We start from the raw sequence: 112075 nt of genomic DNA on the forward strand, positions 1-112075 counted from the left end.
GTAAACGACTTTGAAACCCCTCGACAACCCGTTCGGCACGAGGTTGTCACCCATGTCTTAGGTACGACCTGTTACCTATGTCTCCGGTCTGGACAGCTGCGGGGTGGCGGAGAGGGAGGGATTCGAACCCTCGATACAGCTTGAGACCGTATGACGCTTTAGCAAAGCGTTGCCTTCAGCCACTCGGCCACCTCTCCGGTGCGAGCCTTATGCATCTAATTACTTGGGCTGGTCAATTTGGAAGCGTGTGTTTTTGCTCGAATATTCCCAGCGAATTGCGAAACCAAGCGGCGGGTGGGCTTGAGCGGGGGACAATTGCCTTTGTCACCGACCGATTCTCTCAAGTGATCGACCTGCAAGCAGTTGATTTGGTTGAATCTTTCCGCGATTCGCCCCAAGCTATGGAGCGGTGATCGCTCTCCGATTGGCCGACGGGGTCCCGTGTCAGACTGCGGGACAGGCGCTCTTATTAGTTTAGTCGGGATAACTCGCTCGCCGGCCCAGGAGCCGCTCCGCCGCGCCAGGCGTCGCCGTAATCAGCGAAGGCTGCCGGGCTGAAACGCTCGCTCGTCCCTCGACGGCCGCGCGACGCCGCTACGGTCTCATCTTGCAATGTCGGGACCGATGGTATGATTGACCGACATCCTGAGGGAGGAATGGACTTGGCGGGTGAACTGCAGACCAAATTTCGACGTGCTGTCGAAGCCTTTCACGCCCATGATTTGGTCAAAGCGGAAAGAATACTGCAGCAGATCGCCAAATCCGCCAGGAACATCTTCGAAGTCGAACATCTCCTGGGCGTGGTGATGCTCGTACAAGGTCGGTTTGCCGAGGCCGAGATGCATCTCAGGGTGGCCGTGGCCCTGAACGGAAGCAGCGACGAGGCCCTCAGCAATTATGGATATGCGCTCAAAGCGCTGAATCGGCCTCAGGAAGCTCTGGCCTATTTCACGCGCGCATTGGCGGTGAATCCGCGCAATCCCCTTTCGTATCACAACAGAGGTACGATCCTTGCCGAGTTCGCGCGAAGCTATGGCGAAGCGATCGAGCAATTCGACAAGGCGACATTCTACAATCCGAACTTTGCCGATGCCTACGCAAGCAAGGGCGGCTGCCTTGAAAAGCTCAGGCGTTACGAGGATGCGCTCGTGGCCTACGACAAGGCGTTGTCGATCAGGCCTGACCTGGAGACTGCATGGCTTGGTCGAGGCAATGCACTCCGGAATCTCAGGCGGTACGACGACGCATTTACCACGTACGACAAGGCGCTGTCGGCCAAGCCGGATTTCCCGAGCGCATGGGTTGGCCGAGGCGAAGTTTTCACCGATCTCAAGCGCCACGACGAGGCGCTTGCCGCGTACGACAAGGCGATCTCGATCAAGCCTGAGCTCGAGAGCGCGTGGGTTGCCCGAGGACATGTTCTCTGGAGCCTGAAGCGCTACGACGAGGCGTCGGCAGCCTATGACAAGGCGCTCTCGATCAAGTCCGGCCTGGAGAACGCGTGGCTTGGTCGTGGCAATGTGTCCTTCGATCTCAAACGCCTTAACGAGGCGTTGGCTGCCTATGACAGGGCGTTATCGATCCGCCCTGATCTGGCGGAAGCCTGGCTTGGTCGTGGCAATGTTCTCACTGAGCTCAAGCGCCGTGACGATGCGCTCGCGGCGTATGGGCGGGTGCTGTCGATCAAGCCTGATCTCGCCGAGGCGTGGCTCGGTCGTGGCAATGTCGCGTGGGGGCTGAAGCGCTACGAAGAGGCTCTTGCCGCGTATGACAAGGCGCTCGCGATCAAGGCCGACATCGAGGGGGCCTGGATTGGCCGTGGCAACGTCTTTACCGAGCTCGGGCGCCATGACGAAGCCTTCATCGCCTTCGACAAGGCGGTGTCGATCAGGCCTGACCTCGAGGGCATCGAGGGTTTGCGTCTTCTTGCGAAGATGAACCTGTGCAATTGGGACAATCTGGACGAAGAGATCGGCCAGTTGACGGCAACAGTACGGCTCGGGAAGGCCAATAGTTCTCCCTTTGCTTTGCTGTCTCTGACAGATTCTCCCGATGATCAGCTCAGCTGCGCCAGGACGTGGGTGAGGGCAAAGCTCCCGCATCTCTCCGAAACGAGGTCAGGGGGTGAAATCCGTCGCCACGACAAGATCCGGGTCGGATATGTTTCACCTGATTTTCGCAAGCATCCGGTCGGGTATCTCACTGCCGAGATTTTCGAGAGTCACGATCCCGACCGCTTCGAGACATATGCGTTTTCGATCGGTCCTGACGACAACAGCGATCTGCGCAGGCGGCTCGAAAAGTCGTTTCATCGCTTTGTCGATTGCGAGCACAAGCTCGACGGCGAAGTCCTGAAAGCAATCGACGATGCGCAGATCGATATTCTTGTCGATCTTGCTGGCCATACGCACAATGCCAGGCTGTCGTTGTTTGCGTCCAGCCCGGCTCCGATCGTCGTCAACTATCTTGGCTTTGCAGGAACGCTGGGGAGCAGGGAGCTCTTCCACTACATCATTGCCGATCACATCGTGCTGCCAGATCAAAACAGCCAATTCTTCGACGAGAAGGTCGTTCGTCTGCCCGGCAGCTTCATGCCGCGTGATAATCACGTCGCGACGATCGACGATGCTGCACCCAATCGGGCCGATCACGATTTGCGGCAGGAATGGACTGTGTTTTGCTGCTTCAACAATGCCTACAAGATCAATCCGGCTGTCTTTGGCTCCTGGATGAATATCTTGAAGAGCGTGGATCAGTCGGTGTTGTGGCTGTCCGACGTGGGCGAGATCGCAAAATCGAATCTGCGGAAGGAAGCCAAGGGCCGGGGCGTCGATCCGGATCGCCTGGTGTTTGCAAGGCGCGTTGCGTCTTCATCGGAACATCTGGCGCGCCATCGCCTCGCCGACCTCTTCCTCGACACGCTGCCCTACAACGCACATACGACGGCCAGCGATGCGTTGTGGGCTGGTCTGCCGGTGGTGACCCATAGCGGGAATAGTTTCGCCGGCCGCGTGGCCGCGAGCTTGCTGAGCGCTGTCGGTCTGCCTGAGCTGATCACGCGAACGCGTGCGGATTATGAAGCACTCGCGATCGAGCTGGCGCTCGATAAGCAGAAGCTGGCGGATATTCGCGGACGGCTGCAAGGGAACCACCTGACCGCATCACTGTTTGATGCGGCGCTCTACGCCAGGCGGCTCGAGACGGCTTACGAGGCTATGTATCTACGACATCAGGCCGGCTTGCCGCCGGATCATATCGACGTTCAAGCGCGCGGATGAGGACGGCCGTCGCGGCCGCTTGCTGATCAGGCCAGCGAGTTCCCGAAGGTTTGGTCCCTGCCGGGTCCTTGGTTGATTCCACGATTCGGACGCCTCTGCCCCACAACGGAGCGTCTCTGCGCGTGGGGGGCCCGTGCGGGAACTTTGGACGGCAAATGAAACCCGTCGAAAAAAACGCTGTAGATTCAATGAGGTACAAAGTCGTTCTGATCACATCTGCGTGTTATTTGTGCAACACCCGCCGGAAAACACGCTCCATCGGCCCGTTCTGAAGCGTTCTGTTGTTGTGTGTGCAAGGGCGTTCGGTAATTGTGACTGAGCGACGGAGGGGGGCATCCCGAGGTCGTCCCGTCTTAGGTGGTTCGCTTAAGTCCCTCGCGTTCAGCGGGTGTGTCCGAAGGCGCGAAGCGACTAAGCGGTGAATTTAAGGGACAAGGGAACCAACCTTAGGGTGTCTTCACCCAGCGGATCCGGAACCTTCCCTATGGCAAACTTGGAGGTTTAACATGAAGTTGGTTAAGAGCCTTTTGCTCGGTTCCGCAGCGGGTCTGATCGCTGTTGGCGGAGCGCAGGCAGCCGATCTCCCCGTGAAGGCCAAAGCGGTCGAATACGTGAAGATCTGCTCCCTGTACGGTGCGGGTTTCTACTACATCCCCGGCACTGACACCTGCATCAAGCTGGGTGGTTATTTGCGCGCTGAAGTCGCGCTGAACACGAACAGCGACATCAACTGGCAGTCCAGCGGTAACAACGGCGGGCGCAACCGCCTGACGAACTACTACACGGCGCGCGCTCGTGAAGACCTGAACATCGACACCCGCACCGCGACTGAATACGGCGTTGTCCGTACCTTCTTCGACGGCGTGTTCTCGTGGACGACCGGTAACTACAACGGCACCGGCAGCGCGACTGGCACGACCGCCTACAGCAGCACGCTGGCCCTCAACACCTCGGGTGCAGCGCCGGCCCTCGTTGGCTCGTCGATCAACCCGACCGACGGCGGCACCTCGGGCGGTTCGCTCGGCGTGTACTACGCCTTCATCCAGTTCGCTGGCTTCACGATGGGTAAGGCCGTGTCGCAGTTCGACGCGCCCTGGACCAACTATCCCGGCAACAACTTCGACGGTCTCGCCGGCGGTAGCGGCACGGTCACCGGTATCAACCAGTTCAGCTACACTGCTGACTTCGGCCAGGGCGTCACGGCGGCGTTCTCGGCGGAAGATCCGACGGCTTACATGCAAGCCGGCAACCTCAACCTGAGCGGTGCAGCGGGCCTCAGCGGCGTGACTGGCGCCGCTTATGGTTCGAATGCCATCGGTGGCTCGCGTTCGCCGAACCTCGTGGGTATGGTCCGTGTCGACCAGGCTTGGGGTCTCTTCCAGGCGTCGGTGGCTGCGCATGACAACCACGTTGCCTACTACGGCGCAACCGAGGCGACGGGCCATCCCGACGACAAGTGGGGTTGGGCGGTTCAGCTTGCTCTGTCGATCAAGAACATCCCGACCGGTGCGGGTGACGTGATCAACATCCAGGGCGTCTACACCGATGGTGCGACCCGCTACAACTTCCAGAACCTCGCGGGTAGCTCGTTCGCGCTTTACGGTAGCTCAAACGTTGCCTACGCCAGCGTGGGCGCGGCGAATGCTCCGGACACCGTGTTCGTCACGGGCGGTCAGCAGGAAACCATCAAGACTTGGGGCTTCCGCGGTGCGTACACCCATAACTGGGATGCGTATTGGAACACGGCGATCTACGGTTCGTACGCTCAGGCTCAGTTCGGCAGCGGTGCGAAGGGCTTCCTCTGCGGACCCGCGGGCATCATCTCGGGTGTTGCCGGCGTGACGTCCTGCAATCCGGACTTCGCGCTTGGCACGGTGGGTCTCATCACCCGCTGGACCCCGGTCAAGAACCTGACGTTCTCGGCGGACGTCTCCTGGACCCGCCTTGACCAGAAGTATGCTGGCGTCGTGACCACCACGGCTATCAACGGTCCCGCGGCCAAGCCGGCCGCGACCTATGAGCTGAGGGACCAAGACTCGGTCGTTATGCTCCTCCGCGCTCAGCGCAACTGGTAAGTTCGGTCTAACGACCTGACAGAGGGCCCCGGCGGGAAACCGCCGGGGCTTTTTTTTGCTGGCCTTGTCCCTCGCGGTCGAAGAGCAAGCGATGGTCGGTCAAGCGCGATGAGATTGGGATCAATCGTCATCGCGCCTCTGAGGCGCAGAGGCGGTCTCGGTGCCGGGCTCTTGGTACGAAAAAGGCCGCCAACAGAGGCGGCCTCCTGGAGTCCAAACAGAAACCGTCGTTATTTCACGTCGAGGGTTCGGCAGTAGTTGGAGCTCTCAATGCTGGTCCAGCCCCTCTCCATCCTGTTGGCTTGGCACTCGTAGAAAGTTTTGAAGTTGAGAACGTTTCTGCAATTGTGACCCACACCACTGGACAGGGAGCATTGGACCCTAGCGCCATTGCTCGTTTCGGCTGCGACTTTGATGGGCTCTGCATTCACCGGCGTAATCGACATGGCGACAAGAGCAAAAGCGGACATGGCCAACGTCTTCATGGCTTTCCTCGTTTTTGTTGATCTGGGACAGCAGATGCCTGTTCCCGGACAGATGCTACCACAACTGGCGTAGAGCGTCTCACTCAATCCACGCCATCGTGGTAATCGAGGCGGAGGGTTTCGCTTCTGAAGAAGCCACCGCTATTCCACGCTGCCGGCACCGCGGCGCTTCCGTGACCGGTCGCACGCTACGCTTCAGCCGAGGCCGTTGCAGAAGAGGCGGACTGGGATCCCTACTGGAACACGGCGATCTACGGTGCCTACGCTCAGGCGCAGTTCGGCACCTTGGCTAAGACCACGCTCTGCGGCGCCGGTGGTGCTGGTGGTGGTGTGTCGGTCTTGGGTTTGCGGGCGTGACCTCGTGCAACCCGGACCTCGCCGTCGGCCAGGTGGGTGTCATCACCCGCTGGACCCCGGTCAAGAACCTGACGTTCTCGGCTGAGGACCCATCTCGACCAGAAGTATGCCGGTATCGTCACCCCGGCCGCTGTGACGGCGATCCCGGCCAAGCCGGCTGCGACCTACGAACTCAAGGATCAGAACTCGGTCGTTCTGCTCCTCCGCGCTCAGCGCAACTGGTAAGTTCGGTCTAACGACCTAACGGAAAGCCCCGGCGGGAAACCGCCGGGGCTTTTGTTTGAGATGATCCTTGGCTGGGTGGTGCGCGGGAGCTAGCCGTCTGTCACAGGGCCGCACGCGGACTCTGCCATATCCAATTTGCGCTGTGGCTTCCCTCAATCCATTCATCTATTTTCGGCCATCGGGTCATGGCTGAACTTGCTACTTGCCTAAGCCGCACAATGGCGTACAGTTCTACTCTCAGGCGACCAGTTTTGGAGCCACAATGTGACGGTGAGAGCCGCGCTTGCTGCTGCGAAAAGCGAGCGCTCAGTCCCAGCACATCGACGCAGAGTTATTTCTGCAGCCCTCCTGACGTCCACTCTGTTGCTTTTTGCGCAGTCTGCCGTCGCCGACGAAAACGGCATCAGTTTCTGGATCCCCGGCCTCTTCGGAAGCCTCGCGGCCACGCCGCAGCAGCCGGGCTGGTCCTTGGCGACCATCTACTACCACACCTCCGTATCCGCCGGCGCCGACGTCGCGCGGGCGCGTGAATTTACGCTCGGCAGGGTCCCGGCCAACTTTGCCGTGAACGCAAATCTGAATCTGAATGTGAACGCCACCGGCGATCTCGGCCTTGTGCTTCCGAGCTATGTATTTGCAACGCCGGTGCTCGGCGGCCAGGCGTCAGTTTCGCTCCTCGCAGCCTATGGAGTCGTCGGCACCAGCTTGGCGGGGACCTTGTCCGGCGTGATCACGACGCCGTTCGGCAATGTTCCCTTCGCGCGGTCCGACACGATCAGCGACACGACGTGGGGCTTTGGGGATCTGGCGCCGCAATTCGCATTGCGCTGGAACGCCGGCGTCCACAACTACATGACCTATATCACCGGTGACATCCCTGTCGGCGCTTACCAATCCGATCGTTTGTCGAACCTGGGCATCGGACACGGAGCGATCGACGCCGGCGGCGGCTACACCTATTTCAATCCGCAGACCGGTCACGAATTTTCCGGGGTGCTCGGCTTCACCTACAACTTCAAGAATACGGCGACGCAGTATCAGAATGGTGTCGACATGCACTTCGACTGGGGTGCATCGCAGTTCTTGTCGAAGCAGGTCATGGTCGGCCTCGTGGGCTATGTCTACAAGGGACTGGGCTGCGATAGCGGTGCAGGTGACCGCGTCGGTTGCTTCCAGTCCCAGGTAGCTGGTGTCGGTCCCCAGATCGGTTTTCTGTTTCCGGTCGGCGACATGCAGGGCTATCTCAATCTGAAGGCTTACGGAGAGTTCGCCGCGGAAAATCGGCCATCCGGCTGGAACACTTGGGTCACCTTCTCAATCTCGCCGCCCGCGCCTGGAACGCCTGCGACGACAAAGCCCATCGTTAGAAAATACTAAGACCAGCTAACCGCCGGATTACCGGCTCTCGAACATCGATCGCCTCCAAAAGCTTTAGCAAGGGCGTGCGAGAGACGCCTCTCGATATTCCGCCGTGCGCGACTGGGATCATGATCCTGCACCTTCGCCTACAGCGACTATCGCTTGATCTAGATCAACCCCGAAGTGCGCCGCTCCGTTTCTGTAAGCCTTACTTGCCCTCAAAAGACCTACTACCGGAAAATAGCTGACGGAGACGAGATCGTCGTCTGACCACAGAAAATCGTTCGAGCATCCTTCAACACTACGAGATGCTGCCCGCGGCGAATGATCGCATGTTGCGACCCCTTTTGCAGAGCAATTGGAGATGGGTATGACGCCAATCATTGAATCTCTGGATCGGCGCGCTCTTCTTTCTTCCCTGGCGGTGCTTCCGCTGCTTTCAGCCTCGCTTTACTCCAGGTCGGCGCTGGCACAATCCCAGCGCGATCCGTTGCCTTCCTGGAATGACGGTTCGGCGAAGACATCTATCGTCGACTTCGTTAGGCGCGTCACGGACCAGGGCGGCCCATATTTCGTGCCGCCCCAACAGCGGATCGCAACCTTCGACAATGACGGCACGCTGTGGATCGAACAACCCATGTATGTGCAGCTTGCCTTTGTGCTCGATCGCGTGAAGGGCATGGCTCCGATGCACCCGGAATGGAAGGGCAAACAGCCCTTCACGGCGGTGCTGGACGGCGAGATGAACGCGCTCGCAGCTTCCGGCGAAAAGGGCGTTGCCGAACTGGTCGCGGTCACCCACGCCGGTATGACGACGGCAGAGTTTGAGACGATCGTCGCGGACTGGCTTGCGACGGCGCGCGACAGACGCTTCAAACGACCCTACACCGAGTTGGTGTACCAACCGATGTTGGAATTGCTCGCCTACCTTAGGGCGAACGGTTTCAAGACTGTCATCGTTTCAGGCGGCGGTGTTGAGTTCATGCGGCCGTGGACGGATGCCATCTACGGCGTCCCTCCAGAGCAGGTGGTCGGATCCTCGATCAAGACCCGGTTTGAGATGCGCGACAGCACCCCGGTCCTGTTCCGGTTGCCCGAGGTCAATTTCATCGATGACAAGGGCGGTAAGCCAATCGGAATCAATGAACATATCGGCCGCCGCCCCATCGCGGCGTTTGGCAACTCGGATGGAGACCTTGAAATGCTCCAATGGGCGACGCTCGCCCCCGGCGCGCGGTTCGGTTTGCTCGTCCACCATACTGACGCCGAGCGCGAATATGCCTACGACCGCCAATCCCACTTCGGGAAATTGGACAAGGCCCTGGACGCCGCAGCGGTGAATCGATGGACGGTGGTCGACATGAAGAATGACTGGAAGCGGATATTCGCCTTCGAGTGAGAACGCGAACCATCGGATGTCCGTGACACCGCCATAAGGTTAGTTGAGGGGCAAGATGAAATGAATTTCACCGGTGGGGAATGTTTTTCCGGGCCAGCGGTTGAGGGGCAAGCAAACCAGGAGATGGTTTATATCCCCGGCGGAACTTTTCGGATGGGTTCCGAGACTCACTATCCTGAGGAGGCGCCGGTCCACCGGGTCACTGTGGACGGATTTTGGATAGACCGAACGCCTGTCACCAATCGCCAATTTCGCGATTTTATCAACGCGACTGGCTACGTCACCCTCGCTGAACTGACACCCCATGCGAAGGACTATCCTGGCGCATTGCCGCGCATGCTCAAAGCCGGCTCTCTCGTCTTCACACCCCCGCAGCAAGCGGTGGACGTGCACCATTGGAGCGAATGGTGGACGTTCAAGTTCGGAGCCAATTGGCGTCGTCCTTACGGGCCGCACAGTAACTTGCGCGGGCTCGAGAACCATCCCGTCGTGCACGTCGCCTACCGAGATGTCGAAGCCTATGCCAAATGGGCCGGCAAGGAATTACCGACCGAGGCTGAATGGGAGTTCGCTGCACGCGGCGGACGAGACGGTGCCGAATTCGCATGGGGTAACGAGCTGTTACCCGGCGGCCAACATATGGCGAACATTTGGCAGGGTAATTTCCCCCACGAGAATCTGGCGACCGATGGCTTCGAGCGCACCTCGCCGGTCACAGCGTTCCCGGCCAACGGTTACGGGCTGCATGACATGATCGGCAATGTCTGGGAATGGACGGCCGATTGGTATTCGCCGGTGCACGAAGCCGATTCGCCGAAGGCGTGTTGCATTCCGCAAAATCCGCGGGGTGGGCCCGAAAATGCGAGCTACGACGCCCGAAATCCGAAGATAAGAATTCCGCGCAAGGTGCTTAAGGGCGGCTCGCATCTTTGCGCGCCTAACTATTGCCGCCGCTATCGTCCGGCAGCGCGTCATGCCGAGCCGATCGACACCTCAGCAAGCCATGTCGGCTTCAGGTGCATCACCAGGAAGAGGATCGCGTCATGAGTAACGATAGGATTCCGGAAAAGCCTGAGATGAGCGCGGGACCAAACGGCGGCGGAATGAAACGCCGCGATCTCTTGTTAAGTGGTAGTTCTCTCGCCGCCGCTTCGGCGCTTTCGGCCATCGGATTGACGAGCCCTGCACAAGCGCAGCAACCAGCCGCGGCGCCGGCGCCCGCTGCGCCCGGGCAACGGCCGAACATCGTCGTCATCATGGGTGACGACATCGGCATCTGGAATATCGGCGCCTACCACCGCGGGATGATGGCCGGGCGGACGCCAAACCTCGACAAGATCGCCGCCGAAGGCATGCTGTTCACCGATTACTATGCCGAGGCGAGTTGCACGGCGGGCCGCGCCAACTTCATCACCGGCGAGCTGCCGATCCGCACCGGCATGACCACAGTCGGCCAGGCCGGCGCTCCCACCGGCTTGCCGGCGGAGGCCGTGACCATTGCTGCGGCGCTGAAAGGTATGGGCTACGCCACCGGCCAATTCGGCAAGAACCACCTTGGCGACAAAAACGAGTTTCTACCGACGGTGCATGGCTTCGACGAGTTCTTTGGCTACCTGTATCACCTCGACGCGATGGAAGATCCGGCCCACCCCGCTTATCCGCAGGAGCTGTTGAACACAGTCGGTCCGCGCAACATGGTCCACTCGTGGGCGACCAATGTGGACGACGCCACCGTGGATCCGCGCTGGGGCAAGGTCGGCAAGCAGAGGATCGAGGACGCCGGAACGCTCTATCCCAAGCGGATGGAAACCGTGGATGATGAAATCCGCGACCTCGCGCTCAATTTCATCGACAGGGCCAAGGCCGACAACAAGCCATTCTTCCTGTGGCTCAATCCGACCCGCATGCACATCGTTACGCACCTGTCGCCGAAGTACCAGGCGATGCGCAACTCCAAGAATGGTTGGTCCATCCATGAAGCCGGCATGGCGCAGCTCGACGACGACGTTGGCGTCGTGATGCAGAAGCTGAAGGATATGGGCGTCGATGACAACACCATTGTGGTATTCACGACCGACAACGGCACCGAGGTCTTCACCTGGCCCGATGGCGGACAGACGCCATTCGCGCAGAGCAAAGGCACGATCATGGAGGGCGGCTTCCGCGCGCCGGCGATGATCCGCTGGCCGGGCAAGGTGCCGGCCGGCAAGGTCGAGAACGGCATCATGTCCGGACTGGACTGGTTCCCGACCTTCCTGGCCGCTGCAGGCAATCCCAACATCGTCGACGAGCTCAAAAAGGGTAAACACATCGGTGACCGCACCTACAAGTGCCATCTGGATGGTTACAATCAGCTGGACATGATCACTGGCAAGGGGCCGTCAAATCGGCATGAAATCTTTTATTTCGGCGAAAGCGAGCTGGGGGCCGTGCGCATCGACGACTACAAGTATCGTTTCATCGACCAGCCCGGAGGCTGGCTGGGTGATAAAAGCAAGGTTGACGTGCCCTATTTGACCAACCTTCGCCTCGATCCTTTCGAGCGCACGGGCTGGCCCGATAGCGGGACCAAATACGGGGCCCAGCAATACTTCGACTGGTTCAAATACGAATTCTGGCGCTTTGTCTTTGTCCAGCAGCAGGTTGAGAAGCTGGCGATGACGGCGATCGAATTTCCGCCCATGCAGAAGGGCGCGAGCTTCAATCTCGATGCCGTGAAGGCGAAGATCGCAGCCGCGCAAGCTGCAATCGCCAAGTAGCGTAGCTTCCAGCCTCAAGACGTCGTCCCGAACTCCCGGGGCGGCGTCTTTCGCGCGTGCCCGCCGCCACGTTTCGATCGCGACCGGCGCGCATCGAGCGGCATACGGCGAATTACTCCGCGTGGACCGCGTGGGAGTTCAGGCGTGATTCGACCAGCGCAGAAGAGCCGACCGATAGGGCGGGTAGGGGTCGTCATCCAGTTCGTCGGGAATCGCGCAGGAGCCGAATTCCTGTCTGATCCGCTCGATCTCGGCGATGCGCTCGTGCAGCCGCTGCAAATGCTCCTGCGATTTCGCCCGCCAGAACCGGAAAGTGTCGGCCGTAAGCGGCAGGAACGCTGTTCCGAACAGCGTCGGTTCGGGAACGATGGTCCGTCCCAGCAGCAGGAACTTATCGGCACCGGACACAACGAGGGTCGCGTAACCGCGGTTTCCGATTCTCTTGATGCCGTTCAGCGACCATTCGGCGAGCTTGCTGAAATAAGGCTCCTCGCGCCAGCGATCGGGGCAATGGTCATCGACGGTGACGTTGACCGCATCCTGGCTGAAATGCACGATGATGCCCGATTTCGCTGGAAACCAGTCGTCGTCGAGGTGACCTTGCAACCAGGCGCAGACAAAGGACCGGCACATCTGCGGACGGCGGTCGTAGATGGTGCATCCCGCGCCCGTCTGCCAATGCCTGCACAGCTGGTTCACGGGCTTGTCGACGGCGGCCACCTCGAGGATATCGCAGCAGGCATTGCACGATCCGCACTGCCGGGCTGCCTTCGGCAGACTGGTCGATCTAAACCCCTGGCCGTCTCGAACCAGGAGCTGCTGCTTCTCTAGGGCATTCAACGCACGTTCGATTTTGAGACGAGATAGTCCGGTGGCGTCGATCACGCCCTTCATCGTCGTCGCGCCTGCCTGTACCGCACGGACGACGCTCAACATTATCTGATCCATTTTCGTCTCTTATTATTGCGCGCCCTATCTGCGCTGCATGCGTGGATGCTTTGTCATCGGAGTCGTTAGGGGCACGCAGTTACTCCACGCTGCCGGCGCCGCGGCGCAAATCGGCCTCGATCTGCAACCGCGTGCCGCCGCCGAAGCGGGCGCGGTAGACCTGAAGGTTCTCCATGATCCGCTGCACGTAGTTGCGCGTCTCGGAGAACGGGATCAGCTCGACCCAATCGACCGCATCGACCTTGGGGTCGCGCGGATCGCCGTAGCGATCGATCCACTTCTTCACACTGCCGCGGCCGGCATTGTAGGCGGCAAAAGTCATGATGTAGGAGCCGCGATAGTCCTCGAGCAGCCCACCGAGCTCGGCCGAGCCGAGCGTGGCGTTGTAGGCCGAATCGTTCTTCAGACGTCCCAGATCGTAGGTCCCGCCGTGCCGCTTGCAGACATAGCGCGCGGCGTCCGGCGTCACCTGCATCAGCCCATAGGCCTGCGCCGGCGAGACGACCGAGGGGTTGAAGGCGCTCTCCTGCCGCGCGATGGCGTAGATGATGCTGCGCTCGACCTCGGGGCCGATCGGCGTGAACTGCGGAATACCGTTGACGGGATAGGCGTAGAAATCGAACGGCAGCCCGCGATTGAGCGCGGCCTTGCCAAGCAGCAGCATGCCGCGGGCGTCGCTGTGGCGCTGGGTGAGCTCGCCAAGGCCGGCTAGCGCTTCAGGATCGCCGTTCTCACCCATGTCGGCGAGCATCGGTATCGCCATCTCGCGCTCGTCGAGCTCGTAGAGCAGCTGCGCGGCGCGCACGATCTCCAGCCGTTCGGCACCGCGGCTGCGCGGCTGAGCGTTGAGCTCGATCTGCGGCAGGCCGAGCTTGGCACGTGCGAGCTGGCCGTAATAGCTGGTGGATTGCTCGGCGGCCCGCGCGTAGGCGTTGCGCGCCTCCTGCTGGCGGCCTGCAGCTTCGGCGGCGCGGCCCTGCCAATAGCCGGCGCGCGCCAGCGTGGTCGGATTGACGCTGCCGATCCCGATGCGGGCAAAATGCTGAGTCGCGGCCGCGGGATCGTTGAGGAAGCGCAGCGCGATCCAGCCGGCGGTGAACTCCTGCTCGGTCTTGTAGATGTCGCGCGAGGGCAGGGCGGCATCGCGCGCGATCAGATAGGCGCTGCGGAATTCCTCGGTGTCGATCATCTTGCGCGCCAGGAGGCGCCGCTCGATCCACCATTCGTCGAGATTGTAGAGACGGCCCGGATCCTTCGGTGCCGACAGCATGAGCTGGGCGGCTTCCGCAAATTTCTCCTCGCGGCGCAGCAGCTGGATCTTGCTGAAGATGAAGCCGGGATCGCCGTGCAGCTCGCGCGGCACGGCTTCGAGCAACGCACGTGCGTTCGGGGCTTTCTTGAGGGAGGCGATTCGGGCCTTGGCGAGTGCGACATAGCCGGCCCCGAGGCGCTTCGCGGCACGCAATGCAGCCTCGTTCTCGCTGCCATAGAGCAGCGTGTCCATCCGCGCCTTTTGATCGCCGGGCGTCAGCAGCGCGCCGAACTGGTCGAGTGCGTTGTTCTCGGTCTCTTCCGACATCGGGTCGCTGCGCCAGGCGTCGCGCACCAGACGTTCGGCGTTGGCGCGGTCGCCGCGCGCCAGCATCGCCTTGGCGAGCGTGAAGCGGCCCTTGGCGGACACGGGGGATTCGTTCTCGAACCACGACCACGCAACCTGGTCGTCGCGCCTGTCGTCCCACATCGCGGCCTCCAGGCGCCGGCGCAGGAAGGTCTGCGACGGCCAGCTCGGATTGGCGGAGAGGAAGGCGCGGTAGCGCTCGACAGTCGCGCCATTGTCCTCGCTGCGAAGGATGATCCATTCCGCGAGCTTTCGCGCCACGGGATCTGAGATCGTGCCCGCGGCATTGGTGGCGTCGCCCGCCTTGCGCTTGCGCACGAGCTCGATCACGGCCTCCAGCGTGTCCTTGTCGGCTTGCGACGTCGAGGAGGTCGCGGCAACCGCAGCCGGTGTGACCGGCTTGCGCGGGGCGGCATGCTGGCGGGTCGCCGGAGCCAGGACAGGAGCCGCGACGGGCTTGGCGGGGGCCGGAGCGGTGGGTCTGACGGTGGCCGTCGCAGCCGGCGCGGGTGCGGTTTTCGGGACAGAGGCGCCAGCGGTCGGCGTTGACTTTGGCGCGGCAGCCGCAGGCTTCAGCTTGTCCTTCGCAGGTTCCTTGCCTGCGTTCTTGCCAGCATCCCTGCCAGGCTTCTTCGCGGCATCCTTGGCGGGGGGACTGGTCGCGCCCTTGCTTGCGCCCTTACTTGCCCCCTTGGCGGCGTCCTTCGAAGGTTCCTTACCGGTTCCCTTGGACGCTCCCTTCGAAGTGTCCTTGGCGGCTGGCTTGGCGGCGGGCTTCGCGGTTTCCTTAGCGGTTTCCTTGGCGGTCTCCGCGGTTGTCTCATTGGATTTGGCCCAGGCGGCGCAGCCCGCGGACAGCCCTGCCATCAGGCACACGATCAGACCGGTGGATCGCCATGCGGCGCGCGGAAAGGAGATCACGGCGTTTCGTCGCCCCGAATCAGTCAATTGGCTCAAGACCTAGCTGTACAAGATCTGGCTGTATTTGATTGAATATGCGGACAAAATACCAACAGCCGCTTACCTTCGCCGGGTTTGCACCACCACCGCGGCAAAATCGCGGCCTAAACGGTGCGTCACGCCGAGGCGGGTCTTTTACCGGCGGGATAGACCCGATATGAATGCGGCTCGCTCGAGATCGCCGCGTACGGAGGAAGTCCATGGCAGCCAAGACGAAATTCCGGGGATCGTTCACCGCCTTGGTCACGCCGTTCAAGAACGGCTCGCTGGACGAGGCGGCGTTCCGCTCCCTGGTCAACTGGCAGATTTCAGAGGGCACCAACGGCCTGGTCCCGGTCGGCACCACCGGCGAGAGCCCGACGCTGAGCCATGACGAGCACAAGAAGGTCGTTGAATGGTGCATCGAGGAAGCAAAAGGCCGCGTGCCCGTGGTCGCCGGCGCCGGGTCCAACTCGACAAAAGAGGCGATCGAGCTCGCCCAGCACGCCGAGAAGGCGGGGGCGAACGCGGTTCTGGTCGTGACGCCCTACTATAACAAGCCGACCCAGGAAGGAATGTACCAGCACTTCAAGGCGATCAACGACGCGATCGGGATTCCGATCATTATCTACAACATCCCGCCGCGCTCGGTGATCGACATGTCGGTCGACACCATGGCGCGGCTGTGGGAGCTGAAGAACATCGCCGGCGTCAAGGACGCCACCGCCAGCATGGTCCGCGTCTCGCAGCAGCGCGCGGCGATGGGCGAGGACTTCAACCAGCTCTCGGGCGAGGATGCGACCATCCTCGGTTACATGGCCCATGGCGGCCATGGCTGCATCTCGGTGACCTCGAACGTCGCGCCGCGGCTGTGCTCGGAGTTCCAGGCCGCCTGGGCGAAAGGCGACCATGCCACCGCACTGAAGCTGCACGACAAGCTGATGCCGCTGCACAACAACCTCTTCATCGAGAGCAATCCGGCGCCGATCAAGTACGCGCTGTCGCTGCTCGGCAAGCTGGACGAGACGCTGCGGCTGCCGATGGTGCCGGTCACCGAGCCGACCCGCGTTGCGGTGCGCAGCGCGATGGTTCATGCCGGCCTCATCAACTGACGCGCTAGCCGATCGGGGAGCTTTCATGGCGATCGACGAAAGAGGCACGCGGATGCTCAGGGAGTTCCGCGAGTTCGCCATGAAGGGCAACGTCGTCGATCTCGCGGTCGGCGTCATCATCGGCGCGGCCTTCGGCGCCATCGTCACATCGCTGGTCGGCGACGTGATCATGCCGATCATCGGTGCGGCCACCGGCGGCCTCGACTTCTCGAACTACTTCACGCCGCTTTCGAGCAAGGTCACCGCCGCAAATCTCGCGGACGCGAAAAAGCAGGGCGCCGTCTTGGCTTGGGGCAACTTCCTCACGCTGACGATCAACTTCATCATCATTGCCTTCGTGCTGTTCCTGGTGATCCGTGCCATGAACAAGTTGAAGCGCAAGGACGAGGCGCAGCCTGCCGCTCCACCAAAGCCGTCGGCCGAGGTCGAGCTGCTGACCGAGATCCGCGATCTCCTCAAGAAGTCTTGACGCGCTCGCTTCATCCAAACTGTTAGCGTCCTCGCGCATCTCGATCAGGTTTGTCTTCCATGGCCGACAAGAACGAACGTCCGATCAAGGTCATGGCGGAAAACCGCAAGGCCCGCTTCAACTATGCGATCGAGGATACGATCGAGGTCGGCATTGCGTTGACCGGCACCGAGGTCAAGTCGATCCGCAACGGCAAGAGCACGATCGCGGAATCCTACGCCGATTCCAAGGACGGCGAGATCTGGCTGATCAACGCCACCATTCCGGAATATCTCCAGGGCAACCGCTTCAATCACGAGCCCAAGCGGCCGCGAAAACTGCTGCTGCATCGCAAGCAGATCAACAAGTTGATGGGCGCGGTCGACCGCGAAGGCATGACGCTGATCCCGCTCAAGCTTTACTTCAACGAGCGGGGTCGCGCCAAATTACAGCTCGCGGTTGCAAAGGGTAAGAAGCTGCACGACAAGCGCGAGTCCGAGAAGAAGCGCGACTGGAGCCGGGAGAAGGGCCGCCTGATGCGGGCGAGGGGATAGCGGGATGACTCAGAGAAACCTGCTCGAGGTCGATTGGACCCGGATTCCCGCACCCGCGGATGACGGGAGCGCCGCGCACCTGAAAGGCATGACGCTGCCGCCGGTCAGCCTGCTCGCCACCGACGACACGTCAGTCGCGCTGTCGGCACTGCGTGGCCGGACCGTGGTGTTCGCCTATCCGCGCACCGGCGAGCCCGGCAAGATCGCGCTGGTCGACGATTGGGACATGATCCCGGGCGCGCGCGGCTGCACGCCGCAGACCTGCGCGTTTCGCGATCTGTTCGCCGAGCTGAAGGCCGCCGGCGCCGCGCAGGTGTTCGGCCTCTCGACCCAGAGCAACGCGTACCAGACCGAGATGGCCTCGCGGCTGCATCTGCCGTTCCCGGTGCTCTCGGACGACAAGCTGGCGCTTACGCGCGCCCTGAATTTGCCGACCATGGAGGTCGCGGGCCTGACGCTGATCAAGCGCCTTGCGCTGATCGTCGACGACGCCAAGATCACGCATGTGTTCTATCCGGTGTTTCCGCCCGACCGGAACGCCGGCGATGTCCTGGACTGGCTGAAGGCCAATCCAGCCAAGGGCTTGTCGAAGGATTAGTCGAGGTCGGCCTTCACCTTCGCGAACACGGAGCGGAACATGTCCGGCGTCAGCACGCGGGTGTTCGTATTGTAGCGGGAGCAGTGATAGCTGTCGTAGAGCCTGAATGCGCTAGCCTGATGCACGGCGCCGTGGCCGAAGGGGGCTTGCGATCCCTTCAGGTTCAGCGGCTTGAGCACGGTGTCATGCGCAATACGCCCGAGGGCGACGATCGCGCGCAGGTTCGGCATCGTTGCGAGATTAGCCGCGAGGAACTGCCGGCAGGTGTTGATCTCGACCGGCAGCGGCTTGTTCTGCGGCGGCACGCAATGCACCGCATTGGCGATCCGACAGTCGACCAGCTTCAGGCCGTCGTCGGGACGCGCCTGATATTGGCCCTTGGCGAAGCCGTATTCGAGCAGCGTGGCGTAGAGCAGGTCGCCGGCATAATCGCCGGTGAAGGGACGGCCGGTGCGGTTGGCGCCCTGCATCCCCGGCGCAAGGCCGACGATCAGCAGGCGCGCCTTGATGTCGCCGAAAGGCGCAACCGGTGCATTGTGCCACAATGGCTCGCGCGCGCGGTTCGCCTCGCGAAAGGCGACCAGGCGCGGACAGAGCGGACAGTCACGGTCGGGGACGAGGCTGAGAGGCTGGCGGCTTGACCGGGCCGCCTCACTCCTCGAAGTCGTCATCGCCCCTCGCCGGCGCCATCGTGGTTGCGCGCTGGAGGAACTGCGGAGCGTGGTGGCGCGCCTCGCGGTCGCCGCGGTCACGCGGGGCGGGGCGTTCGGACGGGTCGCGGCCGAGCTTGGACTGCAGCTCGACGAGGTCGGTGAAGACGTCGGCCTGGCGGCGCAGCTCGTCGGCGATCATCGGCGGCTGGCTGGCGATCGTGGAAATCACGGTGACCCGCACGCCGCGGCGCTGAACGGCCTCGACCAGGGAGCGGAAGTCGCCGTCGCCCGAGAACAGCACCATCTGGTCGATGTGCTCGGCGAGCTCCATGGCGTTCACGGCGAGCTCGATGTCCATGTTGCCCTTGACCTTGCGGCGGCCGGAGGCGTCGATGAACTCCTTGGTCGCCTTGGTGACGACCGTGTAGCCGTTGTAGTCGAGCCAGTCGATCAGCGGCCGGATCGAGGAGTACTCCTGATCCTCGATGATCGCGGTGTAGTAGAACGCCCTAAGCAGCGTCCCGCGGCTCTGAAACTCCTTCAGCAGGCGCTTGTAATCGATGTCGAAGCCCAGAGTTTTCGCCGTCGCGTAGAGATTGGCTCCATCGATGAAGAGCGCGATCTTGTCGGTAGAGGAAGGTGACATTCAGTTTGCTCGCGTAGAGTTCGTGATTGATCGTTTTTTGTTGGCGCGGCGACAGCAAGCCGCGCACTTCTAAAGTCCCGCCGAAACCCGTCGAAACCGCAAATCCGGAGAAGTCGGTGCAATCAAGGTATAGTTATGGCCAACTCGCACACTCCCGGCGCCGCCGTCGCCGGCAGCCCGGGAAACCACCCATCCCAGCCCCAATGTGGGGGTAGCAGAGCCGTTTGGCGAGGCCAAATCACAAATTGGCCTTGCGAAACCCTCCCGGCACCTATAACTACCGGCATTCATCCACATATTTCGTCCCACCCACAACGGAGCGACAGTCGATGGCTCGCGTCACCGTAGAAGATTGTATCGACAAGGTCGACAACCGGTTTGACCTGGTCCTGCTGGCCGCCCACCGTGCCCGCATGATTTCGTCTGGTTCACAACTAACGGTTGACCGCGATAACGACAAGAACCCTGTTGTGTCTTTGCGCGAAATTGCTGAGACCACCATTTCGCCGGAGGACCTCCGCGAGGAGCTGGTGCACTCGCTGCAGAAGTTCGTCGAGGTCGACGAGCCCGAGCCGGACACTGTGCCGCTGATCGGTTCCGCCGGTGCAAGCGTGGATGCAGACGATACCGAAGTCGCGGTTGAGCGCATGACGGAAGAAGAGCTCCTGAAGGGTCTCGAAGGCCTCGCACCGCCCGAGGAGCAGCCCGAGGAGGACGAGTAAATCGTCCCGTCGCGCTCATCGACTTCTTTGTGATCTGATCAAAGGCCCGAACCGTTGTTCGGGCCTTTGCTTTTGTTTGCGTTTTCGTGGTTACCATAGCGTCGTCGGTTAGCGCCTGTCCCTGTCACTGAATTGATCGGACACGCGCGCGATCGGAGCTAAGATGTATACAACGGGCTCTGTCGTGGTCCGTTTGAAGGCAGGACGGCATGGTATATCGACGCCGCACACCAACGCAGATGCAGGCCGCAACCGAATCGGTTGCTGTGGCCCCGACTGCGCCGGTGGCGCGCCCGGCGAAGCCTCGCGCACGCATGATGCGTCAATATGACCTCGTCGAGCGCGTCAGGTCCTACAATCCCAACACCGACGAAGATCTGCTGAACCGCGCCTATGTTTACGCCATGAAGGCGCATGGCTCGCAGACCCGCGCCTCGGGCGACCCGTACTTCTCCCATCCGCTCGAAGTGGCGGCGATTCTCACCGACCTGAAGCTCGACGACGCCACCATCGTGGCTGCGCTGCTCCACGACACGATCGAGGACACCGAAGCGACGCGGGCCGAGATCGACCAGATCTTCGGGCCCGAGATCGGCGCGCTGGTCGAGGGCCTGACCAAGCTGAAGCGGCTGGAACTGGTATCGCGGGAGGCCAAGCAGGCCGAGAATCTGCGCAAATTGTTGCTGGCCATTGCCGACGATGTCCGCGTGCTCCTGGTGAAGCTCGCCGATCGCCTGCACAACATGCGCACGCTGGACTTCGTGCCGACGGAATCGCGACGGCGCATTGCCGAGGAGACGCTCGACATCTATGCGCCGCTGGCCGGACGCATGGGCATGCAGGAGATGCGCGAGGAGCTGGAGGACCTGTCGTTCCGGACCCTCGACCCGGAAGCCTATTCGGTGGTGATGCAGCGGCTCGATGCGCTGGCCGAGCGCAACCGCAATCTGATCGGCGAAATCGAGGACCAGCTCTCCAACAATCTGCGCCACCGGGGCCTGGGGGCGCGGGTCTATGGCCGCCGGAAGAAGCCATTCTCGATCTGGACCAAGATGGAGCGCAAGTCGGTCGGCTTCGAGCAATTGTCCGACATCTTCGGTTTCCGCGTCGTCGTCAACGACATCGAGGCCTGCTACCGCGCGCTCGGCATCGTCCACACCAACTGGCCGGTCGTGCCCGGCCGGTTCAAGGACTACATCTCGACGCCGAAGCAGAACGACTACCGCTCGATCCACACCACCGTGATCGGCCCCGGCAACCAGCGCGTCGAGTTGCAGATCCGCACCGAGGCGATGGACCAAATCGCCGAGCGCGGTATCGCCGCGCACGTGTTCTACAAGGAAGGCGTGGGCTCGCCGACCGAATTCCTCAAGCGCGAGTCCAATGCGTTCGCCTGGTTGCGCCACACCATCGGCATTCTCTCGGAGAGCGCCAACCCCGAGGAATTCCTCGAGCACACCAAGCTCGAGCTGTTCCACGACCAGGTGTTCTGCTTCACCCCGAAGGGCAAGCTGATCGCGCTGCCGCGCCATGCCAACGTGATCGACTTCGCTTATGCCGTACACACCGACGTCGGCAACAGCGCAGTAGGCTGCAAGATCAACGGCCAGTTTGCGCCGCTGTCCTCGGAGCTCCAGAACGGCGACGAGGTCGAGGTGCTGACCTCGGAAGCGCAAGCGGCGCCGCCGTCGGCCTGGGAAACGCTCGCGGTCACCGGCAAGGCACGCGCTGCGATCCGCCGCGCCACCAGGACTGCGGTGCGCGATCAATATGTCGGTCTCGGCCGGCGCATCGTCGAGCGCCTGTTCGAGCGCGCCAAGATCGAATACGCCGACGACAAGCTCAAGGGCGCGCTGCCGCGACTGGCACGAACCTCGATCGAGGACGTCATGGCGGCTGTGGGACGCGGCGAGATCAAGGCCTCCCACGTCGCGCGTGCGATGTATCCCGACTACAAGGAGGAGCGCATCGCGCGCTACGGCGTCAAGAAGGGGCTTGCCGGCAAGCTCAAGGAGAAGTCGTCCGAACCGCCGCGCAGCCCGGTCGCGATCCCGATCCGCGGCATCAATTCCGACCTGCCGGTGAAGTTCGCGCCGAACGGCGGCGCAGTGCCCGGTGACCGCATCGTCGGCATCGTCACGCCGGGCGAGGGCATCACCATCTACCCGATCCAGGCGCCGGCCCTGAAGGATTTCGAGGAAGAGCCGGAGCGTTGGCTCGACGTGCGCTGGGACATCGAGGACTCCGCGCCGCAGCGCTTTCCGGCCCGTATCAAGGTCGAGAATGTCAACGAGCCCGGCGCGCTGGCGCAGATCGCGACCGTGATCGCCGAGCACGACGGCAACATCGACAACATCAGCATGCAGCGCCGCTCACCGGATTTCACGGAGACGACGATCGATCTCGAAGTCTACGATCTCAAGCATTTGAGCGCGATCCTGGCCCAGCTGCGCGCGAAGGCGGTCGTCGCCCGCGCCGAACGTGTTAATGGATAGACGCCTTCCGTCCTGGTCTATTCCTATGATTCCGTGAGTCCCGAAATGCCTGCACCTCCGCTCCGCCTCGGCGTCAATGTCGATCATGTCGCGACCCTGCGTAACGCGCGCGGCGGCCGCAATCCCGATCCGGTGCGCGCGGCGCTGCTGGCGATCGAGGCCGGTGCCGACGGCATCACCGCCCATTTGCGCGAGGATCGCCGGCACATCCGCGACGAGGACATGGCGCGGCTGAAAGCCGAGATCTCCAAGCCGCTCAATTTCGAGATGGCGGCGACCGACGACATGATGCGCATTTCGCTCGCCACTAGGCCGCACGCGGTGTGCCTCGTGCCGGAGCGGCGCCAGGAGGTGACGACCGAAGGCGGGCTCGACGTCGTCGGCCAGCACAATGCGCTGGCGCCCTATATCGCGCGGCTGAACGATGCCGGCATCCGGGTGTCGCTGTTCATCGCGGCCGATCCCGCCCAGATCGAGATGGCGGCGCAACTGCGCGCGCCCGTGATCGAGATCCACACCGGCGCCTGGTGCGACGCCGTCGTCGACGGCCACACTGATAGGGCCGAGGCCGAATGGCGGCGGATCGTGGCGGGAGCGAAGCTGGCGAGGGGAGCGGGGCTGGAGGTTCACGCCGGACACGGGCTGGACTACGCGACGGCGGAGACGATCGCCGGCTTGCCTGAGATCATGGAGCTCAACATCGGCTACTACATGATCGGCGAAGCCCTGTTCGTCGGTCTCGCCGAGACGGTGCGCAGCATGCGCGCGGCGATGGACCGCGGCCGGAGCCGGGCATGATCATCGGCATCGGCTCCGATCTGATCGACATCACCCGTGTCGGCAAGGTGATCGACCGCCATGGCGAGCGCTTCCTCGACCGCATCTTCACCGCGGCCGAGCGGGCCAAGGCGGAACGGCGCGCCAAGAACGAGAAGATGGTGGTGGCAACCTACGCCAAACGCTTCGCCGCCAAGGAGGCCTGTTCCAAGGCGCTCGGCACCGGCATCAGGCGCGGCGTCTGGTGGCGCGACATGGGGGTGGTCAACCTGCCGGGAGGGCGGCCAACCATGCAATTGACGGGCGGGGCGCTGGCCCGGCTCCAGGCCCTGACGCCGGAGGGGTTCACGGCGCAGATCGACCTGTCGATCACCGATGACTGGCCGTTGGCACAGGCCTTCGTCATTATTTCCGCCGTGCCGCTGGCCAAACCCTGATTGGGCACCGATCATTTTATAATTCGCATTCAAAATCAAATGCTTATGCAGTTTTGATGCGATCCTTGATTGCGTGGCCTCCGACAACCGTCTAAAAGTCCGCGGACGCAAATCAGGCTGGGCGAATTCGGCTTTACGCCGGAATTGGCCCTCATTATCAGAATCAGGACAATCTCCTTGGGCCGCGAGCGATGGGCTGTTCGCGGGAGGAGGGCGCGCTGTGACCGCCCGCCGGAATTGAGAGAGCAATGAGCGTGACTTCAGGAACGAAAACTGAGAGCGGCGTCGGCGAAACGATCCGGGTCGTGATCCACGCTCTCCTGATCGCGCTGGTGATCCGCACCTTCCTGTTTCAGCCGTTCAACATCCCATCCGGCTCGATGAAGGCGACGCTGCTGGTCGGCGACTATCTGTTCGTCTCGAAATATTCCTACGGCTACAGCCACTATTCGATCCCGTTCTCACCGCCGCTGTTCTCGGGGCGGATCTGGGGCTCGGACCCGAACCGCGGCGACATCGTCGTATTCCGCCTGCCGAAGGACGATTCCACCGACTACATCAAGCGCGTGATCGGCCTGCCCGGCGACCGCATCCAGATGCGGGACGGGCTGCTCTACATCAACGACACGCCGGTCGAACGGCAGCGCATGAGCGAATTTGTCGGCGAGGATCCCTGCGGCGCCGAAGGCAGCGGCGTCTCCCGGGTGAAGCGCTGGAAGGAAACGCTGCCGAACGGCGTGTCCTACGAGACGCTGGACTGCGCCGACAACGGCTACGTCGACAACACCAACGTCTACACCGTGCCGACCGGCCACTTCTTCATGATGGGCGACAACCGCGACAACTCCACCGACAGCCGCTTTCTCGGCCAGGTCGGCTACGTGCCGCAGGAGAATTTGATCGGGCGCGCCCAGATGATCTTCTTCTCGATCGCCGAAGGCGAGCATGCATGGATGTTCTGGCGCTGGCCGTGGGCGGTGCGCTGGAATCGCTTCTTCAAAATCGTCCGATGAAAGACGAAGCCAAGGACATCGCGACCCTGCCGACCGAGGCGCAAGCGGGCCCCGACGGCGAAGCTGCGACCAAGAGCCTTGAGGGCAAGACGCCTGAAAACAAGACGCCCGCAAAGAAGAAGCGGGTGCGGAGCAGCAAGGCCAGGGGCTCGGATGCGAACGCGGGGCTCGAGGCACGCATCGGCTACAGCTTTGCCGATCCGAACCTTTTGATGCAAGGCATCACGCATGTCTCCGCGTTGAAGTCCGGGCGCAAGCGCGGCGACAGCTATCAGCGCCTGGAATTCCTCGGCGACCACGTGCTCGGGCTCGTCGTCTCCGACATGCTCTATCACGCCTTCCCGAACGCTGACGAAGGCGAGATGTCCAAGCGACTTGCCGAACTGGTGCGCAAGGAGAGCTGCGCCGATGTCGCCAAGTCGCTCGGTCTGCTGGACGACATCAAGCTCGGCTCGGTCGGCTCCAGCGCCGACGCGCGCCTGCGCAAGAGCGTGCTCGGCGACATCTGCGAGGCCGTGATCGGCGCCGTCTTCCTCGACGGCGGCTACGCGGCGGCGGCCGATTTCGTCAAGCGCAACTGGACCGAGCGCATGCACAAGCCGCGGCGTCCGTTGCGCGATCCCAAGACCGTTCTCCAGGAATGGGCGCAGGGCAAGGGATTGCCGACGCCTGTTTATCGCGAGGTCGAGCGCACCGGCCCGCATCATGATCCGCAATTCCGCGTCGCGGTCGACCTGCCGGGACTCGCTCCGGCGGAAGGCATCGGCGGCAGCAAGCGCGCGGCAGAGAAAGTGGCAGCTTCAGTGATGATCGAACGTGAAGGCGTTGGCGGCGGCAATGACGGTTGAAGCAAGCGGCGAGGCACCCACCGCGACGCGCTGCGGCTTCGTCGCGCTGATCGGCGCGCCGAACGTCGGCAAATCCACGCTGGTCAATGCGCTGGTCGGGGCCAAGGTCACGATCGTCTCGCGCAAGGTGCAGACCACGCGCGCGCTGATCCGCGGCATCGTGATCGAGAACAATTCGCAGATCATCCTGGTCGATACGCCCGGCATCTTCCTGCCCAAGCGCCGGCTCGACCGCGCCATGGTCTCGACCGCCTGGAGCGGCGCGCATGACGCCGACCTCGTGTGCGTGCTGCTGGATGCCAAGGCCGGCATCGACGAGGAAGCCGAGGCGATCCTCACCAAGGTCGCCAGCGTCAAACACGAGAAGATTTTGGTCATCAACAAGGTCGACCTGGTCCAGCGCGAGAAGCTGCTGGCGCTGGCGCAGGCCGCCAACGAGCGCATGGCCTTCGCACAGACGTTTATGATCGCGGCGATCTCCGGCGACGGTGTCGACGACCTCAGGCATACACTGGCCGAGATCGTGCCGCCGGGGCCGTTCCTCTATCCCGAAGACCAGATGTCGGACGCGCCGATGCGGCAGCTTGCGGCCGAGATCACCCGCGAGAAGATCTTTCGCAAGCTGCACCAGGAATTGCCCTACCAGTCCACCGTCGAGACCGACAAGTGGGAGGAGCGCAAGGACAAGTCGGTGCGCATCGAGCAGACGATCTTCGTCGAGCGCGAAAGCCAGCGCAAGATCGTGCTCGGCGCGGGCGGCGCCACCATCAAGTCGATCGGCGCGGACTCGCGCAAGGAGATCGGCGAGATCCTGGGCGTGCCGGTGCACCTGTTCCTGTTCGTCAAGGTGCGCGAGAACTGGAGCGACGATCCCGATCGCTACCGCGAGATGGGCCTGGAATTTCCCAAAGAATAACCAAGAAAAGATCGGTCGGCGATGAGCGTACCCAGCAACGTACGGCGCTTCGAAGCGTTGCTCTATGCATCGTTGATGTTGGATGCCTTGTCGGTGGCGGTGCAGGACCGCACGCCGACTGCCGAGATGACCGAACAGATGATCATGACGTCGTCGCTCCTTGCCGGCGGCATGATCCTGCTGCTGGTTTATTTCGTCCGGCTGGCCGCGCGCGGGCGCAAGAACTGGCCGCGCTGGGTGCTGGCGGCAGCACTCGTACTGTCGGTGATCTCGCTCGGCCAGATCATCGGCGAGAAGGGCATGGAACTCGACAGCGCCATCGAGATCGTCTCCTGCGTGCTGACGGCGATGGGATTGTATTTCTCGTTCCGCGGCGACGCGCAGGGCTGGTTCAACGCGTGAGGCCGCGTCGGGTGGATTGGCGGCGCTTCACTTTCCGGCCTCCCGCCAATCCGCCCTACGATTGAAGACCGGAATCCGCTAGACTTCACCGATGGAATGGACCGACGAAGGCATCGTGCTGGGGGTGCGGCGGCATGGCGAGAGCAGCGCCATCGTCGAGCTGCTGACCCGTGCGCACGGCCGCCATCTCGGTCTCGTCCGCGGCGGCGCCGGCTCGCGGATGCGGCCGCTGCTGCAGCCCGGCAACAGCCTCAGCGTGGTGTGGCGGGCGCGGCTCGACGAGCATCTCGGCACCTATGCCATCGAGGGCCTCAAGCTGCGGGCGGCGACGCTGCTGGGATCATCCCACGGAGTCTACGGCATCACCCACCTCGCTTCGATCGCACGGTTGCTGCCGGAGCGCGATCCGCACGAAAACCTCCTGGCGCTGCTCGAACATTCGCTGGACGATTTCGACGACATCGGCAGCGCCGCCGTACACGTGATCCATTTCGAACTGGCAATGCTCACCGAGCTCGGCTTCGGGCTGGCGCTGGAAAACTGCGCCGTAACCGGAGAGACCACCGACCTGATCTACGTCTCGCCCAAATCCGGCGGCGCGGTGTCGCGCGGGGCGGGCGAACCGTGGCGCGACCGGCTATTGCGGCTGCCGCCGTTCCTGCGCCAGGGCGAGGTGCAGGGCGACCTCACCGACGAGGATCTTCAGGACGGCTTTCGACTGACCGGCCTTTTCCTGTTGCGCCACGTGCTGGAGCCGCGCGGGCAAGGCCATTCCGACGCGCGGGCAGGCTTCATCAGCGCGTTGACGCGGCAGCAGGCAAAGGCCGCGATTCCCGCGCCATGAGCCAAACGCGGCTCTGCATTGTCGCAATATGTCGGCCCACCGTGGAACGAAATCGGGTTTCCCTGACTTGCCCCCGGGGTTCCAACCGGGGATATCCTGATGCTGATCAAGGGACTTGTGATATCGGCAGCGCTGATCGCGCTGGCGCCGGACGCTCTCGCGGGTGAGCAGCCGGGCGTCTTTCGCCGTGCCTCCTGTACCGTCGTCAGATTCTATGTGGCCAAATATTCTGCTGTGGCAGCAGAGGCATGGGCCCGGTCCAAGGGCGCGACGGAGGCCGAGATCGAGACGGCCCGGCGGTGCCTGACCAATACCCCGGCCACCACGCAGGCCAAAAACGCCCAACCCACCCAGACCTTCACCGCAGGCTGGGCCGGCCAGTAGGCCGCCCACAGGGAACCAATCGATCCTTGCCCGATTCGCTTCCACGGTTTAACCGGGCGGCATGGGAAAACGATTGATTCCGCCGGAGGAACCGGCCGAAATTCACGAGGTGCCGCTGCGTGAGGCGCTGGAAGAGCGCTATCTTGCGTACGCGCTCTCCACCATCATGCACCGCGCACTGCCCGATGCCCGCGACGGCCTGAAGCCGGTGCATAGGCGCATCCTCTATGGCATGCGCCTGCTCCGGCTCGATCCGGGCACGGCTTTCAAGAAGTCCGCCAAAATCGTCGGCGACGTGATGGGCTCGTTCCATCCGCACGGCGACCAGGCGATCTACGACGCCATGGTGCGTCTCGCTCAGGATTTCTCCTCGCGCTACCCGCTGGTCGACGGCCAGGGCAATTTCGGCAATATCGACGGCGATAATCCCGCCGCCTATCGCTACACCGAAGCGCGCATGACCGACGTCGCGCGGCTTCTGCTCGACGGCATCGATGAGGACGGGGTCGAATTCCGTCCCAATTACGATGGCCAGTCGAAAGAGCCGATCGTGCTGCCCGGCGGCTTCCCGAACCTGCTCGCCAACGGTGCGCAGGGTATCGCGGTCGGCATGGCGACCTCGATCCCGCCGCACAACGCCGCCGAGCTCTGCGAGGCCGCGCTGCATCTGATCGAGAAACCGGACGCGAAATCCAAAGCGCTGCTGAAATGGGTCAAGGGTCCGGATTTCCCGACCGGCGGCATCTGCGTCGATTCCAAGCAGGCGATCGCTGAAGCCTACACCACCGGCCGCGGCTCGTTCCGCGTCCGCTCCCGATGGGAGCAGGAAGAGGGCGCGCGTGGCACCTGGGTCGTTGTCGTCACCGAGATACCCTTTCTGGTGCAGAAGTCGCGGTTGATCGAGAAGATCGCCGAGCTGCTCGACCAGAAGAAGCTGCCGCTGGTCGGCGACATCAGGGACGAGTCGGCCGAAGACGTCCGCATCGTGATCGAGCCGAAGTCGAAGAACGTCGATCCCGCGCTGATGATGGAATCGCTGTTCCGGCTGACCGAGCTCGAAAACAAGATTCCGCTGAACCTGAACGTGCTGATCAAGGGCCGCGTCCCCAAGGTGGTGGGGCTCGCTGAGTGCCTGCGCGAATGGCTCGACCATCTGCGCGACGTGCTGATCCGCCGGACCAACCATCGCAAGGCCGAGATCGAGCGCCGGCTGGAGATTCTCGGCGGCTTGCTGATTGCCTATCTGAACATCGACGAGGTGATCAGGATCATCCGCAACGAGGACGAGCCGAAGCCGGCGCTGATCAAGGCGTTCAAGCTCACCGAGGTGCAGGCCGAAGCCATCCTCAACATGCGGCTGCGCAGCCTGCGCAAGCTCGAGGAGATGGAGATCCGCACCGAGGACAAGGATCTGCGCAAGGAGCTGAAGGGGATCGAGGGACTGCTGGCGTCCGAGCCCGAGCAGTGGAAGAAGGTCAGTGAGCAGGTCGCCAAGGTCCGCGACATGTTCGGGCCGAAGACGCCGCTCGGCAAGCGCCGCACCACTTTTGCCGATGCGCCCGAGCACGATCTCGCCGCCATCGAGGAGGCCTTGGTCGAGCGCGAGCCGGTGACCGTCGTCGTCTCGGACAAGGGCTGGATCCGCACCTTGAAGGGCCATGTCGAGGATCTCTCGGGGCTTGCCTTCAAGCAGGACGACAAGCTCGGCTTTGCCTTCTTCGCCGAGACCACGTCCAAGCTGCTGCTGTTCGCCACCAACGGCAAATTCTACTCGCTCGATGTCGCAAAGCTGCCGGGCGGTCGCGGTCATGGCGAGCCGATCCGCCAGTTCATCGACCTGGAGCCGGAGGCCGCTCCCGTCGTGCTGTTCGTCAACAAGGGCGGACGCAAATTCCTGGTCGCGAGCCACGAGGGCCAGGGCTTCGTCGTCAACGAGGACGACTGCGTCGGCACCACCAAGAAGGGCAAGCAGGTCCTCAACGTCGATATGCCGAACGAGGCGCGCACGGTCACCGAAGTGCTCGGCGACACCGTCGCGGTCATCGGCGAGAACCGCAAGATGCTGGTCTTCCCGCTCGACCAGGTGCCGGAGATGGCCCGCGGCCGCGGCGTTCGCTTGCAGAAATACAAGGACGGCGGCCTCTCGGACGTCGTCGTGTTCGACGCCAAGGCGGGGCTGACCTGGAAGGACTCCGCGGGCCGCGAATTCTCCGCGACCATGAAGGAGCTCGCCGAGTGGCAAGGCACCCGCGCCGATGCCGGCCGCCTGCCGCCGAAGGGATTCCCGAAGTCGAACAAGTTCGGCAGGGTGATCGGGTAGGGCGCAGGCCGTCGCCGAACGACAGTGTCATGCCCCGCGTAGGCGGGGCATCCAGTACGCAGCGACCTCTCGGCTCAACCATAGCTTTCTCTGGAATACTGGATCGCCCGGTCAAGCCGGGCGATGACAGCCAGGGTGTAGCGCGCAAACGCGCGGCAGATAGCCGTGGACGCATGAGTGCTTCCATCGAATGGGCACGAACATTGCCTTTTCCTGGCGACAGCAACAGCTCGCCAGAGGCAATAGGCACCAATGTCCAAACTGAAGGCTTTCATTCCGGCGCTGCTCGGGCTCGTGATCGTCGCGGCGCCGGCGCATGCGGCGGGCAATCTCGTTGCGGTGCTCGAGGCGGAGATCGTCACGCTCGATCCGCATTTCTCGACGGCCTATATTACGCGCACGTTCGGCTACATGGTGTTCGACACGCTGTTTGCGAAGGATTCCAAAGGCGAGATCAAGCCGCAGATGGTGCAGGACTGGAAGGTCTCGGCCGATGGCCTGACCTACAGTTTCACGCTGCGCGACGGCCTGAAATGGCATGACGGTCAGCCGGTCACCGCCGCCGATTGCGTCGCCTCGCTGCGCCGTTGGGGCACCCGCAGTGCGCTCGGCCGCCGCATTTTTGCAATCACGGCCTCGCTCGAGCCGACGGATGCGAAAACATTCGTGCTGACGCTGAAGGAGCCGTCCGGTCTCGTCATCGACGCGCTCGGCAATCCCGTCAGTCCGGTCGCCTTCATGATGCCCGAGCGCATTGCCAAAACGCCCGGCGACCAACGCATCACCGAGATCGTCGGCTCCGGCCCGTTCGTCTACAGCATGGCCGATCACCGCACTGGCGATCGCATGGTCCTGAAGAAGTTCGCCGACTACGTGCCGCGTCCCGAGCCTGCCGACTTCCTCGCCGGCGGCAAGCGCGTCAACATCGACACACTCGAGATCCGCGTCATTCCAGATGGTGCGACCGCAGCCTCCGCGCTGCAGGCCGGCGAAGTCGATTTCATGCAATACGCGCCGTTCGATCTGCTGCCGACCATGGAGAAGAACTCACGGGTCAAGCTCGTCAATTTCACCGGCGGCAACATGTTCGCGGGCGCCTATCGCCTCAACGCCGCATCAAAGCCGTTCGACGATCCCGCCATCAGGCGTGTGCTGTGGAAGCTGGTCGATCAGCGCGAGGTGCTGGACGCGCTCGGCCTGGACGCCAAATACGCGGCTCCTTGCGCGACATACTTCACCTGCGGCACCACCTATGACAGCAAGGCCGGCACCGAGGCCGCGGTCAGCCCGTCGATCGAGGCGGCGAGGGCGGCACTGAAGGCGACGAAATATGCCGGCGAGCCTGTTATCGTGATGGAGGCGAACGATCTCGAAGCCCCGCGCGTCTCGGCGCAGGTGCTGGCCGAGCGGCTGAAGCAGGCCGGTTTCACCGTCGATCTCCAGGTGATGGACTGGGCGAGCGTGCTGGCACGCCGCGCCAAGAAGGAGGGCTGGAGCGTCTATGGCGTCCACGCCGGCGGTTTCGATCTCGGCTCGCCCTTGACCAACGTCATGGTCGCCTTCAACTGCGCCGACTTCACCGGCTGGCAGTGTGACGCGCGCATCACGCCGCTGATGGAGGCCTTTGCCAAGGCGCCCGCCGAGGAGGATCGCAAGAAGATCGCAGGCGAGATCCAGGCCGTCATGTACGATCAGGCACCCGCAATACCGTGGGGCCAATTCGCCCAGCCTGCCGCCTCTCGCGCCAGTTTGCGCGGTCTGATACCGTCAGCCATCCCGGTGTTCTGGAACGTTGAGAAGTAGCCCGATGTACGATATCATTGTTGTCGGCGGCGGCTCCGCCGGCGCCGCCGTTGCGGCGCGGCTCTCGGAAGATCCCGCACGGCGCGTCCTGTTGCTCGAAGCGGGGCTGGACTGGCGCGCCGACGAGGCGCCCTGGGAAGTGATGACGCCAAATCCCATCCCGATCATCCACAAGCGCGAGTACCAGGAGAAATGGCAGTGGCCTGATCTTCTGACGCGCCGTGTGGCCGGCCAGGAGCCGCGCTTCTACTGGCGCGGCAAGGGGCTCGGCGGCTCGTCGATGATGAACGGCCAGATCGCCATCCGCGGCGTCGCCGATGCGTTCGACGAATGGGCCGCCAATGGCTGCACCGGCTGGTCGGCGAAGGACGTTATGCCGTTGTTCTCGGTGATCGAGGATGACCTGGAATTCGGCGACACTGCCGGCCATGGCCGCGGCGGACCGCTGCCGGTCTATCGGGCGCCGCCGGACAAATGGGGGCCGATCGATCGCGGCTTGCGTGATGCGGCGCTGGCGAGCGGCTATCCCTGGTGCGCCGACGTCAACGGCCCGGACGGCGAGGGCGTGGCCTGCTATCCCATAAATAGCCGCGACAGCCGCCGCATCACGACTAATGAGGGTTATCTGGAGCCCGCGCGCGGCCGCGCCAATCTCGAGATTCGCGGGCATGCACTGGTCGACCGGGTCCTGATCAGCGACGGAAGGGCGACCGGCCTCCGCGTTCACATCGAGGGGCAGGGCACCAGCGAGATCAGCGCGCGCCAGATCGTGCTGTGCGCCGGCGCCATCCACAGTCCGGCGATCCTGCTGCGCTCGGGCATTGGACCCGCGCATGAGCTGAAGGCGATGGGGATCGCGGTCGAGCGCGACCTGCCGGTCGGCCGGCACTTCTTCGACCACCCGCTGTTTCGCGCCACGATCCAGCTCCACGAAAACCTGCGGCCGACCGATCCGGACACCCGCCATACCAATTGCTGCGTGACTTATACGTCGGGCCTCGCCGACGGCGGCAAGCGCGACATGATCATGATCGCTTTCAATCATCGCGGCATCGGCGTGCCGGGGGCCATCGGCGCCGGGCTGTTCAACGCGTATTCGCGTGGCACGCTCAAGCTGGCCTCGACCGACCCCGCGATCGATCCTGTCGTCGAGGAGAACATGCTGGCCGAACCCCGCGACATGCTGCGCATGATGGATGCGGTGAAGCGGCTAGCCGTGATCACCGCCCAGCCGGCGCTATCAGGCATCACCGATTGGATCCGGCTCGCCGACACCGATCTGACGCTGCAGCAAGCCGCGGCCTTGCCGGATCACGAGCTCGACGCGCTGCTGCGCCGTGAGACCGGCGACATCCAGCACGCCGCCGGCAGCTGCCGCATGACTGGTGTCAACGACGCCGACGGCGTGGTCAACCCTGACGGCACGGTGAAGGGTATCGCGGGCCTGCGCGTCGCCGACGCCTCGATCATGCCGTCGGATTGCCGGGCCAACACCCACTTCACGACGGTGGTGATCGGGGAAGCGATTGCGCGGATGATGATGCGGTAGAGCGAAAACGACAGTGTCATGCTCCGCGAAGGCGGGCATCCAGTACTCCGAGGCGCCGCTGGGTTCGCACAATGCCGCCGTTGAATACTGGATCGCCCGCCTTCGCGGACGATGACACGGAGAGTGGGCTAGACTAGTCGTCGCGCCGATACACGTTTCAAACAACGGACGAGCGTTCGCGATCTCGCGGCGCGTTCCGCCCGAGTCTTGCGTCGGCGCATTGCCCCTCGTGGAGACAAGGGCGCAGGGAAGACCGGGCGCCGGCTGGCACCCGCAGATCCGTGGGCGATAGAAATGCACACGGGGTGGATCACAGGTTCGCCGGATCGCCCGGCCTTCCCTGCGCGATGGTTTTAACGTGTCCTTCGTGCTCTCCCCGGGGAGCGATGCACTATTGCCCCCGTCGCCATGCAGATGACTGATGCGCGCGCCCGGTCGGGCCGCCACATCACCGCAGGACTTGACGCACAGACCCCGGGCGTCAGGACCACACGACTTGTTCGTCCGCGCACGTCCTCGCTGGAACTTCGAGTGCTGGCGTGTGCTCACACCCGAGGCCATGCGAAAACGCTTTCGGCGTCGTGTCGTAGGCACGAAAGCCATTGCTCACAGCCGAAGCCGCCCTGCAATGCCGATCGTACTCGACGCCGTCGCGTCCATCGCTACCCAACCCGCGGTTCGTGACGATCGCGATCCGCCCCTCGTCTCGGGCCATGGTGTGTCGCTTGTACGTCAAATCCGAATTTCGGTAAAGCGGAATATTTTGCGAGGTGGGCTTGACAGGAAGTGTGGCGGAAGTGGTCGGCTGTTTTGCCCGACGGGCATGCGGAGGCGAGGGTGACGGCTTTCGCCCGAGGCGCGTGCCGAGAGACGCTAGCTTTTGAGGGCAGAGCGGAAGTCGTTCGGCTCGGTCAACGAAAGTGTTGAAGTTTGTAGCTAGATCCATCTGCCCACCTCGATGGATCAGCCGGCGGGCTTGCAAAGCCGCTGGGAACTTTGCCAAGGCCTCGTCGTTCCCGTGAGCGGGGCGAACGCAGGCAGAAGCTATGAAATGGATGCTGGTGGTTTTGGTAAGCGGCGTCTCGCCCGTCAACACCGATCTTGTGTTCGACAAGTTCAGTGATTGTCTCGCCGCAGAAGAGCAAATGCGACAGCACTACGCTGATGCCTTCGAGGCGTGGGATCGCATGGCTGCGGCAAGGATCGACCGGCGCAGGGACTACAAGAAAGCTCGCGATGTCGAAGCCAAACGACTGCTGAGCAACGTTGGGACGTGTGTCCCGCATGGTGGCGGCGATCAGCAGCCGGTCAATGCTCAGCAGCAGCAACCCCCCGCTACGTCATCGCAGCAGCCGGAAACGAAACCGTCGCCACCGCAGCCGGGGCCACGGAGTTAGCGGCAGCGATGCCGGCTTGTGGTCGATAGCAGCCGCCATGCAACTCTGACGGCTTAGTGACGCCTTCCATTGGCAAACCGGACGCGACGAACCAATGACTCCGCGTCCTAAATCACCCCCGCCAGCCGCAGCGCCACGCCAGCAGCGCAACTGCCGGCCAGCACCGTCAACATCCCCAGCTTGAATCGGAAGATCGCGGTCGCGGCCGCGATCGACAGCACGAGCGCAGGGATATCGACGCTGGTCAGGACCGGCATGTCGAAGGCAAACGGGAAGGTGTGCACCGGCACGGTGTCGCGGAACAGCGTGTGCAGCGCGAACCAGATCGAGAGGTTGAGGATCACGCCGACGACGGCAGCGGTGATGGCACTGAGCGCACCGCCGAGGCCCTTGTTGCCGCGCAGCCGTTCGACGTAAGGGGCGCCTACGAAAATCCAGAGGAAGCAGGGCGTGAAGGTGACCCAGGTCGCGAGCAATCCGCCGAGCGTGGCCGCGAGCATCGGCGACAGGCCGCTGGCGTCGCGGTAGGCGGCCATGAAGCCCACGAACTGAAGCACCATGATCAGCGGGCCCGGCGTGGTCTCGGCCATGCCGAGACCGTCGAGCATCTCGTGCGGCTTGAGCCAGTGATAATGCTCGACCGCCTGCTGGGCGACATAGGCCAGCACTGCGTAGGCGCCGCCGAAGGTGACCAGCGCCATCTTCGAGAAGAACAGCGCGATGTGACTGAAGACATTGTCTTGTCCAACAGCGAGCAACAGCGCGATCACCGGCACCAGCCAGAGCGCAAGCCAGAGCGCGCCGACGCGAATCGTGCGCGCGGTGTTGGGGCGTACATGTTCGGGCACAGCGTCGCCGAGCATGCTGTCGATCACGGCGCTGCTGCCGGCAGAGCCGTGACCGGCCGGCGCGAATTCCGGACGGCCCTGTTTGGCGCCGATATATCCGATGATGCCGGCGGCGATGATGATGACCGGGAAGGGGATCGCGAAGAAGAAAATCGCGACGAAGGCGATCGCGGCGAGCGCGATCATGATGCGGTTCTTCAATGCGCGCTTGCCGACCCGCACCACGGCCTCGACGACGATGGCGAGCACGGCGGCTTTCAAGCCGAAGAACAGCGCCTCCACGAAGCTGACATTGCCGTAGGCGGCGTAGACGTAGCTCAGGCCCATGATGGCGATGATGCCGGGCAGAATGAACAGACCGCCAGCCATCAGCCCGCCGGCGGTGCGATGCATCAGCCAGCCGACATAGGTCGCGAGCTGCTGCGCCTCCGGGCCCGGCAGCAGCATGCAGTAATTGAGCGCGTGGAGGAAACGGGCTTCCGAGATCCAGTTCTTCTCCTCGACCAGGATGCGGTGCATGACCGCGATCTGGCCCGCGGGCCCGCCAAAACTCAGGCAGGCGACACGGAGCCAGACGCGAAACGCTTCACTGAAGCTGACGCCGTGACCGGCATCAGCTCCTGCTTCGATCGTACGCGTATCCATCAAGCCTTCGTCTTGTTGGTCGGCCAGTTGTGGGTCTCAGACGTAGCGTCACGGCACCAGCGATAGAAGGCGTCGTAGAGCAGCATGCCGGCTTCGAGCTGTTCGAGGTCGTCATCATACATCCGCGACAGCCCGAGCGAAGCTGCGAGCAGGCCGGGCGCCTCCGGCGCAAGGTCGGGCCGCCCGGTGTCGGCGCCGCGCACCAGCGTTGCCAGCCGGAGCAGCGCCGGCGCGGCAATCCCGAACTCCTCGATCATCACGTCGAAGGTGCAGAGCTCGCCACGGTGGCTCCAAAACACGTTCTCGATGTCAAAGGGGGCTGCGTTGAAGCGTTGCCCGACGGCCGCCACTTCCGAAGGCGCCACGAACAGGAACACGGCCGTAGGGTCGACGAAGCGGCGGATCAGCCAGGGGCAGGCAATGCGGTCGACCTTGGGCCGCGCCCGCGTGATCCAGACGGTTCGCCCCTTGGCGTCGCGCGGCGGCAGCTTGCGGGTGTCGACCAGCGGCAGTTTTGCCGCCTTCCAGCCTTCGAAGCCGCCCTCCAGCGTCTCGGCTTGCACGCCGAGCTGCCTGAGCCAGGCCGCCGTGCCCTGCGCGAGCTTTTCGCCGCGCAGGCACGAGACGATCACGGAACGGCCGGCGAAGTTGGCGCCCCAGTCGGGAACATTTTCGTGGCTGAGCTTGATCGAACCCGGGATCAGCCGCCGGTCGGCGGCAAAATCCTCGTCGGTGCGCACATCGATCAGGACAGGCGCATTCGCCGTGCCGATCAGCCGTGCCATTTTTTCAGATGATATCGTCGTGTAGGAAGACATGATGCGCCCTCGTAAGAAGAAACGGGACGCGATACTTGGGCATGTCGCCTCGTGGGGAGATCGCTCAAATCCCCATGGCCTTCATTACACCGAAACGGCACCGACCTGTCAATCGGCTCATTCCGGCGATTTTGCCCAGAAGACTCGCAGGTCTATATTAGGGGTCAACGGCCCGGACCTTTCGGAGACTTTGCGATGCATTCCCATTCCATCGAACAATGGACCCATGACCACGCCTTTCTGGGCGACAAGCACGACGAGAACGAGCGGCGCACCTGGCTCGTGGTCGTGCTGACGCTGGTCATGATGGTCGGCGAGATCGTCGCCGGCTCGCTGTTCGGCTCGATGGCGCTGCTCGCCGACGGCTGGCACATGGGCACGCATGCAGCGGCGCTGGGGATTGCCGCATTCGCGTATCGCTTTGCGCGGCGGCACCTGGGGAGCTCGCATTTCAGCTTTGGCACCGGCAAATTCGGCGATCTCGCCGCCTTCGCCAGCGCGGTCATCCTCGGCCTGATCGCGGTCGAGATCGCCTATGAGAGCGTGCTGCGGCTGTTCACGCCGGTGTCGATCGTCTATGGCGAGGCCATCGCGGTCGCTGCCCTCGGCCTGTGCGTCAACCTCGCCAGTGCCTGGCTGCTCCGCGACAGCCACGATCACCACCATCATGGCCATGCGCATGATGATCACGATGATCATGACCACGATCATCATCATCACCACCACGACAACAATCTCCGCGCCGCCTATGTCCACGTCATGGCGGACGCAGCGACCTCGGTGCTGGCGATCGCCGCGCTCGTGGTCGCCATGTATTCGGGTTGGGCCTGGGCCGATCCGGCGGTCGGCCTGATCGGCAGTGCCGTGATCGCAAGCTGGGCGTTCGGCCTGATCAAGACATCGGGCGCGGTGCTGCTCGATGTGCGCGCCGACGAGAAGCTCGAGCGTGTGATCCGGGCGCGCATGGAGATCGGGGACGACCGCGTCACGGATCTGCATCTGTGGCAGGTCGGTCCCGGCCATTGCGCCGTGCTGGTGTCGGTGGTCTCGGACAAGCCGAAGCAGCCGGCGGTCTACAAGAAGCGGCTCGCCGGGCTGAAGGGCCTCAGCCATGTCACCGTCGAGGTCGAGACCTGCCCGCATTGAAGCGGTCTGCGGGAATTCTGCCGAACCGGCCGGGGTTGATCCTCGGTCACAGCCGACAATGGCTGCAAGGGAGGAACCAATGACGTCAAGGATCACGCTCGCTCTCGCCGTCGCCGCGTTCGCTCTGTCCGGCCATGCGGCGCTGGCGCAATCGGAAAAGACCGGTGTCGAAAAGCTCTACGTGCTCAATTGCGGGGAGGGCACCGCCGGCGACATCTCGCGGTGGACGCCCGGCCTCAACGAAGGCAAGACGATGGACTTCGTCGACAGCTGCTATCTCGTCAAGCACGCCAAGGGCTGGTTCCTGTGGGACACCGGCATCGCCGACGCAGTCGCCGCGATGCCGAATGGTCTTGCGCCCGCGGATCCCAAGGCGGTGACCTGGCGGCGGCCGAAGACGCTTGCCGCCCAGCTCGAACAGCTCGGCCTCAAGCCCGGTGACGTCAAGATGATGGCCGTCTCGCACACCCATCCCGACCACACCGGCAATGTCGAGCTATTCCCTCAAGCCACGCTCTACGTGCAGAAGGCCGAGTATGACTGGCCCGGTGCCAACAACGAGCCGCGATTCAAGCCGTCGCATCCGGTCGAGCTGCTTGCGGGCGACAAGGACGTATTCGGCGACGGCAGCGTGACCATCCTGTCGACGCCCGGCCATACGCCGGGACACCAGTCGCTGCTGGTGAAGCTGCCGAAGACCGGCGCCGTGGTGCTGTCGGGCGATGCGGTGCACTTCAAAGACAACTGGGAGAACCGCCGTGTGCCCAGCATGAACGCCAACAAGGACCAGAGCGCGGCCTCAATGCAGAAGATTGCCGACACGCTCGGCAAGGAGAAGGCGCAGCTCTGGATCAACCACGACAAGATCCAGCGCGACAGCCAGAAGATGTCGCCGGAGTTTTACGACTAGCTTCCCGAGACGCCCCTGTTGCCACTACGGTGGCAGCAGGGGCGTGCTAGCGCCCTCGACAAGCTCCGCAACGGGAGACGATTGTGGGTGAGTGGGCCGGGGTTGCGATCGCGCTGGCGTCGAGCAGCCTTGGCGGCACGGCCGCGGCGATCACCCGCTATCTGGTCGGCGGCGCCGATCCGATCCTGCTCGCGATCCTGCGTTGGGGGATCGGCTTTCTCTGCCTCCTGCCGTGCGCGCTTCTGCTCGGCGTGCGCTGGCCGCAGCGGTCCGACTGGCCGGCCGTGGCGCTGCTCGGCATCTGCTTTTTCGGCGTGTTCTTCATCCTCTACAACATCGCGGTGTCCTACACGACCGCCGCGCGCGCCAGTCTCGCGCTGGCGACGCTGCCGCTCCACACCATGGTGGTCGGCGCCATCCTCGGCGTCGAGCGGCTGACGGCGCGCAAGATCATCGGTGTCGGCATCGCGGTGCTCGGCGTGGCGGCGGCGCTGGCCGCGGGCCTGGCGCAAAGCCCGCCCGAGGCCTGGCGTGGCGAGCTGATCATGACCGGTGCCGTGTTCTGCATGGCGTTCTACAACGTGCTGTCGCGGCCGCTGATGCAGCGCTCCAGTCCGCTCGGCTTTCTCACGGTCGGGATGGGCGCGGGCGCCGCCGTGCTGGTGCTGGCGGGTCTGGTGAAGGGGAGTTTCGCAGCGCTCGGGCAGTTCACGACGGGGCAGTGGATTGCCGGCATCTATCTCGGCATCGGCGGCGGCGCGCTCGCCTTCATCCTCTGGGTCATGGCGCTGGCGCGCGCGACACCGACCCGGGTCGCCAATACGATGACGGTCAACCCGATCGCCGCCACCTTGCTCGCCGCGCTGCTGATCGGCGAGCCGATCACGCCAAATCTCCTGATCGGGCTGGTCGCCGTGTTCGCCGGCATCTGGATCGCGACCAGTGAAACCAAGCCGGCCTAGCTGCGCGGTGCGGTCACGGCGGGCGGACTCGCGTCCGGCGCCTTCTTCGGCTTCAGCGAGCCGGCGTAGAAGGAGATCAGCCAGACCAGGATGATGGCGAGGAGATAGACACCCCAGGCCTGTGGCGGCGTGGTCGCCCAGCGCAAGAGGCCTTTGAATGTGCGGGGCGGGCGGGTGTCTTCGGTCATGCTCCGCTTGTGCGCGAAAGCTCCCGCCCGGTCAATCCGGCCGCGGTTGCGCGCGGATCATGAACAGCGCGGCCAGCGCCGAGAGGCTGAGCGCGGACGAGACGATCAGCACCTTGGCGCCCATGACGTCGATGAGGAGGCCGAAGGCCAGCGGCGCGACGGCCTGCGCCATCCGTGCCGGCGCGCCAATGATGCCGAGCCGATAGCCGAAATCCTTGGGGCCGAAGATCGACAGCGGCAGCGTGCCGCGCGCGATGGTCAGGATGCCGTTGCCGGAGCCGTGGAACAGCGCAAACGCACTGGCCGCGGCGCCGCCGAAGATCGCCACGACCACGGCGCCGATCGGGTGGGTGAGGCAGGCGAGCCGCGTCGACCACAGCGGATGAAAGCGGCTGAGGAAGCCTGCCTCCAGAACGCGCGCGGCCACTTGCGCGGGGCCGATCAGCGCACCGGCCGCGATCGCCTCGACCGGCGTCGCGCCGGTGGTCTCCAGGATGCGCGGGAAATGCGCGGCCATCGCGCCGGTGACAGTCCAGACTGCGGCGAAGACGAACGCGAGCAGGATCATGGTGCGGTCGAGCGGCAGATGCGGCTTCTCTGCCGCCGCGTTAGCTTGCTTGGCGCCCTTGATCGTCGGCAGCACAAAGAAATTCAGGGGCAGGCCGATCAGGATGTTGGCGGCGGCCCAGGCGAAGCAGGTCTCGCGCCAGCCGATATGGGCAAGGCCCCAGGCGGTGAGTGGCCAGCCGACGGTCGATGCGAAGCCCGCCATCAGCGTGATGCCGGTGATCGGCCTGCGCGCCTCGGTGCCGTAGATGCGGCCGAGCGCGGCGAAGGCGGCGTCGTAGAGCCCCATCGCCATGCCGATGCCGAGCACGAGCCAGGCCATCGCCATCACCGCCACCGATTGCGAGAGGCCGAGCAGAACGAGACCGGCAGCGATCGTCAGGTTCGACACCGAGAGGACCTGCCGGCCGCCGACCAGATCGATCTGTCGCCCGATGCGTGGCCCGAGCAGCGCAGAGATCACCAGCGAGGCCGAGAACGCGCCAAAGACCCAGTTGGAGGAGATGCCGAGATCGCGCGCCATGGGATCGGCAAGCAGCGCCGGCAGATAGTAGCTCGAGGCCCAGGCCAGGGTCTGCGTGGTACCGAGCGCCAGGATGATCGGAAGCTGGCGCTGGCTCATATCCCCGTATTTCTGATCGGCCGTGTCATCATTCGCATTTGCGCCCGAGGCGGGGGGACGTCAACAGCGTCCGCGACATATGCGACCTGCCGCCGGTGGGAGCCTTGCCCGTGAGCGGAGCTTTGGCGGCGCAAGCTCCGCGCGCCGCCTTTCGCTCGTCACGAATGCACGGCATAATGGCGCATGCAATTGACCTCGCGCCTTGCGCTGATGAACTGGTTGGCCGGCCAGGGGCTCACCGGCCTGCCCGAACCCGAACTGCTGCGGGGCTTCTGCGAGCGCTGCCGCGCCGAGGGGCTGGAACTCTCGCGTGGGCTTGTCGTCATCGATACGCTGCACCCGATCTACGAGGGACGCGCCTTCCGCTGGAGCGATACGCCGACCAACGAGAGCGACGTGGTCGAATACGGCTCGACGGCCGAGGGCGACGCGGCCAACAATTGGCGCCGCTCGGTGTTCTATCATTTGCTCGAGCATGGTCACGACGAGATGGTGATCGACCTTGCCGACGCGCCCTCGCTCGATTTCTCGCAGATCGGCGAGCTCGCTGAAACGGGTCACCGCCATTTCCTGGCCTTTGTGCATCGCTTCGGGGAGACCGGAGCGCTCGGGCAGATGGATTGCCTCTACTCCTCCTGGACAACGCGACGCGACAGCGGCTTCGCCGAAGGCGAGCTCGCCGCGCTGCGCGATCTCGTGCCGGTGCTGGGGCTCGCGATCAAGTCGGCGCAGCAGGTCGACATCGCGCGCACGCTCGGCCGCGTCTATCTCGGACGCGATGCCTCAGAGCAGGTCTTGAGCGGACGTATCTCGCGCGGCGTCACCGAGCGCATCAACGCCGTGCTGTGGTATTCGGATCTGCGCGGCTCGACCGGAATCAGCGAGAGCATCGGCCCCGACGAGATCATCCCGTTCCTGAACGACTATGCGCAGGCCGTGATCGACGCGATCCACGACGCCGGCGGCGACGTGCTGAAGCTGATCGGCGACGGCGTGCTCGCGATGTTCACCGGTGAAGACATGGCGCATGCTCGGCGCGCGGCGCTGCGCGCCGAGCATCTATTCCGCAAGAACGTTGCAGCGCTCAATCTGCGGCGGGGCGCCGAGGGCCGTCCCACCACGTCCGCCTATATCGGCCTGCATGTCGGCGAGGTCTTCTACGGCAATATCGGCAGCGAGGACCGGCTTGACTTCACCGTGGTCGGTCCGACCGTGAACGAGGTCAGTCGCATCGCCTCGATGAGCCGTTCGGTCGATCGCGAGCTGCTGGCCTCGGCGGAGTTCTACAAGGGCCTCGATGCCGCCGGCCGCCGCTATCTCGTCTCCACCGGCCGCTACGCGTTGCGCGGCATCGGCCGCGCGCAGGATCTCTACACGCTCGATCCCGAGGTGGATGCGAGCGAGCCGGTGACAGGGAGCTACGAGCGGTATCTGGCGAATTAAATTCCGCGGTGCCCCCCAATGTCGTCCTGGCGAAAGCCAGGACCCATAACCACCGCCTGCAGTTTTGCGAAGACTCATAGTTGGCGATTTTTGCCAAACTTCTCCCTGGGGTAATGGATCCTGGCTTTCGCCAGGACGACGGCGGAGGAACTGCCTAACACCGCGCCACCGCCTCATCGCCCACCATGTCGGGCTGCCGGTCCAGGGCCACCGCGGGCGAGAGCCAGATCACCAGCGCCTGCACGCCGAACACGGCGGCGGCGAGATAGAGGCACGCTTCCGCGCTCCAGAGGCCGCCGACGATCGCACCCAGCGCCGAGCCGACCGGGCGGGCGCCGTAGCTCATGATGTTGATGGCGGAAACGCGGCCGAGCAGGCGAGGCGGCGTCACCGACTGGCGCAGCGTTGTGGTCGAGATCACCCACAGGATCGGCCCGACGCCGAGCAGGAAGAAGCTCAAGGCGGCAAGCCAGGGGGAGGGGACCAGCACCGTCAGCGCCATCACCATTGCGGCGACGAAGCCGGTGACGGGGCCAAGGCCGACCACCGTGCCGAACGTGACGCGCTTCATCACGCGCGTGGCGAACAGCGCGCCGATCACCATGCCGACACCGTACATCGTCAGCACGGTGCCGACGCCGACCGCGTTTAGGCCGAGGTGACGTACGGCGTAGGGCACGAACACCGCGATCTGCAGGAACCATCCGGTGTTGAAGATGAACTGGGTGATGAAGACCGGCCGCAGCAGCGGATGATGAAACACGAAGGCCGCGCCCTCGCGGATGTCCTGGAGCGGATGCCGCCGTGGCGCCGGCGTGCGGGCGGGCTCGTAGATGCCGGAGAGCAGCACGACGGCGATAGCCGAGAGCGCGGCCGCGAAGCCGAAGGCCGGGCTCGCGCCCCACCACCCCACCAGCGCGCCACCAAGCGCAGGCCCGCTGGCGAAGGCGATGGTGCGTGCGAGCTCGATCCGCGCATTGGCCGCCGGCAACAGGTCCGAACTCACCAGCGAGGGCACCAGCGCCGGCGCGGCCACGCTGTAGACGACGGTACCGCACACGGCGGCAAAGCCGAGTAGCGCAAGCAGCGGCAGGTTGAGCGCGCCGAGTGCGAGCAGCAGCACGATCGCGGCAAGGGCCGCTGCCCGCAGCGCCTCGGCGCCCGCCATCAGCGAACGGCGGGAGATGCGGTCGGCCAGCAGGCCGGCTGGGATGGCGAAGAGGACGAAGGGCAGGGTCAGCGCGGTCTGGAGCAGGCCGGTCTGGCCTTCGGCGACGCCGAGCGTCAGCACCGCGACGATGGGGGCCGCGGCCAGCGCGATCTGTTCGGCCGACTGTGCCGCCAGGTTCGACCAGGCGAGGCGGTTGAATGTCTCGGGGAGGCGAAGCGGATTTGACATGGCTCATTTCCTGCAAAGTCGGGTTGGCGCCACTATCCGCCTCCGACCACGGCCAAACCCACCCGCTTCCCGACAGGGGCGGCACATAGCGAAGGGACCGATGCGGCTAGATGCAGTTGCAAATGAGTTGCAATAAGGCTCGACTTCGGTATTCTCGCCCCATGGATGCTCGCTCTCCCGATCTGACCCGAGACGCCGCCGGCTGGCGCAATGATGCGCCTGCGACCAAGAGCCTGGCGGAGGTGAATGCCTCGGTCGCCCTCCCCATCGCGGGGGTGTGGTGGCGGCGCCTGCTCGCCTTTGTCGGCCCGGGCTATCTGGTCTCGGTCGGCTACATGGACCCCGGCAACTGGGCGACCGACCTCGCTGGCGGCTCGAAGTTCGGTTACACGCTGCTCTCGGTCATCCTGCTGTCGAACCTGATGGCGATCCTGCTCCAGTCGCTGGCAGCGCGGCTCGGCATCGTCACCGACCGAGATCTCGCGCAGGCCTGCCGTGCGACCTATTCGCCGGCCGTGAATTTCCTGCTCTGGATCGCCTGCGAGGCGGCGATCATCGCCTGCGATCTCGCCGAGGTGATCGGCACGGCAATTGCGCTAAAACTCCTGTTCGGCATTCCCCTGATCGGCGGCGCGCTGATCGCTGCGCTGGATGCCTTTTTGCTGCTCATCCTGATGAACCGTGGCTTCCGTTTCCTCGAGGCCTTCGTCATCGCACTGCTCGTCGTGATCGCTGTCTGCTTCACGGTCCAGCTTGCCGCGGCAGCACCGCCGGTGGCCGAGATGCTGAGGGGGTTCGTGCCGAAGACCGAGATCTTCACCAATCCCGAGATGCTCTACATCGCAATCGGCATCATCGGCGCCACCGTGATGCCGCATAATCTCTATCTGCACTCCTCGATCGTGCAGACGCGCGCCTATGAGCGCAACGACACCGGCCGGCGCGAGGCGATCAAATGGGCGACGACGGACTCGACCGTCGCCCTGATGCTGGCGCTGTTCATCAATGCCGCGATCCTGGTCGTGGCTGCCGCAACCTTCCACAAGAGCGGCCATTCCGACGTCGCCGAGATCGGCCAGGCCTTCGAGCTGCTGTCTCCGCTGCTTGGCCTCGGCATCGCCTCGACGCTGTTCGCGGTGGCGCTGCTCGCCTCGGGCCTCAATTCAACGGTGACGGCGACGCTCGCCGGACAGATCGTGATGGAAGGCTTTCTCGACCTGCGCCTGCCGAGCTGGGCGCGCCGGTTGCTGACGCGCGGCATCGCGATCGTTCCCGTGATCGTCGTCACCGCGATCTACGGCGAACGCGGCACGGCTGATCTGCTGGTGTTCAGCCAGGTCGTGCTGTCGATGCAATTGCCCTTCGCCGTCATCCCGCTGGTCCGCTTCGTCTCCGACCGCCGCAAGATGGGCAAGTTCGTCATCCCGGGGTGGGTCGCGGCGATCGCGTGGATCGTCGCGGGCATCATCGTGATTTTGAACTTGAAGCTGCTCGCGGATACGCTGTTCGGGTGAACACATCGCGGCTGTCGTCGTCCGGCTGGACCGGACGACCCAGTATTCCAGAGACGGTTGTGATTGACCCGAGAAGCCGCGGCGTACTGGATGCCCCGATTTCGCGGCACGACGGAGAGCTAATCCTGCGGCTCGGATGCCGCGTCGCCCTGCGCGTCGATGCGCAGCCAGCCTGACGGTGCAAGGCGCTGCTGGGGCAGGAAGCGGGCCTTGTAGTCCATCTTCTTCGAGCCCTCGATCCAGTACCCGAGATAGACGTAAGGCAGTCCTTGCCGGCGAGCGCGGGCGATGTGGTCGAGGATCATGAAGGTGCCCATCGAGCGGCTGACTTCGCCGGGCTCGAAGAACGAATAGACCATCGACAGGCCGTCGCTGAGCACGTCGGTCAGCGCCACCGCGATCAGCTCCTCGCCCCGGCCGGTGATGCCGCTGTCGGGGCCGCGCTTGCGGTACTCGATGATGCGGGTCTCGACATGGCTGTCCTCGACCATCATGGCGTAGTCGAGCACGGTCATGTCGGCCATGCCGCCGTGGCGGTGACGGGAATCGAGATAGGCGCGGAACACCGAATATTGCTCGGAGGTCGGCACCGCGCTGCGCTGCTCACCGATGATGTCGGCGTTGCGCGCGATCACCTTGCGGAAGTTGCGGGAGGGGCGGAACTCGTTGGCGATCACCCGGACCGAGACGCAGGCGCGACACTGGTCGCAGGCCGGACGGTAGGCGATGGATTGGCTGCGACGGAAGCCGCCATGGGTCAGGAGGTCGTTGAGGTCACCGGCGCGCTCACCTACGAGGTGCGTAAACACCTTGCGCTCGTGTCGGCCCGGCAGATAGGGGCAGGGGGACGGCGCCGTGAGGTAAAATTGTGGGGTGTCGCGCGAGTGCTGGGTCAAGGGACGTCGTGGGCCTCCAAAATGTGCATCAGCATCGCGCTACAAAAGCCCCCGGTCAATCGGTCTACTCGGCAGGTCAGATCGGTCAGCATAGCGGGTCCAGGTTGATAGGTTCTTGATCCGGGTTGGTTGATCAGTAGGTCCTTTGATCAGTAGGTTCTGGCGCCCTGAGGCACCGGCGCACGAACGGAATTGTTGATCACGACCGTTCCCAGCACGAAATCCTGCAGCAAGCGCCTGCGGCCGTTGAACAGCCCGACCAGCACCACGAAGGGCGACAGGAACGAAACGGTCACCCAGAACAGCACGGCGTGGGTGGCGCCGAGCACGAAATAGCCGGGCGCGCCGTACCAGGTGCGGAGCTCCAGATCCATCACGCGCATGCCGATGGTCGCGGACGACGGACCGCCGATGCAGGCGCCGTAATAGACGATGGCCCAGATCACGGAGGCCGGCCAGGCTAGCCAGAACAGCGCCCAGCCGATGCCGAGCGTAACCACGCCGAACACCGCGATGAAGAGGTAGCCGAGGATCACCGGCACCGAGATCACGACCATGTCGATCAGGAAGGCGAACACCCGCCGCGTCGCAACGCCGCGGAACAGTTCCGGGTGCAGATAGGGATCGTAAGCGTGCGGCTGCGCCCCACCGTCATTGCGCCAGGCATTGCCCGAGTCCGAATACGACATGACCGTTCTCCCGAGGGAAACTCCCGTGGCAGGACTCCCGTGGAAGGACATGGGAACAGGCCGTCCGCGCGCCAAGGGTGCCGACATTAACAAGCCGAAATATTCCGGCGATTCGGGGGCGGCGGTAGCCGGGAGAGAGGGAGCTGGCGCCACACCCCTCAGTGTCGTCCTGGCGAAAGCCAGGACCCATTACCCCAGGGAGAAGTTTGGCGAAGGCTGGAGGTTGGTACGTTCGCCGGTGTCGATACCGCGTGCTCTTGATAGATCACGCGGTATGGGTCTTGGCTTTCGCCAGGACGACGATAAGAGACAGGGGCGCCCGGCCTTCGCCGGGACGACATTGGGGCTTACCCCTGTGCCCGCAGCTTCTCCGCCGCCTTCGGTGCGAAATAACTCAGCACGCCGTCGGCGCCGGCGCGCTTGAAGGCGAGCAGGCTCTCCATCATGGCGCGGTCGCCGTCGAGCCAGCCGTTGTTGGCGGCGGCCGCGATCATCGCGTATTCGCCGGACACTTGGTAGGCGAAGGTCGGCATCGCGAACGTGTCCTTCACGCGGCGGACGACGTCGAGATAGGGCATGCCGGGCTTGACCATCACCATGTCGGCGCCCTCGGCGATGTCGAGCTCGACCTCGCGCAACGCCTCGTCGGTGTTGGCGCTGTCCATCTGGTAGGTGCGCTTGTCGCCGGTGAGCGTCTTGGCCGAGCCGATGGCATCGCGGAACGGGCCGTAGAAGGCGGAGGCGTACTTTGCGGCATAGGCCATGATCTGCACGTCAAGCAGACCGGTGCGATCCAGGCCCTCGCGGATCGCGGCGACGCGGCCGTCCATCATGTCGGAGGGCGCGATGATGTCGCAGCCGGCTTCGGCCTGCACCAGGGCCTGACGCACCAGCACGGCGACCGTCTCGTCGTTCAGGATCTTGCCGTCGGAGATCAGGCCGTCATGGCCGTGGCTGGTGAAGGGATCGAGCGCGACGTCGCAGAGAATGCCGATCTCCGGAAACTCCTTCTTGATCGCGCGGACCGCCTGGCAGACCAGATTGTTCGGGTTGGTGGCTTCCGAGCCCTCCTCGTCGCGCAGAGACGGCTCGGTATAGGGAAACAGCGCGAGGCAGGGGATGGTGAGCTTCATCGCGCGCTCGGCGTCGCGCACGGCCTGGTCGACGCTGAGACGCTCGACGCCCGGCATCGAGGCGATCTGCTCGCGCTTGTTGTTGCCGTCGATCAGGAACAGCGGCCAGATCAGATCGTCGGTCGTGAGCACGTTCTCGCGCACCATGCGCCGGGCCCATTCGGCCTTGCGGTTGCGGCGCGGGCGGACGGTCAGATCGAGGGCAGGGGAGGCCCCAGTGCCATCCCGGCGCGAGACCTCGCGCAATTCGATCGGACGTCCGTATTTGATCGCCATCACTCTTCCTCCGGCTGGAATTATTCTTATACCAGCTCGCATGGTTCCCGTCACCGCGGCTTGACGTGCCGCAAAAGATGGCAGCCGATTGATTTTGCGGGGCAAAGCAGCCAGAAGGGGGCATGTCCGAGATCTCCACCCGCGATGCGGCCCGCGACAGTGCCAGGGACGCCGTTCGAGACAATGCCAGAGACAGCGCAATGTCGGTGGCGGCGATCTCGTCGGAGCGGGCTGAATCCGACGATAATGTCTGGACGCGCCGGCTCGTGCTGTTCCTGCGGGTGATGGCGCTGCTCTCGATCCTCAAGGGCCTCTATCATTGGGCGCAGGTGACGGGCTTCGTCGGCGGCGAGGACGAGGCCTTCGAGAACCAGTCGATGGCGTGGCAGGCCTCGACCATCTACTTCGCTGTGATCGAACTCGTTGCAGCGGTTGGCCTCTGGCTCGCCACACCCTGGGGCGCGGTGGTGTGGCTCACGACCGTGGTGTCGATGGCGGTGATCGAGCTGATGTTCCCGGGCATCTACGGCGGCAGCCTGGTCGTGGTCGGGGTCGAAGCCTTCATGCTGGCTGCCTATCTCGCACTGGCCTGGATGGCCGCACGCGAACGGCCGCCATAGCAAACTCTCGTGCCCCGGCTCTGCGCGCCGCTTCGCTGTGCTGGTCCGGGACACGAGAATGTCGCGCTTGGTTGACGGTTGGTTGCGTAAAATTCGACGTAAGTTTTCGCTAACCAGCATGTTCCGCCACAGCTCTTACGCGGCCGTTTCGAAACGGGGCGGGGCTGTTCTGGAATGCGACAATCGGGGCGGACGGAGGGTGAACAGGACCTTGCGAGAGTCAACAGACTATTGCGAAAAGTGCTTGTGGCACAGGCTTAATCCGCAATTCACTGTCTTAAATTCATGATCTCTTTATTCTCTTATTTAAGCCGATCTTCAAACGAGCCCCTTAAGTTGCACCTATCAGACGGGACACAAGTTTCGTCGAATGAGTGTCGATAAAAACGACAACAGGGGAAGTGTCATGATGAAAGCCGTCGCAACTGCGGCAGATACCGCAGAGCGCGTCTCCGGCCAGCAGGGTTCGGTGCAGACGCTCTATCTGGAAGCTTTGACTCTGGTGGAGCGGCTGCATCGCCGGCTGCTCGACGTCATCAAGGACGAGTTCGATCGCCGCGGTCGTGCGGACATCAACTCGGTTCAGGCGCTGCTGCTCTACAACATCGGCGACAAGGAGCTGACCGCGGGCGAACTGCGCACGCGCGGTTATTACCTCGGCTCCAACGTCTCCTACAATCTGAAGAAGCTCGTCGAGCTCGGCTTCCTTGACCATCAGCGCTCGCGCGTTGATCGCCGCTCGGTGCGCATCCGCCTGACGCCGCAGGGCCAGGAAGTCCGCCGCATCGTCGACTCGCTCTACCAGAAGCACGTCAAGACGGTCGAGCAGGTCGGCGGCATCTCGGGCGAGGAGTTCTCGACCCTGAACAAGTCGCTGCACCGCCTCGAGCGGTTCTGGACCGACCAGATCCTGTATCGTCTCTGAGCTCTTTCGACGGGATTTGGCCAAGCCGGCCCACAACAAGACCGGCAAGCCTCCCGAACGTGCCTGAGCTTCCCCAAGCGCGCCGGCCCGGCCGTGTCCGGACCGGTGCGTTTTTATTTCGCGGTTGCGAAAAAATTCCCCGACACCAGGGAACGAGTTCCCGGTTCGATGCTTATCTCCTCCGGATCGGAGGCTGACGATGCTGGTCGAGCGTGGCGTTGGGGTGATGAACGTGGAACTCGTGAGCGAGGCCTACGCGATCGCCGCGAACTATCTTCGCCGCTCCGGCGCGATCCGGGACACCCTCGTCACCGACCAACGCCTGCTCGAGATCGTCATCAAGCTGCTCCAGCTCGGCGAATTCAACAAGATCAGGTTGGCCAACAAGGCCATCGTGAGGTTCGAGGCGCAGTCCGAGGCCAAAGCGGTTGCCTGATCTCAACTCCCAAACGCGGCAAGAACCAGAGGGTGCCATGGAAGCTGCCATCGACCGGATCATGCATACCTATGACCTGCTCGCCAACCGCACGTCTGCGGCGAGCGCGGAGGCGCGGGAAAAGGTGACGAACTACCTCAACACGTTGATGGAAGCCGGCGAGAAGGACACCCACAGGTTGACGGTTTGCGGCCTGACCTATCTGCGGCAGCTCGACGGCAGCGTGGACCCCGTGAAGGCGGGGTATACCGGGCTTTAGAGGCCGGCCGGACGGTCAAGCCGGTCGCACCGCGCGGCGTTTCGAGCCCAAAGCGGGCCTTCCCGGACCTTTCGGGAGCATTGGACGACCGGATGCCGGCCGGTCGTCCAAATTTCCAATCCCACCATATCTTGCATAAATCACAGGCCCGACCCGCAAACCCTTGGCCTGTTGCGGGCAATGTGGTAGATCGCGCACGCCGCTTCCGATCGCCACACCAGACCCGCCCGTAGCCCGCCAAAAGGCTGCGGCGGTGGAGATATTCGCAAGATGACCTTCGCCAAAACCGCCTCCGCGCCCGATTCGTTTTTCACCGCCTCGCTCGAGCAGGCTGACCCGGAAATCGCAGCCGCCATCAAGGGCGAGCTCGGCCGCCAGCGTCACGAGGTCGAGCTGATCGCCTCCGAGAACATCGTCAGCCGTGCCGTGCTGGAAGCGCAGGGTTCGGTGATGACCAACAAATATGCGGAAGGCTATCCGGGCGCGCGTTACTACGGCGGTTGTGAGTGGGTCGACGTCGCCGAGAACCTTGCGATCGATCGCGCCAAGAAGCTGTTCGGCGCCAACTTTGCCAACGTGCAGCCGAACTCCGGCAGCCAGATGAACCAGGCGGTGTTTCTGGCGCTGCTCCAGCCCGGCGACACCTTCATGGGCCTCGATCTTGCGGCCGGCGGCCATCTCACCCACGGCTCCCCCGTCAACATGAGTGGCAAGTGGTTCAAGGCCGCGCACTACACCGTGCGCCGCGAGGACCAGATCATCGACATGGACGCGGTCGCCAAGCAGGCGGAGGAGGTCAAGCCGAAGCTGATCGTGGCCGGCGGCTCGGCTTATTCGCGCGCCTGGGACTTCAAGCGCTTCCGCGAGATCGCGGACAGCGTCGGCGCGTACCTGCTGGTCGACATGGCGCACTTCGCTGGTCTCGTCGCCGGCGGCGTGCATGCCTCGCCGGTGCCTCACGCGCACATCACCACCACCACGACCCACAAATCGCTGCGCGGTCCGCGCGGCGGCCTGATGCTGTGGAATGACGAGGCGCTGACCAAGAAATTCAACTCGGCGATCTTCCCGGGCCTGCAGGGCGGCCCCCTGATGCATGTGATCGCGGCGAAGGCAGTCGCCTTTGCCGAGGCGCTGCGGCCGGACTTCAAGGTCTATGCCAAGAACGTCGTCGAGAACGCCAAGGCGCTGGCCGAAGCGATGAAGAGCCACGGGTTCGACATTGTCTCAGGCGGCACCGATAACCATCTGATGCTCGTCGACCTCAGGCCGAAGGGCCTGAAGGGCAACGCCTCGGAGAAGGCGCTGGTTCGCGCCGCCATCACCTGCAACAAGAACGGCATTCCTTTCGACCCCGAGTCGCCGTTTGTCACCTCCGGTATTCGTCTGGGGACGCCAGCGGCGACCACCCGCGGTTTCGGCGTCGCTGAATTCCAGCAGGTCGCCAGCATGATCGCTGAAGTCCTCAACGCGATCGCGCAATCTTCCGACGGCAAGGCGCCGCTGGTGGAAGCCGCGATCAAGGAACGGGTCAAGGCGCTCACCGACCGTTTCCCGATCTATCAGTAAGGCTCAAGAAAACCGGTCAAGGTCAACGGATGCGCTGCCCGAACTGCAACAGTCTCGATACGCAGGTGAAGGACTCGCGTCCGACCGAGGACTCTTCCGTGATCCGCAGGCGGCGCGTGTGCGTCGCCTGCAATTTCCGCTTCACCACCTTCGAGCGTGTGCAGCTGCGCGAGCTCACGGTGATCAAGCGCAACGGCCGCCGCGTTCCGTTCGACCGCGACAAGCTGATGCGCTCGGTGTCGATCAGCTTGCGCAAGCGGCAGGTCGAGCCGGAAAGGGTGGAGAAGATGGTCTCCACCATCGTGCGCGAGCTCGAGACCGGGGGCGAAGCCGAAATCTCCTCCGAAGTGATCGGCGAGACCGTGATGGAGCATCTGCGCACGCTCGACGACGTCGCCTATGTCCGCTTCGCCTCGGTCTACCGCAATTTCCGCGAAGCCAAGGATTTCGCCGACGTGCTCGGTGAGCTCTCCGGTGAGGAGGAAGCGCGGCTCGCCGCGATCCGCAAATGATCTTCCGCATCCTGGAGGATCAATTCGCGCAGAAGGCGCGCGAGTCCAGGGATGCCGACCGGCGCTTCATGGAGCTTGCGCTGGCGCTCGGCAGGCGCGGGCAGGGACGTACCTGGCCCAATCCCGCCGTCGGCGCCGTCATCGTCAAGGACGGCGTGATTGTCGGCCGCGGCTGGACCCAACCAGGGGGACGACCGCATGGCGAGCCTGAAGCGCTGCGGCGCGCGGGCGAGGGCGCGCGCGGCGCCACGCTCTACGTCACGCTGGAGCCGTGCTCGCATTTCGGCAAGTCGCCACCGTGCGCCGACGCAGTGATCGCCGCCGGCATCAAGCGGGTGGTGGCCGCGATCGAGGATCCCAATCCGGAGGTCGCCGGTCAGGGCCATGCTCGGTTACGCGCGGCCGGCATCACGGTGGATGTGGGTCTGTGCGCGCGCGAAGCCGCCCTCGATCATGCCGGGCATTTCCGTCGCGTCAGGGATCACCGCCCGCATGTGATCCTGAAGCTCGCGGTCTCGCCCGACGGCAAGATCGGCGCGGCCGGCGGCAAGCCGGTCGCGATCACCGGCGAGGCGGCGCGCAACCGGGTGCATCTCCTACGCGCCTCGAGCGACGCCATCCTGGTCGGCATCGGCACGGTGCTGGCGGACGATCCGCTACTCGACTGCCGCCTGCCGGGCATGGCAGCGCGCTCACCGGTGCGCGTGGTGCTCGATCAGAGCCTGCGCATTCCCGGCGCAAGCAAGCTCGTGGGCTCCGCGCGCGAGATTCCGCTGTGGGTGGTGGGTTCTGAACTGGCGGAGGCCGCGGCCGCCACGCGGCTCGGTGCTGCCGGCGCCCAGGTGATCCGCGTGCCGCCCGGCAACGCCTCGGGACTCGATCTTGCGGCGGTGCTGCATGCATTGGCCGGGATGGGCATCACGCGGCTGATGGTCGAGGGCGGCAGCCGCGTCGCGGCGTCCTTTATCGCCGCCGACCTCGTTGACGAGATCTGGCTGTTCCGCGGTGCGGAGGCGGTGGGCGTCGACGGGGTGGATGCGCTCGCTGCATTGCCCCTGTCGAAAATCACGCAGTCGCAAGCCTACAAGGTTCATGCTAGCGAGACCTTCGACAAGGATACTCTCACCATCTACGAGCGCGCGTAATGTTCACCGGCATTGTCACCGATATCGGCGAGATCGTCGGCTTTACGCCGACGGCGCAGGGCCAGTTGCACCGGCTGCGCATCGCCTGTCGCTACGACCAGACCACCATTGCGGACGGCGCCTCGATCGCCTGCAACGGCGTCTGCCTGACGGTGGTTGCGTCCGGCGTCGAAGGCGGCAAAGACTCTGCTCAAAGAACCTGGTTCGACGTCGATGCCGCGGCCGAGACGCTGGCGCTGACGACCGCCAAGCACTGGAGGGTCGGCACCAGGCTTAATCTCGAGCGTGCGCTCAAGATCGGCGACGAGCTTGGCGGGCATATTGTCGCCGGCCACGCCGATGGCATCGCGACCCTCGTGAGCCGCGAGGACCTGCCCGACATGGCGCGGTTCGAGCTCTCCACGACGCGGGAGCTGGCGCGGTTCATCGCGACCAAGGGCTCGATCACGCTCGACGGCGTCTCGCTGACGGTAAATACGGTGAAGGACGTGAGCTTTTCGGTGCTGATCATCCCGCACACCCTGACGGTCACGACGATCGGCGGCTGGAAGGCGGGGAATGCGGTCAATATCGAGGTCGATCTGATGGCCCGCTATGCGGCGCGGCTGACGGAAATGACTGCGTAGCCGTCATTCCGGGATGGTCCGCAGGACCAGACCCGGAATCTCGAGATTCCGGGTTCGATGCTTCGCATCGCGCCGGAATGACAGTTTAAAACTTGGCTTGCCGGCTTGCGGCGACTACAAAACGGCCGACCCAAAATAGACGGATTGAGCAATGGCAGACGCGCGGCGCGCACCCCTGAAGGACCAGACCGACATCTCCGGCGCGCGCGCGCTGATTGTCGAGGCGCGGTTCTACGACGATCTCCAGGACGCGATGCTGGAAGGCGCGGTGGCCGAGCTGAAGGCGGCCGGTCTGACCCACGACGTCATCACGGTTCCCGGCGCACTGGAGATTCCTGCGGCGATCGCCATCGCGATCGATTCCGCGGCCGCCAATGGCAAGCCGTATGACGCCGCGATCGCGCTCGGCTGCGTGATCCGTGGCGACACCATCCATTTCGAGATCGTCTCGCAGGAATCCTCGCGCGCGCTGATGGACCTGGCGGTGGCGCGCAAGCTGCCGCTCGGCAACGGCATCCTCACCGTCAACACCGAGGCGCAGGCCTGGGCGCGGGCGCGCGCCAGCGAGCTGAACAAGGGCGGCGACGCCGCGCGGGCCGCGATTGCGATGCTGCGCATAAAGCGCCGGCTGGCGCGGGCTTGATCATGGCCGATAACAACAAGAAGCCGCCGGTTGGCACGGAGAAGAAGGCGAATCGGCGCGGTGCGGCGCGGCTCGCAGCCGTCCAGGCGCTGTACCAGATGGATATCGGCGGTGCCGGCATCAACGACATTTTTGCGGAGTTCGAGAGCCACTGGCTCGGCAACGAGGTCGAGGGCGACACATATCTCCCTGCGGAAGCGGCGTTCTTCCGCGACGTCGTCTCCGGCGTCGTGCGCGACCAGAAGAAGCTCGATCCGCTGATCGACGAGGCGCTGTCGAAGGGCTGGCCGTTGAAGCGCATCGAAGCGATCCTGCGCGCGGTGCTGCGGGCAGGGGCCTACGAATTGGAACACCGCAAGGACGTGCCGGGCCGCGTCGTCGTCTCCGAATATGTCGACGTCGCCAATGCCTTCGTCGACCGCGAGGAGACCGGCATGGTCAACGCGGTGCTCGACCAGATCGGCCGCCAGTTTCGCGGTGACGAGTTCGGGCGGGGGTAGATTGAGGCGCAGGGCGGTGATTTGATGCGATGTGGCTGCCCCATATTCCGCTGTCATCACCCGCGAAGGCGGGTGCTCCAGTACGCCGCGGCGGTGGTGCTTGAGCAGAGGCGGCTCGGCGTACTGGATCGCCCGGTCAAGCCGGGCGATGACAGCGATGTATGTGGCGGACGCTAATGACCAGCCCGCACAATCCCTCCGCCGAAGACTCCCTCATCGCGCGCTATTTCAAGCCGCTGGCGACTGATCCCGGCGCGTTGGGGCTGGTGGACGATGCCGCCATCCTGCAGGCGCTCGGCAGCGATATCGTCGTCACCACCGACGCGGTGGTGGAGGGCGTGCATTATCTTGCCACCGATCCGCCCGATACCATCGCGCGCAAGGCGCTGCGGGTGAACCTGTCCGATCTCGCTGCCAAGGGGGCCGCGCCGGCCGGCTTCGTGCTGACACTGGCGCTGCGCAGCAAGGAAGACGCCTGGCTCAGGCCGTTCGTGGACGCGCTCGGCGAGGATGCGAAAGCCTTCGCCTGTCCGCTGCTCGGCGGCGACACGGTGTCGACGCCGGGGCCGCAGATGATCTCGATCACCGCCTTTGGCCGCGTGCCGCAGGGGCGGATGGTCGGCCGCACCGGCGCCCAACCGGGCGACCGTATTCTGGTGACGGGAACGATCGGCGACGCCGCGCTTGGCCTCGATGTGCTCAAGGGCGGCGCGGTGGCGAATGCGCTGGCCTCCGATTCGCACGCGCGCGAGACTCTGATCTCGCGCTATCGCGTGCCGCAGCCCCGCAATGCTCTCGCGCAAGGCGTGCGTGAGCATGCGACGGCTGCGATGGATGTCTCCGACGGGCTGGCCGGAGATCTGACCAAGCTCTGTGCGGCGTCAGGCGTCTCGGCCACGATCGACGTGACCAGCGTGCCGCTCTCGGCAGCAGCCGCCGCCCTGATCGCGGGCAAGGTCGTTGGCGTCGAGACGCTGCTGGCCGGGGGTGACGATTACGAGGTGCTGTGCACCGTTCCGCCGGCGCAAGGTGACGCACTGATTGCCTTGGGGCGGGCGGCAGGCCTTGCCGTCACGGCGATCGGCACGATCGTCGCGGGCCATGAGCGGCCGCGCTTCCTGGACGGGCAGGGCCAGGAGCTGGTCTTGAAGCGACTGTCCTACAGCCACTTCTAGGAAATGCTCCAAACCGGCGTCCGGGCTGCCAAGACCGGCTAAATACCTGCCGAGATCGGCTTTTCGGACTTATCTGGCGTTGCACCCTCAATTTGATTTTGGCAAGGTCGTGACCGACTAAGGCCGCGCCTTCGGGCAAGGGGCGGCCTTTTTCAAATCAAGGCGCCGCACCGCACGACGGAAAACAAAAGGCGCTGGGGGTACGTTCATCAAGGATCTGAGGCAAAAAATCACATGACAGCATTATGGTTGATTGTGCTCTGCGGAGTGCTTTCCGTCGTCTACGCGATCTGGGCGACGTCTTCGGTGTTGAGCGCGGATGCGGGGTCTCCGCGCATGCAGGAAATCGCGGCAGCGGTGCGCGAAGGCGCACAGGCCTACCTGCGGCGTCAATACACCACGATCGGAATGGTCGGCATCGTCATCTTCGTGCTGCTTGCCTATTTCCTGGGGCTCTATGTCGCGATCGGTTTTGCCATCGGCGCGATCCTGTCGGGGGCGGCCGGGTTCATCGGCATGAACGTCTCGGTCCGCGCCAATGTGCGCACCGCCCAGGCGGCGACGACGTCGCTCGCGGGTGGTCTCGAGCTTGCCTTCAAGGCGGGCGCCATCACCGGCATGCTGGTGGCGGGTCTCGCGCTGCTCGGCGTGACCCTCTATTTCGGCTTCCTGGTCCATTCGCTGAAGCTTGCGCCTGACAGCCGCGTCGTCATCGACGCCATGGTGGCGCTCGGCTTCGGCGCCTCGCTGATCTCGATCTTCGCCCGTCTCGGCGGCGGCATCTTCACCAAGGGTGCGGACGTCGGCGGCGACCTCGTCGGAAAGGTCGAGGCCGGCATTCCCGAGGACGATCCGCGCAACCCGGCCACCATCGCCGACAACGTCGGCGACAATGTCGGCGACTGCGCCGGCATGGCCGCCGACCTGTTCGAAACCTATGCGGTGACCGCGGTCGCCACCATGGTCCTGGCGGCGATCTTCTTCGCCAAGACGCCGATCCTCGCCGACATGATGACGCTGCCGCTCGCCATCGGCGGCATCTGCATCATCACCTCGATCATCGGCACCTTCTTCGTGAAGCTCGGGCCGAGCCAGTCGATCATGGGCGCGCTTTACAAGGGCCTGATCGCAACCGGCGTCCTGTCGCTGGTCGGCATTGCCGGCGTGATCTATTACCTGATCGGCTTCGGCAAGCTCGCCGGCGTCGACTATACCGGCATGGCGCTGTTCGAGTGCGGCGTGGTCGGCCTCGCCGTCACCGCGCTGATCATCTGGATCACCGAATACTACACCGGCACCGACTATCGTCCGGTGAAGTCGATCGCCCAGGCCTCCGTGACCGGCCACGGCACCAACGTGATCCAGGGCCTCGCCATCTCGATGGAATCGACCGCGCTACCCGCGCTCGTGATCATCGCCGGCATCCTGGTCACCCACAGCCTCGCCGGCCTGTTCGGCATCGCGATCGCGACCGCCACGATGCTGGCGCTCGCCGGCATGGTCGTCGCGCTCGACGCGTTCGGTCCGGTCACCGACAACGCCGGCGGCATTGCCGAGATGGCAGGCCTGCCGAAGGAGGTTCGCAAATCGACCGACGCGCTCGACGCGGTCGGCAACACCACCAAGGCGGTGACCAAGGGCTACGCGATCGGCTCCGCCGGTCTCGGCGCCCTGGTGCTGTTCGCGGCCTACAACGAGGATCTCAAGTTCTTCATTGCGGACTCCGCGCACCACGCCTACTTCGCCGGCGTCAAACCGGACTTCTCGCTCAACAACCCCTACGTCGTGGTGGGCCTGTTGTTCGGCGGGCTCTTGCCGTATCTGTTCGGCGCGATGGGCATGACCGCCGTGGGCCGCGCGGCGAGCGCGATCGTCGAGGAGGTCCGCCGACAATTCCGCGAGAAGCCGGGCATTATGCAAGGCACCGACAAGCCGGATTACGGCAAGGCGGTCGACCTTTTGACCAAGGCGGCGATCAAGGAAATGATCATCCCCTCGCTGCTTCCGGTGCTGTCACCGATCTTCGTCTACTTCGTGATCTATGCGATCGCGGGGGGCGGGGCGGCCGGCAAGTCGGCGGCGTTCTCGGCCGTGGGCGCGATGCTGCTCGGCGTGATCGTGACGGGCCTGTTCGTCGCGATCTCCATGACCTCGGGCGGCGGCGCCTGGGACAACGCCAAGAAGTACATCGAGGACGGTCATTTCGGCGGCAAGGGCAGTGACGCCCACAAGGCGGCCGTGACCGGCGACACCGTCGGCGATCCCTACAAGGACACGGCCGGCCCGGCGGTGAACCCGATGATCAAGATCACGAACATCGTTGCCTTGCTGCTGCTGGCGATCCTGGCGCACTGAGGTACACATTGCTGAACAAAGACCCCGCGGCGCAGGCCTGCGGGGTCTTTCTTTGCGTGCGTGCCGGGGCCGCCGCATCATCTGAAGGGCCAACGAGACGTGGAACTGCAACAATCCGGTCATCAGAGCCATCCATCGATGCCGAGAGCGTAAGCCGCCCGAAAATGTGCATCCTACGCGTGCGCCACATTTAAGGTTGCTTAACCGGCCGAGCTCTAGAAATACGCGAGATTGTCGGCGGCATTTTAGCGAGTTCCGCAGCACGCGTGGAGATGCTCCGCGCGAGGCGCGCTCTCGGTATGTTCAGGGGTTCGCTGCTTGCCGCCCGCACGAGGGAGGTTTCCATTGCCTGCACGGCCTGTGAACGAGATTGAACGGGCATTGATGGCGCATCCGGGCGTGGCGGATGCTTTCTTCAGCGCCGAGCCTGGCCACGGCGGCCAGTCCGAGGTCGCTTTCATCGCAATTGACCCCGATCATCTGAGCGCCGGCAAGGCGAAGCGTCTTCAGGCCGAGACAGATCGCAGAGTTGCGCAATGGCGTCGCGCTTTCGATCAAGCGTATCGCCATGATGCCGATGGTGTTGTGCCGTCATTCGTCGGTTGGACCAGCAACTTCACCAACAGGCCCATTCCCGAACCCGACATGGTCGATTGGCTGGATCATACGGTCCTGCAAATTCGTGCTCTTGGTGCAAGGCGGGTATTGGAGATCGGATGCGGCGTCGGCTTGCTCGTCGAAAAGCTCGCGCCCGGCTGTGACGTATATTGCGGCACCGACCTCTCGCCGGTAGCGGTTCAGCGGCTGCGTGCGTTCGCACAGTCGAAGCCCGAGCTTCGGCATGTCGAATTTCTCGAGCGGGAAGCCACCGATTTGAGCGGCTTGTCGCTGAATTCGTTCGATGCAGTGGTGCTCAACTCGGTCGTGCAATACTTTCCCGGCATCGAATACCTGCACGCAGTCTTGGAGCAAGCCGCGGGCCTGGTGGCTCCTGGGGGGCACATCTTCGTCGGCGACGTTCGTAACCTCGAGCTCCTGCCGGTGTTCCATCGCGAAGTTCAATCCGCGAAAGTTTCGAGTGCCACCGATGCCGCACTCGCGCGAAAGATCTTCCTGTCGATCGCCCAGGAGCGCGAGTTGGTGATCCATCCCCACTATTTTCAGGGCATTTCCCGATCCATCCCGCGGATATCGGGTACGGAAATCCTGCTCAAGCGCGGATCAAGCTACGAGCTGACCCGCTATCGCTATGACGTGGTGCTGCGTGTCGATCGCGAAGCTGCTTCAGCTGGCAGCGAGAACAGCAGCCTCGTGCCCGATATGAACCAGGGAGCAAGTGAGGGCAGGCCGCTGGCGACCGATCCGATGGCCGCCGCGTTCCTTCAGCATCTCGGCATGGAGTTCGGGGGCGTGTTGCAGGCCCAGTTTCCGGAGGCGAAATTGCCCGCGGCCGTGATCGCGCTCAACCAGCGAGATTTTGCCGAGATCGTGCAGGCCTCGTCGAACGCGCCGGGCGATTCCGGCGACAATGAAATGATCGAGGCGTCGGTATGACCGCCCATAATCTGGCGCTGCATTTCGAAGAGGTCGTTGCGTCCTCGCCGGACGCCGTCGCCCTGTACTGCGAAGGCGATAGCTTTGCCTTTTCGGAGCTCAACCAGTTGGCAAACCGGTCGGCGCGCTGGTTGACATCGCGGGGCGTCAACAAGGGCGCCGTGGTGTGCCTTGAATTGCCGAAAATCGCCGAGGCCTATGCGCTCGCGATCGCCTGCATCAAGATCGGAGCACCCTATGCGTTCCTCGATCCCGCGGCCCCGGAGGAACGTGCCCGGCTGATGCTGGAGCGATGCCGGCCCGCGCTGATCGTCAGCGTGCGCGAGGGTGCTGGACCGCGGACATTGATCGGCGATGCAAGTGCCCGGGCTGCCTTGCATCATGCCCTGTCGCAGCTTGAAGACGACAATCTGTCGCTGACGTCCTTGATCACCGGGGCCGATCCGGCCTATGTCATGTTCACCTCGGGATCGACGGGCGAACCGAAGGGCGCGGTCATCCCCCATCAAGGGGTGCTTCACCTGGTCGCCTGGGCGAAGAACGATCTTGGAATTGGACCCGGTGACCGGCTGACGAATGTCAACCCGATCTATTTCGACAATTCGGTCTTCGACATCTATGCCGGCTTGCTGAACGGAGCGGCGGTTGTCGCGCTGGACGCGCTGAAGGGGCGGCCCCCCGCAGAGCTGGTGTCGGAGATCACCAAGCATCAGTGCACGTTCTTCTTCGCCGTGCCGACCCTCTTCATGTTCCTGGACTCCATGCACCTTCTGAGCCCGGATTGGCTGCCGAGCATCAGCCGGTTCATGTTCGGCGGTGAGGGGTTTCCGCTGGCCCGCCTTCGTCGGTTCCACGACGCGTTTGCCGGCAAGGCGAAGCTGATCAATTGCTACGGGCCGACCGAGACGAGCTGTATTTGCAGTGGTTTCGAGATCGTCGAATCCGTTTTCGAGACCACGGACGGGCTGGCTCCTCTGGGACGGCTCAATCCCAATTTCAGCTACCGGATTCTGGACGAAGAGATGAAGCCGGTGCCCGGGGGCACCGCCGGCGAGTTGTGGCTGGGAGGCCCTGGGGTAGGGCTCGGCTACATCAACAACCCGCAAGAGACGGCCCGCCGTTTCTGTCAGGACCCTCTAATCGACGGCTATCGGTCGATCCTCTATCGGAGCGGCGACCTCGTGGAGGCCGACGTTGAAACCGGCGTCCTGCGCTTCCGCGGTCGCGCGGATAATCAGGTCAAGCTTCGGGGGTATCGGGTCGAGCTGGAGGAGATCGACCACGCGCTGATGGCGTGCAGGGGAATAACCCGTGCGCTTGCCGTGGTGCAGCGCGACGCCAGTGGTGCCAGTCGGCTGCTGGCCGCGTATTCGGGTGCAAGAATGGCGGAAAGCGATCTGCGCCAGCACTGCGCGGCGCACCTTCCCGCCTACATGGTGCCGGGCCGATTCATCTGGATGGAAGACATTCCCATCAACGCCAATGGCAAGGCGGACCGGCGCTCCGTGGTGTCACTGCTTGGCGAAGCTGTTGCAAGGGCCTCTTAGATGCAACAGCTCGTCGTGATCGCGCGCGTTGTCCGATGAGTGTTGAAAGCCAGTCCTACGGCTACGCGCCGTCGGGTCCTCATGGGAAGCCGTCGTGGCGGTTGATCCCGAAGATCGATCGGAACCCGAGGCTCGTGGCGGGGGTCCAGGACATCGGTGGCCGCGTGCTGCTCTGCTGCGCGGTCGGACTGCTCGTGGTTTTGTTTCGGCAGATAGGTATCGATTTTTCAGCGGCGGGATTCGCGCTGGTGTGCGCCTATGCCGGCCGGTACCGGCGCGTCCTGATCCTGCTCGCAACCTTGCTGCTGCTCTATCGCAGCGGCTTCCTGATCGACCGAGGTTTTCTCGAACGGCTGGCGATCGACGAAGGCGTTGGCGACCGGATCCATCAGCCGCTGCTGGAAGCGGTCATGGTAGCCGTCGTGTTTGCGCTGTTCGCGGGGTTGCTGATCATGCAGGGCGCAGGGACGGTGGTCTTCCGCCGCCCGACGCTCAGCCTGTTGCTGGCGTTCCTGGCACTCGTCGCGCTGACACAGGCCACGATGATGGCCGGCCTGCCGCGCGTTCTGCTGTGGTCATTTCTGATGACGTTCCAGCCCTATTTGTGGTTTCTTGCCTATGGTCTGGCCGATGCGGGCAGGAAGCGATCTCCGGTGTGGCGGCATCTGAGCGTTTTCCACCCCTTCTGGGGATCGTCGCTGACGCCGTTCGGGAAGGGGCTGTCGTATCTCGACCGCTTCGAGGCCAAGACACCCGAAGAGCTTGCGGTGACGCAGCTCAAGGGCTTCAAGCTTGCGGTCTGGATCCTTGTGCTCGCCATCATCAGGATCTGTCTCGTCGAGCTCGTCCACGGGCGTTTGCAGCTTCCAATGTTCGACGACAACCTGCCGCAATATCTCGCGGGCCATCCCTGGTCGCGTTTCGTCGGATGGGCGAGCCTCGTCAGCTTCTTCGTCGAGGACCTGCTGAGCATGACCGTGTTCGGCGGCGTCATCATCGCCACGGCGCGGCTTGCCGGCTTTCGCCTGCTGCGCAACACCTACCGGCCTCTGGAGTCAACGACGCTCGCGGAATTCTGGAACCGCTACTACTTCTACTACAAGGAACTGCTCGTCGATCATTTCTTCTACCCCACCTTTGTTCGCTGCCTCCGCGGCCATCGCCGGCTTCGCATGTTCTTCGCCACCTTTGCCGCGGCCTGTGTCGGCAACCTGCTGTTTCACTTCATTCGCGATATTCATTTCGTCGGCGAAATGGGCCTTTGGCGGGCCGTGGTCGGTCAGCAATCCCACGCGTTCTACACGTTTGTCCTGGCCGTCAGCGTCGGGCTCTCGCAGATGCGCCGCGCCCCACAACAGGCGCCGCGAGGATGGCTGCGTGGCCGCTTGCTGCCTTGCCTGTGGGTGTCGAGCTTCTTTTGTCTCATTCACATCTTCGATGCGCCGCTCGACCGCGAGCATTCGCTCGGGCAACGCGCAGAATTCCTGTTCTATCTCCTGGGAGTCTCGACATGACCACGAAAGCCGGCCCTGAAGTCAGATCGCAGATGCGACGCTACATCGTGCAGCGGCTGCTGATGAAGGGCGACAGCGCGCCGCTAGGTGACGACGATCTGCTGTTCACCAGCGGCCGCCTCGATTCGCTCGACGCGGTCGAGCTGATCATGAGCATTGAGACCGACCACGGGATCAACTTCTCCGACATCGGCTTCGATTTGACGCGCCTGGACTCGATTTCGGCGATTGCTGCTTTGGTGGGACAGCCGTCGGCCGAGCTTGCATAGCAACCGATGTGTCGCCACGCGCTCAACCCGAAAACACGGGCCGGCGATGCATGTTGGGCCGTGTCCGCGGATGCGAAGGCTACTGCACGTCCATCTGCAGCCCTTCCTTCTGGATGATGCCGGCGAACTTCTTCGTCTCGGCGTCCACGAAGGCGGCAAACTGGTCGGGCGTGCCGTAGTCGGCGCGGGCGCCCATGGCGACGATGTTCTTCTTGATGTCGTCGCGCTCGAGCATCGCCTTCACTTGAAGGTTGAGCGCTTCGACAACGGCAGGCTGCACACCTTTCGGCAGGAACACCGAGAACCACGACGAGACGTCGAAAGCCGCAAGCTCCGGCGCGCTCTCGCGCATGGTCGGCAGGTTCGGCGCGAGGTCGCTGCGCTCGGTCGTGGTGACGCAGAGGCCGGTGAGGGTGCCGTTCTGCACCTGCGGCAGGCTCGGATAGAGGTTGTCGAACAGGATCTGGATGTCGCCGGCGAGCGCCGCCTGGAGCGCGGGACCGGCGCCGCGGAACGGGATGTGCGTCATCTTCAGGCCGGTGAGCTGCAGGAACCAGGCGCCGGTGAGATGAGGGCTCTGGCCGACACCGGAGGAGGCGTAGCTGAGCTTGTCCGGATTGGCCTTGAGATAGGCGACCAGCTCGGCGATCGACTTGATGCCGGTCTTGGGATGCGCCGAGACGATGTTCGGGATCCGGATCATATTGGAGACCGGCTGGAGCTGGTCCGGCTTGTAGGTGAGGTTCTTGAAGATGCTGTAGGCGATCGCGTTCGGGCCGGGATTGCCGATCAGGATGGTGTGGCCGTCCGGCTTGGCGCGGACCACCTCGGCCGTGCCGATCGTCCCGCCGCCGCCGGAGCGGTTTTCCACCACGGCCGATTGGCCCCAGGCGGTCTGCAGATGCGCGGCCAGAAGCCGACCCATCACGTCGGTCGAGCCGCCGGCGGCCGCCGGCACGACGAGGCGGACGTTTTCGGTGGGCTTCCAGTCCGCCAGGCTCGATCGCGGCAGGATCGCTGCGGCCGAGAGGGCGGCAGCACCGGTGAGCACACGACGGCGGGACAGCAATTGATTGGGCACGAATCCACTCCCTGGGTCTTGTTTTGCGGGGAGCGTATGGAACCGGACGCGCAACGGCAAGCCGCACGAGGCCGCAGGCTGAAGGCTCAGTTAAAGCTGAGCAGTTTGAAGATCGGCGTAAGGTAGCTCATCTCCTGGCCCGACGTCGGCGTTGTGCGGCTGACGAAGTCGAAGATCTTGCCGTCCTGCAGGCCGTAATTCGCAAGCCGGCGCACGCGCCGGTTCTTGTCGAAATAGACCGCGATGACGCGCTGATCGACCACCTTCTGGTTCATGAAGGCGACCATGCGCTCGGAGCGCTGCGAGATGTAATAGAACACCTCGCCGTCGAGGGTTGCGACGGTGGAGGGGGTGCCCATCACGATCAGCACCTGATCCTGGCTCGCGCCGATCGGGATCTGCTCCAGCGCGTTGGGCGGCAGGATGTAACCCTTCTGGAACTGCTCGCCGGTGCAGCCCGCAAGCGCAGCGCCCACCAGGGCCGCGGCCGCGAACAGGCGCAAGCCGCGCCAACGTGCTTGAAGGCCGCGCCGCTTGTCTGCACGCAGGCTGGTCTGGTTCGTTATCGTCATAGCGGAACTGATTCCGTCCCCTTGCGTCGCGCGAGGCGCTGAAGTACCGGGCGGAGGCTCTGAATGCAACACGCGCGCGCCCGCTTGCGGAAACCACAATGCTTTGGCCGTTCAATCACTTCAGGAAACCCCGCCTAGCCTCGCCGGGCACCATTGAAGCCATCTATGGCATGATCGTGACGCAGGCGCGAGAACCCATATTTTACCGAGACTTGGGCGTGCCGGATAGCGTTAACGGGCGTTTCGATCTGTTGCTGCTGCACCTCTGGCTGCTGCTGCGCCGTCTGCGCACGGTTCAGGGCGCCACCGAGCTGTCGCAGGCGCTGTTCGACCGCTTCTGCGAGGACATGGACGACAATCTGCGCGAGATGGGGATAGGCGACCAGACCGTGCCGAAGCGGATGCGGGCCTTCGGCGAGGCATTTTACGGCCGGGTCCAGGCCTACGATCAGGCCATGGAAAGCGGCGGCGAGGCGCTGGCATCGGCGATCTGCAAGAATATCTTGAATGGGGCCGGCATGGACCAGGCGCAGCGGCTCGCGGCCTATGCCAGGGCTGCCGAGGCCGAGCTCGGCCGGACCGGCGAGGCCGCACTGCTGGGTGCGTCCTTCAAGTTTCCTCCAGCGCTTCCTGAGGATGTCACGCCATGACCCGACCGATACCAGCATCCGGGCCCGATCCCTGGCGGGTGCCCGTCATCGTTGCCCAGATCCCGGATACCGGCCTGCATCGCAAGCTCGAGGCCTCGGCCGCCGAGCGGCAGGCCATGGCCGAGACGGCAGGCTTGCGCGAGGTTGTCTCGGTCCAGGCCGACTTCGATGTCGTGCCGAAAAGCGGCAACCGGATCCAGGTTACGGGCCACGTTCGTGCTCGGATCGGCCAGACCTGTGTGGTCACGCTTGACCCGATGGAGAGCGAGATCGACGAGGAGGTGGACCTGATGTTTGCCCCCGAGGCCGAGGTCCGCCGCCTGGCCGACCTGATGGAGGAGGGGCAGGACGATCAGGAGCAGGTCGCCGACCCCCCGGAGGCGATCGTCAATGGCATCATCGACCTCGGCCGGCTCGCCACCGACGCCCTGTTTCTGGCGGTCGATCCCTATCCGCGGAAACCGGGGGTGGTGTTTGAGCCCGAGGTCATCGCCCCCGATCCGGAGGACCATCCCTTTGCGGTCCTGAAGGCACTCCAGGACAAGAAGAAAGACCAATAGGTGCCGTCTCCCCCAGAGGACCGCTTTGCTACGGGGCGCGAGGTGTTTGCGATGGTGGTTTGAAAGGTCGAATTATCTGTTTGATTTTGATGCGTTTCTTGTGAATTAGTCCGTCCGCGGCCCGATGCTCCCGAATCCAAAAGGCTGGGGGCAAGAGGTTGTTTCGGGATAACAAAACGCTATTGTCGCGCCCCGGTCGGGGTGCAGCGTGGCGCTTGACCGACCGCCATGTTCGTGGCGGACCCATTTGCGGCCCCGCTCGTTCAAGACCGCACCAGACCAGGTTTCCAGGACTTTTATGCCAAGCAAGGTTCGCATCGCGCTTGACGCCATGGGGGGCGACGCCGGCGCCGCCGTGGTCATTCCAGGCGCCGCCATCTCGCTTGATAGGCATCGCGAGATCGAATTCCTGCTGATCGGGGACCGCGCCAAGATCGAGCCCGAGCTCGAGCGCCACCCCGCGCTGAAGGCGGCGTCGAAGATCATCCACACCGATGTCGCGGTCAGCGGGTCGGACAAGCCGAGCCAGGCGCTGCGGCGCGGCCGCCGGACTTCCTCCATGTGGCTTGCCATCGATGCGGTGAAAAAGGGCGAGGCGGATGTTGCGGTCTCGGCCGGGAATACCGGCGCGCTGATGGCGATGTCGCGCTTCCACCTGCGCACGCTGCCCGGCGTCGACCGTCCGGCCATCGCCGGCATGTGGCCGACCAGGCGCGGCGATTCCGTGGTCCTCGACCTCGGCGCCAGCATCGGCGGCGATACCCACCATCTGGTGTCGCTCGCCATCATGGGCGCGGCGATGGCCAGCGTGTTGTTCAACAAGAAACGACCCACGGTCGGCCTGCTCAATATCGGGGTGGAGGAGATCAAGGGGCACGAGGAGATCCGCGAGGCCGGCGAAATCTTGCGCGCCAGGAACCTGCCTGAGCTCGACTATCTCGGCTTCGTCGAGGGTGACGGCATCGGCAAGGGGGTGGCGGACGTCATCGTCACCGAGGGCTACAGCGGCAACATCGCGCTGAAGGCTGCGGAGGGAACCGCACGGCAGATGGCGGAATTGCTCAGGGACGAGATGAAGCGGAACTGGCTGTCAAAGCTCGGCTATCTCTTTGCGCGCAACGCCTTCCAGGCCCTGCACAACAAGATGGATCCGAACAAATCCAACGGCGGCGTGTTGCTGGGATTGAACGGGATCGTGGTCAAGAGCCATGGCGGAATCGCTGCCGAAGGCTTTGCCTATGCGATTGATGTTGGCTATGAGATGGTCAAATTCGATCTCCTCAACAAGATCAATCAGATGCTCAACCGCGAAGGTGGTGCGCTCAATTTCGTGCAGCCCGCGCCGGAGGATGTTTCGTGACTCAAATTCGTTCGGTCGTGCTGGGCTGCGGCTCCTATCTGCCGGAGCAGGTGGTGACCAACGCCCAACTGGCGGCGCGCATTGACACGTCCGACGAGTGGATCGTGCAACGCACCGGCATTCGCGAGAGGCATATCGCGGCCGAGGGCGAGTTCACCTCGCATCTGGCGCTGAAGGCGGCGCAGGCTGCGCTTGCCGATGCCGGCGTGGACGCGCAGTCGATCGACCTGATCGTGCTCGCGACCTCGACGCCTGACAACACCTTCCCCGCGAGCGCGGTCGCTGTGCAGCACGGGCTCGGCATCAACCACGGCGCGGCCTTCGACCTTCAGGCGGTGTGCTCGGGCTTCGTGTTCGGGCTCGCCACCGCCGATAATTTCCTGCGCACGGGCGCCTTCAAGCGCGCGCTGGTGATCGGGGCGGAAACCTTCTCGCGCATCCTCGACTGGACCGATCGCGGCACCTGCGTGCTGTTCGGTGACGGCGCCGGCGCCGTGGTGCTGGAGGCACAGGAGCAGCCGGGCAATGCCGCGACCGACCGCGGGATCGTGACCACGCATCTGCGCTCCGACGGCCGTCACAAGGCGAAGCTGTTCGTCGACGGCGGCCCGTCCTCGACCCAGACTGTCGGCCATCTGCGCATGGAGGGCCGCGAGGTCTTCAAGCACGCGGTCGGCATGATCACCGACGTGATCGTCGACGCCTTCAAGGCGACCGGGCTCAATGCCGACAGCATCGACTGGTTCGTGCCGCACCAGGCCAACAAGCGAATCATCGACGCGTCCGCGCATAAGCTCCATATCGCGCCGGAGAAGGTGGTGCTGACGGTGGACCTTCACGGCAACACCTCGGCGGCCTCGATCCCGCTGGCGCTGTCGGTGGCGCGCAAGGACGGCCGCATCAAGCGTGGCGACCTGGTTCTGCTCGAAGCCATGGGCGGCGGCTTCACCTGGGGCTCCGCGCTGGTGCGCTGGTAAGCCACAGTCGATAAAATTTTGCCCGAATCAGCGCGGATTATCGATGCGCTTGCATTGATGAGCGCTGTTGACCGCCGTATCGTAAGCTCATAATTTCAGACAACAATTGTTCGCCGTGATGTGGGGCAGGGCGATGACCGATCAAAGTAAAACCGTAACGCGTGTCGATCTGTGCGAAGCCGTCTACCAGAAGGTGGGCCTGTCGCGCACGGAATCGTCCGCCTTCGTGGAACTCGTGCTGAAGGAGATCACCGATTGCCTTGAGAAAGGCGAGACGGTGAAGCTATCCTCGTTCGGCTCCTTCATGGTCCGCAAGAAGGGTCAGCGCATCGGTCGCAATCCCAAGACCGGCACCGAGGTGCCGATCTCGCCGCGCCGGGTCATGGTGTTCAAGCCGTCGGCGATCCTGAAGCAGCGGATCAACGCCCAGCACCGCACCAATGGTGATGCCAGCAAGGCGCAACCCGAGGCGTAATCCGCCTTCCGGATAAGGATTTGGCATTTGGACAAGGCGCCGGATGCGTTCCGAACCATCAGCGAAGTAGCGCAGGAACTCGACATTCCGCAGCACGTGCTGCGGTTCTGGGAGACGCGTTTCTCCCAGATCAAGCCGATGAAGCGCAGCGGCGGCCGCCGCTATTACCGGCCCGACGACGTCGACCTGCTCAAGGGCATCCGCCGTCTGCTCTACGGGGAGGGCTACACCATCCGCGGGGTGCAGCGGATCCTGAAAGAACACGGCGTCAAATCGGTGCAGGGCCTCGCCGACAGCGCGGCCGCGGTCTCGTTCGGCGCCATCGAGGACGCCGTCGGCGCCAGTCTGATGGAGCCCGAGGAAGAGACAGGTGTCCGCGGCGCCCGCGACAGCGACGATGACGATTACCAGGGCGAGGAGGAGGAGGGCATCGACTTCCGCTTCTCCGAGACCGACGACGAGGAAATCCTCACCACCTTCCGCAAGGGCGGCACCCCCGCCGCGCCCGCAGGCCCCAGCGCCATCGACCGCGAGCGCCTCGGACGGGTGCTCGCCGAGCTTATCGCCTGCCGCGAGATGCTGGATCAGGCGCTGAAGGACGCATGACGCCGGCCCCCTCGGCTTTGGGCAAGTTCCGTGGGCCTTTCGGCAGAGGCACCAAAATGGTGTGAGCTCGCCTTGCGCAAACCGGCGATCCTAGCTAATGGAACGACGTTCGGAGCGTGGCGCAGCCCGGTTAGCGCACTAGTCTGGGAGACTAGGGGTCGGAGGTTCAAATCCTCTCGCTCCGACCATTTTGTTCGTAGGCTTGGCTGAGCACACGCGCGAAAAGCATCGCAACGGATGCATTGTCTGTTGGCGATCAGGCCTAGGCGCGCCCGCCGACAATGAGAGCATCAGAAGTGCCCGACGAGCCAATGACCCTCAAGTTCCGCTGTCCGCCGGGTCTTGAAGACAAATTGCCGCCACCGGTCCCTGCAAGTTTAGGCCTGCCTGCCTGGCTGAAGGCGATGCCGACGCAGGCCTTCAACGCGATCAATCAGCGCGAGGAGGATACGGTCAAGCGGTGTCCTCCGGTCGTCGACGCCATGACGAGCGGCTTCCTGATCCCATTGATGTGCGATGTCAGGTTTGAGAACGGGGAAATTTCCTGGGACAGTGACCTGCCAGCCGGTGGTGAACTCGATTTCCCGCGCTCTCCCGTTGGATTTCACGACTCGAGTCAGGTCACGGGATCGCCATTGTTCGAGCCGGACCGGCTTCTCATCAAGTTTCGTAACCCATGGCTGATCGAAGCGCCGGAAGGCTATTCGGTTCTGTTCATGCATCCGATCAATCGGTTCGATTTGCCCTTCACGACGCTGACGGGCCTCGTCGATTGCGATCGATATCGCGACAGTTGGATCCATTTCCCGGTGCACTGGCACGACGTGAATTTCAACGGCGTGCTGCCGAAGGGGACACCGATCGCGCAATGCATGGCGGTCAAGCGGGAAACCTGGGTCGCTCAGACCGCACCACTGACTGCAGAGGAGATGCGGCGGGTGTTCGAGGTGACGAAGTCGGTCGCGCAGGAGCCTGGCGCCTATCGACGGCAGTTCCGTGCGTGAGCCGCATCACGGCACCTCGCCTTGCAGAAACTTCTTGAGCGCGCTCGGGCGGAAGAAGAAGCGCCCGTGGGATGAATGGACGAGCGTGTAGGCGGCTTGTGCCAGCATTCGAGGGCGGCCGTGTAAGGCCGAACGAAGGCTCGCCTCGCCCGCTTCGCGTTCACCCAACTCAAACAGGCAGCCCGCGAGGTTGGCCCGTGCCATGGCATCGTCAGGGCGTAGCGCCAGCGCGAGCCGGTACATTTCTGCGGCTGCGGCATAATCACCGTCCTGGCGCAGCACGCGTGCAAGTAGGGTCGAGATATCGGGACGCCCAGGCGCGGCCTCGTGGGCCTTGACGAGAATCGCGCGCGCCTCACCGCGCGTATTGCGCTCGAGATGCAGGCGCGCAAGATCCAGTTGCAACTCGATGCTTTCCGGCGCGAGCGCGAAGGCGTTGCCGATCACGGCGATGGCCTCATCGAGGCGCCGATCCTTGGCAAGCTGGCCGGCGAGTTCCTGGAACGCCGGCAGGAAAGGCGGGCGACGCGCCGCGGTCCGGCGCAATTGTTCGACGGCTTCCGTGCGACGTCCGGATTCGCCCAAGGCCGCGCCAAGCAGAGTTTCAATGCCCGGATCGCTGGTGCGGCGCGCCGCCTTGTCCAACGGCAGGATGGCCTCCGCTGCGCGGTTCTGGGCGAGCAAGGCGCGGCCGAGAACCCATGTCGCGACGATATCGTTCCGGCTTGTCCTCAAGATTTCGGCTGCAAGCCGCTCCGCCTCGGCGAAATTCTGCATCCGCAGCGCGAGCGTGGCGCGCTCGCGCAAATCGGTTTGATGAGGTCCGCGGCTGGGGGGAGGAACAGGGCGCTTCGACACGGGGCTCGCGATCGACGACAATCGAGGCGCGAAGTATGGCCTCGGCTCCGGCCTCGGGCAACCGCTATTCGCCTTCGCGCGCTGACGCCGGATGGACGGCGTACGCGTGCGATCATCTTGCGAGCAGTGGCTTAAGGAGAAGGTGTGATTGTCACAAAACGCGCCCCGCAATGGGGTCTTGTACTTCCTGCCTCGCTGCTAGGCTGCTAATATATCCTCGCGGATTGCCGTTTTCTTTAAACCCCGTCGGATACCCCCAAAGCCGGCCGAGCTGTATCCCGTGCCGAATCTGGGGGACACTTGCGCGACCTCAAAGCCGCCGCCCCCCGCCCACGAGAGCATCTCGGTAATCCCGCCCGGGTCCGTGCCACTAACTACATGTTGGAGTCGTGGCAGCAAGAAGTCTCGAACTGTTTGAAAATTTCGTTCCGTTATTAGCCAACGACGCCGCATCTTATGGGCAACGGCCGCAGTGGTTCCGCTTCCGCCAAACAAATCGACGACCAAGTCTGATGGGTTCGTGGCGATAGACCCGTCCAATGGTATTTGTCTTTCGCTTCTTGTGGATCGCGCGTTTGAAAATGGTCACCTCCTAATTGATGACGATCTTATTGTTCGCATCGATGGGGATCGGGTGGGCGATGACGATGTGCTAAGAAGCAATCTTGAGCCATACAATGGAAAAAAAATTCAGGCTCCTAAAATCGGAAAACCAAAACTTGATTATCTTCAGCGCAGACGTGCGCTGATAAAATCTTTTCCGTAGTGTGGCATCGCCCGCTCGCAGATATACACAAGTCGGTCTGTCGCACTCATGGCTATCTGGCTTCTCCGGCAGCGCCTTTGCTTCGCTGAGGCGCTCGTGGTCATTCCAATCGTCAAAAGCTACATCCCTATAAGGGAAAGTTAGTCGATACGCAGAGGAGCTGCGCTGAGATTCGCGCGTGACCGCTGCATTCCAATCTCAGCGGTGATGATCGCCAGTCTTTTAGCCTAGTGAGGTGGGCACGACAGCACACTTCGGCGCCGGTTACATAGCATATTTGGACAGTGTCGAGCTTGCTCATTGGGCGAGCCGGTCGAGCTGCATCTACTCTGTGGACAGCCGCACCACTATGCGCTGATGCCGACGCCGAAGGGGCGACAGGCCTGTGCGATCATTTTGTGTGCGGTGGCCTGAAAGGAAGGTGTGATCGTTGTCACAAAGCTCGCCGCCGCAATGGGGCTGGCGCTGTCGATGCCCGCGCGGACAGGCCATGCGGCGCCCGGGGCGTTTCCTCGTCGTCGTCTTGGTATCAGTAGTTTTGCGGGGCCTCAGGCGTGGCCCTTGATCTCGTAGCGACCCGGAACGCATTTGTAGCGATCGAGCCGCCAGTTGGCGTGGTAGATCGGATGCTCGCCCATCCATTTCGCCAAGGGGGCCTGTGCGCCGATCGCACACTGCATCATCGACATCTCGGGCGTCATGTTGCTGTCGGTCACGATTTCCTCGATGCAACTGCCTGAGCTGGCTGCACTTAGCCGGCAGAGCACGGCAACGACGGTCACGAACATTCCAGTCACCTCATCGGTAGTTTCTGACCACGAAGAGGATGCAAGCGGAGTGCCAGAGCCTGTGACGCAAACAACACGCTGGCCTGGCCGACTCGACCCAGCGTCCGGACTCCATTTAGCGATTCGGATTGTAAAAAAATTGCTCGTAAACCGAAGCCGGGCAAATACGGGGGAACCGGCCGGGCTGAGTCGCAGCGATGATCGATTGTGGGGGCAGCGCCGCGCCGGCGGCGCTTCACAGGCCGCGCGCAGCCGCTAGGCTTTCAGGACCGTGGCCACCCGCCAAAAGAGCGGGGCTGCCACAAGGGATATGAAACGCGAGGGCACACCATGAAGACACGACCGACCGGCGTGATTCCGCCGATGACGACGCCGTTCAGGAAGGATGGCGAAATCGACTACACCCTTGTGGCAGCCCAGGTCGACTGGATGATCGGCGCTGGCGCGCATGGTGTCGCGGCCGGCGGTTCGACCGGCGAGGGGCACACGCTCGATCACGAGGAATATCGCGACCTGATGGAGGCGACGGTTGCGGCGGTGAAGGGGCGCATTCCCGTGATCGCAGGCATTATCGTCGATTCCACGCGCGATGCGATCCGCCGCGGCAAGCTCGTGCGCGACATGAATGTCGCGGCGCTCCAGGTCACGCCGGTGCATTATCTGTTCAGGCCGGACGACGAGGCGATGGTGGCGCATTTCCGCGCCATGGCGGACGAGACCGGCATGCCCATCATCATCTACAACGTGGTGCCGTGGTCGTATCTTTCGCCGGCGCTGCTGACGCGGATCATGACCGAGGTGCCGCTGGTGGTCGGCGTCAAGCAGAGCGCGGGGGATCTGAAGCTGTTCGCGGACCTCATGATGATGGCCCCGGACAAGCTGATCTACAGCGCGGTCGATGCCCTGATGTATCCGTCCTACACATTGGGGGCCCAGGGCTCGATCGCCGCGATCCTCACCGCGGCGCCGCATGCCTCCGTCGCGCTGTGGGATGCCGTGAAGGCGGGTGACCATCCGCGCGCGCTCGACCTGCACAAGAAGCTGCTGACGCTGTGGAACGCCGTCATTGCCGACAATCTGCCGGCCTGCACGCGCTATGCGCAGACGCTGCAGGGCCTGCCCAGGACTTATCCGCGCGCGCCGATGCCGGAGCCCTCAAGCGCGCAGCAGGCGGCAATCCGCAAGGCGCTCGACGGGCTCGGCGCGTTGAACGAGCGGCGCGTCGAGGCGGCCGAATAGTCCACGCCCCGAAATTAGTGGTGACGATGGCAGCGCCGATCCGCTTTTACCTGCGGATGCGGCGCTGCTACATTTTGCGCGCGCTCCGATGCGCGGCGTAGCGATGAAGAAACATACCGACAAGGGAGGGCCGAAAGTCCCATGAAGGATTTTGCAGGAAAGACCGCCGTCATCACCGGCGGCGGCACGGGAATGGGACGCGAGCTCGCGCGGCAGCTCGTCGCCGAGGGCTGCAATGTCGCGATGTGCGACGTCTCGGAAGCCGCGATGGCCGAGACCAAGCGGCTGTGCGAAGTCGAGAAGCTGCCGCAGGGCTTGCGCATCACGACCCATGTCGCCGACGTCTCGATCGAGGATCATCTCAAGCGATTCCGCGACGAGCTCGCCGAGCAGCAGAAGACCGACCGGATCCACCTTCTGTTCAACAACGCCGGCATCGGCGGCGGCGGCAGCCTGTTCACCAACACGCGCGAGCAGTGGGAGCGCACCTTCAACATCTGCTGGGGCGGGGTCTATCTCGGCGTTCGCACCTTCCTGCCGATGCTGGTCGCGGCCGACGAGGCCCACATCGTCAACACCGCGAGCGTCAACGGCTTCTGGGCCTCGATCGGCATGACCCAGTCACACACCGCCTACAGCTCGGCGAAGTTCGCCGTGAAGGGATTTACCGAAGCGCTGATCACCGACCTCCGCCTGCACGCGCCGCACGTCAAATGCTCGGTGGTGATGCCCGGCCATATCGGCACCTCGATCGTCTCCAATTCGCGCAAGGTGCAGAGCGCCGACGGTTCGGAGCGGCTCAACGGCGACGAGGTCGCGCTGACCCGCAAGCGCATGGTCGCGGCCGGCGTGCCGGATGCCGACAAGATGTCGGACGAGGACATCCAGGCGGCGTTCGCCGAGCGCGCCCGCAGCTTCCTCGAGGATGCGCCGACGACGGCGGCACAGGCCGCCAGGATCATCCTCGACGGGGTCAAGGCGGAGCAATGGCGCATTCTCGTGGGCGAGGATGCAAAGCGCCTTGACGAGCGCGTTCGTGCTACGCCGGAGCAGGCCTACGACCGCGCCTTCTACGAAAGTTTTACGCAGGAGGTCGGCTGGCGGCTCGGCTGAGGCAGGCGACGAGCGCGCGCCGATATAGGTATGATGTGCATCATGGCAAGAGGCGCGCAGGCAATTTCATGTGCCACCTTTTGCCAGTGTGCTGCCGGCGTTTCTTGCAAGCGTTCGGCCACTCATGACGCATTGGAATGTCACGCATGCGACACGTCCCTGCGTTCAAGCGATGGTGATCGCTAACGGCTCCCATTGGGCGCACGGCAGCTTGGTCAGGGAACCAAAATAGTTTATTCAATCATGTGTAAGGCGATGACCAGAGCGTAGCTCCCGATGATACCCGCATGCCTCTCCGACGACTGGATTCTTTGCCCGGAGCGAGAGGACATCTCCGCTGAGTTCACGCGGCTCCTCACCGCGGCCCAGGAGGGCGGCGCCACGATCGCGGAATGCCTGATGATCGCGCGGCAGCTGAAGCGGGGCGACGACCAGTCCTGGCATCGCGAGTGGAAGAAACTGGCGCAGGCCAATCGGCATCGTGCCGAGGCCGCATTCGCGGAAGGTCACAGGGCGACCGCGCAGCGCAACTGGCTCCGCGCCATGAATTACTACAGCGCGGCCGCAATGCCGCTCGATCAGGCGGACGAGCGCCGCTGGGTCGCGGTCCTCGCGATGCAGGATTGCGCCCGCCGCTTCCTCGTCGCGCGCGAGCCTGCCGGGGAGGTCGTGACGATCCCTTGGCTCGACGGACATTCGTTGCAGGGCTATTTCCTGCCCGCGCCGTCGGGACGCGTGCGAGCCCCGACCGTGATCTGCATCGGCGAGCCCGGCCACCGCAAGGAGGAATTTCTGTTCAAGCTCGTGCCGCATGCGCGCGAGCGCGGCTTCTCGCTGCTGGCGCTGGACCTGCTCGGCGACCAGCGCGACGACTATCTCGACGCGCTGTTGCGGCGCCGGGATCTCGAGAGTGCGATTCCGTGCGTCATGGACTATCTGGAGACGTGCAGCGAGGTTGATTTCGAGCGCGTCGCGATCGTCGCCGATGGCTGGGGCTCTTCCTTCGTGGCCCGCGCGGTGTTGCAGGAGCCGCGGCTTGCGGCCGCCGTCTGCGATGGCGGCCTGTGGGATCTGCACGAGCGGGCCTTCTTTGCCAGCCGATTCGCGATGAGCGACGTCAGCATCGTTCCGGTGCCGCATGCGCCGCTGATGGCCTCCAGCGCCGATTGTCCGGTGCTGATCACGCTCGGCGAGGACGGCTGGCTCAAGGCCGATCGGGCCCGTCAGATCGTCCAGACGTCCCGGCTCGGCAGTTCGGATGTCATGTTGAAGGTGTTCACCGCGGCCGAAACCGGCGCGGCACAGGCCCATGCGGACAATCCGAGCCTTGCCAATGAATACATCTTCGATTGGCTCGAATCGCGGCTCGGCGCCGCGGGGCGCATCTAGGGACGTTACCTCAGAAGTCGAGGGTCAGGCGGACGCAGGCCTTTTCGAGGCGGGTCTTGAGCATCGCGAGCTTGGTCGTGAATTCCGTCAGTTCCTTCTCGTCGAACTCCTGGAAGACGAATTCCTTGATCGTCTTGTACTGCTCGTTGAGGCTCGCCAGGTGCTTCTGCGTCTTCTCGGTCAGGGACAGCCGGACCACCCTTGCGTCGGTCGGCGAGGGGCGACGGCGCAACAAGCCCTTCTTCTCGAGCAGCTTGGACTGGGTGGTGACGAACGACGGATCGACGTGGAGGAGTTTCGAGACGACGTTGACCGGAATGCCGTCGTCCTTGTCGAGGTCGGAGATCGCCATCAGGATCAGCCATTGCGGACCGCTGATGCCAAGCGTTCTCGCCCAGAACTGACGCAGCTCCTCCAGATACATGTTGATCGACGATATCTCCCAGGTGAAGCGCCTGATGATATCCAGATTGCCGATGGAGCGGAGGCGCGCCCCTTCTTTCCTCGTCGCTGACACAGCGTCACTCCCGTGATCTGATTTGTATGCGGCCGGTGTCGTGCAAGCCATAGTCCACGCAAGCCTGCTCTGACGCAAGTGCAGGGCAGGGTAATTTCGTCACTAAAACTACAAAGATGATCAGCTCACGGAATCGCCTCACTGCGGTGTTGCGTACAGGGCACAGTTTTAGCGAAATAACAAACCTTATTAAATAAGGTATTTTGATTAGTGAACGGCGCAGGCATATTGCGTCGTGACGGTGGGGGGTACTCGATCGTCCCGTTGCCAGGTGGTTTGCTCACGTCCCTCGCTTCGAAAGAGGGTGTGTCCGAAGCGCAAAGCGGCCGAGCGGATTTTGAAAGACGGGGATCTGGGGGGCCTCACGGTCCGGTCTTCGTAACATGAGCAACTTGGAGGTTTTAATATGAAAGTGGTGAAGAGCCTTTTGCTCGGCACTGCGGCGGGTCTGATCGCCGTCGGTGGAGCTCAGGCGGCTGATCTTCCGGTCAAGGCCAAGGCGGTCGAGTACGTGAAGGTCTGCTCGCTCTACGGCGCGGGTTTCTACTACATCCCGGGCAGCGACACCTGCATCAAGCTGGGCGGCTATCTGCGTGCCGAAGTGGCGCTCAATGCCGGCGGCAATTACAGCGCCCAGTACAACAACGTTTTCGCGGCCAACAACCGCCTGACGAACTATTATTCGATGCGCGCTCGTGAAGATCTCAACATCGACACGCGCACCGCGACCGAGTACGGCGTTGTCCGCACCTATTTCGATGCGGTCTTCACCTGGACGACCGGCAACTATGTCGGCGCCGGCTCTGGAACGGGTGCCACCCAGTACAGCAGTACGCTCGGCCTCAATGCCGCGGGCACGGGCCTGATCGGGTCCAGCGGCGGCGCCATCAACGGCACCGACGGCGGCATTTCGGGCGGCGCGCTCGGTGTCTACTACGCCTTCATCCAGTTCGCCGGCTTCACCATGGGTAAGGCCGTGTCGCAGTTCGACGCGCCCTGGATCAACTATCCCGGCAACAACTTCGACCAGCTCGTGGGCGGCAGCGGCACCACCAACGGTGTTGCCCAGTTCACCTACACCGCCGATCTCGGCCAGGGCGTGACGGCGATCGTCTCGGCGCAGGACCAGACGCAGGTCTTCCAGACCGCCCTCTGGAACACTGCCGGCATGTCCACCGCCGGCGTCCTCGGCGGTGCGTACGGCTCCAACGATCTCGGCGGCACCCGCGCCCCCGATCTCGTCGGCACGCTCCGCGTCGACCAGGCCTGGGGCCTGTTCCAGGCCTCGGTCGCGGCGCACGACAACCACGTCGCCTATTACGGCGCGAGCGAAGCCACCGGTCATCCCGAAGACAAGTGGGGCTGGGCCGTCCAGCTGGCTCTGTCGATCAAGAACATCCCGACCGGTGCAGGCGACGTGATCAATATCTCGGGCGTCTACACCGACGGCGCGAGCCGCTACAACTTCCAGGAGCTGGCGGCGACCAACTACTCGATGTTCGGCGGTTCGGGCGGCGCGTATCAGAGCATCGGCTTCGCCGGCGTGTCTGACGCGGTGTTCGCACCCGGCAGCGGCCTCGAGCTGACCAAGACCTACGGCTTCCGTGGTGCCTACACCCACAACTGGAGCCCGTACTGGAACTCGGCGCTGTATGGTGCGTGGGCTGCCGTCAACTACAGCGGCACGGCCAAGGGCATGATCTGCGGCAGCGCCGCGTTCGCGACCCTGACCGGCACCTGCAACCCGGACTTCAACATCGGCCAGATCGGTGTCATCACCCGCTGGACTCCGGTCAAGAACCTGACCTTCTCGGCTGACTTCACCTACAGCCATCTTGACCAGAAGTACTCGGGCGTGATCACGACGCCGGCGCTCACCAGCGTTGCCAAGCCTGCAGCGACCTATGAGCTGAAGGACCAGGACACCTACAGCCTGTTGGTTCGCGCCCAGCGCAACTGGTAAGCCTTGATCTTCGGATATGACGCAGCCCCGGCGGGACACCGCCGGGGCTTTTTTTATGAGATGAGCTTCTTTACGAAGATGGCTTTCGGAAATCCGGCAGCCTGTGCGGGCGACGAAGACGAGCCATGCGATTCGATCGGCCCCAAATTTATTTACTTACCTGAGTTACTAAGCTATATAACTCGAAGCCGATGACGAAAGTTGCGGCTCTGACTTGATGCTAAACCTCCAGAAACCTCCGGCAATGCCCTGCCGGAGGTTTTTCGTTTGAGGACACGGCTCTAGGATATGGTTCTAAGCGCGCATGACGCGCGCGCGGGAATTCGGCCGGTAGGCGAGGCGGCTGTGGCCGGCGCAATAGGACTGGCCGTCGGGCGCGGAGTTGCCGCAGAAGCAGAAATCGTCGGCGCCGGGCGTCGAGATCGGCCAACGGCAGCGGTTCTCGGCAAGTTCGAGTAGCGAGCAGCGATTGGCGTCGTCGATCGGAGCGGCGACCATCGGCGCACTGGTCTCGCCATAGATCGTGGCGAGCATCTCGTATTGCAGCCGCGGCACGGTCCGCGGCGTGCGCGAAGGCGCCAAGCCCCTGTCCTGAACCTTGCGGTCGTCGATGGTCCGGCCGCGCGTCAGATTGAGGCGAGACAGCTTGCCGATCACGGCATTGCGGCTGACGCCGATGTCGGCGGCGATCTCGCGGCAGGAGAGGCCGGCCTCGAAATGCTGCTTCAAAAGTTCAAGTCGTTCGTCGGTCCAGGTTGGTGAGAGAACAGGCATTGGTGCGGTCCCAGGTTGCAGATGTCGGCCATCCGCCTCTCGAGATCCGTCCGCCTCACGTTCGGCGCGCGCTCACGTCCTGCCATTGTCGCGGATCGACAAAAGCCCGTCCTTGATGGCGAGACGGATGCCTTCCTCGATCAAGGTACGTGCGACGCCGGGAACGCTGGTGCCGTGGGTGCCCTGTCTCACCAGCTTCTCCAGATAGGTGATGGTCGAGAGCGCCAAGGTTACGGGAATGCGGTCAGTCTCGGCTTTTTCGGTGGCCATGGACGAACGCTAGCCTCATACGCGGGTACATAAAAGTTACGATTAAGACTCTATTTAGGTTTAGAGGCAGAAGTCAAATGCAGGCTGCGGCCCGTGTTCAGCCTGTTGGAATCGCGAGGGAAATTAGGCATGACAAGGCACGCCGCGCGGCAGGCAGGCGGCGGCGTAGCTTCGACCGGTCAGGCGTGGGCGGGTCGGCTCAGCCGTGCACGATAGCCTTTTCGATCATGCAATGGATGCCTTTGGAGCCGTTGACGGTTTGGGTCACCCGCAGATCGGCCGCCAGGCTGCACAGCGTATAGGCGTCCTCGCGCGACAAATTGCGCCTTTCGCCGAGCAGCACGATCATGTCGCGCAGTGCCCGCACCACGCACTGGTCGAGGTCGGGGTCCATGGCCATGGTCATGTAGTGCGTCGCCGTCTCGCCACGGGGATAGTCGAGCCTGAGGTCCTTGCGCAGCGTCAGACGGAAGCGGCCCTGGAGCGCGGTCTCGATCGCGGTGACGCAGACCTCGCCGTCGCCCTGCACGCCGTGGCCATCGCCGCAGGAGAACAGCGCGCCCGGGACGAACACCGGCAGATACAGCGTCGCCCCGACGCCAAGCTCCTTGTTGTCGAGATTGCCGCCCATGGCGCGCGGGACCAGCGAGGAGATGCGGCCCCAGGCGGGAGGCGGTGAAACGCCCATGACGCCGAAGAACGGCTTGAGCGGCAGGTCGAGCCCCCACGGCATGCGGGCGACCATCCGCGACCGGTCGAGCGGGATGTTCAGGATGCGCGTCTCGTGGAAATCGTCGGGCAGGGTGCCGGACAGCGGCTTGATCATGTTCCAGCCCCAATCCTGCCGGAGCTGGACGTCGAGGATCTCGACCGCGAGCACATCGCCGGGCTCGGCGCCCTCGACTGCGATCGGGCCGGTGAGGATATGGCCGGGGAGCATGCGCTCGTTTTCGGCATGAACCTCGTGCATCTCGGGCGGAATGTGAAACTTGCTGCGGTCGGGCAGCATATCCGGACCGCCGCTGATGGTGTCGACCGTGACCTCGTCGCCGCTCGCGATGGTGAGGACGGGCTTGAGCGCAGCCTCGAAGAAGCCCCAATGACAGGTCTCGGGGCTGGAATGCAGGTGGTGATGGGTCATGTGGCGTCCGTCCGTTTCACAGGCCCGGGCTTGACCAGGCAATCGATCCTCTTCCAAGAAGCTTTCTGAAGATCGACGGGCGGGTCAAGCCCGCGCGCAACAGGCACGACCATTCCAGCGAGGCTCCCCTGCTTTTTGTCCTGTCCAAGACCCTCGGCGCCGCGGTGCTGCCGATCAACTTGATGATCGAGCTCGGAATCGTCTCGGTCGTCCTGATGGCGACGCGCTTTGCCGCCTTCGGCCGCAAGCTCGCCGCGGCCACGCTGATCATGCTGGCGCTCGCCGCGTTTTCGCCGCTCGGCAACCTCTTGCTCTATCCGCTGGAGTCGCGTTTTCCGCCGTGGGATCCGTCGCGCGGCGCGCCCGACGGCATCATCGTGCTCGGCGGCTCGGTCGACACCGATCTGTCGGCGGCACACCGCACGCCGGTCGTGGCGCACGCGGCCGATCGCCTGTTTGCGCCGGCCGAGCTCGCGCGCCGCTATCCGAACACGCGCGTTGTTTTCACCGGGGGCACCGCGAACCTGGTTTCGACGGACTCCCGGGAGGCCGACTACTCCGCGCCGATCCTGGAGAATCTGGGCATCGCGAAGCAGCGCCTGATCCTCGAGCGGGACTCTCGCAACACCTACGAGAATGCGATCTTCACCAGGCAATTGGTATCACCGAAACCGGGCGAACGCTGGCTCCTGGTCACCTCGGCCTTTCACATGCCGCGTTCGATGGGGATCTTTCGCAAGGCGGGATTTGACGTCGAAGCCTATCCCGTAGACTGGCGAATGGGCGGGCGTGACGATCTCTTCTCTTTCACCAATGTCGGCACGGACGGGCTCGGCCGAACCGAGGTCGCCGTGCGCGAATGGATCGGGCTCGTCGCCTACCGCCTGATGGGCCGGACTGGCGAGTTGCTCCCGGGACCGGCGAAGGACTAGAACCGTTCAACAAGCAATAACAGCGCCGGCGCGCGACGGCCGGCCGGGAGGACGCCATGCAACAGCAGAGTGCAGACAGCATCGATCTTGCCGGCCTCGTCACCGATCTCAACAGCCTGTTGCGGCTGAAGACCACGGTGATCGGCATGAAGCTGTTCGCGCGGACCGCGGACATGGAGGCAATCCCGAAGATCCGGCGGCCGAACGCGGTCCACACCACCGACCAGATCGTCAGCATGGCGGCGCGTCTGGGCTGGACCGTCGGCATCACCGCCGACGATCTCGTCGGCGCGCAATGCCGCGCCGTGATCGGTCTTGCACCGCAGGATGAGAAATGGCTCGCCGGCGAAAACTATGTCGGGGTCTGGCACGGCACGGCCGAGGACGCACGCAAGCGCCAGGAGGCGTTGGACGTGGTTCCGTTCGGGCAATATCAGGCGCTTGCGGTCAGCCCGCTGGCGAGCGGCCGGCTCGATCCGCCGGACATCTGTCTCGTCTATGCGACGCCGGGGCAGATGATCATCCTGATCAACGGGCTGCAATATACCGGCTACAAGAAGTTCGAATGGGGCGTGGTCGGCGAGACCGCCTGCGCCGACTCCTGGGGCAGGGCGCTCAAGAGCGGCGAGCCCAGCCTGTCCTTGCCATGCTATGCCGAACGGCGCTATGGCGGCGTGCCGGACGAGGAGATGCTGATGGCCTTGAAGCCCGAGCATCTCGCCAAGGCGGTTGTGGGCATGAAGGCGTTGGCCAAGAACGGACTGCGTTATCCGATCCCGCCCTATGGTATCCAAAGCGACGTCCGTGCCGGCATGGGCGTGAGCTACGCGAAGAAGTAAAGCAAAGGCCGACCATGAGCTCTGCGAAATTCGACATCGTCGTCTATGGCGCGACCGGTTTTACCGGCCAGCTCGTCGCCGAATACCTGACCCAGCATTACAAGAGCGACCATTCGCTCAAATGGGCGATGGCGGGCCGCAGCCTCGGCAAGCTGAAATCGGTCCGCGATGCGATCGGCGCGCCCGGGAATACAGAGCTTATTGTCGCGGATGCGTCGGATGCGGCCTCGCTGAAGGCGATGGCGGAACGGACGATGTCGGTGATCACCACCGTCGGGCCGTATCAGCTCTACGGTGAGGAACTGCTCGCGGCCTGCGTGGCCACGGGCACGGATTATTTCGATCTCTGCGGCGAGCCGATCTGGATGCGCCAGATGATCGACAAGTACGAGGCGGCTGCAAAAGAGAGCGGCGCGCGGATCGTGTTTTCCTGCGGCTACGATTCCGTGCCGTTCGAGCTCGGCACGTTCTTCGTCCAGGAAGAAGCCAAACGTGTGTTCGGCGCGCCGGCCTCGCGGGTGAAAGGGCGTGTGCGCGACATGCGCGGCACGCTCTCGGGCGGCACCGCCGCGAGCGCGAAGGCGACCTTCGATGCGGTGGCCAAGGATCTCAGCCTTGTCGCCATTCTCAACGATCATTTTGCGCTGACGCCCGGCTTCACCGGCCCGAAGCAGCCGAAAGGCAACAGGGCCGCCTTCGAGGAGGACCTGCAATCCTGGGCGGCGCCGTTCATGATGGCGCTGATCAACACGCGCAACGTTCACCGCTCCAACATGCTGATGGGATTTCCCTACGGCCAGGACTTCGTCTACGACGAGATGGTCCTGACCGGTCCCGGCGAGAAGGGCGAGGCCAACGCCAAGCTCGTGATGGCTGCCAATGCGGGCAAGACCGGCCCCGACGCACCGAAGCCCGGCGAGGGTCCGTCGAAAGAAGAGCGCGACAACGGTCTGTTCGATCTGCTCTATATCGCGATCGCGCCCGATGGCCGCATGGTTCGCGCCGGCGTCACCGGCGACCGCGATCCCGGCTACGGGTCGACCTCGAAGATGATCTCCGAATGCGCGATCTGCATGCTGCGTGACACGACCGACGTCGCAGCCGGCTTCTGGACCCCGGGCGCGGCGATGCAGCACAAGCTGATCAAGCGGCTGCAGGAGAATGCTGGGCTGACCTTCGCTGTGGAAGCTTAAAGCCCACGATCCCCAGGAAGCCGATCCGTGCCCGCAAAATTCGACATCGTCGTCTACGGCGCAACCGGATATACCGGCCAGCTCGTCGCCGAGTACCTGGCCGCACATTACGTCGGTGACGGCGCGCCGACATGGGCGATGGCGGGGCGCAGCAGTGACAAGCTCGCATTGGTCCGCGATGCGATCGGCGCGCCTGCCGACACGCCGCTCATCGTTGCGGACGCTGCCGATTCTACGTCATTGCGGGCGATGGTCGATCAGGCGAAGCTGGTCGTCACCACGGTCGGTCCATACCAGCTCTATGGCTCCGATCTGCTTGCCGCCTGCGTCGCGTCGGGCACCGACTACGTGGATCTCTGCGGCGAGCCGATCTGGCTGAAGCAGATGATCGACAAGCATGAAGCCGCAGCGAAAGCGAGCGGCGCCCGGATCCTGTTCTCCTGCGGATTCGACTCGGTGCCGTTCGAACTCGGTGCGTTCTTCGTGCAAGAGCAGGCCAAGCGCGCGTTCGGCGCACCGGCACCGCGCGTCAAGGGCCGCGTCCGCGACCTCAGCTGGAAATTCTCGGGCGGCACTTCGGCAAGTGCAAGGGTCACCTTTGAGGCGGTGGCGCAGGACCTCAGCCTGGTGTCGATCCTCAAAGACCCATTTGCCTTCACGCCGGGCTTCGAGGGACCGAAACAGCCGCGCGGCAACAGGCCCATCTTCGAGGAGGACCTGCAATCCTGGTCCGCACCGTTCGCGATGGCGATCCTCAACACGCGCAATGTCCATCGCTCCAACTTGCTGATGGGATTCCCGTATGGCCGGGATTTTGTCTACGACGAAATGGTGCTGACGGGGGCGGGGGAGGAAGGGCAGGCCAACGCCAAGCGCGTCATGGCCGCTAACAGCGAAAAGACCGGTCCTGAAGCGCTCAAGCCCGGCGAAGGCCCCTCAAAGGAGGAGCGCGACAACGGTCATTACGACCTGCTCTATGTCGCGATTGCTTCCGATGGCCGTCAGGTTCGCGCGGCAGTCAAGGGCGATCTCGATCCGGGTTATGCGTCGACGGCGAAGATCATCTCCGAATGCGCAATCTGCCTGTTGCGCGACACGCCGAACGTAGAGGCCGGCCTCTGGACCCCGGGAGCAGCGATGCAGCACAGGCTGATCAAGCGGCTGCAGGAGAATGCAGGGCTGACGTTCACGGTGGAGAAGTAGCTGTCACCTTCCCTTCTCCCAGGCGGCGAAACCGACCTTTCATCCTCAAGCCGTCTCGCGTGTTGAGCACGAGCAAGGTGATGTTCACAGCTCCTGCGGCAAGCTCGACAGCCTGCACCGCATAGAAGACTGCATCAAACTCGGCGGCGCTCGCCTTATGTGCGAGGAACAGTGCGGCGGGGACGAGGACCAGGACGCCATTGCCGGCGATCAGCGGCATTCGCTTGATCTTGGCGCCGACCAGGCCGGCTCGCCGACCCCGTGCCAGCGTAAGGCCCGTGCCCCCCGCCGCCGCCAGCGCCGGGACCAGCAAAAGAAAGCCCCATGGTATGGCGGTCTTGACGGCGGTGATGACGGCTTGGGATGCGAAAAGCTCGCTGAGTGCGGTCGACAACCAAAATGTCGAGATGGTCAGAAGCGCGATTGCGCCAGCAATGGGATGGATCACCTTGATCATGATTGGGTTCCCTTGACCGAAGACGGCCAGCCTGTTCAATGTGACATGATGATGTCGATATTTATGCTGCAGAGAACCATATTGACATTATGATGTCAACTAAGGCATGGTAACAATATGCGCGCTACCAAGCGATCCCCGGCCGGTGATGCTTTGACTGAGCTCATTCTCGATCTGTTCAGGGTCAACAACCTGACCGTGACGTGGGGCGACCGGCTGGTCGCTCCGCTCGGCCTGACCAGCGCGCGCTGGCAAATTCTGGGGGCAATCGTAGCCGCGGACCGCGCCCAGCCGGTCGCCTGGCTCGCCCGCGACCTCGGAGCGAACCGCCAGAACGTTCAGCGCATCGTCAATGACCTGGCCCAGGAAGGGCTCGTTACGTTCGAGCCCAATCCACATCACCGTCGCGCGCACCTTGTGGTGCTGACGGACAAGGGACGGAAGACTTACGACGCTGCCATCCGCCTGTATGACCCCAGAATCAACTCCCTGGTGCAAGGTCTCCCGATGGAAGACCTCAGGATCGCCGGTCGCCTCATGAAGGCGCTGCGCAAGAAGCTTGAAGACGAGGAGAGTGCTACAGGCGCCTGAGCGAATCCTCGTGCCGACGTCCGCTCACGTGGAGCCGAATGATCGGGGATTCGAAGATTGAGCAGGTCTATGGTCGGAAGACAATCCGGTGGTCATCCGCAGCGTCGTTCCAGGCCTCGGCTATCGCCGTGAGGGGCAACGTCTTCACCGGGGTGTCAAAACCGCCGGCTGGCAGAGCCGCCAAAAGTTCTCCGGCCCCCGAGATCAGTTCCGAAATCGAGAGACTGCCGATCCCGCTGCCAAGAATCTCCAGGCCAGAGCTGCGCAGCGCATGCGCCGAAAGTGGGATTGTTTCTCCAGCGATTGAGCCGAGCTGGACGTAACGAATGGCAGGTTCTCCACTGCGAGATCCGCGTCCGTCCGTTGCCGCAGCGATGACTCTGGTTGCGGGCTCCCCCCAGAGATAGTCGAGAACTACATCGATCTTTTCGGAGAACGCGCGTTGCAGCGAAGCGTCCACATTTTCGTCCAGTCGGATTGTCTCGACCGTCTTGGGGAACGCGGCGAGCTTGGTTGCATTTCGCCCGGTCACGATGATCCTGCTGGCGCCCAGATAGGAGGCGATCTGAACCGCCAGGCTTCCCGCCGACCCGGTCGCACCGTTAATCAGCACGGCCTCGCTCCGCACGAACTTCGCACGGCGCGTGAGAGCAACCCACGAAGAGAGCCCGCTGGTTACGACGGCAGCCGCCCGCGCGTCGTCAATACCATCGGGCACAGGCACGGTCGCGCTCGATGCGACCAGCGACTTCTCCGCCATGGAGCCGAACGGGGACTTGGGAAATATGAAATACACCCGTTCACCGGTGGAATTCATCCCAACCCCATCGACACCAGGCACGAAGCCAGCGCTGCCCGAACTGGTATTGCTCGTGTAGTGCTTGCCCGCGGCGAGACTTTTCACGATCGGGCTCAGCGGCGCGGCGAGAACGTCGATGACCGTTTCGCCAGCCTCCGCGCAAGGCTCTGCAAACTCGCCAAAGGTCGGTGAAGAACCAAACGAATGAACAATTGCAGCTCGCATTGACTATCCCTTCACGGCGACAGGCGGTGGCGCTTGGAGGGCCACCGCTGCAAGTGCATCGGAGACCGCCGCACGCAACGGCGTCGTCGGACGACCAATAAGGTCGCTCAAGTCGCGCCGATCGTCGAACAGATCGCCCTTTGCCGCTGCGATGTCGAACCCGACGAGCATGCGCGCCACCGGCTCGGGAAGGTCCGCGCCAATGAGCGCCTCACCAAACCCTGCTTCCGACATGTTCCTGTAGACGATTGGTTTGCCTGTCTGGCGCGCAACTTCGGCCGCCAGTTCGGCAAGCGTGTAGGGCTCGTCGCCCGCCAATTCGTAAACCTTGCCCGATTGATCCTCCCGCGACGTCAGGACTGCGGCGGCGGCATCCGCGTAGTCGAGGCGGCTCGCCGACGCGATGCGCGCTTCGCCGGCGCAGCCGACAAACGCACCATGCGCAAGCGCCATTGGCAACGCGCCGAGATAGTTTTCGGTGTACCAGCCGTTGCGCAGCAACACATATGGCACGCCGCTCGCCTTCAGCAGCGTCTCGGTCGCCCGATGATCGGCGGCAAGCTCCAGTGTCGAAATGTCTGCATGCAGCAAGCTGGTATAGGCGATTAGCTCAACCCCAGATTCCTTCGCCGCGGTGATCGCGTTCTCATGCTGGCGAACCCGCTTGCCGGGCTCGCCGGCCGAGATCAGCAACAGCTTCCTTACGCCGGCGAAAGCACGTTCCAGGCCCGTGGGATCGTCGTAGTCGCCTGGGCGGACGGCAGCACCTTCAGCCTTGAAGGCCTCTGCTTTGGCTGGATCTCGGACGACGGCTGTAATCTGCTGTGCTGGCACAGCCTTCAACAAGGAAGGGATGACAAGCCGGCCGAGTTGGCCAGTGGCACCGGTCACTGCAATCATGGGATGGTCTTTCCAATATGGTTATGCAGCTTATGGATGTGACATTGGTTATAATGACTATGTTTCAACGCTCTGCGACTGGTTCTTCTTGCGCCGTCCATGACGCGGCCGAGTACGGTTCGACCTGATGCGCTTACACCGCCCGCGCGTCGTACGCGTACATGAACTCCATGCTCTTTGCGCCCAGGGGCAGCAGCCACTTCATCACTTGATTTCGCATCCACGCGCCGGTGGCGCTGAACTCGCGCTTGCTGTTGCCGTTGCGGCGGGCCATGGCGACGATCTTTTCCGTGCGAGGGCGTCGTTCGGCCTCGAAGGCCTGGAAGGTGACGCCGAGCTCCTGGCCTTGCTGCATCAACCGGGCGAGGCGCATCGCATCTTCCAGCGCGAGCGAGGCGCCCTGGCCGGCGTGCGGGCTGGTCGCATGGGCGGCATCGCCGATCAGCAGCGAGCGCTTGCGCGACCAGGTCGGCAGGGTGGCGACGTCGAGCGTGTCGGTGACCACGATGTTCTCGGCTGCATCGATGATGCCAGGGATCGGGTCGTGCCAGCCGTGGTGGAAGCCGCGCAGGTGCTGCTTCAGCGTTGCATCGTCGAGCGCGCGAAACATCGCCGCGTCCATGCCGTGCGCCGGCTGCGTGCTCCACCACATCACGCCGTCGTTCGGATCGGGACTGCAATAGCCATAGCCGAAGAAGCCGCTCTGCCCGAACGTGGTCTCGACGTGCCGACCGATCGGTCGGCCACCGAGGACGGCGTGCGGCACGAAGCCGCCGAAGCCGATCAGCCCGGTGTCGAACGGTTGCGGCCCGTCCGGCACCACTTGGCGGCGCGTCACTGAGTGCACGCCGTCGGCGCCGATCAGGAAGTCGCCTTCGGCCGTGGTGCCGTCGGCGAAGTAGGCGATGATCGGCTGGTCGCCGCGATCCTCGATCTTGATCAGGCGCTTCTCGAAATAGAGTGAAACGCAGGCGCACCAGGCCTTGTCGATCAGCATCTCGTTCAGCGTGGCGCGGCAGACATTGACCGCGGGCTGGCCGAAACGCCGCGCCATGTCGCGATTGATCGAGCCGAGCCTCTCTCCGGCTTGCGAATAGAAGTCGAACGATTCCGCGATCGAGCCGCGGCTGATCAGCTCGTTCGAAAGGCCGATCTCGTCCATGATCTGCATGCCGTTCGGTGCGATCTGAAGGCCGCCGCCGATGCCTTTCGAATAGGGCCAGGCCTCGTAGATCGCGGACTCGATGCCGGCGCGGCGCAGCAGGATGGCTGCCACTGGCCCGGCGATGCCGGCGCCGATGATCAGGGCCTTGCGGGGAGGATAGGACATGGCTTGCTCCCGACGTTTCCGTGGTGCTAGGAGAATTATGGTCGCTAAATATCTTAGTGACTAAGATATATATTGACTAAGATACGAGGTCTGCCTTGTCAAGGACGAAGGCGCGCGCTGCGCTGCTGCAGGAACTCGAGGAGGCGATGCGCAGATCGTCCGCGCAGGGCGTGCTCTATGGCCAGACCGTTGCGAACGTTGCCGGAATTGCCAATTCCGACCTCGAATGCATGGACATCCTGTATCTGGAAGGCCGTGTCACCGCCGGCCGGCTCGCCGAAGTCACGGGCCTGACGACGGGGGCCATTACCGGCGTGGTCGACCGGCTCGAAAAGGCAGGCCTGGTCCGTCGTGAGCGCGACGATGCCGACCGTCGCAAGGTCTTCATTGCCGTCGTGCCGGAGGCGATAGAAAGGCTCGGCCAGTTCTACGTGCCGATGCAGCAGGCGATGGAGAGGGTTTTTGGCGGCTATTCCGACCAGGAATTGCGCCTGCTGCTGCGCTTCGCCAATGAGGGCTACAAGGGCGTGCTGGCGGCGACTGCGGCGCTGAAGGGCCTGCTCGATACGCCGCCGGAGAAACGCCCCGATCTCAAGCTGAAGAAGCTTCGTCGCCAGCCCTAGCCTTGTAGACCTGCGCGGCCGCGATCATGCCCCACATCGCGCCCAGCATCATCCAGAAGTGCCGCCAGTGGTCGGTGTCGATCACGAAGCTTTCGCCGACGGTGCCGACGAAGGCCGAGAACACCGCAAGATAAGCGCGCTGCCACGGCACAGGCACGAAGATGTGCCTGACACCCATGATGACAGTCGTGAAGACCAGCGCGGGATAGCAGATGCCGGACAGCCAGCCGCCGGACATGAAGGCGTTGAGATAGGAGTTGTGGGTGTCCTCGGGGAAGAAGCGGTGAAATTGCAGAGGGCCGATCCCGAACGGCAGGTCGAGCGCCATCTCCGCTCCCAGGATGTGCCGGCCGAACCGGCCGAACCTGCCTTCGTCATAGCTCTGGTCGAAGCTCGCGCGCTGCTTGAACATCTCGGCGGTGGAATCGAACGACATCAACACCGCGATCAGCGCGAGGCCCAGCACCGCGGCGAGGATCGCCATGACGATGATGCGCGAGCGCTGCGCGTTGGTGCGGCTGGTCAGCACCATCAGCGCCAGCATGAAGGCGGATGTCAGCACCAGCCCGCCCCAGGCGGCGCGGGAGAACGCGAGCAGGATCGCCAGCGACATGATGCCGAAGGCGATGACGTTGCGAAACGCCTTGCCGGCCTTGTCGGAAACCACGCTCTGCAGCGAGAACAGTGCCGGCAGGATCAGGAAGGCGCCGAGCACGTTCGGATCCTTGAAGGTGCCGCGCGCGCGTCCATACAGCGTGAGGAGATCGTCGCCGCCGGGAACCAGGTGGAAGTAGCCGGCGACGGCCGAGAGCGAGGCGACCATCGCGCCGACCACGAGCCCGCGGCGGAGCATGTCAAGCCGGGCCGCGGTGTCCTCCGACGTGACCATGGCGAAGAACACGACTGTCACCGCCATGTACCAGGAGGTCGCAATCCAGCTCACCACCTCGGACTGCTCGAACAGCGGGATCGCGCTGATCGTGTAGCCGACATTGAGCAGGATCAGCATCAGCACCAGCGGCATCAAAGCGAGCCGCAGACGCAGGCCGGTGGCGAAGAAGGTGACGGTGGCCAGCAGCGTCACGATCTCGTAGGGGCTCGGCTCGATGAAGACGATCGCGCCGGAGGCGCCGACCAGCCATACCAGCGCGCGCTGGAGCGCCAGCACGCCGGGCGCAGCGCGAACGGCTGCATTCATCTCCCCGGCTGTTGCCGCATACGCCATCACATGCTCACGCTATTCTTACCACACAACTTCCGCCGTCATGCCCCGCGAAGGCGGGGCATCCAGTACTCCGAGCCGTTGGTGGCAGTTTCCGCTGCCGGTGATTACTGGATCGCCCGGTCAAGCCGGGCGATGACAGCGTAGCTCGGGCACGACAAACTCAATACGCGTTCTCGTTCTTGGTCAGCAGCGAGATCGGCGTCTTTAGCAGAATGACAAGATCGAACAGCACCGACCAGTTCTCGATGTAATAGAGATCGAACTCGACGCGTTTCTGGATCTTCTCTTCATTGTCGATCTCGCCGCGCCAGCCGTTGATCTGGGCCCAGCCGGTGATGCCGGGCTTGACCCGGTGCCGGGCGAAATAGCCGTCGACGGCTTCGTCGAACAGGCGGCTCTGCAGCTTGCCCTGCACCGCATGTGGACGCGGGCCGACCAAAGAGAGATCGCCGGAGAAGACCACGTTGAAGAGCTGCGGCAACTCGTCGAGGCTGGTCTTGCGGATGAAGCGGCCGACGCGGGTGACGCGCGAGTCGTTCTTGGTCACGACCTTCGAGGCCGTCGGATCAGCCTGGTGATGGTACATCGAGCGAAACTTGTAGACGTCGATGCGCTCGTTGTTGAAGCCGAAGCGCTTTTGTCGGAACAGCACGGGGCCGGGGCTGTCGAGCTTCACGGCCAGCGCCACCAATCCCATCACCGGCAAGGCCACGAGCAGCGCGAGGGTGCCGACCACGCGGTCGAACAGCCATTTCATCACCAGGTCCCAGTCGGTGATCGGCGCCTCGAACACGTCCAGCGTCGGCACCTCGCCGATATAGGAATAGGAGCGGGGGCGGAAGCGCAGCTTGTTGGTGTGTGCGGAGAGGCGGATATCCACCGGCAGCACCCAGAGTTTCTTCAGCATCTCCAGGATGCGCGTCTCGGCGGAGATCGGCAGCGCGAACAGCACGAGATCGACGCGGGTGCGGCGGGCGAACTCGACGATGTCGTCGACCTTGCCGAGCTTGCGCGCGCCGGCACAGGTGTCGAGCGCGCGGCTGTCGTTGCGGTCGTCGAACACGCCGAGCACGTGGATGTCGGAATCCTCCTGCCCTTTCAGGGCCTCGACCAATTGTTCGCCGTTGCGGTCGGAGCCGACGATGATAGTGCGTCGGTCGAGCCGGCCCTCGCGCCCCCAGGCGCGCACCAGCGAGCGCAGCACCAGACGCTCGCAGAGGAGCGCGGCAAGCCCGAGGACGTAAAAGGCGGCAAGCCACAGCCGCGATATTTCGCTGCCGAACTTGGCGAAGAAGGAGATGCCGATGAACAGCAGGAAGACGAACGACCAGGACGAGATCATCCGCGTCATCTGCCGGAGCTGACCACGGAACAGCTGCACCTGATAGATGTCGGCGGCCTGGAAGCAGACCACGGCGGAGATCGCGACGGCGATGATCTGCGCGGGATAGATCCAACTGAAGGAGCCGGCGTGCGGCATGACATAGCCGAGATAGAGTACGATGCCGACGAGGCTCAGCAGCGCGAAATCGGCGAGGCGTACGAAGCCGGTGATCACGATCGGCGAATAGGCGCGGGCGACCTTCTGGTTGACGACGTCAAGCGCGGCGAGCGAGAGCCGCTGGCGGCGCTCCACAAAGGGCTGGTCAGCCGGCTTCGCCGCGGCGCTGGTCGCGGCATCGAGCATCGAGCGTGCGTTGAGCGGTTCCACGGGAGTCCACGTCCATTCCAAAAACCCGCGGGCCGCGTCCTTGCGCCCCGGGCGAGCATCCCCTGGTTGGATTATCGGACAAATCGGAAGATTCTCTAAAGCGGGTCTTAAGAATGGTTAGTGATTGGTAAATGCGTCGCGATAGCCCGCGAGCACGCCCTCGACCATCGCCTGCTGGGAGAAATGCGCGGAGATGCGCTCGCGAAGTGACGAGGCGCGCTGCGCTGTTCCCAGCGGATTATCGAGCGCGGCCGCAATCGCTTCCGCCATGGCCTCCGCGTTGCTCGGCGCAAACAGCGCCGGGTTCTCCGCGCCGAAAATCTCGGGAATGCCGCCGATCTTGGACGCGATCATCGGAATGCCGGCGGCACCGGCCTCGATCACGACATAGGGCATGGAATCGCCACGCGAGGGAACGACCAGCAGCCGCCCCTTGGAGAAGCCGTAGCGTGCCTTGACGTGACCGATGAAGCGGATGGCGCTGGAGAGGCCGAGCCGCTCGACTTGCGCTTTCAGCGCCGCGGTCTCCTCACCATCGCCGCCGAGCGTCAGTGTGACCTTCTTGCCGCCCTCGTGTAGGCGCGCCACCGCTTCGACCAGCAGATCGGCGCCCTTGATGTGCCTGAACTCACCGACATAAGCGAGGTCGGTGGCGTCGTCGGCCATGATGACAGGTTCGAATTCCTCCGGCGTCACGCCATTGAAGACGCAATGCACCACGCCCTTCGGCTTGCCGACGATGCGCTGATAGGTGTCGCGGGCAAACGCGCTTTCGAACAGGAACAGGTCGGTCGCGTCCATCAGCGCACGCTCGAGCCGCGCGTAAAACTCGCCCTTGAAAGTGTTGAGGGGATAATGCAACGAGCCGCCATGCGGGGTGTAGATGCGGATGGTGTCGTCGGATCGCCGCCGCATTCGGATGAAAGCGCCGGCCTTGGCGCCGTGGCCATGCATCACGTCGGGCTTGAGCGTGGCGATCAGGCGCCGCAAGCGAAACCAGACCAGGACATCGTCAGGCGACGGTTCGCGGCGGATCGCCATCCGGTGCACGCCGAGTTTCAGCCGCGGTGCGAGTTCGGCAAGGGCCTTGTCGGCGCGTTCACCGCCGGTGAGACTGTCGGCGAGGATGCCGACATGGTGGCCACGATCGACCTGACCGTTGGCGACGTCGAGGATGTGGCGGAAGATGCCGCCGACCGGAGCGCGCACGGCGTGCAGGATGCGAAGCGGCTGGTCGGGAGAGGGGGGCATGATCAAAACCAGCGCTCGACGGCGAATGCTCGAACAATCTGACGAAATATCGAGACGGATTAAGAGCCCTCGTGGTTAACAAACTGTGACGGAAGTACCCGCGTGAGTTGCCGGGCGCTGCGATTAACCCAGCGGCAACCTTAATGGAGTGTAATCGCCTCGGTTGAGGTAGGTTCGTGGCGTTGCGCCTGCGGGAGTGTTCGATGCGTTTAGCGTTCTGGCGTGCCGGCAAGGACAAGGCGGTGGTCGAGCGGGCTGTCGCGAAGGCCGCAGCCAAGCGGGCCGAGCTCGAGCCCCCGATTGAAGCAAAGCCTGCGCCCATCGCACCGAGGCCCGCGCCAGTCGAGTCCGGCGACATCGACCTGCACGCGCTCGGCGCGGCATTGGCGCGCAAGCGGGGTTGGATCATCGTGCCGACGGTGCTGGCACTCGTCACGTCCGTCGCGATCGTCAATCTCATCACGCCGCGCTACAAGTCGGAATCCCGTATCCTGATCGACGGCCGCGAGAACGTGTTTCTGCGCCCCAACAGCGATCGCGCCGAGGAACGGCAGGCGCTCGACGCCGAAGCCGTCACCAGCCAGGTGCAGCTCGTGCTGTCGCGCGATCTCGCGCGCGAGATCATCAAGAAGAACAAGCTTGCGGAGCGGCCCGAGTTCGATCCGGTGCTGCAAGGCATTTCGCCACTGAAGTCGCTTGCGGCGCTGATCGGCATCGGCCGCGATCCGTTCTCGATGACGCCCGAAGAGCGCGTGCTGGACGCCTATTACGAGCGCCTCCAGGCCTACGCCGTCGACAAGTCACGCGTGATCGTGATCGAATTCCAGTCTGCCGATCCCGATCTCGCCGTGCGCGTCGCCAATTCGATCGCCGACGGCTATCTCGTGCTCCAGCAGGATGCGCGTCAGGATCAGGCCCGAAACGCCAGTCAGTGGTATGCCGGCAGGATCGACGAGCTGCGACGGAACGTCTCCGAGGCCGAAGCGAAGGCCGAGGACTTCCGCTCCAAGTCGAGCCTGTTCGTCGGCACCAACAACACGACCTTGTCGAACCAGCAGATGGGCGAGGTCAACACCCAGCTCAACAATGCGCGCGCGCTCAAGGCCGATGCCGAGTCCAAGGCGCGCCTGATCCGCGAGATGATCCAGAGCGGCAAGCCGATCGAATCGTCGGAAGTGCTGAACTCGGAATCGATGCGCACGCCCTCCCAGCAGCGCGTGGCGTTGCGGGCCCAGCTGGCCGAGCAATCCTCGACGTTGCTCGGCAACCATCCGCGCATCAAGGAATTGAAGGCGCAGCTCGCCGACCTGGACACCCAGATCCGCGACGAGGCCGCCAAGCTCGCCCGCACGCTCGAAAACGATGCGCGGGCCGCCAGCGGGCGCGTCCAGGAATTGTCCGCAAGCCTCGAGCAGCTCAAGAAGCAGGCGACGGCCACCAACGGCCAGGACGTGCAGCTCCGCGCCCTCGAGCGTGAGGCCAAGGCACAGCGCGACCTGCTCGAAACCTATCTCGCGAAATACCGTGAAGCCAACACCCGCGAGACCATCGACACCGCGCCGACGGATGGCCGCATCATCTCGCGCGCCATCGTCTCGAACACGCCGGCCTATCCGAAGAAGCTGCCGATCGTGCTGATCGCGACGATCGCGACACTGCTGCTTTCGTCCGGCGTCGTCGTCACCGGAGAGTTGTTGCGCCAGACTGCGCCCCGGGCGGTCGCGGTGTTCGCGCCAACGCTGACGCGGGCGTCGGCTCGCCAGGAACAAATCGTCCAGCCGGCGGTCGTCGAGCCCTTCGTCGAGCCGGTCGTCGATCCAGTCATGGCAGAACCCGCGCCGCTCCAGCCGGAGATGACGGCCGATGCCGATGTCACCGCATTCGCGGAGATCGAGCATCTGGCCGACAGCCTCCGCGCCGCCGGAGCCATGGCGAAGAAGGTTACGGTACTCGGCACTGCCAGCGGCGAAGCCATCACGCTGTCGACGCTGACCTTGGCCCGGCACCTGGCGCGCGATGCGCGGGTCGTCGTGGTCGATCTTGCCGCGTCCTCGCCGACCATGGCCGCCGTGTCCGTCGATGCCTCGGCCCCCGGTCTTGCCGAACTGATGCAGGGCGAGGCGTCGTTCGCGCAGATCATCACCCGGGACAAGCTTTCGCGGCTGCATCTGGTCATGGCCGGCCGTCCCGGCTTCGATCGCAGCCTGTTGCAGTCGCCGCGCGTGACGCTCGCGATCGACGCGCTGCTGCGCGCCTACGACCACGTGCTGCTCGATGCCGGCAGTGCCTCCGACCTTCCGGCTGAGCTCCTGACGGCGAATGCCCGCGCCGTCGTGGTGCCCGACGCGTCGATGGCGCCGGATGCGTGCGCGCTGATGCGCGAGCAGCTCAGCGCCGTCGGCTTCAGCGAAGTGACGATGCTGAGCAGGCCGGTGCAGCCGTCGGATGCGAGGGATGCGCCGCGGGTCGTGGCGGCGTGATGTCCTTGCCTCTCCGTGGGGGACCGAGCGAGCGCCTCGTCCTTCGAGACGACCGCTTCGCGGTCTCCTCAGGATGAGGCTTGGCTAAATCGGAATCCGTTGAAGCTGCTGCCGCGAACTCTGTCCTTGTCCTGAGGGCCCGCCAGAGGCGGGCGTCTCGAAGGATGGGCCGCAGGGGAGCGTTTCCCAACCGCAGAATTTCTTACCCGAACGCTCGCCGCAGCCGCTGCGCCAGGTCGAACAGCATCTGGTTCTGTTTCACCAGCCGCTTGCCGTGGCTCAGCGAGGACATCGCCATTGCCGCGAGTTTTCCACGTGACGTTAGCGGAACAAAACTGTCGAAGATGTCCTGGTCGTCCTTGCAGAACATCCGCTTGTACTCGTCCGAGCCGATGCCGAGGTCGAACGAGCGGTGGCCGCGCTCGGCGCAGCGGTCGATGATGTAGCGCATCAGGATCAGCCCGGGGCTGTAGCGGGCGTGCTCGGACATCGTGTAGGTGTTGAACATCATCGAGAAGCGCTGGCCGTCGGCGACGCCGGCGAAGATCGCAATCACCTCGTCGTCGCATTCGAGCGCATGGATGTCGATGACGCGGCCGTCACCGCGTGACGCAAGACAGGCGCTGCGGACGAATTGCTCGACGCCGGCTTCGGCGAAGACATTGGGAAGCTTCTGCTCGGCCATCCGCGCCGGCTTGACGCGGAAGAACCAGTCGAGCAGGCGGGTGATGTCCGCGTCGGTGGTCGCCAAATGATAGCGATAGCCGGCGAGCGCCTGGAGCTTCTTCTCCTTGCTCTTGAGGCGGCGGCGGAAGGAGTTGCTGATCCGCGATGCCGGGGGGCCGCCCGGTTCCATCGTGAGCAGCGGGCAGCCGTTGATCGCGCTCTGGCGCGGCAAATGCGCGAACGGGTTCTGCTGGTCGTTCCAGCGCAGAGGCTGCTGCGTCAATGCGAGCACGTCGGCATGCTCGCCAAGCGGCGCAAACAGCGCGTCGAGATCGCCGATGCCGACCTGCGCTGCAAATTCGGCGTTCCACAGGCCCATGTTGAAGGTCGTATGCTTGCCGCCCATGAAGCAGGCCGTGCGCACGCCGTGGTTCTGGCGCAGCGAGAGCGGCAGCAGCAGCAGCGGCTGATGCTCGGCGTCGCGGGCAATGACGATGAAAGGGCGGGCGCGTTCGTGCTCCCCGACCAGACGCTGCCAGGGACTGAGCAGATCAAACCGCTGATAGGGCGTGAAGAGGTGACCGGGTTGCTCGAAGGCGCGCCAGACGGCCTCGGCCGCGCCGAGATCGGTCACGATATCGACATGCGCGATACGGCCCGCTTTCGACCGCGCTGGCAATTCCGCCGTCCGGCTTTGCATCGCCGCAGCCATGGTCATTCGCGAACCTGTCGAGAAAAAATATGCGTAATTCGGCCTGTGGCCGACCTTTGCAAAGAAATGTCAACAAAGGGTAATGACTATAAGAGGGGGAACGGTCGCCGACGGGCGCGAGGTGGGACATTGGCATCCGACGACAGATGGCTGGAACGGCTGCGCCTTGAGCTGACCTGGTTCACAGGCCAGGCTGCGCTGCGCAGTCGTGGTGCCGGCGCCATCCTGCGCTTTGCGCATGTGCGGCCGCGGCGGCGCGGCGGGTTTCAGCCGTCGCGCGAGAACGAGATCACGCCGCATTTCCTCGATCGCGCCATTCGCGCGCTGAAGCGGTGGAAGTATGATTTTATCGGCATGGACGAGGTCTGCCGGCGCGCGGTGACGCTGTCGGAACACCGCCGCTTCGTGGCGCTCACTTTCGACGGCGCCGGCAAGGATCTGATCGACTTTGCCTATCCGGTGCTGGCGCGCCACGCCGTGCCCTTCACGATCTACGTGCCCACGGCGTTTCCCGATGGCGTCGGCGAGGCCTGGTGGCTCGGCCTCGAACAGGTGATCGCGCGCGAGAGCCGTGTCAGCCTGATGATGGGCGAGAAGGAGCAGCGCTTCACTGTCGCTGATAACGCCGGGAAGCAGGCGCTGTTTTCGTTCGTCGAGGCCTGGCTGCACTCGCTGCCGACGGCGGATGTGTCGGCTGCGATCGCTGACCTCTGCACGCGCTACCGGGTCGACCTTGCCGCGCTCTCACGCGAGGCATCGATGAATTGGGAGGATCTGGCGAGGCTTGCGGCCGATCCGCTGGTGACGATCGGCAGTGCGACCGTGAACTATCCCGTTCTCGCCAACATGAAGGATGCGGCCGCGCTGCGCGAGATGACGATGGGCAAGGCGGTGGCGGAGGCGGCCTTCGCTCGCGACATCCGGCATCTCGCCTTTCCGTTCGGCGATCGCGCCTCGTTCCGGCGCAGCCATGTCATCATGGCGGAGGAGGCCGGCTTTGCCAGTGCTGTGACGACGATCCCGGGCGTCGTGGACGCGGAGGGCCGCACCAATCTGCGCGCGTTGCCGCGCATTTGCTGGGATGGCCGGGTGCGCTCGCTGCGCATGATGCGGGTGCTGGTGTCGGGCACGGCCTTTGCGCCGGTGAAGCCGACGGGCACTGCGACACCCTAAAAGCGCTACGAACTGGAAGCGCTACGAGCTCGACTTGGCCCGGTCGGGCCGCTGCATCCAGCTCACGATCGGCATCGCCGGCAGCACCCAGCCCATGCCGACCACCACGTAGTAGATTGCCTGCCGCCAGCCGGACTCGGCGATCCACGGCATCTGCGCCAGCGCCATGCCGAGCAGGGCCCAGACGGTGGCGAGCACCAGGAGCAGGATGGTGCCGAGGAACTTGCGGGTGCGGATCGTCATGACGGAGTATCGCGGCTTTCGCGTAACTTGCGCTGCGGGAGCGGGGGACTATAAGGGGCACGCAGTTTGGTTCAAGCCTTGCCGGTTCAAGCTCTGGTTTTGCCTCGAATGACGACGATTTCCGCCCCGTCCGAGCCGCATCGCGCCGTGCGCTGGTGGCTGATCTCAGTGGCTGCGCTGATTGCGCTGATGGTGCTGGTCGGCGGTGCGACGCGGCTGACGGAATCCGGGCTCTCGATCGTCGAATGGAAGCCGGTCACGGGCAGCGTGCCGCCACTCTCGGAAACGCAGTGGACGGCGGCCTTCGAGGCCTACAAGAAGATCCCGCAATATCGCGAGCTCAACGCCGGCATGAGCCTGTCCGAGTTCAAGGAGATCTTCTGGTGGGAATGGAGCCACCGGTTGCTCGGCCGTTTCATCGGCGTCGCCTATCTGTTGCCGTTCCTGTTCTTCCTCTGGCGCGGCGGCCTGTCCGGTGATTTGAAGCGGCGGCTGTGGCTGTTGTTCGGGCTCGGCGGGCTCCAGGGCGCGGTCGGCTGGTGGATGGTGGCCTCGGGGCTGTCTGAACGCGTCGAGGTGTCGCAATATCGGCTGGCGACGCATCTTGTGCTCGCGCTCATCATCTTCGCCGGCATCGTCTGGACGGTGCGGCGGCTCGCAGAACGGCCGCAGATCGCGGCATCGTCGCGGCTGCGCTTCACGAGCGGCTTGCTCCTCGTCGTGACCTTTATCCAGATCTATTTCGGTGCGCTGGTTGCGGGCCTGCGCGCCGGTCGCGCCTACAACACCTGGCCGCAGATCGACGGCGCGTTCATTCCCTCAGGCGAGCGGCTGTGGTTCGAGACGCCGTGGTGGCGCAACATGTTCGACAATGTGCTGACGGTGCAGTTCGAGCACCGCATGACGGCCTATGCGCTGTTGGCGCTGGCGGCGTTGCACGCGTTCGATGCGGTGCGTTCACGCGCGGGATCCGCGGCGCGCGGCGCGCTCTTGCTGCTGGGCGCGATAAGCCTGCAAGCATTGCTCGGCATCCTCACGCTGCTCAACCAGGTGCCGATTGATCTCGCGCTCGCACATCAGGCGGTCGCGATCGTGGTGCTGACGCTTGCGGTGACGCAGATGGAGCGGCTCGCTCCACGGCATTCAACCGAAGCGCAGCCGCGCGCGGTTCCCATCGGTCAGGCCGGCTGATCGGATCTGCTCTTCAGCAATAGCCGTAGATGCCGCACGAGTAGGGCAGGCGCCAGAAATAATCGACCTGCTTCCCGCCGTAATACGAGCCCTGGTAATCGTAGTCCCAGGGACGGCCGTAATAGCCCGGCAGCGTGTGCGAGCCCGGCAGCAGTGGTGTACCCGGCAAATTGCGGATGTAGCTGCCGATGCCGTAGGCCGGCGAGATCAGCGCATCCGGATCGGTCTCGACATAGACCTGCGGCGGCTCCTGTGGCGGAGCGGCAGCCCGTCGCCTCGGCGTGGCCGGCAAATCGGCGGCAATCGCAGCTGAGACCGTCAGCATCGCCGCAAGGGCAGGCACCATCCAGCGCAGCATCGTCGGCTCCGAATCAAAGGGGCGATCCAGTGACGATGTATGCGGCAGATATGGTTAATGACTGTTAACGGCGATCGTCATTCCGGGGCGGTGCGAAGCACCGAACCCGGAATCCAGAGCTTATGATGCGACGTCGAGATTCCGGGTTCGCGCTGTCGCGCGCCCCGGAATGACGGTGATGCTACGTACCCAGCGCCTGTTCCAAATCGGCGATCAAATCTTCCTTGTCCTCGATGCCGATCGAAAGCCGCACCACGTCGGGGCCGGCGCCGGACTTGATCTTGGCAGCGTCGTCGAGCTGGCTGTGCGTGGTCGAGGCCGGATGGATGACGAGCGAGCGGGTGTCACCGACATTGGCCAGATGCGAGAACAGCTGCAACTTCGACACCAGGCTGACGCCGGCATCGTAGCCGCCCTTCAGGCTGAAGGTGAACACGGCGCCGGCGCCCTTCGGTGCGTATTTGCGCGCGAGCTGGTTGTACTTGTCGCTTGCAAGCCCCGCATAGTTCACCGCGGCCACCGCCGGATGGCCGGCGAGGAATTCGGCGACCGCTTTGGCATTGTCGCAGTGCTTCTGCATGCGCAGCGGCAATGTCTCGATGCCGGTGAGGATCATGAAGGCGTTGAACGGCGACAGCGCGGGTCCGAGGTCGCGCAGGCCGAGTACGCGGCAGGCGATCGCGAAGGCGAAATTGCCAAACGTCTCCTGCAGCCGGATGCCGTGATATTCGGGCCGCGGCTCGGAGAGCATCGGATATTTGCCGCCGGTCGACCAGTCGAAGGTGCCGGCATCGACGATGATGCCGCCGATCGAATTGCCGTGGCCGCCGAGAAACTTCGTCAGCGAGTGCACGACGATGTCGGCACCATGATCGATGGGACGGATCAGATAGGGCGAGGCCAGCGTGTTGTCGACGATCAGCGGGACGCCTGCCTTGCGCGCCACCGTCGAGATCGCCTCGATGTCGGTGATGCTGCCGGCGGGATTGGCGATGGACTCGATGAAGATTGCTTTCGTGCGCGGCGTGACCGCGCGCTCGAAGCTCGCGATGTCGTCGGGATCGGCCCACACCACGTTCCAGCCGAAGCTCTTGAACGCGTGCGTGAACTGGTTGATCGAGCCGCCATAGAGCTTTCGCGCGGCGATGAACTCGTCGCCGGGCTGGAGCAATTGCTGCAGCACCACGACCTGCGCGGCATGGCCCGAGGCCACCGCAAGCGCGGCAGTGCCGCCTTCGAGGGCCGCGACGCGCTCTTCCAGCACCGCATTGGTGGGATTGCCGATGCGGGTATAGATGTTGCCGAACGCCTGCAGGCCGAACAGCGAGGCGGCATGGTCGGCGTCGTTGAAGACGAATGACGTCGTTTGATAGATCGGAGTCGCGCGCGCACCGGTGGTGGGATCGGGCTGTGCACCGGCATGCACGGCGAGGGTCGAAAATCCCGGAAGGCGATCGCTCATTGAGGGCGTCCTGTTCTCGTGGTCTGAAATCGCGCGGCATGCTGATTGGCGCCGCGGCTGCCGTCAAGGCGGGGCTTCACATCGGAACGATCGTGCTACGCATTGTCGCGTTCGCGAAATGAAACCTTCGCAACTGCGTCAGCTTTGCTCAGTCTTGTTTTTGGCGGCGCGGTCCGAGGCCGCGGTTTCGCCGCCGCCAACACTCATCCGATTGAGGGATAGCCGCATGCCCTGCGTCGGCGCCGGCGCGCGCTTGGAGCTCAGCGTGCGCGAATTGACGCCCATCCAGGAGATCTCCGAGGACAGGCGGCCATATTCGATCTTGGGGCAGCGGTTCATCACCACCTTGATACCAACCGATTCCGCCTTCAGCGCCGCCGCATCGTCGCGCGCCCCCAACTGCATCCAGATCACCATCGGCAGCGGATCAAGCGTGAGGGCTTCCTCGACCACCGGCATGATGTGACTGGAGTTGCGGAAAATGTCGATCATGTCGACGGGACGGTCAATGTCGGACAGCGAGGCGACGAAGGGTTTTCCGAGCAGCTCCTTTCCGACATGGCCGGGATTAACCGGAATCATGTCGTAGCCGCGCTGGGCCAGATATTTGAACGCGAAATAGCTCGGCCGCACGTTGGCCGGCGAGGCACCGACCATCGCGATCGATTTCACGTTGTTGAGGATGCCCCGGATGTAATTGTCGGGATAGGCGTCGTGGTTCATCTTCTTCTTTCTCTGACCTCATGGTGAGGAGCGCGGCACGCGCGTCTCGAACCATGAAGCCGCAGTCGGGCCTCTATCCTTCGAGACGCCGCGTTCCGCGGCTCCTCAGGATGAGGAGTTGACTATTCATCCCGCCATGTCGGCGTACGCTTCTCGATGAAGGCGCCGATGCCTTCCTCGGCGTCTCGCGCCATCATGTTCTCGGTCATCACCTCTGCCGCATAGCGATAGGCGTCTGCAAGGCTCATCTCGGCCTGGCGGTAGAACGCCTCCTTGCCGAGCTTGACGGTATAGGCGGATTTCAGCGCGACCTGTTCGGCGAGCGCAATGGCGGCGGCGCGCTCGGTGCCGGCGGCGACGACACGATTGACGAGGCCGATCTCGCGGGCGCGTACGGCCGGGATCGGCTCGCCCGTCAGCAACATCTCCATCGCCTGCTTGCGCGGCACGTTGCGCGACAGCGCCACCATCGGCGTCGAGCAGAACAGGCCGATGTCGACGCCGGGGGTAGCGAAGTGTGCTGCTTCCGAGGCGATCGCGAGATCGCAGCTTGCCACGAGCTGACAGCCCGCGGCGGTCGCGATGCCCTGGACGGATGCGACCACGGGCTTGGGCAGGTGCACGATCGCCTGCATCATCGCGCTGCAGGCGGTCATCATCTCGGCGAAGAAGGCACGGCCGCGATCCGGGTCGGCGCGGCGCGCGGTCAGCTCCTTCATGTCGTGGCCGGCGGAGAAGGCGGGACCGTTGGCCGCGATTACGACGCCGCGGATGGCCTTGTCGTCGCGGATCTCGTTGAGCGCGGCGTGCAGGCTTGCGATCATCGTCGCCGACAGGCTGTTGCGGGCGGCCGGGCGGTTGAGGGTCAGGACCGCGATGGGGCCCACGGTCTCGCGCAGCAGGATAGGTGGTTGCGGGGAAGGGGCGCGGGCGGCCTGGACGGACATCAAAGCGTTTCCGGTTGGATTATTGCGATTGGATGACGCAGATAACTTAATGTAACAGGGGACGTGAAGCGAGGGTGAGGGGTAGCATGGCGTTAGCGAAAATGAGCGTGGCGGAGCTCGAGCAGTTCCTCCGCAACGAGTTTCCCCAGGCCTTCAGCGGCGACGACATCACGATCGAGAGCGCGGACGGTCAGGCCTGCCTTTTGCGTCAGCGCTATAGCGAAAAGATGCTGCGGCCAGGCGGAACCGTGTCCGGCCCGACATTGATGGCGCTCGCCGACTTCGCGATGTACGTGGTGCTGTTGTCCGCGATCGGGCCGATCGGGCTCGCCGTGACCACCAATCTCAACATCAACTTCCTGCGCAAGGGGCAGCCCGGGCAGGACGTGCTGGCGGAGGCGCGGCTGCTCAAGCTCGGCAAGCGCCTCGCGGTCGGCGAGGTGAAGCTGTTGTCCGGTACCTCGCCCGATCCGATTGCGCATGTCACCTCGACTTATTCCATTCCAAACGTTTGAGCTTTTTGCGGGTACCTTAATACCTTAATTCTAAGTCACTGATATTAAACACGTAAATTACGCCTTTGGGCATTGACCGCAGCGCCCCTGTTCTCTAGAAAACCGCCAGTCCGGTGCGGTGTTCGCGCCGATGCTCCCGTCCACGGAAACTCTGACATGAAAACATTTTCGGCAAAGCCGGCTGAGGTGACGAAGAAGTGGGTATTGATCGACGCCAAGGGTCTGGTCGTCGGCCGTCTCGCCACCATCGTCGCCATGCGCCTGCGCGGCAAGCACCTCCCGACCTACACCCCGCACGTTGATTGCGGCGACAACATCATCATCATCAACGCGCAGTATGCGGTTCTCACCGGCCGCAAGCGCGAGCAGAAGACCTATTACAAGCACACCGGTTACGTCGGCCACATCAAGGAGCGCACCGCGCGCCAGATCCTCGAGGGCAAGCATCCCGAGCGCGTGCTCGAGAAGGCCGTCGAGCGCATGATCCCGCGCGGTCCGCTCGGTCGGGTCCAGATGGGCAACCTCCGCGTCTATGGCGGCGCCGATCATCCGCACGAGGCCCAGACGCCCGAGAAGATCGACATCGCCAAGTTGAACCGCAAGAACACGAGGGCCGCATAACATGGCCGAATCCATTCAGTCGCTCGACCAGCTCTCGCAGCTCAAGACGGCAGCCGCGCCCGACGCGCCCAAGCACGAGAAGAAGGTCGACAAGTTCAACCGCGCCTACGCCACCGGCAAGCGCAAGGACGCGGTCGCCCGCGTCTGGATCAAGCCGGGCGCCGGCAAGGTCACGGTCAACGCGCGCGAGGTCGAGGTCTATTTCGCCCGTCCCGTGCTGCGCATGATGATTGAGCAGCCGTTCTCCGTGGCCGCGCGGTCCGGCCAGTATGACGTGATCTGCACCGTCGCCGGCGGCGGTCTGTCCGGCCAGGCCGGTGCCGTCCGTCACGGCATCTCCAAGGCGCTGACCTATTTCGAGCCGGAGCTGCGCACCGTGCTGAAGAAGGGCGGCTTCCTCACCCGCGACTCCCGCGTGGTCGAGCGCAAGAAGTACGGCAAGGCCAAGGCCCGCCGGTCCTTCCAGTTCTCGAAGCGTTAATCGCTTCGGTCGCATTCGCCGCGAAAGCGGCTTCAATGAGATGCAAAAGGGCGCTGATTTCAGCGCCCTTTTTGCTGTTCGTTTGTATGCAAATTGATGGCGTGTTTCCTGAAAACTTGGGCCCGCATGAAAACCTGAATGGAACCCGCGAGACATAGCGTCGCATTTGGAAGGGCGCGCAAATCGGCTGAGCCGATCGCGTAACTGCTATGTCTAAGAGGGGGCCGACATGATGTCGCTCGATAGCATCACGCTCTATTTGGTCGCGACCATGGTCGCCGCACTGCTCGGCGCCATGATGGTATTTTTCGGAAGGCAGGAGAACAGCCCTGCGCTGAAATGGTGGGGCACCGCGTATCTGCTCGGCGCCGCATCGGTCGCGCTCTGGACGGCGGCCGGCGACAGACTGGGGCCGCATCTTTACCTTGCGCTGAACGCGGTCGGCTTCGTCGCCTGCGGCATGGTGTGGAATGCGGCGCGCGTCTTCCACGGCCGCAAGCCGAACTGGCCGGGACTCCTGGTCGGCGCGCTCGCCTGGGCCGCTGCCGCCACACTGCTCGATCCCACCGCGTCCATGCTGCGCATGATCGTCGGCGCCGGCATCGTCTCGGTCTATGCGGCGCTGACCGCGAGCGAGCTCTGGGTCGAGCGGCGCAAGAGCCTGCAACGGCGCTGGCCGGCCTTCGTGGTTCCGGTAATGCACGGCTGTGTCTTGATGCTGCCGATCCTGCTCGGCAGTTTCCTGCGCCCGAACGATGCCGGCTTCTCCACCAGCATCTGGGTCACTGTGTTCGCGGTCGAGCTCGTGCTCTATGCCGTCGGCACCGTGTTCGTGATCTTCATGCTGGTGTCCGAGCGCACCGTCACCGCGCACCGGACCGCCGCCTCCACCGATCCCCTGACCGGCATGCTCAACCGCCGCGGCTTCTCGGAAGCCTGCGGACGCGTGATCGAGCGCGAGGCCAAGGCCGGCCGTCCCGTGACCGTGATGATCTTCGACATCGATCATTTCAAGTCGATCAACGACCGCTTCGGCCATCCCGCCGGCGACGAGATGCTGAAACTGTTCTCGACCGTCGTCGTCAGTAATCTGCGCATCAGCGACATGTCGGGTCGCATCGGCGGCGAGGAGTTCGCGGCTCTGCTGCCATGCTCGCTGGAGGAGGGCGTGCTGGTCGCCGAGCGCGTGCGTGAGGCCTTCGAGACCTCCGGCGTCGTCGTCGACGAGGGCCCGGTCGACACCACCGTCAGCATCGGCGTCGCCGGCGGTCCGGCCGGCACCGAGCTCGAAGTGCTGCTGGCCTCGGCCGACACCGCGCTCTACCAGGCCAAGCGCGGCGGCCGAAACCGCGTCGAATCGGCGGAGGAGCTGCCACTGTCGCTGGAGAACTGGCGCCGCCAGAGCGCCGCTCGGATCGGCGTGCCCAACACGCAATCCAAGACACAACCGGCGACGGCCTAGGCAAAGGAGGCCTCGCGGTAATCCCCTGTTTACCATTCGATCCCTACCATTGCGGTCATGGAATCGATCCGTCGACAGAATCCGCAGACCGCCCTGATGTCGCTCGAAGCCGCGGCGACTTCGGCACGCGGCGGCTTCGCCTGCCTGTTTTCGACCGCGGACGAATACGAGAGCGCGCTGATCACCGAGCGCCGCGCCCAGGGGCGTTACACGCAAGGCCGCAATTACTGGCCGCTCGCGCTGTTCGCCGGTTGTGCGCTGACAGTGGCGGGCACCGTTTTGCTGTTCGCCTGAGTGATCTGCATTTTTGGACCGGGCAGGCGCCGTTTCGGCGCCTTTTTCTTTGTCGCGGGCTGCGGTAGACACGCCCATCAAACAAAATGGGTGGAAACAGATGATCACCGAGATCGCGCAAATCGACGTCAAGCCGGGCAGCGAGAAGGACTTTGAGGCCGCCGTCGCCAAGGCCAAGGCCGCTTTCGGCCGCTCCAAGGGTTTTCACGGTTTCGAGCTGCACAAGTCGATCGAGAAGCCGCAGCGCTATCGTCTGATGGTGAAGTGGGAAACGCTCGAGAGCCATACCGTCGATTTCCGCGGCTCCGAGAATTTCACCGAATGGCGCGGCCTCGTCGGCCAGTATTTTGCGGCACCCCCTGAGGTCGAGCACACCGAGACGATGCTGACGACCTGAGCTGCGTCAGGCCGCCTCTGCCAGAGGCGGCGCTTCATACGTCTTGAAATGGTCGATCATCACCTTGGCGATGGCGACCAGTGGCAGCGCCAGCGCCAGGCCCCAGATTCCGAACACGACGCCGAGCAGAATCTGGAACGCGAACAGCGTGGCCGGCGGAATGTCCAGTGCCTGCCGCTGAAGGATCGGCGTCAGCACATAGCTCTCCATGGCGTGCACGCCCATGAAGAGGAGAAAGGCCGACAGCGCCGGAATCCATCCTGAGGCGAGGCTCGCCAGCACGACCACGACGCCGGCTATGATGGCGCCCACCGTCGGAATGAAGGCGAGCAGGCCTGCCTGAATCCCCAGGATGAACGAGCCGGGAATGCCGATGAGGACGAGCCCGATCCAGGTCACCACGCCGACCGCAAGCATCACGATGATCTGCGCGATCAGCCAGCGCTCCAGCGTCTCGCCGATACCGTCGATGATCAGGGTGATGCGGGCGCGATGCCTGGCCGGCGCGAGAAACAACAGGCCGTCATGATAGACCGCGGGTTGGGCGGCGAAGGCGAGCCCCAGGAACAGCACGATGAAGATGTTGCCGACCGCGCTGATGGTGCCGAGCAGCAGCTTGAAGGTCTGGCTCACGATCGCCCCGCCGCTCGAGGCCAGCGCGCCTGCGCCCGGCAATCCGCCGTGCGAGCCCGGGGTCGGGGCGGGCGTCGGCGTCGCATCGGTGGAGGCAGCGGGTGCGGCGTTGCCGAGATCGAAGAAGCTGGTGTCGATCCCATGGTTTTCGAGGAAGGACCGGACGTTGGTGATCTGCGACTTGATTGTCTTGCTCAGCAGCGAGGCCTGCTCGGCAATGGTGGCGCCGCCGAGATAAGCAACGCCTGCGAGCATTACCGCCAGCGCGGCACAGACGATCGCGAGCCGGACCGCGTGGGGCAGGTGCACGCGGCGGCCAAGCGCGTTGGTCAGCGCGTTGAGGCCGACGCCGAGCAGCATTCCGGTGAAGATCAGGAGCAGGGTAGCTGCAAAATACCAGGTGAAGACCAGCATTGCCGCGAACAGCACGATTCCGATGCCCCCGACGGAGATCGCCCAGGCCAGATCGGTGCGGGTCCGGGGCCGTTCATCTGCGGGAATGGTCACATCGGCTCCTATGCGAAGGCGGCAGGCGGGCACTCTTTCGCGAAATCCCGCCTCGGATCAAGCCAGGCTCTGGCGCGATTGACGCGTCCTTGGCCCTGCGGGCCACGGACGCCGGCGAGAGAGGGGGCCATGCCCATCCTCCGCCCGGCCATTTGCGCGAAAATAGCATTGCCGTCCCGCGTACCCTTCTGTTGAATTTGTTCCATCCCAGGGGCATGTTTGGAGAATCGTCTTCGGCGAAAGGTCTGAACGGGAGATGAGAAAGCCGGTCGTCGGCGTGATCGGGAACGCCCATCGCGTTGAAAATCGATTTCAGGTCCAGATGGTCGGCGAGCGTAATCTGCGCGCCGTGGCCGAGGTGTCCGGCGGCCTGCCGGTGATGTTCGCGGGCTCGCCCGATATCACCGATATCGGCGCGCTGCTCGACACTGTCGACGGCATCGTGCTCACCGGTGCTCGCGCCAATGTCCACCCAACCCGTTTCAACGTCGATCCGTGTGAGGCGCACGAGCCCTACGACATCCACCGCGACGAGGTGGCGCTGGCGCTCTCGGTCGCATGCGTTGCCCGCGGCATCCCGCTGTTCGGCATCTGCCGGGGCCTCCAGGAGATGAACGTCGCCTTCGGCGGCTCGCTGCATCCCGAGATCCGCGAAATCCCGGGCCGCATGAACCACCGCATGCCGAGGCTCGAGAACGGCGAGATCCATCCCGATCCGACCGTGGTGTTCGCCGATCGTCACGACGTCGATCTGACGCCGGGC

109 protein-coding genes, 2 tRNA genes and 1 pseudogene (1 of these 112 cut by a window edge) are annotated in these 112075 nt (G+C 63.9%); 76 read left to right on the forward strand and 36 right to left on the reverse strand.

Annotated features, from left to right (window positions below; genetic code table 11):
- Nucleotides 1–104: 104 nt before the first annotated feature.
- Nucleotides 105–197, reverse strand: a tRNA-Ser gene (locus tag ABIB80_RS29695).
- A gap of 465 nt (nt 198–662) precedes the next feature.
- Between ABIB80_RS29695 and ABIB80_RS29700 the strand changes: the two genes are divergently transcribed.
- From ABIB80_RS29700 to ABIB80_RS29735, 8 genes and pseudogenes are all read left to right on the forward strand, one after another.
- On the forward strand, nt 663–3278 hold the full coding sequence (locus ABIB80_RS29700; protein WP_354128873.1) for an O-linked N-acetylglucosamine transferase family protein: 2616 nt from the start codon (nt 663–665) through the stop codon (nt 3276–3278).
- Nucleotides 3279–3784: 506 nt separating this feature from the next.
- Nucleotides 3785–5353, forward strand: a complete 1569-nt coding sequence (locus ABIB80_RS29705) for a porin (protein ID WP_219684719.1) — start codon at nt 3785–3787, stop codon at nt 5351–5353.
- A gap of 414 nt (nt 5354–5767) precedes the next feature.
- Entirely contained in the window at nt 5768–5911 is a 144-nt protein-coding gene (locus ABIB80_RS29710; RefSeq protein WP_219684718.1) for a hypothetical protein, read from the forward strand.
- A 149-nt stretch (nt 5912–6060) separates the two neighbouring features.
- Nucleotides 6061–6420: pseudogene (locus ABIB80_RS29715) on the forward strand (porin); the annotation flags it as partial.
- Between the two features lie 264 nt (nt 6421–6684).
- Nucleotides 6685–7797 carry a SphA family protein gene (locus ABIB80_RS29720; RefSeq protein ID WP_376707528.1) on the forward strand — a complete coding sequence of 371 codons (1113 nt, stop codon included), beginning with the start codon at nt 6685–6687 and terminating at the stop codon, nt 7795–7797.
- A gap of 352 nt (nt 7798–8149) precedes the next feature.
- Nucleotides 8150–9178: an HAD family hydrolase gene (locus ABIB80_RS29725; RefSeq protein WP_354128874.1), complete on the forward strand. Its 1029-nt coding sequence runs from the start codon at nt 8150–8152 to the stop codon at nt 9176–9178.
- A gap of 60 nt (nt 9179–9238) precedes the next feature.
- Nucleotides 9239–10225: a formylglycine-generating enzyme family protein gene (locus ABIB80_RS29730; RefSeq protein WP_219684716.1), complete on the forward strand. Its 987-nt coding sequence runs from the start codon at nt 9239–9241 to the stop codon at nt 10223–10225.
- 56 nt (nt 10226–10281) lie between these two features.
- On the forward strand, nt 10282–11937 hold the full coding sequence (locus ABIB80_RS29735) for an arylsulfatase (RefSeq protein ID WP_354128875.1): 1656 nt from the start codon (nt 10282–10284) through the stop codon (nt 11935–11937).
- A 138-nt stretch (nt 11938–12075) separates the two neighbouring features.
- Here ABIB80_RS29735 and ABIB80_RS29740 read toward each other — a convergent pair whose 3' ends face one another.
- Nucleotides 12076–12885 carry a YkgJ family cysteine cluster protein gene (locus ABIB80_RS29740; protein WP_354128876.1) on the reverse strand — a complete coding sequence of 270 codons (810 nt, stop codon included), beginning with the start codon at nt 12883–12885 and terminating at the stop codon, nt 12076–12078.
- A 79-nt stretch (nt 12886–12964) separates the two neighbouring features.
- On the reverse strand, nt 12965–15370 hold the full coding sequence (locus ABIB80_RS29745; protein ID WP_219684723.1) for a lytic transglycosylase domain-containing protein: 2406 nt from the start codon (nt 15368–15370) through the stop codon (nt 12965–12967).
- Nucleotides 15371–15663: 293 nt separating this feature from the next.
- On the opposite strand from ABIB80_RS29745, the gene dapA reads away from it, so the two are divergent.
- The 4 genes from dapA to ABIB80_RS29765 are packed head-to-tail and all read left to right on the forward strand — an operon-like array spanning nt 15664 to nt 18154.
- Complete coding sequence (dapA, locus tag ABIB80_RS29750; protein WP_007603384.1) at nt 15664–16554, forward strand: 4-hydroxy-tetrahydrodipicolinate synthase; 891 nt, start codon at nt 15664–15666, stop codon at nt 16552–16554.
- Nucleotides 16555–16579: 25 nt separating this feature from the next.
- Complete coding sequence (gene mscL / locus ABIB80_RS29755; protein ID WP_219684713.1) at nt 16580–17023, forward strand: large conductance mechanosensitive channel protein MscL; 444 nt, start codon at nt 16580–16582, stop codon at nt 17021–17023.
- 59 nt (nt 17024–17082) lie between these two features.
- Nucleotides 17083–17556: an SsrA-binding protein SmpB gene (gene smpB, locus ABIB80_RS29760; RefSeq protein WP_007603387.1), complete on the forward strand. Its 474-nt coding sequence runs from the start codon at nt 17083–17085 to the stop codon at nt 17554–17556.
- A 4-nt stretch (nt 17557–17560) separates the two neighbouring features.
- Entirely contained in the window at nt 17561–18154 is a 594-nt protein-coding gene (locus ABIB80_RS29765; RefSeq protein WP_354128877.1) for a peroxiredoxin, read from the forward strand.
- Here the strand turns inward: ABIB80_RS29765 and ABIB80_RS29770 are convergent.
- Nucleotides 18151–18825, reverse strand: a complete 675-nt coding sequence (locus ABIB80_RS29770; RefSeq protein ID WP_219684711.1) for a uracil-DNA glycosylase — start codon at nt 18823–18825, stop codon at nt 18151–18153. The two genes, ABIB80_RS29765 and ABIB80_RS29770, sit on opposite strands and share 4 nt — an antisense overlap.
- The gene (locus tag ABIB80_RS29775; protein WP_007603390.1) at nt 18806–19453 is read right to left on the reverse strand and encodes a LabA-like NYN domain-containing protein; all 648 of its coding nucleotides are present in this window, start codon (nt 19451–19453) and stop codon (nt 18806–18808) included. Before ABIB80_RS29775 ends, ABIB80_RS29770 begins: the two co-directional genes overlap by 20 nt.
- A 329-nt stretch (nt 19454–19782) precedes the next feature.
- On the opposite strand from ABIB80_RS29775, the gene rpoZ reads away from it, so the two are divergent.
- From rpoZ to ABIB80_RS29845, 14 genes are all read left to right on the forward strand, one after another.
- The gene (gene rpoZ / locus ABIB80_RS29780; RefSeq protein ID WP_007603391.1) at nt 19783–20175 is read left to right on the forward strand and encodes a DNA-directed RNA polymerase subunit omega; all 393 of its coding nucleotides are present in this window, start codon (nt 19783–19785) and stop codon (nt 20173–20175) included.
- A 209-nt stretch (nt 20176–20384) separates the two neighbouring features.
- Nucleotides 20385–22670: a RelA/SpoT family protein gene (locus tag ABIB80_RS29785; RefSeq protein ID WP_219684710.1), complete on the forward strand. Its 2286-nt coding sequence runs from the start codon at nt 20385–20387 to the stop codon at nt 22668–22670.
- Between the two features lie 45 nt (nt 22671–22715).
- Entirely contained in the window at nt 22716–23468 is a 753-nt protein-coding gene (locus ABIB80_RS29790; RefSeq protein WP_354128878.1) for a pyridoxine 5'-phosphate synthase, read from the forward strand.
- The gene (acpS, locus tag ABIB80_RS29795) at nt 23465–23884 is read left to right on the forward strand and encodes a holo-ACP synthase (RefSeq protein ID WP_354128879.1); all 420 of its coding nucleotides are present in this window, start codon (nt 23465–23467) and stop codon (nt 23882–23884) included. Before ABIB80_RS29790 ends, acpS begins: the two co-directional genes overlap by 4 nt.
- 248 nt (nt 23885–24132) lie before the next feature.
- Nucleotides 24133–24897 (forward strand): signal peptidase I, encoded by a 765-nt coding sequence (lepB, locus tag ABIB80_RS29800; RefSeq protein WP_007603395.1) that lies wholly within the window; start codon nt 24133–24135, stop codon nt 24895–24897.
- On the forward strand, nt 24894–25745 hold the full coding sequence (rnc, locus tag ABIB80_RS29805; RefSeq protein WP_007603396.1) for a ribonuclease III: 852 nt from the start codon (nt 24894–24896) through the stop codon (nt 25743–25745). Before lepB ends, rnc begins: the two co-directional genes overlap by 4 nt.
- Nucleotides 25735–26661 (forward strand): GTPase Era, encoded by a 927-nt coding sequence (gene era / locus ABIB80_RS29810; protein WP_219684708.1) that lies wholly within the window; start codon nt 25735–25737, stop codon nt 26659–26661. Before rnc ends, era begins: the two co-directional genes overlap by 11 nt.
- Before the next feature lie 21 nt (nt 26662–26682).
- Nucleotides 26683–27063, forward strand: a complete 381-nt coding sequence (locus tag ABIB80_RS29815; protein WP_007603399.1) for a hypothetical protein — start codon at nt 26683–26685, stop codon at nt 27061–27063.
- A 91-nt stretch (nt 27064–27154) separates the two neighbouring features.
- Entirely contained in the window at nt 27155–27907 is a 753-nt protein-coding gene (gene recO, locus ABIB80_RS29820) for a DNA repair protein RecO (RefSeq protein WP_007603400.1), read from the forward strand.
- A 99-nt stretch (nt 27908–28006) separates the two neighbouring features.
- Nucleotides 28007–28291, forward strand: coding sequence for a hypothetical protein (locus ABIB80_RS29825; protein WP_219684707.1), 285 nt, complete (start codon nt 28007–28009; stop codon nt 28289–28291).
- 61 nt (nt 28292–28352) lie between these two features.
- A complete protein-coding gene (gene parC / locus ABIB80_RS29830; protein ID WP_219684706.1) occupies nt 28353–30611 on the forward strand; it encodes a DNA topoisomerase IV subunit A in 2259 nt (752 codons plus the stop codon).
- Between the two features lie 252 nt (nt 30612–30863).
- On the forward strand, nt 30864–32414 hold the full coding sequence (locus ABIB80_RS29835; RefSeq protein WP_354128880.1) for an ABC transporter substrate-binding protein: 1551 nt from the start codon (nt 30864–30866) through the stop codon (nt 32412–32414).
- Nucleotides 32415–32418: 4 nt separating this feature from the next.
- A complete protein-coding gene (locus tag ABIB80_RS29840; protein ID WP_354128881.1) occupies nt 32419–33963 on the forward strand; it encodes a GMC family oxidoreductase in 1545 nt (514 codons plus the stop codon).
- A 1046-nt stretch (nt 33964–35009) separates the two neighbouring features.
- On the forward strand, nt 35010–35360 hold the full coding sequence (locus ABIB80_RS29845; RefSeq protein ID WP_007603407.1) for a hypothetical protein: 351 nt from the start codon (nt 35010–35012) through the stop codon (nt 35358–35360).
- A gap of 107 nt (nt 35361–35467) precedes the next feature.
- Here ABIB80_RS29845 and chrA read toward each other — a convergent pair whose 3' ends face one another.
- Together chrA and ABIB80_RS29855 are read right to left on the reverse strand one after the other, a co-directional pair.
- Complete coding sequence (gene chrA / locus ABIB80_RS29850) at nt 35468–36853, reverse strand: chromate efflux transporter (RefSeq protein ID WP_354128882.1); 1386 nt, start codon at nt 36851–36853, stop codon at nt 35468–35470.
- Nucleotides 36853–37671 carry a chromate resistance protein ChrB domain-containing protein gene (locus ABIB80_RS29855; RefSeq protein WP_354128883.1) on the reverse strand — a complete coding sequence of 273 codons (819 nt, stop codon included), beginning with the start codon at nt 37669–37671 and terminating at the stop codon, nt 36853–36855. Before ABIB80_RS29855 ends, chrA begins: the two co-directional genes overlap by 1 nt.
- 195 nt (nt 37672–37866) lie before the next feature.
- On the opposite strand from ABIB80_RS29855, the gene dmeF reads away from it, so the two are divergent.
- From dmeF to ABIB80_RS29870, 3 genes are all read left to right on the forward strand, one after another.
- Nucleotides 37867–38817, forward strand: a complete 951-nt coding sequence (gene dmeF, locus ABIB80_RS29860) for a CDF family Co(II)/Ni(II) efflux transporter DmeF (RefSeq protein ID WP_354128884.1) — start codon at nt 37867–37869, stop codon at nt 38815–38817.
- Between the two features lie 79 nt (nt 38818–38896).
- Complete coding sequence (locus tag ABIB80_RS29865; RefSeq protein WP_354128885.1) at nt 38897–39727, forward strand: N-acyl homoserine lactonase family protein; 831 nt, start codon at nt 38897–38899, stop codon at nt 39725–39727.
- A gap of 83 nt (nt 39728–39810) precedes the next feature.
- Nucleotides 39811–40689 (forward strand): DMT family transporter, encoded by an 879-nt coding sequence (locus tag ABIB80_RS29870; protein ID WP_354128886.1) that lies wholly within the window; start codon nt 39811–39813, stop codon nt 40687–40689.
- On the opposite strand, the gene ABIB80_RS29875 is transcribed toward ABIB80_RS29870, so the two are convergent.
- Nucleotides 40686–40877, reverse strand: a complete 192-nt coding sequence (locus ABIB80_RS29875) for a hypothetical protein (RefSeq protein ID WP_354128887.1) — start codon at nt 40875–40877, stop codon at nt 40686–40688. The genes ABIB80_RS29870 and ABIB80_RS29875 overlap by 4 nt on opposite strands.
- Before the next feature lie 31 nt (nt 40878–40908).
- A complete protein-coding gene (locus ABIB80_RS29880) occupies nt 40909–42066 on the reverse strand; it encodes an MFS transporter (protein WP_354128888.1) in 1158 nt (385 codons plus the stop codon).
- A 183-nt stretch (nt 42067–42249) separates the two neighbouring features.
- On the opposite strand from ABIB80_RS29880, the gene ABIB80_RS29885 reads away from it, so the two are divergent.
- A complete protein-coding gene (locus tag ABIB80_RS29885; protein ID WP_007603413.1) occupies nt 42250–43509 on the forward strand; it encodes an adenylate/guanylate cyclase domain-containing protein in 1260 nt (419 codons plus the stop codon).
- 154 nt (nt 43510–43663) lie between these two features.
- Here ABIB80_RS29885 and ABIB80_RS29890 read toward each other — a convergent pair whose 3' ends face one another.
- Nucleotides 43664–44908, reverse strand: coding sequence for an MFS transporter (locus ABIB80_RS29890; RefSeq protein ID WP_354128889.1), 1245 nt, complete (start codon nt 44906–44908; stop codon nt 43664–43666).
- 161 nt (nt 44909–45069) lie between these two features.
- Here ABIB80_RS29890 and ABIB80_RS29895 point away from each other — a divergent pair, with 161 nt between their 5' ends.
- The gene (locus ABIB80_RS29895; protein WP_354128890.1) at nt 45070–46422 is read left to right on the forward strand and encodes an Nramp family divalent metal transporter; all 1353 of its coding nucleotides are present in this window, start codon (nt 45070–45072) and stop codon (nt 46420–46422) included.
- 119 nt (nt 46423–46541) lie between these two features.
- Here the strand turns inward: ABIB80_RS29895 and ABIB80_RS29900 are convergent, their stop codons facing one another.
- The 3 genes from ABIB80_RS29900 to hemB form a co-directional block, all read right to left on the reverse strand.
- Nucleotides 46542–47318, reverse strand: a complete 777-nt coding sequence (locus tag ABIB80_RS29900) for an arginyltransferase (RefSeq protein WP_007603416.1) — start codon at nt 47316–47318, stop codon at nt 46542–46544.
- Between the two features lie 149 nt (nt 47319–47467).
- On the reverse strand, nt 47468–48007 hold the full coding sequence (locus ABIB80_RS29905; RefSeq protein ID WP_007611123.1) for an RDD family protein: 540 nt from the start codon (nt 48005–48007) through the stop codon (nt 47468–47470).
- 347 nt (nt 48008–48354) lie between these two features.
- Nucleotides 48355–49416 (reverse strand): porphobilinogen synthase, encoded by a 1062-nt coding sequence (hemB, locus tag ABIB80_RS29910; RefSeq protein ID WP_007603418.1) that lies wholly within the window; start codon nt 49414–49416, stop codon nt 48355–48357.
- A 122-nt stretch (nt 49417–49538) separates the two neighbouring features.
- Between hemB and ABIB80_RS29915 the strand changes: the two genes are divergently transcribed.
- The 16 genes from ABIB80_RS29915 (at nt 49539) to ABIB80_RS29990 (ending at nt 65065) form a co-directional block, all read left to right on the forward strand.
- Entirely contained in the window at nt 49539–50036 is a 498-nt protein-coding gene (locus tag ABIB80_RS29915) for a DUF6163 family protein (protein ID WP_007603419.1), read from the forward strand.
- A gap of 406 nt (nt 50037–50442) precedes the next feature.
- Nucleotides 50443–50961, forward strand: a complete 519-nt coding sequence (gene ldtR / locus ABIB80_RS29920) for a transcriptional regulator LdtR (protein WP_007603420.1) — start codon at nt 50443–50445, stop codon at nt 50959–50961.
- Nucleotides 50962–51160: 199 nt separating this feature from the next.
- Nucleotides 51161–51397 carry a hypothetical protein gene (locus ABIB80_RS29925; RefSeq protein WP_007603422.1) on the forward strand — a complete coding sequence of 79 codons (237 nt, stop codon included), beginning with the start codon at nt 51161–51163 and terminating at the stop codon, nt 51395–51397.
- A gap of 37 nt (nt 51398–51434) precedes the next feature.
- Complete coding sequence (locus ABIB80_RS29930) at nt 51435–51656, forward strand: hypothetical protein (RefSeq protein ID WP_007603423.1); 222 nt, start codon at nt 51435–51437, stop codon at nt 51654–51656.
- 270 nt (nt 51657–51926) lie between these two features.
- Nucleotides 51927–53225: a serine hydroxymethyltransferase gene (gene glyA / locus ABIB80_RS29935; RefSeq protein ID WP_007603425.1), complete on the forward strand. Its 1299-nt coding sequence runs from the start codon at nt 51927–51929 to the stop codon at nt 53223–53225.
- A gap of 29 nt (nt 53226–53254) precedes the next feature.
- Nucleotides 53255–53737 carry a transcriptional regulator NrdR gene (nrdR, locus tag ABIB80_RS29940; RefSeq protein WP_007603426.1) on the forward strand — a complete coding sequence of 161 codons (483 nt, stop codon included), beginning with the start codon at nt 53255–53257 and terminating at the stop codon, nt 53735–53737.
- Complete coding sequence (gene ribD, locus ABIB80_RS29945; RefSeq protein ID WP_007603427.1) at nt 53734–54882, forward strand: bifunctional diaminohydroxyphosphoribosylaminopyrimidine deaminase/5-amino-6-(5-phosphoribosylamino)uracil reductase RibD; 1149 nt, start codon at nt 53734–53736, stop codon at nt 54880–54882. Before nrdR ends, ribD begins: the two co-directional genes overlap by 4 nt.
- Entirely contained in the window at nt 54882–55508 is a 627-nt protein-coding gene (locus ABIB80_RS29950) for a riboflavin synthase (protein ID WP_007603428.1), read from the forward strand. Before ribD ends, ABIB80_RS29950 begins: the two co-directional genes overlap by 1 nt.
- Before the next feature lie 151 nt (nt 55509–55659).
- The gene (ribH, locus tag ABIB80_RS29955) at nt 55660–56151 is read left to right on the forward strand and encodes a 6,7-dimethyl-8-ribityllumazine synthase (protein WP_219685266.1); all 492 of its coding nucleotides are present in this window, start codon (nt 55660–55662) and stop codon (nt 56149–56151) included.
- A gap of 2 nt (nt 56152–56153) precedes the next feature.
- Nucleotides 56154–56651, forward strand: a complete 498-nt coding sequence (gene nusB, locus ABIB80_RS29960; RefSeq protein ID WP_007603430.1) for a transcription antitermination factor NusB — start codon at nt 56154–56156, stop codon at nt 56649–56651.
- 176 nt (nt 56652–56827) lie between these two features.
- Nucleotides 56828–57826, forward strand: coding sequence for a thiamine-phosphate kinase (gene thiL / locus ABIB80_RS29965; protein ID WP_007603431.1), 999 nt, complete (start codon nt 56828–56830; stop codon nt 57824–57826).
- Nucleotides 57827–58060: 234 nt separating this feature from the next.
- Complete coding sequence (locus ABIB80_RS29970) at nt 58061–60181, forward strand: sodium-translocating pyrophosphatase (protein WP_219685265.1); 2121 nt, start codon at nt 58061–58063, stop codon at nt 60179–60181.
- 345 nt (nt 60182–60526) lie between these two features.
- Nucleotides 60527–61735: a class I SAM-dependent methyltransferase gene (locus ABIB80_RS29975; protein WP_354128891.1), complete on the forward strand. Its 1209-nt coding sequence runs from the start codon at nt 60527–60529 to the stop codon at nt 61733–61735.
- Nucleotides 61732–63282, forward strand: coding sequence for an amino acid adenylation domain-containing protein (locus tag ABIB80_RS29980; RefSeq protein WP_007603434.1), 1551 nt, complete (start codon nt 61732–61734; stop codon nt 63280–63282). The genes ABIB80_RS29975 and ABIB80_RS29980 overlap by 4 nt, the downstream gene beginning before the upstream one ends.
- Before the next feature lie 35 nt (nt 63283–63317).
- On the forward strand, nt 63318–64796 hold the full coding sequence (locus ABIB80_RS29985; protein WP_007603435.1) for a hypothetical protein: 1479 nt from the start codon (nt 63318–63320) through the stop codon (nt 64794–64796).
- A complete protein-coding gene (locus ABIB80_RS29990; protein ID WP_007603436.1) occupies nt 64793–65065 on the forward strand; it encodes an acyl carrier protein in 273 nt (90 codons plus the stop codon). Before ABIB80_RS29985 ends, ABIB80_RS29990 begins: the two co-directional genes overlap by 4 nt.
- A gap of 79 nt (nt 65066–65144) precedes the next feature.
- Here the strand turns inward: ABIB80_RS29990 and ABIB80_RS29995 are convergent, their stop codons facing one another.
- A complete protein-coding gene (locus ABIB80_RS29995) occupies nt 65145–66146 on the reverse strand; it encodes a Bug family tripartite tricarboxylate transporter substrate binding protein (RefSeq protein WP_007603437.1) in 1002 nt (333 codons plus the stop codon).
- 86 nt (nt 66147–66232) lie between these two features.
- The gene (locus tag ABIB80_RS30000; protein WP_007603438.1) at nt 66233–66718 is read right to left on the reverse strand and encodes an outer membrane protein assembly factor BamE; all 486 of its coding nucleotides are present in this window, start codon (nt 66716–66718) and stop codon (nt 66233–66235) included.
- 98 nt (nt 66719–66816) lie between these two features.
- On the opposite strand from ABIB80_RS30000, the gene ABIB80_RS30005 reads away from it, so the two are divergent.
- The 8 genes from ABIB80_RS30005 (at nt 66817) to ABIB80_RS30040 (ending at nt 72350) form a co-directional block, all read left to right on the forward strand.
- Entirely contained in the window at nt 66817–67368 is a 552-nt protein-coding gene (locus tag ABIB80_RS30005) for a ubiquinol-cytochrome C chaperone family protein (protein WP_007603440.1), read from the forward strand.
- Nucleotides 67365–67928, forward strand: a complete 564-nt coding sequence (locus ABIB80_RS30010; protein WP_354128892.1) for a YceD family protein — start codon at nt 67365–67367, stop codon at nt 67926–67928. The genes ABIB80_RS30005 and ABIB80_RS30010 overlap by 4 nt, the downstream gene beginning before the upstream one ends.
- A gap of 298 nt (nt 67929–68226) precedes the next feature.
- Complete coding sequence (plsX, locus tag ABIB80_RS30015; protein ID WP_354128893.1) at nt 68227–69288, forward strand: phosphate acyltransferase PlsX; 1062 nt, start codon at nt 68227–68229, stop codon at nt 69286–69288.
- Nucleotides 69285–70265, forward strand: coding sequence for a beta-ketoacyl-ACP synthase III (locus tag ABIB80_RS30020; RefSeq protein ID WP_026233249.1), 981 nt, complete (start codon nt 69285–69287; stop codon nt 70263–70265). Before plsX ends, ABIB80_RS30020 begins: the two co-directional genes overlap by 4 nt.
- A 133-nt stretch (nt 70266–70398) precedes the next feature.
- Nucleotides 70399–70740, forward strand: a complete 342-nt coding sequence (locus ABIB80_RS30025) for an integration host factor subunit alpha (protein ID WP_018456841.1) — start codon at nt 70399–70401, stop codon at nt 70738–70740.
- Nucleotides 70741–70767: 27 nt separating this feature from the next.
- A complete protein-coding gene (locus ABIB80_RS30030) occupies nt 70768–71346 on the forward strand; it encodes a MerR family transcriptional regulator (RefSeq protein ID WP_007611070.1) in 579 nt (192 codons plus the stop codon).
- 110 nt (nt 71347–71456) lie between these two features.
- Nucleotides 71457–71534, forward strand: a tRNA-Pro gene (locus ABIB80_RS30035).
- Between the two features lie 123 nt (nt 71535–71657).
- Entirely contained in the window at nt 71658–72350 is a 693-nt protein-coding gene (locus tag ABIB80_RS30040; RefSeq protein ID WP_354128894.1) for a hypothetical protein, read from the forward strand.
- A gap of 6 nt (nt 72351–72356) precedes the next feature.
- Here ABIB80_RS30040 and ABIB80_RS30045 read toward each other — a convergent pair whose 3' ends face one another.
- Nucleotides 72357–73157 (reverse strand): tetratricopeptide repeat protein, encoded by an 801-nt coding sequence (locus tag ABIB80_RS30045; protein WP_354128895.1) that lies wholly within the window; start codon nt 73155–73157, stop codon nt 72357–72359.
- Between the two features lie 249 nt (nt 73158–73406).
- The gene (locus ABIB80_RS30050; RefSeq protein ID WP_354128896.1) at nt 73407–73748 is read right to left on the reverse strand and encodes a DNA methyltransferase; all 342 of its coding nucleotides are present in this window, start codon (nt 73746–73748) and stop codon (nt 73407–73409) included.
- Between ABIB80_RS30050 and ABIB80_RS30055 the strand changes: the two genes are divergently transcribed.
- Nucleotides 73729–73974: a hypothetical protein gene (locus ABIB80_RS30055; protein WP_157158691.1), complete on the forward strand. Its 246-nt coding sequence runs from the start codon at nt 73729–73731 to the stop codon at nt 73972–73974. The genes ABIB80_RS30050 and ABIB80_RS30055 overlap by 20 nt on opposite strands.
- Before the next feature lie 548 nt (nt 73975–74522).
- On the opposite strand, the gene ABIB80_RS30060 is transcribed toward ABIB80_RS30055, so the two are convergent.
- A complete protein-coding gene (locus tag ABIB80_RS30060; protein WP_007603449.1) occupies nt 74523–74762 on the reverse strand; it encodes a hypothetical protein in 240 nt (79 codons plus the stop codon).
- A gap of 330 nt (nt 74763–75092) precedes the next feature.
- On the opposite strand from ABIB80_RS30060, the gene ABIB80_RS30065 reads away from it, so the two are divergent.
- The 3 genes from ABIB80_RS30065 to ABIB80_RS30075 all read left to right on the forward strand — a co-directional run bounded on the left by ABIB80_RS30065 (nt 75093) and on the right by ABIB80_RS30075 (nt 78503).
- The gene (locus ABIB80_RS30065) at nt 75093–76001 is read left to right on the forward strand and encodes a dihydrodipicolinate synthase family protein (protein ID WP_007603450.1); all 909 of its coding nucleotides are present in this window, start codon (nt 75093–75095) and stop codon (nt 75999–76001) included.
- A 141-nt stretch (nt 76002–76142) separates the two neighbouring features.
- On the forward strand, nt 76143–77114 hold the full coding sequence (locus tag ABIB80_RS30070) for an SDR family NAD(P)-dependent oxidoreductase (RefSeq protein WP_007603451.1): 972 nt from the start codon (nt 76143–76145) through the stop codon (nt 77112–77114).
- A 276-nt stretch (nt 77115–77390) separates the two neighbouring features.
- Nucleotides 77391–78503 carry an alpha/beta hydrolase family protein gene (locus tag ABIB80_RS30075; RefSeq protein ID WP_007603452.1) on the forward strand — a complete coding sequence of 371 codons (1113 nt, stop codon included), beginning with the start codon at nt 77391–77393 and terminating at the stop codon, nt 78501–78503.
- A 10-nt stretch (nt 78504–78513) separates the two neighbouring features.
- Here ABIB80_RS30075 and ABIB80_RS30080 read toward each other — a convergent pair whose 3' ends face one another.
- On the reverse strand, nt 78514–79020 hold the full coding sequence (locus ABIB80_RS30080; RefSeq protein WP_007603453.1) for a MarR family winged helix-turn-helix transcriptional regulator: 507 nt from the start codon (nt 79018–79020) through the stop codon (nt 78514–78516).
- Between the two features lie 406 nt (nt 79021–79426).
- Between ABIB80_RS30080 and ABIB80_RS30085 the strand changes: the two genes are divergently transcribed.
- Nucleotides 79427–80983 (forward strand): porin, encoded by a 1557-nt coding sequence (locus ABIB80_RS30085; protein ID WP_219682251.1) that lies wholly within the window; start codon nt 79427–79429, stop codon nt 80981–80983.
- Between the two features lie 294 nt (nt 80984–81277).
- Here ABIB80_RS30085 and ABIB80_RS30090 read toward each other — a convergent pair whose 3' ends face one another.
- The 3 genes from ABIB80_RS30090 to ABIB80_RS30100 all read right to left on the reverse strand — a co-directional run bounded on the left by ABIB80_RS30090 (nt 81278) and on the right by ABIB80_RS30100 (nt 83168).
- Entirely contained in the window at nt 81278–81757 is a 480-nt protein-coding gene (locus ABIB80_RS30090) for a GcrA family cell cycle regulator (protein ID WP_007603455.1), read from the reverse strand.
- Nucleotides 81758–81829: 72 nt separating this feature from the next.
- Nucleotides 81830–82027: a hypothetical protein gene (locus tag ABIB80_RS30095; RefSeq protein WP_007603456.1), complete on the reverse strand. Its 198-nt coding sequence runs from the start codon at nt 82025–82027 to the stop codon at nt 81830–81832.
- Nucleotides 82028–82226: 199 nt separating this feature from the next.
- Complete coding sequence (locus ABIB80_RS30100; protein ID WP_354128897.1) at nt 82227–83168, reverse strand: acetamidase/formamidase family protein; 942 nt, start codon at nt 83166–83168, stop codon at nt 82227–82229.
- A 182-nt stretch (nt 83169–83350) separates the two neighbouring features.
- Here ABIB80_RS30100 and ABIB80_RS30105 point away from each other — a divergent pair, with 182 nt between their 5' ends.
- Genes ABIB80_RS30105 through ABIB80_RS30120 form a run of 4 tightly spaced genes read left to right on the forward strand, consistent with a single transcriptional unit; the run spans nt 83351 to nt 87335 of the window.
- On the forward strand, nt 83351–84100 hold the full coding sequence (locus ABIB80_RS30105; protein WP_245286059.1) for a YdcF family protein: 750 nt from the start codon (nt 83351–83353) through the stop codon (nt 84098–84100).
- Between the two features lie 56 nt (nt 84101–84156).
- Nucleotides 84157–84939, forward strand: a complete 783-nt coding sequence (locus ABIB80_RS30110; RefSeq protein ID WP_007603460.1) for a DUF169 domain-containing protein — start codon at nt 84157–84159, stop codon at nt 84937–84939.
- A gap of 14 nt (nt 84940–84953) precedes the next feature.
- Complete coding sequence (locus tag ABIB80_RS30115) at nt 84954–86132, forward strand: saccharopine dehydrogenase family protein (RefSeq protein WP_007603461.1); 1179 nt, start codon at nt 84954–84956, stop codon at nt 86130–86132.
- A gap of 27 nt (nt 86133–86159) precedes the next feature.
- Nucleotides 86160–87335, forward strand: a complete 1176-nt coding sequence (locus tag ABIB80_RS30120) for a saccharopine dehydrogenase family protein (RefSeq protein WP_354128898.1) — start codon at nt 86160–86162, stop codon at nt 87333–87335.
- Here the strand turns inward: ABIB80_RS30120 and ABIB80_RS30125 are convergent.
- Nucleotides 87319–87792, reverse strand: a complete 474-nt coding sequence (locus ABIB80_RS30125; RefSeq protein WP_007603463.1) for a hypothetical protein — start codon at nt 87790–87792, stop codon at nt 87319–87321. The two genes, ABIB80_RS30120 and ABIB80_RS30125, sit on opposite strands and share 17 nt — an antisense overlap.
- A 117-nt stretch (nt 87793–87909) precedes the next feature.
- Between ABIB80_RS30125 and ABIB80_RS30130 the strand changes: the two genes are divergently transcribed.
- Nucleotides 87910–88383: a MarR family winged helix-turn-helix transcriptional regulator gene (locus ABIB80_RS30130; protein ID WP_219682247.1), complete on the forward strand. Its 474-nt coding sequence runs from the start codon at nt 87910–87912 to the stop codon at nt 88381–88383.
- Nucleotides 88384–88450: 67 nt separating this feature from the next.
- On the opposite strand, the gene ABIB80_RS30135 is transcribed toward ABIB80_RS30130, so the two are convergent.
- The 3 genes from ABIB80_RS30135 to ABIB80_RS30145 form a co-directional block, all read right to left on the reverse strand.
- A complete protein-coding gene (locus tag ABIB80_RS30135) occupies nt 88451–89407 on the reverse strand; it encodes a quinone oxidoreductase family protein (RefSeq protein WP_219682246.1) in 957 nt (318 codons plus the stop codon).
- Between the two features lie 3 nt (nt 89408–89410).
- Nucleotides 89411–90307, reverse strand: a complete 897-nt coding sequence (locus ABIB80_RS30140) for an SDR family oxidoreductase (protein ID WP_007603466.1) — start codon at nt 90305–90307, stop codon at nt 89411–89413.
- A 133-nt stretch (nt 90308–90440) separates the two neighbouring features.
- On the reverse strand, nt 90441–91637 hold the full coding sequence (locus tag ABIB80_RS30145) for an FAD-dependent monooxygenase (RefSeq protein ID WP_007603467.1): 1197 nt from the start codon (nt 91635–91637) through the stop codon (nt 90441–90443).
- Nucleotides 91638–91783: 146 nt separating this feature from the next.
- Between ABIB80_RS30145 and ABIB80_RS30150 the strand changes: the two genes are divergently transcribed.
- A complete protein-coding gene (locus ABIB80_RS30150) occupies nt 91784–92260 on the forward strand; it encodes a MarR family winged helix-turn-helix transcriptional regulator (RefSeq protein ID WP_051058561.1) in 477 nt (158 codons plus the stop codon).
- Here ABIB80_RS30150 and ABIB80_RS30155 read toward each other — a convergent pair.
- The 3 genes from ABIB80_RS30155 to ABIB80_RS30165 form a co-directional block, all read right to left on the reverse strand.
- Nucleotides 92229–93485 carry an O-antigen ligase family protein gene (locus ABIB80_RS30155; protein WP_354128899.1) on the reverse strand — a complete coding sequence of 419 codons (1257 nt, stop codon included), beginning with the start codon at nt 93483–93485 and terminating at the stop codon, nt 92229–92231. The two genes, ABIB80_RS30150 and ABIB80_RS30155, sit on opposite strands and share 32 nt — an antisense overlap.
- 160 nt (nt 93486–93645) lie before the next feature.
- Entirely contained in the window at nt 93646–95196 is a 1551-nt protein-coding gene (locus ABIB80_RS30160) for an undecaprenyl-phosphate glucose phosphotransferase (protein WP_007603472.1), read from the reverse strand.
- Between the two features lie 117 nt (nt 95197–95313).
- Nucleotides 95314–96447 (reverse strand): glycosyltransferase family 4 protein, encoded by a 1134-nt coding sequence (locus ABIB80_RS30165; protein ID WP_354128900.1) that lies wholly within the window; start codon nt 96445–96447, stop codon nt 95314–95316.
- A 203-nt stretch (nt 96448–96650) separates the two neighbouring features.
- Between ABIB80_RS30165 and ABIB80_RS30170 the strand changes: the two genes are divergently transcribed.
- The gene (locus ABIB80_RS30170; RefSeq protein WP_354128901.1) at nt 96651–98927 is read left to right on the forward strand and encodes a GumC family protein; all 2277 of its coding nucleotides are present in this window, start codon (nt 96651–96653) and stop codon (nt 98925–98927) included.
- Nucleotides 98928–99129: 202 nt separating this feature from the next.
- On the opposite strand, the gene ABIB80_RS30175 is transcribed toward ABIB80_RS30170, so the two are convergent.
- Nucleotides 99130–100311 carry a GNAT family N-acetyltransferase gene (locus ABIB80_RS30175; RefSeq protein ID WP_354128902.1) on the reverse strand — a complete coding sequence of 394 codons (1182 nt, stop codon included), beginning with the start codon at nt 100309–100311 and terminating at the stop codon, nt 99130–99132.
- Between the two features lie 123 nt (nt 100312–100434).
- Between ABIB80_RS30175 and ABIB80_RS30180 the strand changes: the two genes are divergently transcribed.
- Complete coding sequence (locus ABIB80_RS30180; RefSeq protein ID WP_354128903.1) at nt 100435–101478, forward strand: polysaccharide deacetylase family protein; 1044 nt, start codon at nt 100435–100437, stop codon at nt 101476–101478.
- Between the two features lie 21 nt (nt 101479–101499).
- Here the strand turns inward: ABIB80_RS30180 and ABIB80_RS30185 are convergent, their stop codons facing one another.
- Entirely contained in the window at nt 101500–101721 is a 222-nt protein-coding gene (locus ABIB80_RS30185) for a DUF2842 domain-containing protein (RefSeq protein ID WP_007603477.1), read from the reverse strand.
- A gap of 108 nt (nt 101722–101829) precedes the next feature.
- Here ABIB80_RS30185 and ABIB80_RS30190 point away from each other — a divergent pair, with 108 nt between their 5' ends.
- Nucleotides 101830–102912, forward strand: a complete 1083-nt coding sequence (locus tag ABIB80_RS30190) for a COX15/CtaA family protein (protein WP_354128904.1) — start codon at nt 101830–101832, stop codon at nt 102910–102912.
- Nucleotides 102913–102925: 13 nt separating this feature from the next.
- Here ABIB80_RS30190 and ABIB80_RS30195 read toward each other — a convergent pair whose 3' ends face one another.
- The 4 genes from ABIB80_RS30195 to ABIB80_RS30210 form a co-directional block, all read right to left on the reverse strand.
- Entirely contained in the window at nt 102926–103270 is a 345-nt protein-coding gene (locus ABIB80_RS30195) for a hypothetical protein (protein WP_007603479.1), read from the reverse strand.
- Between the two features lie 181 nt (nt 103271–103451).
- Nucleotides 103452–104732, reverse strand: coding sequence for an O-acetylhomoserine aminocarboxypropyltransferase (locus tag ABIB80_RS30200; RefSeq protein WP_219682239.1), 1281 nt, complete (start codon nt 104730–104732; stop codon nt 103452–103454).
- Between the two features lie 138 nt (nt 104733–104870).
- Nucleotides 104871–105455, reverse strand: coding sequence for a CoA-binding protein (locus ABIB80_RS30205; RefSeq protein WP_219682238.1), 585 nt, complete (start codon nt 105453–105455; stop codon nt 104871–104873).
- Between the two features lie 122 nt (nt 105456–105577).
- Nucleotides 105578–106402 carry an enoyl-CoA hydratase gene (locus tag ABIB80_RS30210; protein WP_007603482.1) on the reverse strand — a complete coding sequence of 275 codons (825 nt, stop codon included), beginning with the start codon at nt 106400–106402 and terminating at the stop codon, nt 105578–105580.
- 86 nt (nt 106403–106488) lie between these two features.
- Between ABIB80_RS30210 and ABIB80_RS30215 the strand changes: the two genes are divergently transcribed.
- From ABIB80_RS30215 to ABIB80_RS30240, 6 genes are all read left to right on the forward strand, one after another.
- Entirely contained in the window at nt 106489–106917 is a 429-nt protein-coding gene (locus tag ABIB80_RS30215) for a PaaI family thioesterase (protein WP_007603483.1), read from the forward strand.
- A gap of 156 nt (nt 106918–107073) precedes the next feature.
- On the forward strand, nt 107074–107538 hold the full coding sequence (rplM, locus tag ABIB80_RS30220; protein WP_007603484.1) for a 50S ribosomal protein L13: 465 nt from the start codon (nt 107074–107076) through the stop codon (nt 107536–107538).
- 1 nt (nt 107539) lies between these two features.
- Nucleotides 107540–108019 (forward strand): 30S ribosomal protein S9, encoded by a 480-nt coding sequence (rpsI, locus tag ABIB80_RS30225; protein ID WP_007603485.1) that lies wholly within the window; start codon nt 107540–107542, stop codon nt 108017–108019.
- A gap of 229 nt (nt 108020–108248) precedes the next feature.
- A complete protein-coding gene (locus ABIB80_RS30230) occupies nt 108249–109481 on the forward strand; it encodes a GGDEF domain-containing protein (RefSeq protein WP_219682237.1) in 1233 nt (410 codons plus the stop codon).
- Nucleotides 109482–109538: 57 nt separating this feature from the next.
- The gene (locus ABIB80_RS30235; protein WP_219682236.1) at nt 109539–109775 is read left to right on the forward strand and encodes a hypothetical protein; all 237 of its coding nucleotides are present in this window, start codon (nt 109539–109541) and stop codon (nt 109773–109775) included.
- Between the two features lie 100 nt (nt 109776–109875).
- Entirely contained in the window at nt 109876–110172 is a 297-nt protein-coding gene (locus ABIB80_RS30240) for an antibiotic biosynthesis monooxygenase family protein (protein WP_354128905.1), read from the forward strand.
- 6 nt (nt 110173–110178) lie between these two features.
- Here ABIB80_RS30240 and ABIB80_RS30245 read toward each other — a convergent pair whose 3' ends face one another.
- Complete coding sequence (locus tag ABIB80_RS30245) at nt 110179–111312, reverse strand: AI-2E family transporter (protein ID WP_219682234.1); 1134 nt, start codon at nt 111310–111312, stop codon at nt 110179–110181.
- A 256-nt stretch (nt 111313–111568) separates the two neighbouring features.
- Between ABIB80_RS30245 and ABIB80_RS30250 the strand changes: the two genes are divergently transcribed.
- A protein-coding gene (locus ABIB80_RS30250; RefSeq protein ID WP_007603493.1) for a gamma-glutamyl-gamma-aminobutyrate hydrolase family protein crosses the window boundary here: on the forward strand, nt 111569–112075 show its 5' portion. Its footprint extends 267 nt past the window's final position; the window shows 507 of its 774 coding nt (coding positions 1–507); it begins with the start codon at nt 111569–111571; the stop codon falls past the right edge of the window.

It is taken from the genome of Bradyrhizobium sp. i1.15.2 (genome assembly GCF_040548425.1).
In the GTDB taxonomy this organism is placed as follows: domain Bacteria; phylum Pseudomonadota; class Alphaproteobacteria; order Rhizobiales; family Xanthobacteraceae; genus Bradyrhizobium; species Bradyrhizobium canariense.

Excerpts from the sequence above, each read along its gene's own strand:
- ABIB80_RS29970 (WP_219685265.1), top strand. The coding sequence starts at position 58,061 with ATGACAGCATTATGGTTGATTGTGCTCTGCGGAGTGCTTTCCGTCGTC.
- lepB (WP_007603395.1), top strand. The coding sequence starts at position 24,133 with ATGAGCGTGACTTCAGGAACGAAAACTGAGAGCGGCGTCGGCGAAACG.
- ABIB80_RS30145 (WP_007603467.1), bottom strand. The coding sequence starts at position 91,637 with ATGTCCTATCCTCCCCGCAAGGCCCTGATCATCGGCGCCGGCATCGCC.
- ABIB80_RS29925 (WP_007603422.1), top strand. The coding sequence starts at position 51,161 with ATGCTGGTCGAGCGTGGCGTTGGGGTGATGAACGTGGAACTCGTGAGC.
- ABIB80_RS30150 (WP_051058561.1), top strand. The coding sequence starts at position 91,784 with ATGCGCAGATCGTCCGCGCAGGGCGTGCTCTATGGCCAGACCGTTGCG.
- ABIB80_RS30195 (WP_007603479.1), bottom strand. The coding sequence starts at position 103,270 with ATGCTGCGCTGGATGGTGCCTGCCCTTGCGGCGATGCTGACGGTCTCA.
- ABIB80_RS30110 (WP_007603460.1), top strand. The coding sequence starts at position 84,157 with ATGCAACAGCAGAGTGCAGACAGCATCGATCTTGCCGGCCTCGTCACC.
- ABIB80_RS29890 (WP_354128889.1), bottom strand. The coding sequence starts at position 44,908 with ATGTCAAATCCGCTTCGCCTCCCCGAGACATTCAACCGCCTCGCCTGG.
- ABIB80_RS30200 (WP_219682239.1), bottom strand. The coding sequence starts at position 104,732 with ATGAGCGATCGCCTTCCGGGATTTTCGACCCTCGCCGTGCATGCCGGT.
- ABIB80_RS30095 (WP_007603456.1), bottom strand. The coding sequence starts at position 82,027 with ATGGCCACCGAAAAAGCCGAGACTGACCGCATTCCCGTAACCTTGGCG.
- ABIB80_RS29855 (WP_354128883.1), bottom strand. The coding sequence starts at position 37,671 with ATGTCTTCCTACACGACGATATCATCTGAAAAAATGGCACGGCTGATC.
- ABIB80_RS30230 (WP_219682237.1), top strand. The coding sequence starts at position 108,249 with ATGATGTCGCTCGATAGCATCACGCTCTATTTGGTCGCGACCATGGTC.
- acpS (WP_354128879.1), top strand. The coding sequence starts at position 23,465 with ATGATCATCGGCATCGGCTCCGATCTGATCGACATCACCCGTGTCGGC.
- ABIB80_RS30115 (WP_007603461.1), top strand. The coding sequence starts at position 84,954 with ATGAGCTCTGCGAAATTCGACATCGTCGTCTATGGCGCGACCGGTTTT.
- ABIB80_RS29950 (WP_007603428.1), top strand. The coding sequence starts at position 54,882 with ATGTTCACCGGCATTGTCACCGATATCGGCGAGATCGTCGGCTTTACG.
- ABIB80_RS29865 (WP_354128885.1), top strand. The coding sequence starts at position 38,897 with ATGACGTCAAGGATCACGCTCGCTCTCGCCGTCGCCGCGTTCGCTCTG.
- ABIB80_RS29745 (WP_219684723.1), bottom strand. The coding sequence starts at position 15,370 with ATGGCAGGGCTGTCCGCGGGCTGCGCCGCCTGGGCCAAATCCAATGAG.
- chrA (WP_354128882.1), bottom strand. The coding sequence starts at position 36,853 with ATGGATACGCGTACGATCGAAGCAGGAGCTGATGCCGGTCACGGCGTC.
- ABIB80_RS29725 (WP_354128874.1), top strand. The coding sequence starts at position 8,150 with ATGACGCCAATCATTGAATCTCTGGATCGGCGCGCTCTTCTTTCTTCC.
- ABIB80_RS30070 (WP_007603451.1), top strand. The coding sequence starts at position 76,143 with ATGAAGGATTTTGCAGGAAAGACCGCCGTCATCACCGGCGGCGGCACG.
- ABIB80_RS30085 (WP_219682251.1), top strand. The coding sequence starts at position 79,427 with ATGAAAGTGGTGAAGAGCCTTTTGCTCGGCACTGCGGCGGGTCTGATC.
- ABIB80_RS29885 (WP_007603413.1), top strand. The coding sequence starts at position 42,250 with ATGCAATTGACCTCGCGCCTTGCGCTGATGAACTGGTTGGCCGGCCAG.
- ABIB80_RS30240 (WP_354128905.1), top strand. The coding sequence starts at position 109,876 with ATGATCACCGAGATCGCGCAAATCGACGTCAAGCCGGGCAGCGAGAAG.
- ribH (WP_219685266.1), top strand. The coding sequence starts at position 55,660 with ATGGCAGACGCGCGGCGCGCACCCCTGAAGGACCAGACCGACATCTCC.
- ABIB80_RS29930 (WP_007603423.1), top strand. The coding sequence starts at position 51,435 with ATGGAAGCTGCCATCGACCGGATCATGCATACCTATGACCTGCTCGCC.
- ABIB80_RS29785 (WP_219684710.1), top strand. The coding sequence starts at position 20,385 with ATGGTATATCGACGCCGCACACCAACGCAGATGCAGGCCGCAACCGAA.
- ABIB80_RS30040 (WP_354128894.1), top strand. The coding sequence starts at position 71,658 with ATGACCCTCAAGTTCCGCTGTCCGCCGGGTCTTGAAGACAAATTGCCG.
- plsX (WP_354128893.1), top strand. The coding sequence starts at position 68,227 with ATGCCAAGCAAGGTTCGCATCGCGCTTGACGCCATGGGGGGCGACGCC.
- ABIB80_RS29735 (WP_354128875.1), top strand. The coding sequence starts at position 10,282 with ATGAAACGCCGCGATCTCTTGTTAAGTGGTAGTTCTCTCGCCGCCGCT.
- dapA (WP_007603384.1), top strand. The coding sequence starts at position 15,664 with ATGGCAGCCAAGACGAAATTCCGGGGATCGTTCACCGCCTTGGTCACG.
- ABIB80_RS30090 (WP_007603455.1), bottom strand. The coding sequence starts at position 81,757 with ATGCCTGTTCTCTCACCAACCTGGACCGACGAACGACTTGAACTTTTG.
- ABIB80_RS29875 (WP_354128887.1), bottom strand. The coding sequence starts at position 40,877 with ATGACCGAAGACACCCGCCCGCCCCGCACATTCAAAGGCCTCTTGCGC.
- mscL (WP_219684713.1), top strand. The coding sequence starts at position 16,580 with ATGGCGATCGACGAAAGAGGCACGCGGATGCTCAGGGAGTTCCGCGAG.
- ABIB80_RS30165 (WP_354128900.1), bottom strand. The coding sequence starts at position 96,447 with ATGCCCCCCTCTCCCGACCAGCCGCTTCGCATCCTGCACGCCGTGCGC.
- parC (WP_219684706.1), top strand. The coding sequence starts at position 28,353 with ATGGGAAAACGATTGATTCCGCCGGAGGAACCGGCCGAAATTCACGAG.
- ABIB80_RS29845 (WP_007603407.1), top strand. The coding sequence starts at position 35,010 with ATGAAATGGATGCTGGTGGTTTTGGTAAGCGGCGTCTCGCCCGTCAAC.
- era (WP_219684708.1), top strand. The coding sequence starts at position 25,735 with ATGACGGTTGAAGCAAGCGGCGAGGCACCCACCGCGACGCGCTGCGGC.
- ABIB80_RS29790 (WP_354128878.1), top strand. The coding sequence starts at position 22,716 with ATGCCTGCACCTCCGCTCCGCCTCGGCGTCAATGTCGATCATGTCGCG.
- ABIB80_RS30210 (WP_007603482.1), bottom strand. The coding sequence starts at position 106,402 with ATGTCCGTCCAGGCCGCCCGCGCCCCTTCCCCGCAACCACCTATCCTG.
- ABIB80_RS29880 (WP_354128888.1), bottom strand. The coding sequence starts at position 42,066 with ATGAGCCAGCGCCAGCTTCCGATCATCCTGGCGCTCGGTACCACGCAG.
- ABIB80_RS29815 (WP_007603399.1), top strand. The coding sequence starts at position 26,683 with ATGAGCGTACCCAGCAACGTACGGCGCTTCGAAGCGTTGCTCTATGCA.
- rnc (WP_007603396.1), top strand. The coding sequence starts at position 24,894 with ATGAAAGACGAAGCCAAGGACATCGCGACCCTGCCGACCGAGGCGCAA.
- thiL (WP_007603431.1), top strand. The coding sequence starts at position 56,828 with ATGACCAGCCCGCACAATCCCTCCGCCGAAGACTCCCTCATCGCGCGC.
- ABIB80_RS30025 (WP_018456841.1), top strand. The coding sequence starts at position 70,399 with ATGACCGATCAAAGTAAAACCGTAACGCGTGTCGATCTGTGCGAAGCC.
- ABIB80_RS30135 (WP_219682246.1), bottom strand. The coding sequence starts at position 89,407 with ATGCGAGCTGCAATTGTTCATTCGTTTGGTTCTTCACCGACCTTTGGC.
- ABIB80_RS29990 (WP_007603436.1), top strand. The coding sequence starts at position 64,793 with ATGACCACGAAAGCCGGCCCTGAAGTCAGATCGCAGATGCGACGCTAC.
- ABIB80_RS29980 (WP_007603434.1), top strand. The coding sequence starts at position 61,732 with ATGACCGCCCATAATCTGGCGCTGCATTTCGAAGAGGTCGTTGCGTCC.
- ribD (WP_007603427.1), top strand. The coding sequence starts at position 53,734 with ATGATCTTCCGCATCCTGGAGGATCAATTCGCGCAGAAGGCGCGCGAG.
- ABIB80_RS30190 (WP_354128904.1), top strand. The coding sequence starts at position 101,830 with ATGACGACGATTTCCGCCCCGTCCGAGCCGCATCGCGCCGTGCGCTGG.
- ldtR (WP_007603420.1), top strand. The coding sequence starts at position 50,443 with ATGATGAAAGCCGTCGCAACTGCGGCAGATACCGCAGAGCGCGTCTCC.
- ABIB80_RS30065 (WP_007603450.1), top strand. The coding sequence starts at position 75,093 with ATGAAGACACGACCGACCGGCGTGATTCCGCCGATGACGACGCCGTTC.
- ABIB80_RS29825 (WP_219684707.1), top strand. The coding sequence starts at position 28,007 with ATGCTGATCAAGGGACTTGTGATATCGGCAGCGCTGATCGCGCTGGCG.
- ABIB80_RS30175 (WP_354128902.1), bottom strand. The coding sequence starts at position 100,311 with ATGACCATGGCTGCGGCGATGCAAAGCCGGACGGCGGAATTGCCAGCG.
- ABIB80_RS29840 (WP_354128881.1), top strand. The coding sequence starts at position 32,419 with ATGTACGATATCATTGTTGTCGGCGGCGGCTCCGCCGGCGCCGCCGTT.
- ABIB80_RS30155 (WP_354128899.1), bottom strand. The coding sequence starts at position 93,485 with ATGGCGTATGCGGCAACAGCCGGGGAGATGAATGCAGCCGTTCGCGCT.
- ABIB80_RS29775 (WP_007603390.1), bottom strand. The coding sequence starts at position 19,453 with ATGTCACCTTCCTCTACCGACAAGATCGCGCTCTTCATCGATGGAGCC.
- ABIB80_RS30060 (WP_007603449.1), bottom strand. The coding sequence starts at position 74,762 with ATGTTCGTGACCGTCGTTGCCGTGCTCTGCCGGCTAAGTGCAGCCAGC.
- ABIB80_RS29985 (WP_007603435.1), top strand. The coding sequence starts at position 63,318 with ATGAGTGTTGAAAGCCAGTCCTACGGCTACGCGCCGTCGGGTCCTCAT.
- ABIB80_RS30185 (WP_007603477.1), bottom strand. The coding sequence starts at position 101,721 with ATGACGATCCGCACCCGCAAGTTCCTCGGCACCATCCTGCTCCTGGTG.
- ABIB80_RS30130 (WP_219682247.1), top strand. The coding sequence starts at position 87,910 with ATGCGCGCTACCAAGCGATCCCCGGCCGGTGATGCTTTGACTGAGCTC.
- ABIB80_RS29770 (WP_219684711.1), bottom strand. The coding sequence starts at position 18,825 with ATGACGACTTCGAGGAGTGAGGCGGCCCGGTCAAGCCGCCAGCCTCTC.
- nrdR (WP_007603426.1), top strand. The coding sequence starts at position 53,255 with ATGCGCTGCCCGAACTGCAACAGTCTCGATACGCAGGTGAAGGACTCG.
- ABIB80_RS29895 (WP_354128890.1), top strand. The coding sequence starts at position 45,070 with ATGGATGCTCGCTCTCCCGATCTGACCCGAGACGCCGCCGGCTGGCGC.
- ABIB80_RS29835 (WP_354128880.1), top strand. The coding sequence starts at position 30,864 with ATGTCCAAACTGAAGGCTTTCATTCCGGCGCTGCTCGGGCTCGTGATC.
- ABIB80_RS29710 (WP_219684718.1), top strand. The coding sequence starts at position 5,768 with ATGGGCTCTGCATTCACCGGCGTAATCGACATGGCGACAAGAGCAAAA.
- ABIB80_RS30215 (WP_007603483.1), top strand. The coding sequence starts at position 106,489 with ATGGCGTTAGCGAAAATGAGCGTGGCGGAGCTCGAGCAGTTCCTCCGC.
- glyA (WP_007603425.1), top strand. The coding sequence starts at position 51,927 with ATGACCTTCGCCAAAACCGCCTCCGCGCCCGATTCGTTTTTCACCGCC.
- ABIB80_RS29905 (WP_007611123.1), bottom strand. The coding sequence starts at position 48,007 with ATGTCGTATTCGGACTCGGGCAATGCCTGGCGCAATGACGGTGGGGCG.
- ABIB80_RS29915 (WP_007603419.1), top strand. The coding sequence starts at position 49,539 with ATGTCCGAGATCTCCACCCGCGATGCGGCCCGCGACAGTGCCAGGGAC.
- ABIB80_RS29765 (WP_354128877.1), top strand. The coding sequence starts at position 17,561 with ATGACTCAGAGAAACCTGCTCGAGGTCGATTGGACCCGGATTCCCGCA.
- ABIB80_RS30205 (WP_219682238.1), bottom strand. The coding sequence starts at position 105,455 with ATGAACCACGACGCCTATCCCGACAATTACATCCGGGGCATCCTCAAC.
- ABIB80_RS30170 (WP_354128901.1), top strand. The coding sequence starts at position 96,651 with ATGCGTTTAGCGTTCTGGCGTGCCGGCAAGGACAAGGCGGTGGTCGAG.
- ABIB80_RS30075 (WP_007603452.1), top strand. The coding sequence starts at position 77,391 with ATGATACCCGCATGCCTCTCCGACGACTGGATTCTTTGCCCGGAGCGA.
- ABIB80_RS29740 (WP_354128876.1), bottom strand. The coding sequence starts at position 12,885 with ATGGATCAGATAATGTTGAGCGTCGTCCGTGCGGTACAGGCAGGCGCG.
- ABIB80_RS30105 (WP_245286059.1), top strand. The coding sequence starts at position 83,351 with ATGATCGAGCTCGGAATCGTCTCGGTCGTCCTGATGGCGACGCGCTTT.
- ABIB80_RS30140 (WP_007603466.1), bottom strand. The coding sequence starts at position 90,307 with ATGATTGCAGTGACCGGTGCCACTGGCCAACTCGGCCGGCTTGTCATC.
- ABIB80_RS30000 (WP_007603438.1), bottom strand. The coding sequence starts at position 66,718 with ATGACGATAACGAACCAGACCAGCCTGCGTGCAGACAAGCGGCGCGGC.
- ABIB80_RS29705 (WP_219684719.1), top strand. The coding sequence starts at position 3,785 with ATGAAGTTGGTTAAGAGCCTTTTGCTCGGTTCCGCAGCGGGTCTGATC.
- nusB (WP_007603430.1), top strand. The coding sequence starts at position 56,154 with ATGGCCGATAACAACAAGAAGCCGCCGGTTGGCACGGAGAAGAAGGCG.
- ABIB80_RS30125 (WP_007603463.1), bottom strand. The coding sequence starts at position 87,792 with ATGATCAAGGTGATCCATCCCATTGCTGGCGCAATCGCGCTTCTGACC.
- ABIB80_RS29730 (WP_219684716.1), top strand. The coding sequence starts at position 9,239 with ATGAATTTCACCGGTGGGGAATGTTTTTCCGGGCCAGCGGTTGAGGGG.
- rpoZ (WP_007603391.1), top strand. The coding sequence starts at position 19,783 with ATGGCTCGCGTCACCGTAGAAGATTGTATCGACAAGGTCGACAACCGG.
- rpsI (WP_007603485.1), top strand. The coding sequence starts at position 107,540 with ATGGCCGAATCCATTCAGTCGCTCGACCAGCTCTCGCAGCTCAAGACG.
- ABIB80_RS30010 (WP_354128892.1), top strand. The coding sequence starts at position 67,365 with ATGACCCGACCGATACCAGCATCCGGGCCCGATCCCTGGCGGGTGCCC.
- smpB (WP_007603387.1), top strand. The coding sequence starts at position 17,083 with ATGGCCGACAAGAACGAACGTCCGATCAAGGTCATGGCGGAAAACCGC.
- recO (WP_007603400.1), top strand. The coding sequence starts at position 27,155 with ATGGAATGGACCGACGAAGGCATCGTGCTGGGGGTGCGGCGGCATGGC.
- dmeF (WP_354128884.1), top strand. The coding sequence starts at position 37,867 with ATGCATTCCCATTCCATCGAACAATGGACCCATGACCACGCCTTTCTG.
- ABIB80_RS30005 (WP_007603440.1), top strand. The coding sequence starts at position 66,817 with ATGCTTTGGCCGTTCAATCACTTCAGGAAACCCCGCCTAGCCTCGCCG.
- ABIB80_RS30235 (WP_219682236.1), top strand. The coding sequence starts at position 109,539 with ATGGAATCGATCCGTCGACAGAATCCGCAGACCGCCCTGATGTCGCTC.
- rplM (WP_007603484.1), top strand. The coding sequence starts at position 107,074 with ATGAAAACATTTTCGGCAAAGCCGGCTGAGGTGACGAAGAAGTGGGTA.
- ABIB80_RS30100 (WP_354128897.1), bottom strand. The coding sequence starts at position 83,168 with ATGACCCATCACCACCTGCATTCCAGCCCCGAGACCTGTCATTGGGGC.
- hemB (WP_007603418.1), bottom strand. The coding sequence starts at position 49,416 with ATGGCGATCAAATACGGACGTCCGATCGAATTGCGCGAGGTCTCGCGC.